General features: G+C 45.2%; 80 protein-coding genes, 1 rRNA gene and 1 pseudogene. 62 read left to right on the top strand and 20 right to left on the bottom strand.

Translation table 11 applies throughout. From position 1 onward, the window contains the following. The first annotated feature begins 889 nt into the window (after positions 1 to 889). The 9 genes from AB4Z50_RS27900 (at position 890) to AB4Z50_RS27860 (ending at position 12,750) form a co-directional block, all read left to right on the top strand. Positions 890 to 2,110: an MFS transporter gene (locus AB4Z50_RS27900; protein WP_441884443.1), complete on the top strand. Its 1,221-nt coding sequence runs from the start codon at positions 890 to 892 to the stop codon at positions 2,108 to 2,110. 169 nt (positions 2,111 to 2,279) lie between these two features. Continuing rightward, positions 2,280 to 3,341, top strand: a complete 1,062-nt coding sequence (locus AB4Z50_RS27895) for a LacI family DNA-binding transcriptional regulator (protein ID WP_441884464.1) — start codon at positions 2,280 to 2,282, stop codon at positions 3,339 to 3,341. Positions 3,342 to 3,625: 284 nt separating this feature from the next. Further along, complete coding sequence (locus AB4Z50_RS27890; protein WP_441884440.1) at positions 3,626 to 6,433, top strand: beta-galactosidase; 2,808 nt, start codon at positions 3,626 to 3,628, stop codon at positions 6,431 to 6,433. A gap of 72 nt (positions 6,434 to 6,505) precedes the next feature. Beyond that, on the top strand, positions 6,506 to 7,426 hold the full coding sequence (locus tag AB4Z50_RS27885; RefSeq protein ID WP_076270425.1) for an ABC transporter permease: 921 nt from the start codon (positions 6,506 to 6,508) through the stop codon (positions 7,424 to 7,426). A 12-nt stretch (positions 7,427 to 7,438) separates the two neighbouring features. Further along, a complete protein-coding gene (locus AB4Z50_RS27880; RefSeq protein WP_076270355.1) occupies positions 7,439 to 8,350 on the top strand; it encodes a carbohydrate ABC transporter permease in 912 nt (303 codons plus the stop codon). Between the two features lie 75 nt (positions 8,351 to 8,425). Then, complete coding sequence (locus AB4Z50_RS27875) at positions 8,426 to 10,042, top strand: ABC transporter substrate-binding protein (RefSeq protein WP_441884436.1); 1,617 nt, start codon at positions 8,426 to 8,428, stop codon at positions 10,040 to 10,042. A 229-nt stretch (positions 10,043 to 10,271) separates the two neighbouring features. Beyond that, the gene (locus AB4Z50_RS27870) at positions 10,272 to 11,033 is read left to right on the top strand and encodes a sugar phosphate isomerase/epimerase family protein (protein WP_441884433.1); all 762 of its coding nucleotides are present in this window, start codon (positions 10,272 to 10,274) and stop codon (positions 11,031 to 11,033) included. A 27-nt stretch (positions 11,034 to 11,060) separates the two neighbouring features. Further along, positions 11,061 to 11,708 (top strand): ThuA domain-containing protein, encoded by a 648-nt coding sequence (locus AB4Z50_RS27865; protein WP_441884430.1) that lies wholly within the window; start codon positions 11,061 to 11,063, stop codon positions 11,706 to 11,708. Positions 11,709 to 11,760: 52 nt separating this feature from the next. Continuing rightward, complete coding sequence (locus tag AB4Z50_RS27860; RefSeq protein WP_441884427.1) at positions 11,761 to 12,750, top strand: Gfo/Idh/MocA family protein; 990 nt, start codon at positions 11,761 to 11,763, stop codon at positions 12,748 to 12,750. Between the two features lie 87 nt (positions 12,751 to 12,837). Here the strand turns inward: AB4Z50_RS27860 and AB4Z50_RS27855 are convergent, their stop codons facing one another. Beyond that, a complete protein-coding gene (locus AB4Z50_RS27855; protein ID WP_441884424.1) occupies positions 12,838 to 13,464 on the bottom strand; it encodes an SGNH/GDSL hydrolase family protein in 627 nt (208 codons plus the stop codon). A gap of 411 nt (positions 13,465 to 13,875) precedes the next feature. On the opposite strand from AB4Z50_RS27855, the gene AB4Z50_RS27850 reads away from it, so the two are divergent. The 3 genes and pseudogenes from AB4Z50_RS27850 (at position 13,876) to AB4Z50_RS27840 (ending at position 17,052) form a co-directional block, all read left to right on the top strand. Further along, entirely contained in the window at positions 13,876 to 14,070 is a 195-nt protein-coding gene (locus AB4Z50_RS27850) for a hypothetical protein (protein WP_076270361.1), read from the top strand. 176 nt (positions 14,071 to 14,246) lie between these two features. After that, positions 14,247 to 14,331 (top strand): annotated as a pseudogene (locus AB4Z50_RS27845) (DUF3934 family protein); the annotation flags it as partial. A 354-nt stretch (positions 14,332 to 14,685) separates the two neighbouring features. Then, positions 14,686 to 17,052, top strand: a complete 2,367-nt coding sequence (locus AB4Z50_RS27840) for an EAL domain-containing protein (RefSeq protein WP_441884421.1) — start codon at positions 14,686 to 14,688, stop codon at positions 17,050 to 17,052. 65 nt (positions 17,053 to 17,117) lie between these two features. On the opposite strand, the gene AB4Z50_RS27835 is transcribed toward AB4Z50_RS27840, so the two are convergent. Continuing rightward, on the bottom strand, positions 17,118 to 17,762 hold the full coding sequence (locus AB4Z50_RS27835) for a GntR family transcriptional regulator (RefSeq protein ID WP_441884418.1): 645 nt from the start codon (positions 17,760 to 17,762) through the stop codon (positions 17,118 to 17,120). Positions 17,763 to 18,114: 352 nt separating this feature from the next. Here AB4Z50_RS27835 and AB4Z50_RS27830 point away from each other — a divergent pair, with 352 nt between their 5' ends. The 11 genes from AB4Z50_RS27830 (at position 18,115) to AB4Z50_RS27780 (ending at position 32,202) form a co-directional block, all read left to right on the top strand. Beyond that, positions 18,115 to 18,939, top strand: coding sequence for a transporter substrate-binding domain-containing protein (locus AB4Z50_RS27830; RefSeq protein WP_441884415.1), 825 nt, complete (start codon positions 18,115 to 18,117; stop codon positions 18,937 to 18,939). Between the two features lie 22 nt (positions 18,940 to 18,961). Beyond that, positions 18,962 to 19,612: an amino acid ABC transporter permease gene (locus AB4Z50_RS27825; RefSeq protein ID WP_076270366.1), complete on the top strand. Its 651-nt coding sequence runs from the start codon at positions 18,962 to 18,964 to the stop codon at positions 19,610 to 19,612. Continuing rightward, positions 19,612 to 20,334: an amino acid ABC transporter ATP-binding protein gene (locus tag AB4Z50_RS27820; protein ID WP_441884411.1), complete on the top strand. Its 723-nt coding sequence runs from the start codon at positions 19,612 to 19,614 to the stop codon at positions 20,332 to 20,334. The genes AB4Z50_RS27825 and AB4Z50_RS27820 overlap by 1 nt, the downstream gene beginning before the upstream one ends. Positions 20,335 to 20,444: 110 nt before the next feature. Continuing rightward, positions 20,445 to 21,650 (top strand): ornithine--oxo-acid transaminase, encoded by a 1,206-nt coding sequence (locus tag AB4Z50_RS27815; RefSeq protein ID WP_441884408.1) that lies wholly within the window; start codon positions 20,445 to 20,447, stop codon positions 21,648 to 21,650. 98 nt (positions 21,651 to 21,748) lie between these two features. Further along, positions 21,749 to 22,651, top strand: coding sequence for an arginase (rocF, locus tag AB4Z50_RS27810; protein WP_441884405.1), 903 nt, complete (start codon positions 21,749 to 21,751; stop codon positions 22,649 to 22,651). Positions 22,652 to 22,682: 31 nt separating this feature from the next. Then, positions 22,683 to 23,597: a proline dehydrogenase family protein gene (locus AB4Z50_RS27805; RefSeq protein WP_441884402.1), complete on the top strand. Its 915-nt coding sequence runs from the start codon at positions 22,683 to 22,685 to the stop codon at positions 23,595 to 23,597. A 12-nt stretch (positions 23,598 to 23,609) separates the two neighbouring features. After that, on the top strand, positions 23,610 to 25,175 hold the full coding sequence (gene pruA / locus AB4Z50_RS27800) for an L-glutamate gamma-semialdehyde dehydrogenase (RefSeq protein WP_441884399.1): 1,566 nt from the start codon (positions 23,610 to 23,612) through the stop codon (positions 25,173 to 25,175). Positions 25,176 to 25,492: 317 nt separating this feature from the next. Beyond that, positions 25,493 to 29,842: a M20/M25/M40 family metallo-hydrolase gene (locus tag AB4Z50_RS27795; protein ID WP_441884396.1), complete on the top strand. Its 4,350-nt coding sequence runs from the start codon at positions 25,493 to 25,495 to the stop codon at positions 29,840 to 29,842. Positions 29,843 to 29,944: 102 nt separating this feature from the next. After that, positions 29,945 to 31,651, top strand: coding sequence for a methyl-accepting chemotaxis protein (locus AB4Z50_RS27790; protein ID WP_441884393.1), 1,707 nt, complete (start codon positions 29,945 to 29,947; stop codon positions 31,649 to 31,651). 143 nt (positions 31,652 to 31,794) lie between these two features. Further along, on the top strand, positions 31,795 to 31,941 hold the full coding sequence (locus tag AB4Z50_RS27785; RefSeq protein WP_179089894.1) for a hypothetical protein: 147 nt from the start codon (positions 31,795 to 31,797) through the stop codon (positions 31,939 to 31,941). 72 nt (positions 31,942 to 32,013) lie between these two features. Further along, the gene (locus tag AB4Z50_RS27780; protein ID WP_076270373.1) at positions 32,014 to 32,202 is read left to right on the top strand and encodes a hypothetical protein; all 189 of its coding nucleotides are present in this window, start codon (positions 32,014 to 32,016) and stop codon (positions 32,200 to 32,202) included. A gap of 91 nt (positions 32,203 to 32,293) precedes the next feature. Here the strand turns inward: AB4Z50_RS27780 and AB4Z50_RS27775 are convergent, their stop codons facing one another. Next, the gene (locus tag AB4Z50_RS27775) at positions 32,294 to 33,286 is read right to left on the bottom strand and encodes a lipoate--protein ligase (RefSeq protein WP_441884389.1); all 993 of its coding nucleotides are present in this window, start codon (positions 33,284 to 33,286) and stop codon (positions 32,294 to 32,296) included. Positions 33,287 to 33,446: 160 nt separating this feature from the next. Between AB4Z50_RS27775 and AB4Z50_RS27770 the strand changes: the two genes are divergently transcribed. Then, positions 33,447 to 34,004, top strand: a complete 558-nt coding sequence (locus tag AB4Z50_RS27770) for an NUDIX domain-containing protein (RefSeq protein ID WP_441884386.1) — start codon at positions 33,447 to 33,449, stop codon at positions 34,002 to 34,004. Positions 34,005 to 34,086: 82 nt separating this feature from the next. Here the strand turns inward: AB4Z50_RS27770 and AB4Z50_RS27765 are convergent, their stop codons facing one another. Both AB4Z50_RS27765 and AB4Z50_RS27760 read right to left on the bottom strand, forming a co-directional pair. Continuing rightward, the gene (locus tag AB4Z50_RS27765) at positions 34,087 to 35,418 is read right to left on the bottom strand and encodes an ArsB/NhaD family transporter (protein ID WP_076270376.1); all 1,332 of its coding nucleotides are present in this window, start codon (positions 35,416 to 35,418) and stop codon (positions 34,087 to 34,089) included. A 308-nt stretch (positions 35,419 to 35,726) separates the two neighbouring features. Then, entirely contained in the window at positions 35,727 to 36,632 is a 906-nt protein-coding gene (locus AB4Z50_RS27760; RefSeq protein ID WP_441884460.1) for a helix-turn-helix domain-containing protein, read from the bottom strand. A 141-nt stretch (positions 36,633 to 36,773) separates the two neighbouring features. Here AB4Z50_RS27760 and AB4Z50_RS27755 point away from each other — a divergent pair, with 141 nt between their 5' ends. The 9 genes from AB4Z50_RS27755 to AB4Z50_RS27715 all read left to right on the top strand — a co-directional run bounded on the left by AB4Z50_RS27755 (position 36,774) and on the right by AB4Z50_RS27715 (position 48,628). Then, the gene (locus AB4Z50_RS27755) at positions 36,774 to 37,835 is read left to right on the top strand and encodes a Gfo/Idh/MocA family protein (RefSeq protein ID WP_441884382.1); all 1,062 of its coding nucleotides are present in this window, start codon (positions 36,774 to 36,776) and stop codon (positions 37,833 to 37,835) included. Beyond that, complete coding sequence (locus AB4Z50_RS27750; RefSeq protein ID WP_441884379.1) at positions 37,828 to 38,559, top strand: ThuA domain-containing protein; 732 nt, start codon at positions 37,828 to 37,830, stop codon at positions 38,557 to 38,559. Before AB4Z50_RS27755 ends, AB4Z50_RS27750 begins: the two co-directional genes overlap by 8 nt. A 183-nt stretch (positions 38,560 to 38,742) precedes the next feature. After that, positions 38,743 to 40,065 carry an extracellular solute-binding protein gene (locus AB4Z50_RS27745; RefSeq protein WP_441884376.1) on the top strand — a complete coding sequence of 441 codons (1,323 nt, stop codon included), beginning with the start codon at positions 38,743 to 38,745 and terminating at the stop codon, positions 40,063 to 40,065. Between the two features lie 79 nt (positions 40,066 to 40,144). After that, positions 40,145 to 41,104: a carbohydrate ABC transporter permease gene (locus AB4Z50_RS27740; RefSeq protein WP_339205187.1), complete on the top strand. Its 960-nt coding sequence runs from the start codon at positions 40,145 to 40,147 to the stop codon at positions 41,102 to 41,104. Between the two features lie 12 nt (positions 41,105 to 41,116). Continuing rightward, positions 41,117 to 41,950: a carbohydrate ABC transporter permease gene (locus AB4Z50_RS27735; RefSeq protein WP_076270382.1), complete on the top strand. Its 834-nt coding sequence runs from the start codon at positions 41,117 to 41,119 to the stop codon at positions 41,948 to 41,950. 22 nt (positions 41,951 to 41,972) lie between these two features. Next, the gene (locus tag AB4Z50_RS27730) at positions 41,973 to 43,766 is read left to right on the top strand and encodes a glycoside hydrolase family 66 protein (RefSeq protein WP_441884372.1); all 1,794 of its coding nucleotides are present in this window, start codon (positions 41,973 to 41,975) and stop codon (positions 43,764 to 43,766) included. A 217-nt stretch (positions 43,767 to 43,983) separates the two neighbouring features. Beyond that, on the top strand, positions 43,984 to 45,747 hold the full coding sequence (locus tag AB4Z50_RS27725) for a cache domain-containing sensor histidine kinase (protein ID WP_441884369.1): 1,764 nt from the start codon (positions 43,984 to 43,986) through the stop codon (positions 45,745 to 45,747). A 55-nt stretch (positions 45,748 to 45,802) separates the two neighbouring features. Then, the gene (locus tag AB4Z50_RS27720) at positions 45,803 to 47,350 is read left to right on the top strand and encodes a response regulator transcription factor (RefSeq protein ID WP_441884366.1); all 1,548 of its coding nucleotides are present in this window, start codon (positions 45,803 to 45,805) and stop codon (positions 47,348 to 47,350) included. A 45-nt stretch (positions 47,351 to 47,395) separates the two neighbouring features. After that, entirely contained in the window at positions 47,396 to 48,628 is a 1,233-nt protein-coding gene (locus AB4Z50_RS27715) for an extracellular solute-binding protein (protein ID WP_441884363.1), read from the top strand. 143 nt (positions 48,629 to 48,771) lie between these two features. Here AB4Z50_RS27715 and AB4Z50_RS27710 read toward each other — a convergent pair whose 3' ends face one another. Next, positions 48,772 to 52,107, bottom strand: coding sequence for a DEAD/DEAH box helicase (locus AB4Z50_RS27710; RefSeq protein ID WP_441884457.1), 3,336 nt, complete (start codon positions 52,105 to 52,107; stop codon positions 48,772 to 48,774). Positions 52,108 to 52,364: 257 nt separating this feature from the next. Here AB4Z50_RS27710 and AB4Z50_RS27705 point away from each other — a divergent pair, with 257 nt between their 5' ends. Continuing rightward, positions 52,365 to 53,339: an aldo/keto reductase gene (locus AB4Z50_RS27705; RefSeq protein WP_441884360.1), complete on the top strand. Its 975-nt coding sequence runs from the start codon at positions 52,365 to 52,367 to the stop codon at positions 53,337 to 53,339. Positions 53,340 to 53,510: 171 nt separating this feature from the next. Further along, positions 53,511 to 53,861, top strand: a complete 351-nt coding sequence (locus AB4Z50_RS27700) for a hypothetical protein (RefSeq protein ID WP_441884357.1) — start codon at positions 53,511 to 53,513, stop codon at positions 53,859 to 53,861. A gap of 107 nt (positions 53,862 to 53,968) precedes the next feature. On the opposite strand, the gene AB4Z50_RS27695 is transcribed toward AB4Z50_RS27700, so the two are convergent. Then, complete coding sequence (locus tag AB4Z50_RS27695; protein WP_441884354.1) at positions 53,969 to 54,313, bottom strand: hypothetical protein; 345 nt, start codon at positions 54,311 to 54,313, stop codon at positions 53,969 to 53,971. A gap of 160 nt (positions 54,314 to 54,473) precedes the next feature. Here AB4Z50_RS27695 and AB4Z50_RS27690 point away from each other — a divergent pair, with 160 nt between their 5' ends. Then, positions 54,474 to 56,435, top strand: a complete 1,962-nt coding sequence (locus AB4Z50_RS27690; RefSeq protein WP_441884351.1) for an ABC transporter substrate-binding protein — start codon at positions 54,474 to 54,476, stop codon at positions 56,433 to 56,435. Between the two features lies 1 nt (position 56,436). Then, on the top strand, positions 56,437 to 57,222 hold the full coding sequence (locus tag AB4Z50_RS27685; RefSeq protein ID WP_441884348.1) for an IucA/IucC family C-terminal-domain containing protein: 786 nt from the start codon (positions 56,437 to 56,439) through the stop codon (positions 57,220 to 57,222). A 942-nt stretch (positions 57,223 to 58,164) separates the two neighbouring features. Here the strand turns inward: AB4Z50_RS27685 and AB4Z50_RS27680 are convergent. Both AB4Z50_RS27680 and AB4Z50_RS27675 read right to left on the bottom strand, forming a co-directional pair. Then, positions 58,165 to 59,007 carry an SDR family oxidoreductase gene (locus tag AB4Z50_RS27680; protein ID WP_441884454.1) on the bottom strand — a complete coding sequence of 281 codons (843 nt, stop codon included), beginning with the start codon at positions 59,005 to 59,007 and terminating at the stop codon, positions 58,165 to 58,167. 35 nt (positions 59,008 to 59,042) lie between these two features. Continuing rightward, positions 59,043 to 59,945, bottom strand: coding sequence for a LysR substrate-binding domain-containing protein (locus AB4Z50_RS27675; protein WP_441884345.1), 903 nt, complete (start codon positions 59,943 to 59,945; stop codon positions 59,043 to 59,045). Between the two features lie 171 nt (positions 59,946 to 60,116). On the opposite strand from AB4Z50_RS27675, the gene AB4Z50_RS27670 reads away from it, so the two are divergent. The 4 genes from AB4Z50_RS27670 to AB4Z50_RS27655 are packed head-to-tail and all read left to right on the top strand — an operon-like array spanning position 60,117 to position 64,768. Then, positions 60,117 to 61,229 (top strand): extracellular solute-binding protein, encoded by a 1,113-nt coding sequence (locus tag AB4Z50_RS27670; protein WP_441884342.1) that lies wholly within the window; start codon positions 60,117 to 60,119, stop codon positions 61,227 to 61,229. A 15-nt stretch (positions 61,230 to 61,244) separates the two neighbouring features. Continuing rightward, complete coding sequence (locus AB4Z50_RS27665; RefSeq protein WP_083682448.1) at positions 61,245 to 62,915, top strand: ABC transporter permease; 1,671 nt, start codon at positions 61,245 to 61,247, stop codon at positions 62,913 to 62,915. After that, the gene (locus AB4Z50_RS27660) at positions 62,912 to 64,096 is read left to right on the top strand and encodes an ABC transporter ATP-binding protein (RefSeq protein ID WP_441884339.1); all 1,185 of its coding nucleotides are present in this window, start codon (positions 62,912 to 62,914) and stop codon (positions 64,094 to 64,096) included. Before AB4Z50_RS27665 ends, AB4Z50_RS27660 begins: the two co-directional genes overlap by 4 nt. Before the next feature lie 9 nt (positions 64,097 to 64,105). Further along, entirely contained in the window at positions 64,106 to 64,768 is a 663-nt protein-coding gene (locus AB4Z50_RS27655) for a metallophosphoesterase (RefSeq protein WP_441884337.1), read from the top strand. Positions 64,769 to 64,832: 64 nt separating this feature from the next. Here the strand turns inward: AB4Z50_RS27655 and AB4Z50_RS27650 are convergent, their stop codons facing one another. The 3 genes from AB4Z50_RS27650 to AB4Z50_RS27640 all read right to left on the bottom strand — a co-directional run bounded on the left by AB4Z50_RS27650 (position 64,833) and on the right by AB4Z50_RS27640 (position 67,930). Beyond that, positions 64,833 to 65,207, bottom strand: coding sequence for a DUF2500 domain-containing protein (locus tag AB4Z50_RS27650; RefSeq protein ID WP_441884335.1), 375 nt, complete (start codon positions 65,205 to 65,207; stop codon positions 64,833 to 64,835). A 295-nt stretch (positions 65,208 to 65,502) separates the two neighbouring features. Then, positions 65,503 to 66,051, bottom strand: a complete 549-nt coding sequence (gene thpR / locus AB4Z50_RS27645) for an RNA 2',3'-cyclic phosphodiesterase (RefSeq protein ID WP_441884332.1) — start codon at positions 66,049 to 66,051, stop codon at positions 65,503 to 65,505. 94 nt (positions 66,052 to 66,145) lie between these two features. Next, positions 66,146 to 67,930 carry an ABC transporter substrate-binding protein gene (locus tag AB4Z50_RS27640; RefSeq protein WP_441884329.1) on the bottom strand — a complete coding sequence of 595 codons (1,785 nt, stop codon included), beginning with the start codon at positions 67,928 to 67,930 and terminating at the stop codon, positions 66,146 to 66,148. A gap of 127 nt (positions 67,931 to 68,057) precedes the next feature. Between AB4Z50_RS27640 and AB4Z50_RS27635 the strand changes: the two genes are divergently transcribed. From AB4Z50_RS27635 to AB4Z50_RS27590, 10 genes are all read left to right on the top strand, one after another. Then, a complete protein-coding gene (locus AB4Z50_RS27635; RefSeq protein ID WP_441884326.1) occupies positions 68,058 to 69,563 on the top strand; it encodes a DUF4153 domain-containing protein in 1,506 nt (501 codons plus the stop codon). Between the two features lie 24 nt (positions 69,564 to 69,587). Continuing rightward, entirely contained in the window at positions 69,588 to 70,550 is a 963-nt protein-coding gene (locus tag AB4Z50_RS27630) for an alpha/beta fold hydrolase (RefSeq protein WP_441884323.1), read from the top strand. A 21-nt stretch (positions 70,551 to 70,571) separates the two neighbouring features. Further along, positions 70,572 to 71,432: a metallophosphoesterase gene (locus tag AB4Z50_RS27625; protein ID WP_441884320.1), complete on the top strand. Its 861-nt coding sequence runs from the start codon at positions 70,572 to 70,574 to the stop codon at positions 71,430 to 71,432. Between the two features lie 271 nt (positions 71,433 to 71,703). After that, positions 71,704 to 73,902 (top strand): 5'-nucleotidase C-terminal domain-containing protein, encoded by a 2,199-nt coding sequence (locus AB4Z50_RS27620; protein WP_441884451.1) that lies wholly within the window; start codon positions 71,704 to 71,706, stop codon positions 73,900 to 73,902. Between the two features lie 316 nt (positions 73,903 to 74,218). After that, on the top strand, positions 74,219 to 75,373 hold the full coding sequence (locus tag AB4Z50_RS27615; RefSeq protein WP_441884448.1) for a type III polyketide synthase: 1,155 nt from the start codon (positions 74,219 to 74,221) through the stop codon (positions 75,371 to 75,373). Beyond that, positions 75,366 to 76,100 (top strand): methyltransferase domain-containing protein, encoded by a 735-nt coding sequence (locus tag AB4Z50_RS27610; RefSeq protein ID WP_441884317.1) that lies wholly within the window; start codon positions 75,366 to 75,368, stop codon positions 76,098 to 76,100. The genes AB4Z50_RS27615 and AB4Z50_RS27610 overlap by 8 nt, the downstream gene beginning before the upstream one ends. 1 nt (position 76,101) lies before the next feature. Next, a complete protein-coding gene (locus AB4Z50_RS27605) occupies positions 76,102 to 77,247 on the top strand; it encodes an NAD(P)/FAD-dependent oxidoreductase (protein WP_441884312.1) in 1,146 nt (381 codons plus the stop codon). Between the two features lie 54 nt (positions 77,248 to 77,301). Further along, positions 77,302 to 79,455 (top strand): MMPL family transporter, encoded by a 2,154-nt coding sequence (locus AB4Z50_RS27600; RefSeq protein WP_441884309.1) that lies wholly within the window; start codon positions 77,302 to 77,304, stop codon positions 79,453 to 79,455. Positions 79,456 to 79,602: 147 nt separating this feature from the next. Further along, entirely contained in the window at positions 79,603 to 80,223 is a 621-nt protein-coding gene (locus tag AB4Z50_RS27595; RefSeq protein ID WP_441884306.1) for an FMN-binding negative transcriptional regulator, read from the top strand. Positions 80,224 to 80,319: 96 nt separating this feature from the next. Then, positions 80,320 to 81,677 (top strand): IS3 family transposase gene (locus AB4Z50_RS27590; RefSeq protein ID WP_441884303.1). Its coding sequence is split into 2 segments (ribosomal slippage): positions 80,320 to 80,773 and positions 80,773 to 81,677, totalling 1,359 coding nucleotides; the frame shifts between segments, so codons are not numbered across the junction. Between the two features lie 90 nt (positions 81,678 to 81,767). Here AB4Z50_RS27590 and AB4Z50_RS27585 read toward each other — a convergent pair. The 4 genes from AB4Z50_RS27585 to AB4Z50_RS27570 all read right to left on the bottom strand — a co-directional run bounded on the left by AB4Z50_RS27585 (position 81,768) and on the right by AB4Z50_RS27570 (position 86,428). Further along, positions 81,768 to 82,832, bottom strand: a complete 1,065-nt coding sequence (locus AB4Z50_RS27585) for a ParB/RepB/Spo0J family partition protein (RefSeq protein WP_441884300.1) — start codon at positions 82,830 to 82,832, stop codon at positions 81,768 to 81,770. A gap of 335 nt (positions 82,833 to 83,167) precedes the next feature. Beyond that, entirely contained in the window at positions 83,168 to 84,562 is a 1,395-nt protein-coding gene (locus AB4Z50_RS27580) for an ABC transporter substrate-binding protein (RefSeq protein WP_441884297.1), read from the bottom strand. 82 nt (positions 84,563 to 84,644) lie between these two features. Then, entirely contained in the window at positions 84,645 to 85,475 is an 831-nt protein-coding gene (locus tag AB4Z50_RS27575; RefSeq protein ID WP_076270407.1) for a carbohydrate ABC transporter permease, read from the bottom strand. Further along, entirely contained in the window at positions 85,472 to 86,428 is a 957-nt protein-coding gene (locus tag AB4Z50_RS27570; RefSeq protein WP_441884293.1) for a carbohydrate ABC transporter permease, read from the bottom strand. Before AB4Z50_RS27570 ends, AB4Z50_RS27575 begins: the two co-directional genes overlap by 4 nt. 187 nt (positions 86,429 to 86,615) lie before the next feature. On the opposite strand from AB4Z50_RS27570, the gene AB4Z50_RS27565 reads away from it, so the two are divergent. The 3 genes from AB4Z50_RS27565 (at position 86,616) to AB4Z50_RS27555 (ending at position 90,052) form a co-directional block, all read left to right on the top strand. Then, the gene (locus tag AB4Z50_RS27565; RefSeq protein ID WP_441884290.1) at positions 86,616 to 87,290 is read left to right on the top strand and encodes a hypothetical protein; all 675 of its coding nucleotides are present in this window, start codon (positions 86,616 to 86,618) and stop codon (positions 87,288 to 87,290) included. 68 nt (positions 87,291 to 87,358) lie between these two features. After that, on the top strand, positions 87,359 to 88,165 hold the full coding sequence (locus AB4Z50_RS27560) for an aminoglycoside N(3)-acetyltransferase (RefSeq protein WP_441884287.1): 807 nt from the start codon (positions 87,359 to 87,361) through the stop codon (positions 88,163 to 88,165). A gap of 129 nt (positions 88,166 to 88,294) precedes the next feature. Beyond that, positions 88,295 to 90,052, top strand: a complete 1,758-nt coding sequence (locus tag AB4Z50_RS27555) for a methyl-accepting chemotaxis protein (protein ID WP_441884284.1) — start codon at positions 88,295 to 88,297, stop codon at positions 90,050 to 90,052. A gap of 64 nt (positions 90,053 to 90,116) precedes the next feature. On the opposite strand, the gene AB4Z50_RS27550 is transcribed toward AB4Z50_RS27555, so the two are convergent. After that, positions 90,117 to 90,893 (bottom strand): class I SAM-dependent methyltransferase, encoded by a 777-nt coding sequence (locus AB4Z50_RS27550; protein ID WP_441884281.1) that lies wholly within the window; start codon positions 90,891 to 90,893, stop codon positions 90,117 to 90,119. Between the two features lie 254 nt (positions 90,894 to 91,147). On the opposite strand from AB4Z50_RS27550, the gene AB4Z50_RS27545 reads away from it, so the two are divergent. Beyond that, positions 91,148 to 91,348 carry a DUF2197 domain-containing protein gene (locus AB4Z50_RS27545; RefSeq protein ID WP_441884278.1) on the top strand — a complete coding sequence of 67 codons (201 nt, stop codon included), beginning with the start codon at positions 91,148 to 91,150 and terminating at the stop codon, positions 91,346 to 91,348. A gap of 345 nt (positions 91,349 to 91,693) precedes the next feature. Here AB4Z50_RS27545 and AB4Z50_RS27540 read toward each other — a convergent pair whose 3' ends face one another. Next, the gene (locus tag AB4Z50_RS27540; RefSeq protein ID WP_076270413.1) at positions 91,694 to 92,362 is read right to left on the bottom strand and encodes an AlkZ-related protein; all 669 of its coding nucleotides are present in this window, start codon (positions 92,360 to 92,362) and stop codon (positions 91,694 to 91,696) included. Positions 92,363 to 92,497: 135 nt separating this feature from the next. Here AB4Z50_RS27540 and AB4Z50_RS27535 point away from each other — a divergent pair, with 135 nt between their 5' ends. Genes AB4Z50_RS27535 through AB4Z50_RS27520 form a run of 4 tightly spaced genes read left to right on the top strand, consistent with a single transcriptional unit; the run spans position 92,498 to position 95,743 of the window. Beyond that, the gene (locus AB4Z50_RS27535) at positions 92,498 to 93,544 is read left to right on the top strand and encodes a hypothetical protein (protein WP_441884275.1); all 1,047 of its coding nucleotides are present in this window, start codon (positions 92,498 to 92,500) and stop codon (positions 93,542 to 93,544) included. A 24-nt stretch (positions 93,545 to 93,568) separates the two neighbouring features. Next, on the top strand, positions 93,569 to 94,465 hold the full coding sequence (locus AB4Z50_RS27530) for a copper amine oxidase N-terminal domain-containing protein (protein ID WP_441884272.1): 897 nt from the start codon (positions 93,569 to 93,571) through the stop codon (positions 94,463 to 94,465). Between the two features lie 37 nt (positions 94,466 to 94,502). Then, positions 94,503 to 94,958, top strand: coding sequence for a GNAT family N-acetyltransferase (locus AB4Z50_RS27525; protein ID WP_441884269.1), 456 nt, complete (start codon positions 94,503 to 94,505; stop codon positions 94,956 to 94,958). Positions 94,959 to 94,975: 17 nt separating this feature from the next. Beyond that, positions 94,976 to 95,743, top strand: a complete 768-nt coding sequence (locus AB4Z50_RS27520) for a spermidine synthase (RefSeq protein WP_441884446.1) — start codon at positions 94,976 to 94,978, stop codon at positions 95,741 to 95,743. A gap of 14 nt (positions 95,744 to 95,757) precedes the next feature. Here AB4Z50_RS27520 and AB4Z50_RS27515 read toward each other — a convergent pair whose 3' ends face one another. After that, on the bottom strand, positions 95,758 to 96,642 hold the full coding sequence (locus tag AB4Z50_RS27515; RefSeq protein ID WP_441884266.1) for a helix-turn-helix domain-containing protein: 885 nt from the start codon (positions 96,640 to 96,642) through the stop codon (positions 95,758 to 95,760). A gap of 144 nt (positions 96,643 to 96,786) precedes the next feature. Between AB4Z50_RS27515 and AB4Z50_RS27510 the strand changes: the two genes are divergently transcribed. Then, entirely contained in the window at positions 96,787 to 99,705 is a 2,919-nt protein-coding gene (locus AB4Z50_RS27510) for a family 78 glycoside hydrolase catalytic domain (RefSeq protein ID WP_441884263.1), read from the top strand. Between the two features lie 113 nt (positions 99,706 to 99,818). On the opposite strand, the gene AB4Z50_RS27505 is transcribed toward AB4Z50_RS27510, so the two are convergent. After that, a complete protein-coding gene (locus AB4Z50_RS27505; RefSeq protein ID WP_441884260.1) occupies positions 99,819 to 100,310 on the bottom strand; it encodes a DinB family protein in 492 nt (163 codons plus the stop codon). A 120-nt stretch (positions 100,311 to 100,430) separates the two neighbouring features. On the opposite strand from AB4Z50_RS27505, the gene AB4Z50_RS27500 reads away from it, so the two are divergent. Both AB4Z50_RS27500 and AB4Z50_RS27495 read left to right on the top strand, forming a co-directional pair. Then, positions 100,431 to 101,378, top strand: coding sequence for a helix-turn-helix transcriptional regulator (locus AB4Z50_RS27500; RefSeq protein ID WP_441884257.1), 948 nt, complete (start codon positions 100,431 to 100,433; stop codon positions 101,376 to 101,378). A 275-nt stretch (positions 101,379 to 101,653) separates the two neighbouring features. Next, positions 101,654 to 101,902: ribosomal RNA gene (locus tag AB4Z50_RS27495) — 16S ribosomal RNA — on the top strand; the annotation flags it as partial.

Below are 101,902 nucleotides of genomic sequence, written 5' to 3'. Positions count from 1 at the left end.
AGTTGCGGCAGCGTTTGTTCGAGGTGGAAATCTMGCTRTAAGCACGCATAGGTTCTTAAGGAGAAAGAAAAGGCTAGGTTTGTTGTCTGTAAGAACAAATATGCGCTTACAGAGCAGCGGCAGCGTTTGTTCGAGCGGGAAATGGAGCTGTAAGCACGCATAGGTTCTTACAGCGAGAGAAAASGMTAGGTTTGTTGTCTGTAAGAACAAATATGCGCTTACAGAGCTACGGCAGCGTTTGTTCGAGGTGGAAATGGAGCTGTAAGCACACATAGGTTCTTACAGCGAGAGAAAAGGCTAGGTTTGTTGTCTGTAAGAACAAATATGTGCTTATAGAGTTACGGCAGCGTTTGTTCGGGGTGGAAATGGAGCAGTAAGCACGCATAGGTTCTTAAGGAGAAAGAAAAGGCTAGGTTTGTTGTCTGTAAGAACAAATATGCGCTTACAGAGTTGCGGCAGCGTTTGTTCGAGGTGGAAATGGAGCTGTAAGCACGCATAGGTTCTTAAAGCTGAAGAAAAGGCTAGGTTTGTTGTCTGTAAGAACAAATATGCGCTTACAGAGTTACGGCAGCGTTTATTCGAGGTGGAAATGGAGCTGTAAGCACGCATAGGTTCTAACTTTTGGGACAGCCCCTTCTGTTATTTGGGGATAAAATGGCGGCAGCTGATTATAGAGAGGCTGCCCTCTAGGTATTTAGATGCCATTTTCCAGACTGCCCCTCTAAGCGCAAATAACCTCGTTAACCATCATTTGACGTGGTTTGTCTCGGGTTTTCTTGTTTTTGCACCTTATAGTGGTTTTTGAACAAATGGTAAAGGAGGCGTATAGTGGTTAATAGTGTAAATGACACGGAAATTGCAAAGCAAGGCAGACTGGAGGTTGCCGAGTATGGAACCATGGAAGCGTACCATGTGGATTTTATGGTTCGGCGTTCTTTTTTGCAGCTCAAGCTATACGATGTCCGTACCGTTCCTGCCGCTATTTCTGTTCGATTTGGGGGTGCCGGAAAGCTCCGTCAACCTATGGGCTGGAATTGTACATTCCTCAGCTTTCCTCGTCGGAGCAGTGATGGCTCCCTTATGGGGGATGCTTGCAGACAAGTATGGGAAGCGGAAAATGGTCATCCGAGCAGGACTCAGCCTAGCTATTATTTATGCGCTGATCGCTTTTGTGCAAACGCCATGGCAGCTCGTCGGCGTGAGAATGCTGCATGGCTTTGTGGGTGGATTTGTTCCAGCATCCATGTCGATCGTAGCATCAGTTGCACCGAAGGAGAAGCTTGGCTGGAGCCTTGGCATGATGCAAGCGGGTACGATGACTGGCGGTATTCTCGGACCATTATTCGGCGGGCTGTTGGCTGAAGCATTTGGACTTCGCAGATCCTTTGTTGTCGCTGCGTTTATTATTTTAGCTGCGACAGTGGCGGTTATTGTATGGGTGAGGGAAGGAAAAGCGGACACATCTGAAGGGGCAGCGGCCGGAACGAAAAAAGAAAAGCCAATCACTTATCGGATGGCTTTTCGCAATCGTGCACTCATGAGTATGCTGCTGCTGCTCGTTATCGTTCAGCTATCGATTAATATGATACAGCCGCTCATTACCCTTCATATTGCCAAGCTGCAAGGGGGGCTGCAAGGAGCGGAGCTGTCAGCTGGTTTTGTGCTCTCGCTTATCGGAATAGCAGGCATTTTGGCATCGCCAGTTTGGGGAAGGCTTGGTGAGAAGAAGGGCTTCTACCGGATTCTCGTCGTATGCCTGTTCTGCGCGGGATCGATCATTAGCATGCAGTTTTTTGTACAACAATTATGGCTTTTCGCTATCGTGCAATTCATATTCGGTTTATTTATGGCTGGCATAGCGCCTATCGTCAATACGCTGGTTGTCCAAAGCACAGATGAGCAGTTTAGAGGCAGATCATTTGGGCTAACAACAAGCGCGAATCAGTTCGGTGCGATGCTTGGTCCGCTCATCGGCGGTTTGTTAGGCCTGGCCGTAGGCATCCACTGGATCTTTGTCGCCACGGGGATGATTATGGCAGCAGCCGGCGTGAGCGTATGGATAAAGCGGAGACATGAGATGGGGAAAACGAAGACAGCCTATCGAGCTTAACTCGGAGAAAAGTGAATAAATAGGCAGCATAAGCCAGGCGGAGTCTAGGGGAAAGCGCTCTAGTTCCTCTTGGCTTTCGTTGTAAATAATAGGAAATGTTCGTTTCTATTTAAACAAAAGTCTGTTATTCTACTGAAGAATAGAACTTTGGACTGAGGAGTGAGCTGCTATCAAGCCGGTTACTGTATATGATATTGCTAGGGAAGCGAACGTCTCAGTAGCCACTGTGTCGCGCGTCATTAATAATACGGCTCCGGTAAAAAAGTCAACCAGAGAGCGAGTTATGGAGTTAATTGCGAAACATCAGTTTCAGCCGAATGCCATTGCAAGAAGCCTGTTTAAGAAGGAAACGGGAATGATAGGCGTTATTTTGCCGGATATTACGAACCCTTTTTTTCCAGAGGTTTTGTCAGGCTTGGATCAAGAAGCGCGCAGCAAAGGCTACACTTTTTTTCTATGCGATACGGTATCAACGAACGGAGATTCAGCAGAGCAATATGTGCGGGAGTCGCAATATTTGAGTATTCTGATGGAGAAGCAAGTAGACGGCATTGTGATGATAGGCGGACGAATTAACCTTGCTAAGCCAAGCAAAGATCTTGTAAGCGAAGTGGTTGAGGCTAGTAAACGCGTGCCGCTGCTGCTCATTAACGGCAATCTCCCCGGTGAAGGGATGACTCGTGTATATGCCGATGAGCTGGAGGGCGCAGAGCTTGCGACACAGCATTTGATTGACTTAGGGCATACGGACATTGCATTTGTTGGCGGGTACAAAAACATGTCCAATACGATTCAGCGTACTCGCGGTTTTGTGAAAACGATGGAGAAAAACGGAGTCCAAACTCGCAAGGAATGGATACGCGATGGCGGTTTTTCCGTTGAAGCGGGTAAGAAGCTAATGCATCAACTGCTGGAGCTGCCCGAGCGACCAACCGCTATATTTTGCGCGAACGATTTAGTGGCTATCGGCGTTATGAAAGTTGCTCACAAAGCAGGGCTTCGCGTGCCGCAGGACCTATCGCTGATTGGGTTTGACGATATTCCTTATGCCTCGAACAGCATTCCAGAATTAACGACGATTTCTCTAAAATGTTATGAGGTAGGCCGGAACGCAGCGGAGCTGCTCCACCAAATGATTACGAAAAACAAAGTTAATAAGAGCACCAAATTAAGGCCGGAGCTCGTTGTAAGAGAGTCTACAGCTCCACCTTCAAAGCAAAATAATGCTTAAAATTGCGTTTTCAAATAATTATTGACAACGCTTACAATGTTGAATACAATCAAAATGTGAAAAGATAACAAGGTGTCACCTACAATAATGTAACCCGTTACATTTACAGCGAGATCGCTTCTTTCCAGAAGCTAACACATAAATACACATCAGCGAACCGTACAGAATTGCGTTCTGTTTATCCCGGTCATGACGTGTATTTATTTTTATCTAAAAATGTAACGGGTTACATGAAACGGGTTACACATTTCGGGTTTTTAGTCTAATTCGTTGGAGGTTTTGACATGGTCATGGACATTGGAGCGAAAGCAGCCGTGCGATTTGATGCGGATGCCGTGAAGATTCAGGAAACCCCTCATATTTTGCTGTGTGCCTCGCTGTTTTACTTCCGTATTCCAAGCGCGCTTTGGAAGGAGAGGATGGAGCAGCTAAAGGCATTTGGGTATAACAGCATCGATGTGTATTTTCCATGGAACTATCATGAAACAGCTGAAGGAGAATGGGATTTTAGCGGAGAGCGTGACATTGCCTCATTCCTGACAACGGCTGCCGAAGTAGGACTATACGTCGTCGCAAGACCTGGCCCCTACATTTGCTCGGAGTGGGATGGTGGAGCACTTCCGGCTTATCTGCTTACGAAGGGACTGAAGCTTCGCGATAACGATGCTGAATTCCTCGGCTATGTTTCCAAATGGTTTGATCACATCCTGCCTTTGCTAAAGCAGAACCAAGCAGGTGAGGGCGGAACGGTAATCGGTGTTCAACTGGATAATGAGCTCGATTTCTATGATTGTCATGACCCCAAAGGATATATTAGTGCACTACGCGATATGGTGCTTAAACACGGAATAACCGTGCCGCTGTTCGCTTGTGCCGGTCAGGGCGGCTTGCTGCAAGCATCGGGACTCGCAGAGGATGTGGTGCCGACCTGTAATTTCTATCCAGATAATCGAGAGGCTGAATTTGAAGACAAGGTGCTTCACTACAGTGGAACCTTAGCTAAACTAGGTTATCCGCTGCTCGTAACGGAGACGAACCGGGCACATTACCTCCTGCGTAGATTGCTCTCCTGCGGCGCCAAGCTGCTTGGTCCGTATTTGCAGGTATCGGGAACGGATTTTGGCTTCACGAATGCGACGAACAACTGGGGCAAGCCGCTAGCGTTTATGACGTCTGATTATGATTTTGGCGGCATGATTTCTCCTGAAGGGCATATCCGCGAGGAAGCGTATGAGGGCAGGCTGCTTGGACGGATGATTGCAGCTTACGGTACTCCGCTCGCTGAGGCTGCAAGCCAAGGCTTAAGCACGGATTGGAAGCTGATTGGACAAAGCGATAGAGTTGTTGGCCCCTATGCCCTGCAGTTAAAGGGCGGTGGAAAACTCCTATTTGTTACGAATTTAGATGATCAGGATAAAGAACTAGCCATCGTGATGGAGAATGATACGAATACAAAAGCTGCGAGCAGCTTTAAGCTCAAATCGGGCAGGTCGCTGGCGTTACCTTCTCAAGTTCCTCTACTGCATTGGGGAGTAGAAGGATCACTAGAGAGCTCGACAGCGGAGCTATATATGGCAGAAACAAATGATACAGGTGCAGGTCTCGCTTTTCATACAGAAGGTTATGGTGAAATTGTATTGCTGCTAGATGCAGCGCCGGTGGATATGAAAGCTCTGAATGCAACTGTGGAAACGATAGAGGGAGGCAAGGTTAGGATCGCCTTTGAAGGTAAAGAAGATAGCATCTGTTCGATTATTAATTCGGATGGGCATACGTTGAAGCTATTTATTACCGACAGAATGAAAGCGCTTTATTCAGAAGGGTTGAACGATGCTGATGACACCATTAATCATGGCAAGCCGCTCCATTACTCGGATCGCACTGAAATGGCAGCTGCTGAGTGGCGCCTAAATCATTTTGATGCGGCATCACCTATGAATAAAAAGGATAAGAGAGGCCCATCCGCTTCAAGAAAAGCAGATTACTTAGAACAGCATGAAATTTACCGCGGGTATGCTTGGTATGAAGCGACGGTCCGACTGCCTGAAGACAAAGCGGTAAAAGGTATTCTCATTCGCTCAGGCAGTGATGTTGTGTCGCTGTATGCGGGAGGAGAATACGCGGGAACGGCAGTGGCTGGCGGAGGCAGTTCTTATCTTCATTTAAGCAATGGCCTACAAGATGGAAAGCTGCTTGCCAGAGTGGAGATATGGGGACATTCGAACTTTGACGATGCAAGGCTTCCCGGGCTTCGATTGCATGCGATGAAAGGGATTAAAGGACTGTCAGCCATTACAGAGGTTAGAGACCTTAGCCGTAACTGGAGTGTTTACCGGGCTAAGGATCGGATTTTGCACAAGGAGCTGATCGAGTCGCCTGATAGCAGCATGTGGCCGATCGTTAACTTTGGCGGCTGGATGTCTCCTGATCATCCGGCTTTCGAATATTACCGAAAAACATTCCGTGCATCGGAAGCGGCAGACTCGTGGACGCTGCATTTCCAAGGCATTCAATCGCTTGCTCGGCTCTTTGTAAACGGAAAGGAAATAGGCGAGGTGCATCCGTTTGATCCATACTTTAATATCTCTGAGCATGTGACGGCAGGGCAATCCGTAGAGCTTACTGTATTCGTTGAGAGAGTGCTCGGTTTACCGTCTGGGCAGATTTACTTGTATGAAGGCAAAGAGGCCGACAACTTTGCAGTTTATGCGGCAGAAGAGGAAGCGCTTCTGGAGCATGCGGAAAGCTTTCGGTCGCAAAGCGGAACAACCGAGTTTCCCATCTCATTGGAGCCAGGAGAAACCGCATGGCTGTATGCGACTACCGTGAATTCAGAAGCAGGCAAAGGCTGGAGAGCGAAGGTTTCCGGCACTAGCCTTAAAATGACAGTGTTTCTGGAAGGAAGAATCGTTGGACGACTATGGCTGCCAAGCCAAACGAGCAGGCCTGTCATGTCAGGCGGAAGCCCGGATTCCTTTTACTTGCCGGGAGCTTGGTATGAGGGTGTAGAAGGAAGCTTAACGATACTGCTGGAAGCGGTTGATCAAGAGAAGCAAGGGTGTTTGGAAGCAATTCAATTCATATCCGTCTAGCAATGACGACAAGGGGGAAGAAGGATGGAAACGACCATAGTCGAGCGGGCTCCCCAAAGGAAGCAGAAGCGAATGAGCAGCGGCAAGCTTAGACGATTTTGGAACAACAAAACGTTATTAATCATGTGTTTGCCGGCCATCGCTTTCTTTCTTATATTTGCTTACTTGCCGATGCCCGGCCTGTATCTAGCTTTTATTAACTACAACTACTCCGATGGCATCTTCAAAAGCCCGTTTGTTGCATTTGACAACTTTCGCTTTCTCGTTATGAATGGTGATCTATGGCGCCTCTCATTTAATACGGTAGCTTACAATTTGGTATTCATCGTGCTGGGAAATGTCATGCAAATTTTTGTAGCTATTCTACTGAATGAGATTCGGCGCAAATGGTTCAAGAAGATAACGCAAACGCTTATGTTTTTACCTCACTTTATATCTGCCGTTCTAATCGGGCTTATCGCCTACAACATCTTGAGCTATGACTACGGCTTATTGAACAGCTTGCTGGAATCGTTAGGCATGGAGCCTGTCAAAACCTATTCTGATCCGAAAATATGGCCGTTTATCATCGTACTCACCTACCTATGGCAGTCCACTGGGTACGGTTCGATCATTTATTTTGCAGCCATCATGGGGCTGGACAACGAAATTATCGAAGCATCCGAAATTGACGGCGCCAACGCCTTCCAACGCATTATTTACATCGTGCTTCCTTGGCTAAAGCCAACCTTCATCATCTTGATGCTGTTCTCGCTCGGAGGCATTCTTAAAGGCAACTTCGGTTTGTTTTTCAACTTAGTAGGCGCAAACAACACAGCCTTATATCCAACAACGGATATTATCGAGACTTACGTATTCCGTGCCCTAATGACAAACTTCAACTTCTCACTTGGCAGCGCAGTAAGCTTATATCAATCCTTGTTCGGTTTTGTAGTCGTCTTAACAGCCAACTGGCTTGTGAAGAAGGCCTCGCCTGAAAACTCGTTATTTTAGGAGGTGTCACATATGGAAAATAGGGATGAATCACGCAGCATTCGAACAGACATAAGTGGCATCATCGTCAAAGGTTTTGGTTATCTTTTCATTACATGTTTTTCGATATGCTGTTTGTTGCCCTTCTTACTAGTGCTTGGCACCTCACTGACAGCAGAAGGCACGATTAAGAAGTACGGCTTCAACTTGTGGCCGCGCGACTTCAGCACCTTTGCCTACAAAATCGTGTTCGAAAACCCCGATCTCATTATTGGCTCTTACCTTGTCACGATGGGAATCACCATTGTTGGAACGGTCTTTGGTCTCTTTCTCGTGGCGATGACGGGTTATGCGCTGCAGCGCCCTGACTTCGGCTATCGAAATGGCATTTCATTTTTCATTTATTTCACAACGCTGTTCTCCGGCGGCCTTGTGCCCTTTTACTTGCTGATGACGCAATATTTGACGCTGAAGGACAATTATCTTGCGATTCTTCTTCCGGGACTGCTTAGTCCATTTCTCATCATCATGATGAAAAGCTTCGTTCGTTCAATCCCGCATGCCATTACCGAATCAGCTAAGATCGATGGAGCAGGCGACTTTACCATTTTTCTAAAGCTGATTTTGCCAATGACTACGCCGGCGTTAGCAACTATCGGGCTGTTTATCGCTCTTGGCTACTGGAATGAGTGGTACAACTCGATGCTGTTCCTTTCGGCGGATATGAAGTACAGGCCGCTACAGCTGTTTTTGTACAATGTCGTAACCAGCGCTGACTTTATCCGCAATTCGTCCGCTGCATCCAATGTGCAGCTTCGTGATATGCCTCTGGAATCGATGAAGATGGCTACCGCGGTGGTTGCGACTGGCCCTGTCATTTTGTTCTACCCATTCGTGCAAAGGTATTTCATTAAGGGAATTACAGTAGGTGCTGTAAAAGGCTGATGTGCCGCAGGCCTGCAAGGGTCTCTTCACATAAAGGGCGAAGCCCGAATCATGAAAACAAAGGGGAGAAGTGAGATGTCGAACTTCAAGAAGATTTCCGCTCTGCTAATCGCTGTAATGATGATCATCAGCCTTGCGGCCTGTTCCGGCAGCAACGGAGATAAAAAGGAAAGCGGCAATAAAGGGAGTACGAACACGGAAAACGGCAATAAGGGGAGCACGAACACGGATGATGGCAATAAAGCAGCTGATACGTCCAAATTCGTAAAAATCAGCTATGTCGTACTTGGCGATAAGCCGAAAAACGGCCAGTTCGAGAAGGTGCTGGCTGAGGTTAATAAACTGATGAAGGAAAAAATCAACGCGGAGCTGGAGTGGAAATGGGTCGAGTGGGCAGATTGGCAGACGAAATACAATTTGCTGCTGGCATCCGGCGAAGCGGTGGATTTGATTACGATTGGTACGGACTGGCTTGATACATGGGGCAATGCACAGCGTGGTGCGTTTATGAATTTGAATGATTTATTGCCGCAATATGCGCCGCAAACCTGGAATTCAATTCCTGAAGAGGACTGGTCGGAGAGCAAATATAAAGGAAATATCGTTTTGATTCCAGAAAATGATTACACACAGTGGGTTAACCATGGCTTCTTCTACCGTGGAGATTGGGCGAAGGAAGCAGGCATTACGGATCCAATTAAAGACTGGGAAGGCATTGGCAAATACCTGCAATATATTAAAGATAACAAAGAAGGCGTCATTCCTTGGGATGCTGTTGCAGCAACAAGCACATTTGGCGGGTATGCAGCGTCCTATACGGATCAATTAGAGCTTCCAATTTCAACGGGTTATTTGCCAGTGTATACTACCAAATCATTTGAGGAGAAATATACGGTAGTGAGCCCTGTATTCGAAGACACATTCCTTAATTTCGCAACGTTAATGAAGGATTGGGCAGATAAAGGCTACTGGCGCGAGGATGTGCTGAACAACAAAAACGACAACCGCTCCGCGCTGCGCGCTGGATTGTCGGGACTAGATCAACATCATACACAAACGTTTGGCGGGCTGCGCGTTAATATGGATAAGGATCAACCAGGCTCTGAGCTGCAAATGTTCCCATTTGCACGTACAGGCGGCAATAACTTGACGGAGCTCTCCATCACGCACGGAGGAACATCGCTTGGAGCGCACAGCAAAAACCCTGAGCGCGCTCTAATGGCTTATGATTTAATTCGCAATGACGAGCAAATTTATCATTTGATCAACTACGGTTTGGAAGGCGTTCAATACGAAGTGAAAGACGGCAAACGCCAACAGCCAGCAGCTTATAACGAGGCTAAGGATTCCTTTTATTCGGATTTCTGGGGTGGACGTGTCGACAAATTCGAAATTCCGAGCGTAACAACTTGGGATCAGCTCGAAGAAACGTTGTATGCGGAATATGACAAAATCAAAAAACCTTACCCTTACGGCCAATTTGTATTTGATAAAACGCCGGTAGAAGCTGAATTAACGGCGATTACACAGGTTTCGGGCGAGATGGGACCTGCGATTACGTATGGTAAAGCAGGAGACCCAGCTCAAGCCGTAGAGCAATTCCGCAGCAAGCTGAAAACAGCTGGTTACGACAAGGTGCTTGCAGAATTGCAGCGCCAAATGGATGCTTACAAGAAGCTGATCGAAGGTTAACGAATAGATAGTTTGCGAAGCGCAATAGGGGTTTCCAAGCACGAAAGTGCGGGGCTCCTGTTGCGCTTTTTTCAACACCTTTAAAAGAAAAGCGTCCTTTTGGTCAATTATAATCAATTGGCGGGGTATGCTTGGTTAACCTCAGTAAAGTAGCGCTTTCATTAATAATGCTACAATGAATCTATAACCATGTAAGCTAACCCAAATCTATGTTTAAGGCGGCGAAGAAATGAACTTATCAAATATTGCAGTACAGTTGTACACGTTGCGTGACTATTGCCAGAATGAAGCGGATTTGGAGCAGACGCTGCGCAAGGTAAGAGAAATCGGTTATGAAGCGGTTCAAGTATCGGGAATAGGCCCTATTGCTCCAGAAAAAATAAAGCAATTAGCAGATGCCGAAGGGCTTCGTATTTGTGCAACACATGTAAGTCTTGATTCTATGGTCAATGACTTTGACAATACCGTGCAAATGCATAAGCTGTGGAACTGTAAGTATGTTGGGTTAGGCTCTATTCCGGATGAATACCGCACTAGCGGGGAGGGCTATTCCACCTTTGCGAAGCAAGCGACAGAAATCGGAAGAAAGCTGCAGGAGCATGACTTGCAGTTTATTTATCATAATCATCAGTTTGAGTACCAGAAGTTTGCAGGCAGAACAGGAATGGATATTTTGCAGCAAGAAAGTGACCCGGCTGCAGTTGGATTCGAGCTCGACACCTATTGGGTACATGTTGGCGGTGTAAATCCGGTGGATGCGATTCATCAGGTTAAAGGCCGTATGGGTGTTGTTCATCTCAAAGATTTGGAAATCGTTGATTATAAGCAAGTATTCGCCGAAATTGGCGAAGGAAACTTAAATTTCAAAGCGATTATTGAAGCATGCAGAGAGATTGGAGTAGAGTGGTATGTAGTCGAGCAGGATGTATGCAGGCGTGATCCGTTTGAGAGCTTGGCTATTAGTTTTAACAATTTAAAACAATTTCTATAGGAGCAATGCTAATATAGAAGCGAGAGGATGATAGAGATGAAAATCGGCATCATTTGCGACGATTGTTGGCACCCGGGCAAGCTGATCAAGGAAGGCTTGGAGCTGCTCGGCAAGCAAGGTTTTCAGCTCGATTATACCCAGCATGCATCAGAATGGTCGCGCGCATGGATGGATCAGCAGGATGTGGTTGTGCTTGCCAAGTCGAACCAAGTGTCGGCAACAGATACAACGCCTTGGCTCACTGAGGAGATTCAGCTGCAATTCCAGAGCTATGTCGAGCAAGGAAAAGGGTTGCTGGTGCTGCATGCAGGAACGGTGGGCTATCGTGATGAGCCTGTTTTCTTTGAGCTTGTAGGCGGGGTATTCCAGCATCATCCAGCCGCATGTTCCGTTACGATCGTTTATAAGGACGAAACGCCATGGGACAAGGTGCTTGCACAGGACTTTACGGTACATGACGAGCATTATTTTATGGAGGTTATCGACGATCGCATTCAAGTGTTGATGACTTCGGAGTCAGAGCACGGCACGCAGCCAGCGGGCTGGATAAGGGAGCAGGGTGAAGGAAGAGTTTGCGTGCTTACACCAGGGCATCTCTTATCCGTGCTGCAGATGGAAGAGTATCAAGCAACGATAAAACAGGCTTTGAAATGGTGCGGTGGAAGCGACCGATAATAGGGAGCTACCAACAAATGTACATTTTTTATTCAGAGGAGTGAATAAGGATATGTCGGTACAAACAATGAAATGGGGCATCTTGGGTCCGGGCTGGATTTCCTCAAAGTTTGTTAAAGATTTAGCATTTGCAGAGGGTGCAGAGCTAGTCGCTGTTGGTGGGAGAAACCTAGAGAAGGCAGAGCGTTTTGCCAAAGAGTATAATATCCCACGCGCTTATGGCAGCATTGAAGAGCTGACGCAAGATTCCGAGATCGATATTGTTTATGTAGGAACGCTGCATCCCATCCATAAAGATAATGTGCTCGCCTTATTGCGTGCTGGCAAAGCTGTCATTTGCGAGAAGCCATTCACAATGAATGCGGCGGAAGCAAGAGAAATCATAACATTAGCCAGAGAAAAACGAGTATTTCTTATGGAAGCGATGTGGACACGGTTTTTACCGCCAATCCTTAAGGTTATGGAATGGATTGCGGATGGTAAAATCGGAGAAGTGCGAATGCTTAAAGCTGACTTTGGCTTTGATATCGGCTGGGCGCCGGAAAGCCGTCTGCTTGATCCTGCGCTGGGCGGCGGGGCACTGCTGGATGCTGGTATTTACCCTGTTTCCTTCGCATCATTAATTTTCGGAGGGGCGCCATCCAAAATTATGAGCAGTGCTCGTCTTGGCGAAACGGGAGTAGACGAGCAGTTTTCATTGTTGTTTGAATATGAAGGTGGAAGTACTGCATCGCTGAATGGAGCGGTACAGCTGGAAATGGTTAATGATGCTTATATTTATGGAACGAAGGGGCATATTCATGTGCCAAACTTCTTGTTCGGTAAATCAGCATATTTGCACCCGAAACAGGGTGCTGCAGAGTCGATCGAGGACGACCGTGAAGCAGAGGGTTATTCATTTGAAGCTGAGGAAGCGATGAATGCGATCCGTGAGGGAAGGCTCGAAAGTTCAATCATTCCGCTGGATGAGACGCTAGCAATCATGGAGACGCTGGATACAATCAGGAAGCAGTGGGGTCTTCGTTATCCTGCTGATGAATAATTAGTAAAAGAAAGGAGTAGGCTGCGTATGCGCCTACTCCTTTCTTTATCAGTATCGCTGCCTCTAAGCAGAAGCCTTCTAAATTGCTTATGCTTTTACCGCTTGAAGCCATGCTTCAGCAATGAGTGCGGCACCAGCAGGAGACGGGTGAACACCGTCGGGAGCCCAATAAGCCGGTCCTGTCTGCGTTGCAGCCTGTGCGAACAAACCATCAAGCGGAACATAAATGGCTTTAAATTCTCCAGCGAGCTCGCGGACAGCTTGAATTTTTGGATCAAGATCTTCACGCCATTGCTTCTGGCTATCATTTACTGGAAGCACAAAAGGTTCGACTAGAACAAGCTTAGCGTTCAACTGCTCCTTTGCTCTGCTCAGCAAGCGGCGGTAAGTGGTATAGTATTCCTCCGTGCTAAGTGGATCATTATTGTCATAGCGGCGCCAAGTATCATTAATGCCTACATAAACAGACAACAGGCTTGGTTTCAAATCAAGGCAATCCACTTCCCATCTCCGCTCCAAATCAATGACACGGTCACCCGATATCCCGCGGTTCAGAAACGTAGCTTGTTTCTCAGGATATTTACTCGTAAACAAAGACGTTACAAGATTTGCATAACCCGATCCTAGATTTGCCCAGTCATTTCGGTTGCGGCCAGCATCCGTGATGCTGTCGCCTTGAAATAGAACAATTGCGTTTTGATCGATTAATGTCATTTTTTAGACCTCCAATGAGTTCAAATACTAGTCTTCATAAGATAAAACATGTCTTGCAGCGGGATAGCTGTGAGCGCTTTCTATTTGTCAGCAAATTCATAATACAAAGGATTCCATTCTCTGGTCAATAAGCAGCTGTTTTTTTCTTCCATAAAATAAGAAACAATTATAACTGAAGTTTCTATTTAACTTTTCTGTTATTTCCTATTTAATAGTATAGAGAAGGATAAATAGATTGGTGCAGCATTTGTTAATAGTGCGTAAACATTTTTGGGAATATTCAGAAAACTTTAAAATATACTATAAACGATAAGAACAGAAACAGCTAGAATGATTTTATGCTTTTCCTCCTATTTTTTTCATAAAATCTTAATGTTCTTGCTCTATAATCGAATTAAGGGAGTGATGGGAATGATCTCTTCTTACTTCAATGAATGGCTGGATGAATATAATGATTATATGAGATTATACACGCTTTTTGGCGACGAGTATTACCTCGAACAAGCTGGTGAAGCGTTAGCTGCGTTAAAGGCTTTGGTCCTTAGAGCTGAGCGCCATAAAAATATTCTTCGGAAAATCATGAGCGATAAGGTTCATGTTTATTAAGAATAACAAACGAAGAGCATAACGAAATTTAAAATTTAAAAGCCATCATAAGAATCCAAGTGCAGGATTAATGGTATACTGATAAGTAATGATAACGAGGAACAAGATTCTGATAGATGCTTTAGCTGCATTTTATGAGGTTTAACTCGGCATAGAAGACATGATGGAGTGATAATATGAGTAGTACAAAGGGTAAAGGCGGAACCGGCAGAGGAACGGACAAAAAAGGCTGGAATCGCTGGCAAGCAGGGGAAAAGAAGAAGTTAGCGAAAAAGGTATTTGGCAGAAACCAAGGTGCTAAAGGCGCTGAAGGTGAAAAAGGTAAAACGGACGATAAAAATACGCCTAATGCTAAAAGCGCTAACATGACTAAAGGCAGTACCGCATTTAAAGGTGGAAGCGCGGCTAAGGGCAGAAAATAGAAATAACAAAGAGCAACCTGTGCGTGAGCCATGATGCTCTTATGAAACGAAAGACGGTTAGACAGGGAAGCTCTCTGTTTAACCGTCTTTTTCTCGTTGTCCTGCCGATATTTAAGTTTTATAATGGTACTATTGCTTGGATAAAAATGTGAATTGTATTTTTGAATAATGTTCAGCGAGGTGGCTTCATCATATGAGTGACTATCAATCCATAATGCTTCTGCTCTTCTTTATCTTTCCCGTCATGTATATGATTGACACCGCTTTAGTTATTATAAGACGAAACGCTAAGCATATTGAGAATCGTCTTGCCTTCCTTACCATTTGTTTGCTGGCGAGCATGATTTTTTTTCAATACCTCGAACAGCTGTTATCTGCCGAATATGCGCTGAATATTTCTGCATATATGGTGTACCCGGCTTCTATAGCTGCGGTAAGCATGAGCGTTTTGCTTCATCTTACGGCAACAAACAGTTATCATCGGCTTTCTCGATGGAGCAGCATAGGCATAGCGTTTATACCATTTATAACGTATTTTCTGTTTCTAGCCATAAGAGGAAGAGAATATTTGCTTGAAGGGGTTCGTATAGAAGGATCTTGGAAGCAAATCGAAGCTGCTCCAGCCATGACTGTTATTTTTGGTTTTATGGTCATGTATTCATTGCTTAATGTGGTTATTTGTTTAATAGCCTATTATAAAGCGAATAACAACGTTGATCGCAAACGATTTATGATACTGCTAAAAGCCAATCTATTTTACCAGCTGGCGACGATCGGGGTTTTAATTGTATATACTGCTTTCTCGCCTTATGTTTATATTTCAGATTCAGTCATTTTTTTGACAACGATAATATGGAGTATTTCACTTCGTGTCTATATGAAAAATGATTTCTTGCCTTCTACATCCAAAAAATATGAGCTGCTTTATCATTTTTCCCCAACCGCCATCATTATGATCGACAAAAATATGATCATGAAGGAAGTAAATCCAGGTGCGCTTCGTATACTTGGATTTGAGAAGGAAGAGGAGCTGGAAAATCGCTCCTTATCTGAATTCATCGTTATGAACGAACGCAAAGACATGGAGGAAGCCTTTGCTGCTTCCTTTCCGAAGGATGCATGGAGAAACCGTGAGCTGACCATAGTGAATCGAAAAGGCCAGAAACGTGCGATTTTGGCTGATACGGAAATGATGGCTGAGGGTAAGGATTGGTTTTTGTTAATGGTCATTCGGGATATTACGCAGCAGCAGGAAGAGTCGCGTCTCATACATTTTTTGGCACATCACGATACATTGACTAAACTGCCTAACCGCTATCATTTTAATCGAGAGCTGGAAGCTTCGTTGAAAGCTGTGAAATCATCAAAAGCGCTGCTCGGAGTCATGCTTATCGATTTGGATCGCTTTAAGCTGATAAACGATACGCTTGGACATCAGTTTGGTGATCAGGCTTTAATTGACGTTGCTCAGCGCCTGCGTCAAAATGTAGACCATCGGCATTTGCTTGCCCGTCTGGGCGGAGATGAATTTATTATTTTAATTAAAGAAGCGGAAGAATATGATGAGATCGTGTCGCTTGCCGAAAACATTCATCTAGCCTTTCAGCTGCCGATTACGCTTCAAGGGCAAGATTTCTACTTAGGCGGCAGCATTGGAATTAGTGTCCATCCTTTTGATGATGACAGCTCTGATGGGCTTATCAAGAGGGCAGACATTGCCATGTACAATGCGAAACATAGCGGAGGCAATCAGTATCGGTTATATACGAATGAGATGATTGCTCTAGTACAGCGAGACGTCAAGCTAGAGAAGCATCTTCGCAAAGCACTGAAACGCAAGGAATTTGTTCTCCATTATCAGCCGCAGATTAATTTGGCAAGCGGACAGCTGATAGGGGCAGAGGCGCTTATTCGCTGGCAATCGGTAGAGCTTGGCATGGTGCATCCAGGAGAATTTATCACGCTGGCAGAGCAAACAGGATTAATTAATGAAATTGGACAATGGGTTATTGCGGAAGCTTGTCAGCAGGGTAAACTGTGGCAGGAGCAAGGCTGGAATGATTTTATGCTGTCGGTGAACGTTTCGTCGAGACAATTCATGCAGCCGGATTTCGTGAATAAGGTTCAGGAGATTTTGCGCAGCAGCGGTCTTGAGCCTGATCGGTTATGCTTGGAGATTACGGAGAGTATGGTCGTTAATAATTTAAATGTAGCTAGAAAGATGCTCGATGAGCTTGTAGCTTTAGGTATACATATTGCCATTGATGATTTTGGTACAGGTTATTCCTCATTAAGTGTGCTAAGGCAGCTGCCGATTGCTATTATCAAAATTGACCGCTCCTTTATTACTGATATGGATGCCTATCAAGGCGGCTTATCAATTGTAAAGACGATTGTGTCGATGGGGCATGACCTGCAGAAGCAGGTGGTTGCCGAGGGCGTAGAAACATTGGATCAATATGAACAGCTAAAGCAGCTTGGCTGCGACAAGGCGCAGGGTTATTACTATCATAAGCCGCTCCCATTACTAGAGTTTAATAAACTATTAATCGCTAGGTGATAGGTTCGAAAGTACATAAACGAAGGCTGCCAGCTTCAAGCTGGCAGCCTTTTTTTGGTATGTCATTAGAGCATCTCGGTATCAATAATGCGCCAGTGATGCTTAAGTGTAGCTTCCAAGGCTTCTTTATCCTTCTCTTTGAACAAGTTAAGAATTTTTCGATGCTCCGCATTTACTTGCTTTAGCACGTTTGCGAGCTTTGGTTTGTCTTCGCTTGCATAGGATTGACGAATAAAGCTATTTTTTAATGAATTTAACGTTTCGATTAATACAGGATTATCGCATTTTTTTATATAAATCTCATGGAAGTTATATTGGTCCATATGATAATCGGAAAAATACAGCTTGCTAATATCAAGATCAATTTTGTCGACAAGCCTTTCCATTTCGGTGAAGTCAGGCTGCTGAAGTAAATCAATACATAAGGTAGCAGCGAGTGCATCCAACACTCCAATAATTCGGGAAAAATCGAGTTTTTTCTTGGAATCGAAGGCTTTGACAGTGAAACCGCGTCTAGGTAAATAATCTAGGAGATTGTCGGAGGATAGTTGAAATAATGCTTCTCTGGTAGGCGTACGGCTTATATCTAGTTTTTTGCAAATTTCAGCTTCATTGATTTTTTGATTCGGCAGTAATGTGCCATCTTGGATTTTTTGAGCGATATACTCATAAACATGGTCTTTTAACGATTGGTATTTAGGTGATTGCATGTAGGTTCCCCTGTTCTAACTTACTTTAATGAGGTGAAGTTGTTTGCTATATAACTTTTATATGGGTTAGAGAAATGGCTTAGTTGAATGAACATACATTCGTACAGTAGATGATTTCACTATTTTATCATCTGATCCAGATATTAGACAAGCGTATGAATATGTCGAAAGGTGTCATAATAACTCACATTGAAATAACAATTTTTAATAGAATCATAAAAAAACATTGTAGATAGTGGAAACCGATGTTATAATTACTTCCATCATACATGTATATTGTATACAGATTTAACTCCGTATTCAATTCGGGGGATTTTAGACTAAATCAGATAATGAATTGGGAGAGATGGAAATGAAAAAGAAATTATCATTGCTGCTTATTTCGGTTATGGTCGTCCTTTCGGCATGTGGTCAAAACAATAAGGAAAATACGCCAGCTGCAACGAACAATAACGCGGCAACAGATCCTCCAGCAGTAGAGAAAACAACGCTTACCCTGGGTACAAGTGCAGATTACGCACCCTTTGAGTTCCATAAGATAATAGACGGTAAAGATACGATCGTAGGTTTTGATATTGAAATTGCTAGAGAGATTGCAAAAGATATGAATGCTGAGCTCAAAATTCAAGATATGGACTTTGATGGTTTGCTGCTCGCACTCGATACAGGAAAAGTAGATATGGTTATTTCGGGTCTGACGCCTACGGAAGAACGCAAAAAGAACGTTGATTTCTCTGAAATCTATTACCTGACTAGCCAAGGCGTTTTGGTGAAAAAGGACCAAACTGAGCAATTCAAGTCATTGGATGATTTGAAAGGCAAAAAAATCGGTATTCAAAAAGGTTCGATTCAAGAAGGCATTGCACAGGAAATCGCCGATGCGAAGCTAACGTCTTTGGCTAAAATTCCTGAATTGATTTTGGAGCTGAAGAGCGGTCGTGTAGATGCCATTATTCTAGAAAAACCGGTTGCGGATCAATACGCAGTGGCCCAAACGGATATTGCAGTTTCTGAAGTGAAGATTGAGCAGCCCGTAGAAGAAGCTGGCGTATCCATAGCCGTTAAGAAGGGCAACCAAGATTTACTTAATAAAATTGATGGAACGATTGCTCGTTTGAAGGAAAGCGGCGAAATTGATCGTTATGTTGTTGAGGCCAATGAGCTGGTTGGAGAATAAAGAGCGGACGGAGTAGTTGGATATGGATTTAAACTTCGGTTTCATGGCTGAGTATTGGCCGATTTTTTTGAGAGGAGCCTTGGTCACGCTGGAGCTGTCTTTCTTCGGCGTGGCACTAGGCACAGTGCTTGGGGTTGTCTTTGCATTAATGCGAATCTCGCGCATCTGGCCGGTTAAGTTTTTGGCCTCTACCTATATCGAGATCATACGAGGAACCCCGATGCTCGTGCAAATCTTTATTATTCATTATGGACTGACTGGATTTGGTATAAATCTTCCGCCTTTTATATCCGGAGTGGTAGCGCTTACGATTAATAGTTCTGCCTATATGGCTGAGGTGTTCCGTGCGGGAATCGAAGCGATCGACAAGGGTCAGACGGAGGCGGCTCGATCCTTGGGGCTGAGCAGAGGTATGGCGCTTCGGTACATCGTGCTGCCGCAAGCTTTCCGCAACATGCTGCCGGCAATCGGCAATGAATTCATTATTATTATAAAAGATTCCTCGCTTATATCCGTCATAGGCATTGCGGAGCTGATGTTCAATGCTCGGACGGTTCAGAGCGTCACCTTCTCGCCGATGGAGCCGTTGTTAATCGCCTGCGCTTTATATTTTATCATGACATTTACATTATCCAGGCTGCTTGCTGTGCTAGAGAGGAAGTTGAGAAGCTGATGATAGTCGTAAAAGGGCTGCGCAAATCTTATGGAAAAAACGAAATATTGAAGGGGATAGACACGGTAATTCGCAAAGGCGAGGTTGTTGTTGTTATTGGACCGAGCGGATCAGGGAAAAGCACCTTTCTTCGTTGTTTGAATCGATTGGAGGAGCCGTCGGCTGGTCATATTCAGCTGAATGATCGTGAAATTATAAATAAACAGTCGGAGTTAAATCGGATTCGTCAAGAAATGGGCATGGTGTTTCAGCATTTTAATTTATTTCCGCATATGACTGTCTTGGAAAATTTGACCCTCGCTCCGCGTAAGCTAAAGAAGCTGAGTAAAGAGCAGGCAAATGTAGAAGCTGTGGAGCTGCTGCGCTTAGTGGGGCTCGAAGACAAGAAAGATGCCTATCCAGATCGTCTCTCAGGCGGACAAAAGCAGCGTGTTGCGATAGCGAGAGCGCTTGCCATGCAGCCTAGCGTGATGCTGTTTGATGAACCAACGTCAGCACTCGATCCTGAGATGGTTGGCGAGGTGCTTGAAGTCATGCGGAAGCTTGCTCAAAACGGAATGACGATGGTTATTGTAACGCATGAAATGGGTTTTGCCCGCGAGGTTGGCGATAGGCTGCTGTTTATGGATGGCGGCTGCATTGTTGAAGAGGGAGTGCCATTGAAGGTATTCCAAAATCCTCAGCACCCGCGAACGCAAGATTTTTTGGCAAAGGTTTTATAGCAGCAAGGTCGTTTAGTTTGTGAATTCCTGGTGGTTAATAATCAATCCAGGTTTTTTTATAACAGTAATTGAATATTGTATACAAATTTGTAGGGAGTGATTTCATCGATATGACATCTACCAAATCTACAGCGGTTGTCATGGAGCAGTCGGATCGATACGGCGCACACAATTACCATCCGCTGCCTATCGTCATTTCGGAGGCTGAAGGTGTCTGGGTGAACGACCCTGAAGGCAATCGGTATATGGATATGCTCAGTGCGTACAGCGCTCTTAATCATGGTCATAGGCATCCAAAGATTATTCATGCACTTAAAGATCAAGCGGATAAAGTAACGCTCACTTCACGTGCTTTTCACAATGATAAGCTGGGTGAGTTTTATGAAAAGCTCGTTAATTACACGGGTAAAAATAAAATTTTGGCAATGAACACGGGGGCAGAAGCAGTGGAAACCGCCATTAAGGCGGTTCGTCGCTGGGCATATCGTGACAAAGGCGTGGAGCACGACCAAGCGGAAATTATCGTTTGTATGGGCAATTTTCATGGTCGGACGATAACGGTCACATCCTTCTCATCAACGGAGGAATACAAAAAGGATTTTGGGCCATTTACGCCAGGCTTCAAGCTAGTTCCTTATGGCGATTTGGCTGCTCTTGAACAGGCGATTACACCAAATACAGCTGCCTTTCTCGTTGAGCCGATTCAAGGGGAGGCGGGCATCATTATTCCGCCGGAAGGATATTTGTCGGGAGCCTATGCATTGTGCAAACAAAATAATGTGCTGTTCGTGGCTGATGAAATTCAAACCGGTTTTGGACGTACAGGCAGACGCTTTGCGTGTGATTGGGAAAATGTAACGCCAGATGTTTATATTATGGGCAAAGCGCTGGGTGGCGGGGTAATGCCCATTTCGGCAATCGCCGCAAACGATACGATTTTAAATGTTTTTGAGCCTGGATCGCATGGATCTACGTTTGGCGGCAACCCGCTGGCTTGTGCCGTCTCTGCAGCAGCGATTGATGTCATTGAGGAGGAGAAGCTGGCAGAGCGTTCGGATGAACTGGGGAAATATTTTCGAGAACAATTAGCTGAAATTAGTTCACCGCATATTGTGGAAATTCGCGGTAAGGGCTTGTTTATCGGTTTGGAGCTTGATACAGCAGCTAGGCCATACTGTGAACGTCTGATGGCGAAAGGGCTATTGTGCAAAGAAACACATGACACGACCATAAGGTTCGCGCCGCCGCTCATTATAACGAAAGAAGAGATCGATTGGGCGATAGAAAGGATTGCGCTTGTGCTTCAATCCGAATAAAGGATGAATTTGCGGACGGAGACAGCTTAAGGAAGGGGATGTTCACTTTGGGAAGCATTGGGGAAGCGAATCTTAACAAGACGGGGAGGACGGATTTTATGGCGAATAAAAAAGTGAGACTCATAAGCGTTCCGTTCTGGATGGGCGGAAGCCGCGCAGGATCGGAGCTTGGACCGGAAAGCATTATTCAATCAGGGCTAGCGCGTCAAATCAGAAGTATGGGATTTGATTTAGTTGGCAACTACGAGGTCAGCTGCCCGAGGCATGGCGTGCTTGATCCGAAGCAGCCCAAGATGAAATATTTTCCCGAAGTGAAAGAGATGAGCGGGCTAGTAGGTGAACAGGTCTATCGCGCAGTGCTTGCGGACTCCTTTCCTCTCGTATTAGGAGGGGACCATAGTGTTGCGATTGGCTCGCTAGCTGGTTTGACTGGTCATTACAATAATTTGGGTATTATCTGGTTTGATGCGCATGGCGACTTGAATACGGAGGAGACAACTCCTTCCGGAAATATGCACGGTATGCCGCTTGCGGTAGCGATGGGTCTAGGGAAGTTTAAGCTTTCCGATATACCGGGAGCTGGACCGCTCATTAAGAAAGAAAATGTAGTGATTATCGGAGCGCGTGATTTGGATCATTACGAGAAGGAGCTTATTCGCTCAGAAGGTATCGCTTGCTTCACGATGCATGACATTGACCGAATGGGCATGAAGGCAGTCATGGAGAAGGCGATTGAGATTGTGAGCAGCGGTACGGATGGTGTGCATGTAAGCTTTGATATGGATTGTATGGACCCGGCGGAAGCTATTGGTGTAGGGACGCCGGTTCCAGGCGGAATAAGCTATCGCGAAGCGCATCTAGCGCTGGAGCTGCTAGCTGAAACAGGCCGCGTAACCTCTATGGATATTGTGGAAGTAAATCCTCTGCTGGATGTAGGCATGCGTACTTCTCGGCTTGCGGTTGAGATGGCGACCTCTCTGCTTGGCAAACGAATCATATAGAATCTAGGCGGTTAGGGGACGAGGGTTTGCTATGGAAAAAATGATGAGGAGCTTTTTTCTGACTCTCGGCAAAAGCATTCGGATTGGGAGCTTGGCGCGTAAATATGGCCTCAAGCTGGGAGCTAGCCGATTTGTAGCTGGGGTTGAGATAAGCAGCGCCATTGAAGCGGTCAAGAAGCTTAATAAACAAGGAAAAATGGCAACTTTAGATCATTTAGGTGAATTTATTCGAGGCAAGGAAGAGGCAGCTTATTCCGCAAATATGTGCTTGCGCACGCTAAAGGCAATTGCTGCTTCTAATGCAAATGCGAACTTATCATTAAAGCTTACAAGCTTAGGACTGGATCTAGACAGCAAGCTGTGCGAGGAGCATATGAGAACGATATTGGATGCCGCTGCGAAAATGAACATTTTTGTTCGAATCGATATGGAAGATTACTCTCACTGCCAGCCTGCTCTTGATCTATATAAGAGGCTGCGAGAGTCATATGACCATGTAGGTATCGTTATTCAAGCTTATTTGTTTCGCTCGGAGCAGGATGTTTATGAGCTAGGACTTAATCGTGCCAACCTAAGATTGGTGAAGGGCGCTTATAAAGAAGCTGAAGAGGTTGCCTATCCGCAGAAAACGGATGTCGATCAATCATTTGAGAGATTAATAAAGATGCATTTGCAGAGCGGCAGCTACACGGGGATAGCGACCCATGATCGCGCCATCATTGAGACCACAAAAAGGTTCATCAAAAAGCAGGGAATTCCAGTGGAGCAATTCGAGTTCCAAATGCTTTATGGCATTTGCGAGGAGCTGCAGGATGAACTCGTTCGTGATGGTTATAGAGTAAGAATCTATGTCCCTTACGGTGAAGATTGGTTTGGTTATTTCATGCGAAGACTGGCAGAACGACCTGATAACGTTTGGTTTGTACTGAAAAATATGTGGAAGTAGAGGGGAATGACAATGAGAGAATGGAATGTAACGCCATTTGTTACTGAACCGATGACTGATTTTGGCAATGCTGAGAACCGCGCTGCCTTTCTGGAAGCAATTGCTCATGTGAGAACCGAATTAGGCAAGCAATACCCGCTGCATATTGGAGGTCATACCGTTCATACCTCTGATTATATCGTATCGCGCAACCCGGCAAAGTCGGATGAAGTAGTAGGTGAAGTGGCAAAAGCGAGCCAAGAATTAGCTGAACAGGCGATGAAATCAGCGCTTGCTGCATTTGAAACGTGGAAACATACATCGGTATGGACACGGGCGAGCTGCTTGATGAAAGCCGCAGCGCTCATGCGGGAGCGGAAGCATTATTTTTCGGCGTGGCTCGTAATTGAGTCAGGTAAAAACTGGGCAGAAGCCGATGCAGATACGGCAGAAGCGATTGATTTTATGGATTATTATGCACGTGAAATGTTGAAATTAGCGGAAACCAATGAGCTAAAGCCGCTGGTTAAGCTAGCAGGTGAAGACAATCGGCTGACTTATATTCCGCTGGGCGTCGGGATTGTTATTCCGCCTTGGAATTTCCCGCTGGCAATATGCGCTGGGATGGCTAGTGCCTCTATTGTTGCAGGCAACACGATTATTATGAAACCTGCATCTACAACTCCGATTATTGCTTACAAGTTCTATGAGCTGATGGTGGAGGCGGGGATGCCTGCTGATGTTATTCAGTATTTGCCGGGAAGCGGTGCAGAAATCGGCGACTACTTGACTAGCCATCCAAAGACCAGATTCATTAGCTTCACAGGCTCGAAGGAAATAGGGCTGCGTATTAATAGGCTGGCTGCTGAACAAGCGCCGGGACAAATATGGATGAAGCGAGTTGTAGCAGAAATGGGCGGGAAAGACGGTATTGTCGTAGATGAAACGGCCAATATCGATGCAGCTGCTGATGCTATTGTAGCTTCTGCATTTGGGTTTCAAGGACAGAAATGCTCGGCAGGCTCTAGAGCCATTGTTGTAGCGGATGTGTATGATGAGCTAATTGAAAAAGTGAAAGAAAGAACGAACAAGCTTGTTATGGGTTCCCCGGAAGAGAATGCGGCAATCGGGCCTGTTATTGATAAAGCTTCTTTTGACAAGATTTTGAATGCCATTGAGAGAGGCAAGAGTGAAGGTAGATTAATAGCAGGCGGCGGAAAAGGAATAGAGAGCGGCTATTTCATAGAGCCAACGGTATTCGCTGATGTTGCTCCAAAAGATTCGTTAATGCAAGAAGAGATCTTCGGGCCTGTACTAGCGATTGCTAAGGCGAAGGATTGGCAGGAGGCTATTCATATTTACAATGATACGGAGTTTGGTCTGACAGGAGCTTTTTTCTCAGCAGAAGAGGATCGTATTCAAGCAGCGCTGCAGGAAATGCATTGCGGCAATCTATATATTAACCGTAAATGTACGGGAGCGTTAGTAGGCGTTCATCCCTTTGGGGGATTTAATATGTCAGGTACAGATTCAAAGGCTGGCGGACATGATTATATGCTATTGTTCACGCAAGCTAAACTTACGTCTATTAAACTATGAATGAATAATGGTCGGTATTCTTAAAATTTAATGTCATATAAAATAACATAAAAGATTGATTTTTATCGAATTTTGATCGAATATCAGAAAATATCATTGTCTATATGGAATGTTGATGTTACACTATCTCACGTAAAGAAGTATATTGTATACAAATTTTGACGCTTTACCCACATATACATAAGGCGCATCCTAGATTAAGTCAAAATTGATTAACGCAAAAGCGGAATGGGAGTGATGAGTATAGCATTGTCAATCTGTCGTTTGGCTGCACTCTGTTTATTGGTTTAATTGCTAGACAAAAAAGGAGGAAGAACATGTCTAAGAAGATTATCTCTCAAAAGCTTCTCGCACTCATGCTTTCCTTAATGCTCATTTTCTCTATCATTGCTCCTGGTGCTGCATATGCGCGGGAAGGTGCCGATACAGGTTCGGTTCCTGCTGAGGAGACTGTAGTCGCTCCAGAAACAACGGGGCTGGAAGAAACTTCGGATACGGAGCCGCTGATCGTCTCTGCACTTGCTGAGCCGGAAGATTCGGTTGGTAAAAGTGCTTATGATTATCTTAATTATATGGCGACCACAATCGGTGCTCGTGTTGCGGGTACAGCGAAAGAGGTTGAAGCCGGAAATTATGTAAAGGCTGAATTTGAAAAACTAGGCCTTAATACTGCGGTACAGCCGTTCAGCTATACTCGCGGTGGGACAACGGTTAATTCAAATAACATCGTAGCGACTAAAGTAGGAACCTCGCCAAAGGTTATAATCGTAGGCGCGCATTATGACTCTGTCAATGCAGGCAAAGGCGCTGATGATAATGCATCAGGTGTAGCGGTTATGCTGGAATCAGCGAAAGCAGTGTCCGAGCTAGCTACGCCGTATACGATTAAATTCATTGCGTTTGGCGCGGAAGAGCAAGGACTTAGAGGTTCTCAATATTATGTGTCTCAAATGACGGCTCAAGATAAGAAAAACACAGTTGCGATGATTAACCTCGACAGTGTGGCTGTCGGCGACAATATGTATATTTATGGCAGCAGTGGTTCAAAAGGTTTCGTTCGTGACCTAGGCCTTAGCATTGCTGACCGTCTTGGTCTTTCCCTTATAACTAATCCAGGTGAAAATCCTAAGTATCCAGCTGGTACAACAGGAGACTGGAGTGATCATGCTCCATTCTCGAAAGCAGGCATTCCTTACRCCTACTTGGAAGCGACGAACTGGAGCCTTGGCGACAAGGATGGTTATACGCAAACTACACTGGATGGAGAGATATGGCACACAGCAAAAGATACTCTTGATTATATCGAGTCTGCTTATCCGGGAAGAATCCAAGAGCATTTAACAACATTTACTAAAGTCCTCACAGGCATTCTTCTTGAAGTACAAGAGCTTCAACTAAGCAAAGATAAAGCATCCATAACAGAAAAAAGAACGATTGACGTTTCATTCGAATTACCGGCAGGCGTAGCGCTTGCAGATCTGAAATGGAGCTATGGCGAGAAACCTCTGACCGAATGGAAAAAGTGGGGCACGAACTCATATTCGGGAGACCCATTCATCTATTTGGAAGGGACGCCAGTGCTGGATGGAACGACGGTTAAAGCGCAAGTTACGTTCGACCTTATTTACAACACAACAAACTTGTCTGGTGCTCACCGTTCCAGATACCCGGCAATGCTTGGTACTCGTGATTTTGCTGTTCTAGATCAGAAAGGCCGCACCATTGCGACAGCACCTATTAAGCTTAATGTTTATGACAGCTATCATTCGTATGATGAAATTAAACCAGAGATTGATGCGATTACAGCAGAAATTAATGCGAAAAATAATCGCTATGTCGAAACGCAGGTTCTTGGCCAATCCGTGCAGGGCAGAAACATTTATTTTACGATTTTGGCAAAGGACAAAGCGTCTGTAGACAAATACTTAAATGAAACGATGCCTGCTATGATGAATGATCCGAAGGGCTTGCAGGATAAAATCAAAAATGGCACGTTCACCGACTATAAAGTTCCAGTATGGCTTAACAATATCCATCCGGATGAAGCGCCTGGCGTTGACGTTATTCTTAACTTCTTCCGGGAAATGGGGATGAAGGATAACATCACGTTTAATACGAACGAGGATGCTGCTAATCCGCTGCCCGTTACGTTAAACGTAAATGATGCGCTTGAAAATGCTATTTTCCTAATGAATTTTACGGAAAATCCAGATGGACGTTCATTGAATACGCGGGCAAATGCCAACTCGTTTGACTTGAACCGCGATAATTCCTATCAAACGCAGCCCGAAACAAAAATCGTAACGAAAGAAATTGCCAAATGGTCGCCGCTTTCCTTCTTGGATATGCACGGTTTCGTAGGCAGCTTCCTGATCGAGCCGTGTACGCCGCCGCATGATCCGAACTTCGAGTACGATCTATTGATTGGAAGCATGCTCGAGCAAGCGAATGCGATGGGTAAAGCAGGTATAGCTAATACCAAATATACAAGCTACGAAATTCCGTATGAATCTCATCAAAACAACAATGGACCTAATAAATCAGGCTGGGACGATGCATCTCCTGCGTATACAGCTGTTTATGCGATGCACCATGGTGCATTAGGTCACACGCTGGAAATACCAGAGCTTAACGAGGATTCAACGACTGCACTCTTCTATGCGAGCGTTGCAGCAACCAAGTATGTAGTAGAAAACAAAGAAAAATTGTTTTTGAACCAGCTTGAAGTTTATAAACGTGGAGTCGAGAATACAGACAGCCGTACCGTTGATAAATATTTGACGAATGCTGCTGATCAAGTCATTGGCAGACCGCGCGGTGCAGAAACTAATTTCTTCCCAGACTATTATGTTCTTCCTGTAGCAAGCGAATTGCAAAAAAACCGCCTAGCAACGTATGAAATGGTTCAGTACTTGCTGAGCAATGGCGTGAAAGTCGAACAAACCACGACACCTGTGACGATTGGCGAGGTCGTTTATCCAATTGGCTCTTATGTTGTCAACATGAAGCAAGCGAAGAGGGGTTATGCTAACCTCGTCTTGTATGACGGCTTTGATGTATCGGATTTCTCTGAAATGTATGCGGAAATCGTTCAAAGCTTTGCTGATATGAGAGGTTTTGATCGTTATGTGGTTCGTCAGGATGGAGCCTTCTCCGGTAAAACGACGAGCGTTACTGGAGTCGTAATCCCAGAGACGACCATTCCAGGCGACGCAGAACAGTATGTCATTAGAAATACAAGCAATGCGGCCATTAAAGCAGTAAATGAATTGCTTGCAGCTAAGAAAGCAGTAACGATGCTGAGCAAAGGTGCTGCAGGTTATGAATTAGGAGATTTCCTCGTTTCCAAAGCGGATCTCCAGTCTATTTCCAAAAAATATTTGTTAGATGTTATTGCCTTTGACAGTAAGAACAGCAAAGAAGGGCCGCTGCTGAAATTAACGACGGTATCCGCAACAGGAGTCCCTGCTTTTGTTCTAAAAGATTTGGGCTTCCCTGTGACAACGGATATGGCGGCAAGCGATGTACTTATTAACACAAGCGGACAAGCAAGCACGAACCTGATTGGTGAGGGCAAGCCTTATATTGGATTCGGAAGATCAGCAATGAACACAATGAAGGGTTCGACGCTGCTGCCAGGATTCGATTTCGCAACGACAGGAAGCTCTCATGAAGGCTTGTTCAAAACAGAGCTGGATCAAACGCATTTGATTACGGCTGCGTACGATGCAAAAGAATACTTCTACACGGCATCGGGTTCATGGATCACTTCTACTCCTGCAAATGCAAAGGTGTTGGCAACGGCAAGTACAGATGCTGACTTCTTTAAAGCAGGCTGGTGGCCTGGAAATGATAAAGTAAAAGGTAAAACGATTGGCTTCACCTACAAAAAAGGCAAAATTAATGTCACGTTATTTGCGAATGATTTGCTGAACAGAGCACATCCGCAAAAGCAATTCAGAGTGGTGGCTAATGCAATATTTACAGCGGCATTTGCTGAGGAGACGGGACCTGTTGTAACACCGGACCCAGGCACCGGCGGACCAGGTCCAGTTGTAACACCAACGCCAACACCGACTCCTAAACCTACGCCAACGCCAGTTGACGTTCCTGAGTTTAAAGATTTAGGAGCTGTCGAGGCATGGGCTGGAGACGCAATTAAGGAGTTGGCTGGAAAAGGCATTATTACAGGTATTAGCAGCACATCATTTGCACCGCTTAAACAAGTAACGCGAGCTGAGTTTTTGACGATGCTTGTTCGCGCTTATCAATTAGCGGATGCGACTGCCACGGCAGACTTCAGTGATGTGAAAACGTCGGATTGGTACTACGCTTCAGTAGCTGCAGCGGTGAAAGCAGGACTGGCTCAAGGTGTAGGAGAGGGCAAATTCGATCCTAACCGACCGATTACACGTGAGGAAATGGCTATTATGGCTGCGAACGCCTTGAAGCTCATCAATAAGGATGCAGCAGCAAGTGACGTAGAGGGTGCCTTAAGTAAATTTAGCGACCAAGCTAAAATGGCATCGTATGCGAAAGAAGCGATTGCCCTTCTGACAGAACAAGGCGTGATCAACGGCATGACGGACGGCTCCTATGCTCCAAAAGGCATAGCTAACAGAGCGCAAGCAGCCGTTATCATTAGCAAGCTCCTTAAGAAAAATTAAATTAAAGCAATAGATAAAGGGCTGCCAGCGGCAGCCCTTTTATTTAAAGCTTTTTTATGAAGTACATATTGCCTCACAGAAAACGCAAGGAGGACGGCATAGATGAAATTGAATATTGGGAGCAAACGTAAATTAACGATAGCCAATAAGATTTACGGCAGTTTTTTTGCTGCAATTGTTTTTATTATGCTTCTATTATGCTTTATTTTTTATAATCTCAATAACCTTAATAGATCCTATAATGAGCTTATTAACAATAATGTAGCCGTCCTTATGAATATGGAGTCTATTCAAAGAAATGCCGTTCAGCTCAATAGCAGCTTTAGCGATTACTTATTGAATAAAAATAAAGACATGTTAAAAGAAATGGATGCGGTAAGTGCGGATATTGTTAGTCAAGCAAAGGCAGCACAAGCTTTGATACAAAATGAGGAAGATATTAAAGCGCTTGACGCCCTTCTGGGCTGGAACAATCAATACATGGAACGGATAGCAGCGTTTAACGATGTGGAGCAGTTAAAAGCCACTTCTTATGCCAACACACGGGTTTTCCCTTTGGCCAAGCTAATTCGCACCAATGCGATTAAACTCGCTCAAAAACAAGAGAACGTTATGTCGGAAAAGGTACTGGCAAACGATAGGGAAGTTAATCAGTCAAATAGTTCTATGCTTATCGGAAGTATCCTCCTTATTGCGGTGACGCTGCTGCTTGGTACACTGCTTTCTAGAAATATTTCCATTCCCATTAGACGTTTGTCTGGATTAGCTGTGGCCGTAGCCAGCGGTGATTTGCGCAGCACGCCTCTTCACATTCGAAATAAAGATGAAATCGGTTCATTAGCAGACTCGTTTGATAGTATGAGAAGTGGTTTGCAGGAGATGATAGAGCAGGTCAATCAGGCAGCGAAGCAGCTGGCAGCAAGCTCGGAGGAGATGCGTGAAGGAGCCAAACAAACCTCAGCGGCTACGTATTACATCGTTGAATCAACGCAGCTGGTTGCTGCATCAGCGGAGGAACAGTTGCAAGGTTCAGAAGCAATTTCAGCAGCGATGGAGGACATTGTCGAAGCAATTAGAAGCATAACATCCGCGGTAACTGTGATTTCGGAAACGTCAGAGCAAGCCATTCTTATCGTAGATGGAGGACATTCCTGCATGGAGCTTGCCACCCAAGACATGAGCAGCATTGATCAAATCGTCGATGAAACTGCGAATTCCATGGAAAATGTGAAGGAAAGCGTGCAGCACATCGAGAACATCGTAGCATTAATTGCATCCATTTCGGGCCAGACTCGGCTGCTTGCATTAAATGCAACCATTGAAGCAGCAAGGGCAGGGGAACATGGCTTAGGGTTTGCTGTAGTAGCGGAAGAGGTTAGAAACTTAGCGAAACAATCGGAAGAAGCGTCAAAAAAAGCGTCTAAGCTGCTCGGCACTGTACGCAGCAATACAATGCAGGCTGTTTCTATGATGGATAAAGGGAAAAATGAAGTGAAAAAGGGAAAGCGTTCATTGATCGAGACAAGCAGTCAATTTCAGCTTATCCGCAGTTCAGTGAGTGAGGTAGCGAGCCAAATTCAAGAGATTGCTGCGTCATCCATACAAATATCTACAGGCTCGCAAAACATTGCTGCTTCCACTTCAGCCAGCGCGAAGCAGGCTAATGAATCATCAGCATTGACGCAAAGCGTATCTGCAGCAACCGAAGAGCAGCTTGCGTACATGGAGGAAATAACAGCATCTGCAACAACGCTTCATGCTGCAGCAGGTGATTTGCAAAGCCATGTCTCTAAGTTCAGAATGGTATAACTGGTTGAAAGCCCCGAGCGAACCGCTTGGGGTTTCTTGCTGTCGTCCTTTTTATTTCTGGACACAGCGGCATACGCCCAAACCCAAATCAGCTCCTTGGCATAGGCTGTTATCATCACATGAAATCAAGGAGCTTAATCCGAATGCCAAAAACGACAACAAAACCGGAGATAACCGAATTATCGTCTGATGATCTTGCTATATGGGCTGCAGTTATATTAGTCATTGGCGATTTATTTGGATTGTTTGCCGTCATAAAAGCAAAAGAGGAAAAGGAAGAGCTGCTTTAAACCTTTGACCATGATGATTCAGCTTATCACATAAAAGTATTCTAAAAATTTCAATATAAAGGAGAAAAGTTGATGGCAGATAAAAAAGAGATTAAGTCTGAAGAACTGGCCAAGCTTTCAGCATCGCTTTCAGCCGTTGGTTATGGATTAATCCTGCTTTCGCTTGAGAGGGCAGATCAGGAAAACCTGGAGCGCAAGGGGAAGGAAAATGAGAAGATGTCAGCAGCAGTAAATCGGTTATATCGACGTTTCAATGGATAAAGAGAGCGGGGATGAAGGGTGAACATAATCTCTCCTTCAATGATTACGTAAACAGCCCCTCGCATATCGCAAGGGGCTGTTTGCATGCTGCTTACAAAATTAACTCAAGCCATTGTTCTTTCGTTACCGGACCGAAATAGAAGGGCAGATCAAAATCAGCTGTAAGCTGCTTTAGAGCGGAAGCTTCATAACGAATGCCGATCAGTTTCTGAGCAACTTCATTGCTGTCGCCACGGCCAAAAAAGTCTCCGTAAATAGCAGCGTTCACAATCAATCCTTCTTCAACCTGAAGGCGAACATCAAAGGTGCCAACTCCTTCGATTCGTTTCTTCTGCTGTACATTAAAGGATGGAGAACGGCCATAGTTCCATTCCCAGCTGCGGTAGCGCTCTTCCGCCAGCTTGTGTATATTTTGCCAGTCCTGTTCAGATAACTCGTAGAACGGGATTTCAGCAGATTGCTCAAAGATGGACTGAAGCAGTCTTTGCCTAAACTGCTCTATCGTCATAGGCTCCTTCAAAAACTCTGTAATATTCGCCACGCGGCTGCGGATCGACTTCGTTGACTTCGATACATATTTCTCAGCATTTGCCTTTAGCGCAGATACAACATTTTCGATTTCAGAATTAAACAGCAGCGTTCCATGACTGAACATTTTGCCCTTCGTCGAAAATTGCGCATTGCCGGATATTTTTCGCTCGCCAACCTGTAGATCATTTCGGCCGGTCATTTCGGCGTCTACACCCAGCTCTTGAAGCGCACGTACAACAGGCTCGGTGAACTTCTTGAAATTGTGAAAGGACTTACCGTCATCCTTCATAATGAAGCTGAAATTCAAGTTGCCGAGATCGTGGTAGACGGCTCCCCCTCCAGATAGTCTGCGGACGACGTGTAGCCCACTGCTCTCGACGTAATCTGCATTAACTTCCTCGACGGTATTTTGGTTTTTGCCAATGATGATGGATGGCTCATTTATGTAGAAAAGCAAGTAGTCATCGTTGTCAGGCAATGAACGCAATATATATTCCTCTAATGCCAAATTAAGCGTTGGGTCGGTGATGCCATTATTGCTTACAAAACGCATGATCTTTGTCCTCCTATGCTGTAGCTCATATTGGCATTATACCTGTACGTCCTGTTCCTTATCAAATGAAGGTTCGTACTTAATGGGTACAACCTATGCATAAGCTGAAATAATTCGTATAATCGAATGAGAAAAAAAGCTTGATGCAGAGGTGAAGCAAATGGAAGCGAAATTTTGTATGTCATGCGGTCATGAGCTCGAAACCCGTGACGTTGACGGTACGATGAGGCGAGCTTGTACAAGCTGCAGCTTCGTTCATTGGGGAAATTATAGCATTGGTGTCGGAGCACTGGTCGTAAAGGATGAGAAAATTTTGCTCGTTCGCCGAGCACAAGAGCCTGGAAAAGGTAAATGGACGAATCCGGGCGGTTATATTGAGCAGCTGGAAGCCATTCAAGACACGATTGAGCGAGAGGTTATGGAAGAGTGCGGCGTGCAAGCAATCGTAAAAAACGTTGTAGCACTGCGTGATCAGCCGAGAAATATACATAATCTGTACGTCGCATTTGAGATGGAATATGTGAGCGGAGAGCCTACCCCGGATTTTGTGGAGGTTGACGCTGCCGGTTTCTTCACCTTGCAGGAGCTGGAAGCAATGGATGTTGCCAGTTTTACACAGTGGCTGGTTGATGTTGCTTTCCATGGACAATCACAAGGACTCAAGATAGATATGTCGCCTGTCGTGCCTTTGAACGGTTATGGATTATTTCGAGTATAAAATACAGCTATTAACCAGATGAAATGTTTATCCTGTTATTTATAGTAGAGACCTTCCTTGCAGAAGGTCTCTTTTTTGCGAATTAGAACACCCAGTATACCCAATACGATAATAGAATTAACGTGAATACAACGGTAATCGGAATGACGATTGAAGTTACCTTCAAATATTGGACCCAGCTAATTGGAACCCCACCTTTACGTACGATATGCATCCACATAAGCGTTGCCAGTGTGCCAATTGGCAATAGGAGCGAACCGATGTCACTGCCGATGACACTAGCGAGATAAGCAATTTTCAACGTCAGAGGATCAAGCCCCATATTCATTAGTGTAATCGTACCGACCATAAGTGCGGGATGGTTGTTGAATAAATTGGAGAGTACGCTTAAAAGTCCGCCCATGAGGACGCTGGCGTGAAGCAGGCTTCCTGAGATGAGAGGCTGCATAAGATGAATAAGCCAATCCGTTAAACCGATGTTGTTAAGGCCATAAATGATCACATACATGCTGAAAGCGAATATGAGTATATACCAAGGTGTTTTTTTGAGCATGTCCGCCGGTGAAATTTTTAAGTGGTACCAACGCCAGCCTAGCAGAAGAGCAGATCCGATAACAGCCATTGCAGCGACGGGGAAGTGGATGTAGGAAGCGACAAAGAGGCTGATACGAACACAGAATACAAAAATAAGAATATTGCGCATGAAGCGGTTGCGGTTCTCTTTAGGCAAGGTTTCCTTTAACGGATGGCTGCCGGGCATAAGATTCCACCTGGAAGCGGGAGGAAGTGTTTTTGGAAGTGTGCGATAGAAGACGGCAAACAGCAGGAGCGACAAGAGGACAAGTCCAAGCGAAGCGGGTACGAACATCATGGCGGTATGCATGTAGAGATCCATATGAACGATTTTTAACGCAATTAAATTGACGATATTGCTTACGCCGATAGGGGCACTAGATGCCGTTGCGATTAATGCGCCAGATAAGAGATAAGGTATTTTTTGATGTTTTTTTAGTCCCATATTTTGCAGCAAGAGCAGTAATATGGGCGTTGTAATTAAGATGCTTCCGTCGTTGTTTACAAAAAGCGTCATGAGAAAGCAAAATAAGTTTGTTAGCCAAAACAAACGAATGCCGGAGCCGCGTGCTTTTTTGGTGAGCAGCTCGGCTGCCCAGTAGAAAAAACCGAAGCTTTCTAAAACAATGGCCATAACGATAGTAGCAATAATGGTGACCGCAGCCCCGCTTATCGTTTCGGTTATTTGACCGAGATCGGAAAGCGAGACGCTTCCGCTAAGAAGAACGACTGCAGCTCCGATTGTTGCGGGTATCGCTTCATTGACCTGCGGTCGCCAGAAGATGAAGCTGATTGTTAGAAGGAACGCGGAAATGGTCATAATGATCATTAAGTCATGCATGCTTTAACCTCTTTTCAGTTTTGAACCCTTTTTTTGCTTTATTGTGCAGCACTCCTTTTCTAGATAGAACCTTAGGCTACTTGGAAAACTAGCATTCTAGCAAAGCTAGAGATCCTCCTTTCTCTTATTTATTTTGTATCTATGTAGTGTAAGTATACGTACATGATAGAGTGTTCGTACTGGTCAATATCCCTATCTCTATCAAAATCTGCTAGTATCAATTGAAGATATTTGCCCCATAATGATAGATAGCTTCTATGGATTAAAGCCCAAAAAAACCCTCCTAACGATGGTCGTTTGGAGGGTTTTTAGTCGCTCTTCCATACTTGCTTAAAATATTGAGTAGGAGAGAGGCCGACATATTTTTTGAATACTTTGCTGAAATGATAGGGATCGTTGATCCCGACTAGATAACCGATTTCTCCTATGCTGAGCGGCGTCGTTTCAATCAATTGTTTCGCTTGGTTTACTCGAACCGCGTTGATGTACCGAATGATCGATTGGCCGGTAACGAGCTTAAAGGCACGGTTTAAATAATCATAGTTGCCTTCAAATGCAAGCTCAATGTCTTTGCCGGTTATTTTGCTCTGATAGTTTTGATGGATATAATCGAGCAGCGCGTTAACCTTAACAACCGACTTCGAATGAATTCGGTCGTTGCGCTTCAGCTCATCCATAAAATATTCACGTGAGAGCTCAACGAGCCATTGCATAAATTGAAAAGCAGTTAGGCTTCTATTGTAATACCTGCGCATATAGAGCTTCTGCATTTCATTTAATGCATGCAGGATGAGATTAAATCTGGTTTTATCAGAAATCGTATGGTATTTGGGGAAGTAGCAGTGATTTGGATGGATTCCATTAACGGTAGGCTTATGCTCAATAAACGGAGACTGGTCATGCTCAACAATAAAGTAATTGGCTAAAGCCAGCATATCATCCCTATACACAGCTTTAATATCTGAATGCTCAAAGTGAATGTAATAGTAATCGCAAACATGCTTTGCAGTTCCTTCATGATTCAAATTGGGCTCAAGAATAAGCAAGTCACCTTTACGCAGAACATAATGATTTTTCTCCTCTTTAATATGGAGTTCTCCACTTCTGATGAAATAGAGCACATACTCATTTATATTTCGTTTGAAATGAATCCACGGGCTTCTGTAAGCAATAAACCCCATAATTTTTATGCGAGGCACTAAATCCATGTTCATGGACAGCAATAGTTATGACCTCCTTCACTCCGTAAAAGTCGCTTTTGTACAAAAAGAGTCTAGATCGGACATTCCCGTTCATTCTAACACAAACTATACTGGGTTTGTAATTGAAGCCACTATAAGGACGGGATGAAGCATATGAAGAAGCTGAAAATAGGCGTTATTGGGCTTGGCGGCATTGCTAACTTTCATATTGAAGGCATCTTGGCAAGTGAACATGCTGAAATATGGTCGATATGTGATTGTAATGAGGAAGCGCTTTTGGCCAAAGGCAATGAACTGGGTATTCCGCTTGAGCGGCAGTATGTAAATCATTTGGATATGTTAAAGCAATCAGAGCTGGACGCTGTGACCATAGGCACACCAAACAGCAATCATTTTCAGATCGCGTATGACGCCATTATTCATCGCAAGCCATTTGCGCTTGAGAAGCCAATTGCCCTTGATGCGAGGGAAGCAGCGATTCTTAGACAGGAATTAGCGAATCATCCCATCCCTCATATGGTGTGTTTCACGTATCGTTATAAATCCGCGGTTCGATATGCGAAGCAGCTGCTTGAGCAAGGCACGCTTGGCAAGATCAATCACGTATACAGCCAGTATTTGCAAAGCTGGGGTATTAATGAGGAAATTCCACTGCTCTGGCGATTCCGCAAGGATCTGTCAGGATCGGGTGCGCTCGGTGATTTAGGTTCTCATATTCTCGATCTTAAGCGCTTCCTTATCGGAGAAACCGTGAAGGTTATCGCAGATGCAGGAACGATTGTAAAAGAGCGGGACAACCTAAATGGAGAGGGCAAAGGCGAGGTGGATGTTGATGATTTTTGCCATGTGCTTGCCCGTTTCGAAGATGGCGGCTCCTCTACGATGAACATATCTCGTTTCGCTTTTGGCCGCGGCAATTACCAACGGATCGAGATTTACGGTACGCAAGGAGCGCTCATCTACAACCTTGAAGAAGAGGATAGCCTTGAAATCAAGCTTGGAGAGGATAAGCAATTCCGTAAAATCGATATTCCAAATTCGTTCGCAGCAAATCAAATGCAGTCCTTCTTTAATTTGCTGAACGGCAAGCAAGATGGTCTCGACGCAACAATTGAGGATGGTTATATCAATCAGCTGACTCTGGATTCTATTCTCCTATCCACTCAGGAAGAGCGCTGGATTACGATAACACAGGAGGCTTCTAACAATGGCTAATATAAAGGTAACTGTCTGGAATGAATATCGGCATGAGAAACAAAATGAACAGGTAGCAAGCATCTATCCCGAAGGGATTCATAACGCAATTGGCGGCTACTTGAAAACAGTGGATGGCTTTGAAGTAAAGACAGCGGTTCTCGATGAGCCTGAACATGGGCTAAGCGATGATGTGCTGTATCATACGGATGTGCTCATCTGGTGGGGACATCTCGCTCATGCTGAGGTGCGGGATGATATTGTCGAGAAGGTGCGCGCACGCGTCATGGAGGGCATGGGGTTAATCGTTCTTCATTCTGGCCATGGCTCCAAAATATTTGAGCGTTTGTTAGGCACTAAAACAGGAGATCTCAAATGGCGCGACGATGGCGAGAAAGAGCGGGTTTGGGTTATCGAGCACGGCCATCCGATTGCGGACGGCTTAAATGATTATATTGAAATTCCGAAGGAAGAAATGTACGGGGAGCGCTTTGACATACCCGCGCCAGATGAGCTCGTATTTATTTCCTGGTTCGAGGGGGGAGAGGTATTTCGAAGCGGCTGCTGCTACCGAAGAGGAAAAGGCAAGTTGTTTTATTTCCGGCCTGGACATGAAACATTCCCGATCTACCATCATCCAGATGTGCTGAGAGTCATTGCGAATGGCGTACGATGGAGGGCTCCTGTTCAAGGCGCAAGCATATCGCTAGGACGTGTTGCTCCGCTCGAGCCAATTGGAAATTAAATGGTGAAGGTGTCTTATCTTTCTGTTTAGACAGAAAGATAAGACACCTTTTTTATTTTTCCAAAAAAGAGGCATTTAAAACGGAGTGAAATACGACACCTTTTCCGCAATGAAAACGGTTTCTAACGAAGAATGATCTAAGCATAATGAAGGAGAAGCATAAATAAGAGGAGGGTCAATCCTATGAAATGGTACAAAACAATTTCGTACGGGGTACTAGCGGCGGTAATGGCTTTTACGATTACGGCGTGTGGAAACGGAAATAACGCACCTGCCAATAGCGGAGGAAATGCTCCGAAAAATGAAAGCGGTAACGCTCCGGCAGCGGGTGGCAAAAAAGTTACTATTGAATACTGGCATACCTATAGCGATCAAGAAGAGAAGGTGCTCACGGAAAATATTAAGCCGCTCTTTGAGAAAGAAAACCCAGGTATCGAGCTCAAGCTGACAAGAATGCCATACGAGGGCTTGAAAGAGCAGGTTATTGCCGGAGTAGCGGGCGATGCAGCACCTGACCTCATGCGAATGGATATTATTTGGGTTCCTGAATTTGCCAAGATGGGAGCGCTGCAAGATATAAGCAAGAACGAGGGTTTCGATGCATTAAAAGCAAATACGTTCGAAGCGCCTATGGAAACGAATGCATATAACGGCGGCTACTATGGCGTTCCAGTAAACACGAATACAAAAATTGCTATCTACAACAAATCGGTTTTGGATGAAATCGGCATAAAAGAAGCTCCTGCGACAATGGATGAGTTCGTTGCAGCAGCCAAGCTTGCGGTCGCAAAAGGCAAACCGGGCGGTATTGGCATCGGCGGAGCGAACGTATGGGCAGCATCGCCTTACTTCTGGAGCCTTGGCGGTTCATTGACGAACGAGGACTATACAAAGGTTGAAGGCTACTTGAACAGCCCGGAGAGCGTAAAAGCGCTCGAAACGATTGTACAGTGGAATAAAGACGGACTCGTAACGCCTACGATTCTTGGCGGCGAGCCAGGCGCATGGGACGGTATGAAAAACAATGATTATATGATGATTGATGACGGCCCTTGGTTTTACAGCATTCTGATGAACGAAGCAGAATCGAAATTCAAACCGCTGGAGCAAACGGTTCGCGGCTTGATTCCTACTGGTGCAGGCGGCAGCCGATCTGTTGTAGGCGGCGAGGATCTTGTTATCTTTGCAAACTCGAAGCATCCGCAAGAGGCGTGGACATTTGCAAAATGGATGCTTGGCGACGAGCCGCAAAAGATCATGAGCAAGCTTGGTCTTATCCCTACAAACAAAACGGCAGCAAACGATCCGGCATTTCTTGAGCAGCCATTCGTTACAGAATACGTGAAGCAGCTTGAAACTGCACTGCCGCGCACACCGATTCCACAATACGGCGAAATGGAAGGAATCGTTAATCTTGCTTTTGAGAAAGCGGTCCGTGGAGAGCTTAAACCAAAAGAAGCGCTCGATGAGGCAGCGAAAAACATTGAAGCTATTTTGAAGAAATAAGTGAAATGCTAGAGCCTTCATCTACTGCAAAGGTAGATGAAGGCTCTAGTGAGATGAAGGATAGGGAAGGAGCATCAATATGTCTATACCAGTGACGGGGCAGCCGAAGCAAGAGCAGCGAATTCCGGCAGGCGTAAAGTTGAAAAAGGGCATTCAGCAGTGGATAAAGGTTATGCCTTATATCTTTCTTGGTGTTTTAGGAACGGCCGTATTCGTTATTTATCCGATGATTAAAAACATAATTATAAGCTTCCAGGAATACAGCATTATGCCTAATGCAGAAAATCCATTCATTGGCTTTGCAAACTACGTATCCGCATTTACGGATCCGAACAATAAAGTGTTAATGGCAATCCGAAATACGTTTCTGAACGTCGCGGTAACGGTACCCATTAACTGGTTTCTTGCCATCGTGTTTGCGGTCTTAATTAATATCCACTTCGTTAGGCATAAGATTGTGTTCCGTACGATTTATTATTTGCCCATCATCACGTCTTGGATCGTGGTCGCCTTCTTGTTCCGCTTCTTGTTCGCTGGCGGTGAATATGGCTTGATCAACTATATCTTTTATAAGCAGCTTGGCATATTCCATGAACCGATTAATTTTTTATCAAATTATTGGACGGCTATGATTGTCATCTGGTTGTTTCATATTTGGAAAACGGTTGGTTGGGGCGTAGTCATTTATTTGGCGGCCTTGCAGGGCATTTCGAAGGAGTATTATGAAGCGGCGCAAATTGATGGCGCTAACGGAACGAAGCAGTTCTGGAGCATTACGGTTCCGATGTTAGGTCCTGTCACCGCATTCGTTCTTATTAACCTAATTAACGGAGCATTCAACTTCTTTCCACAAGTGTACTTTATTACGCGCGGTGGTCCGATGGATCAGACACAGACGCTGCCAAGCCTTATGTACATGCAAGCATTTAAGAACTTTAACTTTGGTTATGCATCTGCGGTAGCCGTCATGATGGGGATTGCAGTGTTTTTACTCACCTATTCTCAGATGAAAAAATTCGGCAATCAGCGTTTTTTGTAGGAGGGAGAAGAAATGAAAACTAAATGGCATATTCAGCTACTAGTTTACAGCATTATCGTGCTTGGAGCGTTGGCTTTTCTATTTCCCTTCGTATATATGATTATGACGAGCTTCATTAAAGGGGCATACTCGCTGCCGCGGCCTAAGGAAGTATTCTCCGTCATCCCAAACCTATATAACTACCAGCTAGTATGGAGCAAAAATAATTTTGCAAGGTATTTCCTGAACAGCTCGCTCGTTACCATCGTGTCTATGACAGGAAGTTTGTTTCTCGGCTGTTTAACCGCCTACGGGTTTGCGAGATTTACGTTTCCGGGCAAAGAGTTTCTATTCCGAATGTTTCTTCTGACCATGATGATTCCCGGAGTGATCAACATTATTCCACAGTTTCTAATTATCAAATCATTTGGTTTGGTTAACACCTACTGGGGGCTATGGTTAATTTATATCGGCGGCGGTGTTGTTGGCAGCACGTTCTTCTTGCGCGGATTCTTTCAAAGCATTCCGAAGGAGTACGAGGAGTCCGTGTTGATCGATGGCGGTGGCAGCTGGCGCATTTTCTGGAATATTTACCTGCCTCAGTCGATGCCGGCGATTGCGACGCTTGCAGTTCTTTCCTTTCAAGGCACATGGGAGGAGTATTTCACGGCTCTAGTCATTATTAAGGATGAGGCGCTTCGGACGCTGCCAATTGCACTGCTGATGTTCAACGATAAATATGCGACAAACTATTCATGGGTATTTGCTGCTTCCATTATAGCGCTCATTCCGACGATAATCCTTTATATTATTTTCCAAAAAAGATTCGTACAGGGTGGATTTAACGAAGGCGGAGTGAAGGGTTAAATCTAAAAACAGGAGCTATCAAATGAAACGTAAAAGAAATCGAAATAGAATAAGTTCATCAGTCATTGTTGTCATTACCTCTTTTATGATCCTTGCTTCCGGCTGCAGCGAGCAGAAGGAAATAAAGGCGGAGCTTGTGAATAGCCAAGGTATAATAAGTCGCTTGTCGACCGACAAATCGGCTTATCGTCCCGGCGACAACGTTCATTTTACGTTGGATTTGGCTAAAACGGAGTCAAAAGCGAAGGTGATTGTCCAGTATCGCCATCTAGGGGAGAAGATCGCTGAGCAAGAAGTCAAGGTGGACGGCAATTCATTGGAATGGGATTGGACGCCTCCAAAGGAGGATGGCCGAGGTTATATGGCTGAGGTTTTCTTTGCAACGAAGGAAGAAGTGAAGGATCATCAGAACATCGCAGTTGACGTGTCCACAGACTGGAGCAAGTTTCCTCGTTACGGTTATTTAGCGGACTTCCACAGCATGAATGGGGAAGAGATGGCAACAGTAATCGAACGTCTGAATCGGTTCCATATTAACGGCATTCAATTTTATGATTGGCAGTATAAACATCATCAGCCTCTGAAGCTGGAAGGCAATCAACCAGCGCCGGAATGGCCGGATATTGCAAACAGGCCTGTCTCCTTGGATACAATTAAAGGCTATATTGACCTTGCGCACAGCAAAAACATGAAGGCGATGAACTACAATTTATTGTTCGGGGCATATGAGGGGGCAGAGGAGGACGGTGTCAAAAAAGCGTGGGCGCTGTACAAAGATCCTTCGCAAGCGAATCAGGATAAGCATCCATTGCCAGACAGCTGGGCCAGTGACATTATGCTCTATGACCCAAACAACGTGGAGTGGCAAAACTATCTGATCGACAAAGAAATTGAAGTATTTAACCAATTGAAATTCGACGGCTGGCATGTTGATCAATTAGGCGATCGCGGAGCGCTTTGGAATGCCAAAGGAGAAAGTGTAAAGCTGGCGCCGGGCTATGTATCATTTCTGAAAGCAGCTAAGGAGAAGCTGGATGTCGACTATGTGATGAACGCTGTCGGACAGTATGGGCAAGCCTTTATGGCTCCTCAGGCTCCTCTCTCATTCCTATATACCGAAGTATGGGACGGGCATCCGAAGTATGGCAACCTGAAGGGGATTATCGATCAAAACAACCAGTTTAGCAAAAATAAGCTAAACACGGTGCTTGCCGCTTATATGAACTATGATTTGGCAAACGCGAGCGGGGAATTTAATACGCCAGGCGTTCTGCTTACAGATGCAGTCATCTTCGCATCCGGCGGATCCCATCTGGAGCTTGGGGAAAATATGCTGGCCAAAGAGTATTTCCCTAATCGAAATCTCTCCATTCCAGCTGAACTGGAAGAGCAGCTTATTCGCTATTACGATTTCCTTGTCGCTTATCAGAACATTTTGCGAGATGGAGTAGAGGAATCTGAACTAATCGTATCAAGTACAGGGGACACAAGTGTTTCCGCTGCTCCAGAGCAAGGAAAAATATGGTCCTTTGCGAAGCAGAAAAGCGGAAGCGACATCGTTCACTTCATTAACTTCACTGATGCTAAAACCATGGAGTGGAATGACAGCAAGGGCGAGCAAGCTGTGCCTATTGAGCGTAAAGAAATAGACATTTCCATTGAGACAGAGCGTGAAGTTGCAAGTATCCTATTCGCCTCACCAGACTATTATCAAGGATCACCTATTAAGCTGAGCTTCAAGCAGCAAGAAGGCAAGGTTACACTTAAGCTTCCAGTCCTGAAATACTGGGATCTACTAACCATTAATTACAAGTAAGGTTGCGATAGCATGCAGAACCAAGCGATACGAAAGATAGTTTTCGTGCGCTTGGTTTTGTACACTGCAATGAAAGCGTTTGCTGATATGAACGTAATGCATGAGAATGAATGGAGCGAAGCCAGCATGGCTGCGCTCCTCTTCTATAAAACCTTCTATTTTAATCGTGTTGATTTAGGTAAACTAGGAGTATCTTCTTTAACAAGGTGGGCAGCTTATGGCGCGCTTCGAGAAAATAACGAACCGATTTGCTTCAAAAATGATTTTAGCGTTTTTACTCATTATTTTGATTCCGACCACTTTATCGGGTTTCTCTTTCTATTTGGAATCTTCCGCGCTTGTAAAACGAAATGTTAGAGCATCTACCGTTCAGGTTACCAAGCAAACCGCAGATGCCTTGTCTTCTATTTTCAACGCGGGAAGCGATACATCCGATTTAATATACAGTGATTTGAAGGTGCAAAAATCAGCGATGCAATATACCTCGAGTCCGCTTAGCGAGCAGATCGAGATGACGCAATCATTAAATACGCTGCTTAATAACGTCGTGTATTCAAGCTCATTCGTAAGAATTGTTTATATCATTAAAAGTGGGGGCATCGGCTGGGGGAGCGGCACATTTTCTACACCCAAACTGCGAAAGGTTGACTTGAATCATCAAGAGTGGGTAGCGGAGTCGAAAAAGCAGGATGGCGGGTTCGTATGGCAGCCGATGCGAAAGGATCCTTTTAGCGGTGGTGGGGAAAATACTGATCTTGTTCTCCCGATCAGCCGTGCGTTAAAAGACTTTGAATCGCTTCAGCAAATCGGTCTGCTGGTCGTTAATTTAAATGGCAAGGCCATCATTAATACGATTAAGCAAGTGAAGCTGGGGGAAACCGGACGTTATATGGTCGTTAACGCACAAGGTGAAATTATGATCGATGCGGATCTTTCACGAATTGGTCAGATGGTGGAGGATGCTAAACTGCATGAGTTGATCGTACATAATGATGCAGTTGAATTCGAGTACGCTAATAAGGGCGTCCATTATTATGGCGTAAAGCAGCTGCTAAGCAATGGTTGGCTGCTGGTTGGCACAGTTCCTACGCTTGAAATAACGGGGGCGCTGGATAAGCTACATACACGTATTTTAATAACCTCAGCATGCTTCGCTTTGCTTGCGGTGCTCGTTGGTCTTCTCATCGCGAAGAAGGTTACGAATCCAATCAAGCAATTAACGCTAGAGATGAGGAGAGTTCAGCAGGGAGATCTATCTGTTCGAACAGCGTTAACGTCTACAGACGAGATTGGGCTCATGAGTAGGCATTTTAATAAAATGCTGGATGAAATTGAACAGCTGATGCTACGAGTGGAGCAGGAGCAAAACGAGAAGCTTGAGGCCGAGGTGCGTGCGGTCACTTACCGGATTCATCCGCATTTTCTCTACAATACGCTTAGTACGCTCAGATGGCTGATTCGAGCAGGAGAGATGGAGCGAGCCGAACAAGGGCTAGCGGCTCTAACTAGACTGCTTCAAGCGAATATGGGCAAGAACGGGCAAATGATTACACTTGCGGAAGAGCTGGAGATCATTCAGAAATATATCGTTATTTTAGAAATGCGGTATGAGCAAAAATATGCTTTGGCTATAGAGGTACAGCCTGGGGCGGATCAAGTGAAAATTCCAAGGATGCTGCTTCAGCCGCTCGTTGAGAATGCGATCTTCCACGGCTTCGTGCCGCTTAATCGCGGAGGAGATATTACGATTAAGGTGACAGAGCAGCAGGGAGAGCTGCGGATTGTGATCCATGATGATGGCTCAGGAATATCAGAAGAGAAGTTGAAACAATTGAATGCAAAGGAAGGTATGACGAAAGCAGGCATAGGAATGAAGCATGTTTATGATTCCTTAAGGCTTTATTATGGCGCAGGCTCGGGCATATCTGTTACGAGTGATATTGGACTCGGTACTCATATTCATATCGTCATCCGTTTATAAAGCTAAAGCTTCCGAGTTCAGATATTGCTGCCTACAACTTCGAGGAGGAAATGACGTGAACGATTATGTTTTGATTGTGGACGACGAGCCGATTATTCGAAACGGGCTTAAAAACTTCATAAATTGGGATGAGCAAGGGCTGACCTTAGTAGGAGATTGTGCAAATGGCCTTGAAGCATTTGAACGGCTTCGATCTCAGCCTATTGATATTTTGATAACGGATATTAAGATGCCAGTTATGGATGGCCTGGAGCTAACGCGAAAGGCGCTGGAGGTTAATCCGCTAACCAAGGTTATCCTAATTAGCAGCTACAATGAATTCGAATATGTGCGTGAGGGGATGAAGCAGGGTGCTGTCGATTACTTGCTTAAGCCGTCACTGGAAGCGGGGGAACTCATTGCTGTACTCGTGCGATGTAAAGAAATGCTGCAGCAAAACCGCAGACAAGTCGTGCAAAATCAACAGTTCGATGAGCAATTGGTTTTCCTTGCGAGAAGACGTTCTGAGCAGGAAATCATACGCTTGCTCGCAACCAACGAGTCTGAATCTAAATTAGTTGATCTTTTTGATCAGCCAAATGATCGCTACGTTTGTGCTTTTGTTGTATCGGATGGTCTAAACGAGTGGCGGGAACGATACGGGGATTTGCATATTAGCATCATGTATGAGGATATGCAGGCTTTATTTTATGAGCAATTCCAGTATGGCAGTGCGCCGATTTTGACGGGAGAAGGTCTCTTTATGATCTTACCTCTTGTGGAGAATGCAGAAGGTGAGCTTGAGCGCTTCAAGAACCGGGTTGCTGCTGAACTATCGACCTCAATTTCTATTGGTTACAGTGTGGAGCAGGAAACAGAGCGGGTGGAAACAGGACTCAGAAAAAGCCGAGCTGCAGGGGAACGAAGATTTTTTGAAGGTACGGGCAAACTCTTTGCCTATGAACAAATACCGGATGAGAGCGAAGCGGGGTCTAATTATGAGGGAATGAACATGCAGGTTATGGTTGAGCAATTTCGCACCGAGGACCATACAAAAACAGTCATCGATCGCTTCGTTTCAAGCTGGACGAAGGGTGCTCAAACACCGGAGCACGTAAGAAAAGAAGCATATGAACTGCTCTCTGCCTATGCTTTTGTGAACGGAGGCTCAAAAACGCTATCAGATTTCCGAGAACATATTTGGCGCTGTGAGACGGTTGTTCAGCTCGAATCGACTATCCGTCAATTGTTTGAGGAAATGGAACATCCCAATCAGCTGAGGTTGGTTGATAAAGGCCATAGCGGACAGTTAATCACTAAAGCCATCGCCTACATTAAGCTCCATTACCGAGAAGACTTAACACTGCAACAAGTAGCGGATAACATACATGTAAGCAAAAGCTATTTTTCGAATTTGTTCAAAAAACAGGCAGGTCAAAATTTCATCGATTATTTAATCGATTTGAGGCTGCACGAAGCAAAACGGATGCTGGTTAAAAACGAGTACAAGATTTATGAGATAGCTGAAAAATCCGGTTTTAACGATGTGAAATATTTTAGCAAGCTGTTTAAAAAGATGACTCAGATGACACCTGTAGAGTATCGAGATAAGCATCAACAATAGTTGATGGAGGAGATTGCCATGCTTATAAATAGGCTGATAATAATAGTGTGTTTACTTGCAATCAGCTCAGGCTGCAGCCAGCAGTCTATTCTTACAAATGACAGCAAGGTCGAGAAGTTAACAAATACTGAGAATACGGAAATCGAGTTCTGGCATACGTACAGTGATCAAGAGACTCGAATTTTGGAGGATATACTTATTCCTGCGTTTGAGGAGGCGTACCCCGCTATTCACGTCGTTCCTGTTCGGCAAAGCAACAATATGGAAATGAAATATACGCTCATCTCCAAGGCATCTTCCAATAGAGCGCCTGATGTAGTGCGTATGGATATTGTATGGGTGCCTGAGTTTTCCCAAAGCGGATTGCTGCTACCCCTGAGCGAATACGATGATTTTGGAAAAATAACGCAATTGCTGCAGAGCAATACAGGCTCAGCAGGTTATTATAAGGGTTCCTATTATTCTCTTCCCGTTAATATGAACACGAAAATTGCTATATTCAATCGTACATTGTTGGAACAGGCGGGCTTGTCAAAGCCGCCTGCAACTTTTCAGGAAGTGATTGATCTTGCTAAAAAACATCGATTCATGATTGGTATAGGGGGGCTTGAGTCGTGGAAGAGCTTGCCTTATATTTATGCGCTGGGCGGACGTATGACAGATGATTCATATTCGAAGGCATCCGGCTATTTGAATGGAGAAGCGACAATCAAGGCGGTTGAGCAGCTTTTATTGCTATATAAGGAGCAGTTGATTGATCGTACGGTTATTAACGGCGGCGGAGATAATTGGGAGGGGGTAAAGTCAGGGAAAATATTGGTCACAGATGATGGACCTTGGTTTTACAGCGTTTTTCAAGGCGAAGAGCTGGAGAGGGCGATTAACGCAACAATAGCAGTTCCGTTTCCGCCGGTTTTTGGTCCTGCCTCCATATTGGGAGGAGAAGATTTAGTTATTATGAAGGGCTCGAAAAATCCATTGCAGGCCTGGACATTTATGAAATGGATGGTCAATACGCAATCGCAAATTGCAATGTCGCAAACAGGCATAATTCCGACAAACTTGGAGGCCAAAGAGATAAAGGCGCAGGGTGAATCCTTTATTCATCCGTACACGGAGGCGCTTGATCATACATTTCTTCGTCCGCCAGTGAAAAGGTATAGTCGAATTGACGCTATTTATATAAAATATATGACCAAAATTTTTCAAGAGGAACTTTCGGTTAAACAGGGATTAACGGAAGCAGCCGCTGAGATTGATCGTTTGTTAAAGCAGTAAAATAGATTGATCCTCTAGACGAGACATGTTGTATGCAAAAAAAGCAGGAATCTATTTGTGATTCCTACTTTTTTTATTTCGAAGCGGCAGTCTGCTCCTTAACGGAGCTGAGCCATGCATCTTTAATATGAATTGAATTCACATCACTCAATCATCAGAATTTCACGAATATCCTTTTCCGATAGAGAGGATAGAGCCTCCTGACCAGGCTGGATAACCTCGTCAATCAGGTTCATTTTCTTTTGCTGAAGCTCATACATTTTGTCCTCGACCGTGCCTTGCGTTACGAGGCGGATGACCTGTACGACGTTTTTCTGTCCAATACGATGTGCACGATCGGCTGCTTGCTGCTCGACGGCGGGGTTCCACCAAAGGTCGTAGAGAATAACAGTGTCGGCACCCGTTAGGTTTAGTCCAGTGCCCCCTGCTTTTAACGAGAGCAGGAAGAGGTCGCGCTCACCGTCGTTGAATCGATTACAAAGCTCGACGCGCTCGGAGGCTTTTGTTTGCCCGTCCAAATAAAAATGAGTAATGCCTCGGTAACCCAGCTCCCGTGCGATTAGGCCGAGCATCTCTGTAAATTGTGAGAAGATGAGCAGCCGCTTGCCAGCACTCTGGCATTCCTCGATAATTTCGAGGAGCTGCTCAAATTTGGCGGAGCTTCCTCGGTAATCTTCTACGAATAAGGCAGGATGGCAGCAGAGCTGGCGAAGCCTTGTTATTCCAGCCAAAATTCGAATTCGATTTTGCTGGAAACTTTCATCGTTCAAATGCTTCACTGTTTCCTGCTGCAGCTTAGCAAGGAAGCCAACATACAGCTGTTTCTGTTCAGGCAGCAGCTCCGATGCTTGTATTGACTCGATTTTGTCAGGCAGCTCCTTCAGTACATCACTTTTCAGCCTGCGCAGCAAGAACGGACGAACCCGCTTGGCGACAGCTTCTCGCGATAGCTCGTTGAAAGCTTGCTTGCTAGGAAATAGCGCAGGGAAAACGGCTCCGAAAATAGACCATAGCTCCTCTAGCGTATTTTCCACGGGCGTGCCGGTCAATGCGAAGCGATACCCGGCATCAATAGCCTTAACGGCTTGCGCGGTTTGAGTCGTATGGTTTTTGAAATATTGCGCCTCGTCCAAAATCAACGTGTGGAAGCTTTGCTTCATATAATCTTTAATATCTTTGCGCAGCAAGGGATATGAAGTTATGATCACATCCGCCGAAGAATCACCTGTCAGCACGCCGCTGCGCTCTGACTTGGTGCCATCGGCAATAACGGCGCGAACCTCTGGGGCGAATTTTATCAGCTCATTCAGCCAGTTGTAGGCGAGTGAAGCGGGAGCGACGATTAATGCTGGCTGCTCTCGCTTCCGAATCTCAGGAAGTACGGAAACGACAAATGCGATGGCCTGGACTGTTTTTCCGAGCCCCATATCATCGGCAAGAATGCCGCCGAAATGGTAATGGGCAAGTGTCTTCATCCATTGATAGCCATACTGTTGATAATCCCGCAGCACGTTCGCGAGATTGTCCGGTACAGGGAAATCCAAATTGTCGGGGTTACGCATGTTTTCCAGCAGCCGGCGGAACGATTTGCCAAGTCTTACCGCATTTCCGTTCTCATGTGAACCAATGAGATGCAGGCCGCGGGCTGTAGGTATCCGAAATTCGGTTCCTTGAATATCGCTCTGGCGCAGGCCGACCTCATTTAAGAAATGGATGATCTCTTGAAACTCGGCGCCATCAAGCGGCAATAACGAGCCGTTTGGCAAGCGGTGGTATTTGCGCTGCACTTCAAGCGACTTCAGCAGGTTCCGAATTTCCGATTCAGGAATGCCGTCCATATCGAACTTGAATTCCAGCCAGTCTGTACGCTCATCTACATTAATCGTTACTTTTGGCGCTGCATGCTTGGTCACAATTCGTACTTTAACAGCAGAGGTAGCGTACACGGTCAGCAGCTTCTCAAGCCGCGGGATGATATGGTGCAGAAATTCGAATTCCGAATCCTCGTCCTCCATGAAATAGCCGCCCTCTGTTTTGGCGAAGGGAACCAGCTCCATCAGCTCGAGAATGAGCCGCTCTTGTTCTCCGTCCCGCATGAGAATGCGATCAGTACCGCGTGATTTCTCGCTTCCTTCTAAAGGATTAATAATAATGTCGCCATATTGGAACTCAAGCCCTGCGACCAGCCGATCTCTTACCCGGTCCAAGTAAAGCTTCGCTTTAAGCTGCGTTTGCAGCACGCGGTCAGATATTGATTCCGCAATGCCGACACTGCCCAGCTTCATTAGTCCCGGGATGACCCTTTCCATAAACGGCTCCATTTGCGCAGGGGCAATATGAATCTTTGGCTTGCGCGAAGTGTCGAGCAGCAGCTTCATCTCCATAAGCCGTGTGCAAGATTCCGGTTTCAGCTCAATCAGCTTGCCGTTTGTAATGACCAGCTCATAATCTTCCATAATGATGATCTGATCAAGTCCCTGAATATCCAATTGATAGCCGTCGCTTGTCGCTTGATCAAACGCAAAATGGAGCGGGAGCGCTTCGTCACTCCGTTCAATGCCATGAAACGTTTGATTGTTATAGAGCAGCTGTACGGTCGGTGCAGCAGTTAGCAAAGGAAGCGTCTTATCCCATGAGGAGGGAGGCACAAGCAGCATACGGTCTCCGCTTGCCGGAGCCTCTCTTAGAATTGAGCGGGACAGCGATTCCCTGAATATCTTTTCATTTCGGTAGATTTGAATAAGCCTCGCAAGCACCGCATCATTCTCCTGCTGAAAGCTGTGAACGGCTGGATCATAGGTGAAATGTTTCGAGAAAACGTAAGGCTCCCGCCGATCGACCTTTTCCAGAAATTCTCGTATTTGCTGTACGATATATAACCGTTTTGGGYCAACCTTAAGCTCAATGCCGAACATATGCTTTCGGAAGCCGTAGGGGAAAAGCTTAACAGAAATCTCTACTTCAAGAGTGGTGCGCATGTCCAAAAGCGACCGGCTTCCGCTTGTGCGGATCGGACGGTGGCTGAACAAGCCTAACATGCCGTTAGCCAGCCGAGTATCGGCTGCTTCTAACCCCGCTTGCGCGGCATATCGATTACGGAGATGGGTTGTATCTGCTTCGTCATCATCGTAGTAAGGCCTATCCTCTGGATGAAGGAGTGAGGGGTAGATACGGGCAGGCTTATCAAACTCATTTTGAAAATGATGAATTTGCAGCAGCGCCGCAGCTACATGCTGGCAAAACTTATCGTAGGTGCTGAAAGCGAGACAGGAGCACTCCGCTTCGACGTCTCCATCCAGGTCAATATCGATCGTAACCTCATAGCGATGGTTGCCCATTACGATAGCTTTAAAGCTGCTTGCCTCAGGACCTTGGTCCGCAAGCGTAACTTTTCCATCTTTATAGTAGGCTTCGCCGCGTTCGTAAAAGGTATCGCCGCATAGCAGCTTAATAACTCGCTCGGACAACTGTACGCTCATGGTATGGTTCCTTTCCGCTAGCGGAACGCTTGTTCCGATGTGTAAGTTAATTCTTATCATAGCAGAATATGTACAGCAGGTCACAATTCAAAATGTGGGCATTGTGCTTCTGAAATAAAAGCCTAGCATGAAACAAGGTTAATGCTAGCTCTACTTTTGATGTGGTCTAGGCAGCTCTTACTGAAATTGAATGCAATCAACGGTATAATGTAGGAAGAGAAGCTAAGCTTGATTATGGGAAAAGGAGCTGGACAACCATGCATTACCGACGACTTGGAAATAGCGGCCTCAAAGTATCCGCGCTCGGTTTAGGTACCAACGCTTTTGGCAAACGCGCAGATTATGAGGCTTCAAAACAAATCATTCATAGCGCGATAGACAATGGAATCAACTTTATCGATACAGCTAACATCTATGCAGCCACCGAATCCGAAAAAATCATTGGGCAGGTGCTTGAGGGACAGCGTCAACATGTTGTTTTAGCTACAAAAGCAGGGCTAGTTCGGGGAGCAGGCGTAAATGAGCGCGGCTCGTCCAGATTTCATTTGCAGACGGAACTGGAACAGAGCTTAAAACGTCTAAAAACCGACTATATCGATCTATATCAAATTCATACGTTTGATCCTGAAACACCGCTYGAGGAAACACTTCGAGCACTAGAGGATATGGTACGCTCTGGCAAGGTGCGCTACATCGGAGCTTCCAATTACTTTGCGTGGGAGCTGATGAAGGCGCTCGGAATCAGTGATCGGCTTGGGATTAACCGCTTCGTATCGACACAAGTAAGCTACTCCTTAGCGGATCGAACGCCGGAAAACGAGCTGGTTCCGATGTGTCTAGACCAAGGCGTGGGCATCATTCCGTATTTTCCGCTGGCTGGCGGCATTTTGTCAGGAAAATACAGCGCAGCACAGCAAGCGCCAGAGGGCTCTCGCGCTCAGACCGACCCGAGTTTCCAGCGATTTATCGATACTAAAACCATTGCATTAGGTGAAAATGTAGCGAAGCTTGCGGAACAATTGGACTGTACGCCAAGCGTATTATCACTCGCGTGGCTCATGCATCAGCCTGTCGTATCTACAGTCATTGTGGGAGCGACAAAGGTGGAGCAGCTCAAAGAAAACTTGAAGAGTGTATCCTTGCAGCTGACCGCAGATACAGAAGAGGAATTGCAGAAGTTTAGCCGCCCATTCCGTACGGGTGAACCTTTTGCGTGGTATCGCTTGCCGTAGAGATAGACACAACGGGTACCCACACGCAAAACACTTTGAAGAAGGTGCATGGCTTGTGGGTGCTAAGCCTTGTTATTGTTGCATTCGTGGGCAAATTGTAGATGCAGCCTTGTTTCATCTCTATCCGATTTGTTTTATAAGTTATTATCAAATAGGAGGAGAGTGAGAGGCATGACGGAGAAGCAAACCTATTATGTATCGATTTCTGGAAAGCGGGTCGAGCCTGAACCTTCCATCAATGATCAGTTAACGGTAACCGCAACGCAGGCGGAGATCAGTGAGCTTCAGCAGCAGCTCGACCAAATTCAGCGGGATGATGAGAAAACACAATTTCGCGCACCAATCCCTTATAAATCAGCTGATAATGACAAAGCAACCGACAAGTTTAATGAGGATATCATCAAGGTTTACGAAACCGTATATGTGTTAGGCACGGCAGAAACTAGAGATCATATTCGCCATATGAATATTTTAAACAAGCTGCAAGACTCTGATTACGACTATCCCGGATATGAGCGATAAAACGGTAAGYCAGTAAACAGATAAGAGGCTGTCACTAAAGGCAAATTGCCTTAAAGAGACAGCCTCTTTGCTTTTGAATTGGATAAATGATGAAGAACATATTCAGATCAATATTGATGCCGCTCTAAGTCGTCTACGTAGTCCTTGGCCTCTTTGAGGCTGACGCCACTTTTTTTTCTAAACTCTTTAATTGCTTGAACTCTTTTTCCTGAAGCAACTAGCATGCGTAATCTATCATCGATATTTATAGGGGCGTTGTTGCGAGTCATACCGGGTGAGGAAGGAGGGGAATTCAGGTTTGGCTTGGGTGATCTCGAAAAATCCGAATGGTTGTTAGCCCGTTGAAGCTCTAATTTTATTTCGTCAACCTGTCTCTGCAAGCTAAATACTTTTAATCCAAGCAGGACGGATAGAACTAATGCACTCACAGCAACAATTTCGATCGTTTCCATTACGAATCTCCCCTTCCTGTTTTGAAAACCTATTATATCATAATTACAATTATTGTAAGGGCGATTTCTAGTTTCTGAGCAAGAATGTTTTGATAATGAGAATGATTATTAATATAATAAGAGAGGTGGAAATTGTAAATAGACATGGAAGGTGAACATGATGACATTACAGGAACATATACCATTATGGAATCATGCTACTATAAGGGTGCTTGATGTTCGTCGGTCTATTTTGCGATCGGGTGAGAGTGTGCAAGGCTTCCGATTGCCAGCTAGTGCCTTCTTATTCGCTGCTGCTGGTGATGCAAAAATTCTCATCGACGGAATGGAGCATATGGTGAATCGTTTTTATGTGTGCCATGCCGGAAAAGGCGCTACGATTGATATTGTGCAAGTGAATGAAAAACTCGATTATTATTTTATTTTTTACAAAGCAGTCCTCGTTTTACCAGCTCGTAAAGAACTGTTAAAAGTATATAGAGACAATAATCCTTTTCAAATGCAATATGGTTTTGCCCCTGCCTTTCCGCTAGGTCTTTTGACGAGAATCGAGCAAATGTATTCGCACTGGATGCTTGATATTCAATTGGAAAGATTTCATGTGAGAGCGTTGTTTCACCAATTGGTATACGATCTTATGAAGCAGCTCCATGCCGCTGAGGGTGCAGCCAAAGCTCAGCCGGATTACGTCAGCCAAACGATTCGCTTCATGGAGGAACGTTACGCTGAGACAATCAGTCTTCAAGAATTGGCGAGTACTCTTCATTGCAATGAGAGAAAGCTGCAGCGATTATTTAAAGCGCAGCTTCGGATTGGGCCACTAGAGTATCTCATTCAGGTTCGAATGGATCATGCGCAAACGATGTTATTGAATACGAATATGCCGCTTAAAGCCATTGCAGAATCAGTAGGTTATGGTGATAGTTATTATTTTAGCCGAGCCTTTAAGAAGCATATTGGCGTTTCTCCTCTTAACTTCAGAAAGCACCGTCGGATAAGTTCATCCTCTATGTCGCAAAATTCCATTGTCGCGGATACTTCTCTCTCGTATGATGGTGATTGTGATAATCATTATCAACAATTAGACGGAGGAGTTATACGGATGAATAGGAGTAAGAGGTCGATTTTAGCGGTTAGCTTGATGCTCAGTTTAATGTTATTGTTGAGTGCATGTTCGACGGGAAATAGCACGGGAAACAATACGGGAGGGGCTAGTCCAGCTGGAGCTGAATCTAGTGCAGCTTCTACAAACACAAACGTATCGCAAACAGCGCAACAGGCGTATCCTGTTGTTATTAAACATATGAAGGGCGAAACAACGCTGGAGCAGCGCCCACTTAAAATTGCGGTGCTTGATACAAAATTTGTGGATCAATTGGTAACTTTAGAAGAGCAGCCAGCGGGCAGCGTAAAAGCTGCAGCAGATAAAACAGACTTCCCGGCTTATTTAATGGATAAGCTGAAGGATGTTAAATTGCTCGGTACAAGGGATGAGCCCAACCTTGAGGCTATTATGGCCATGGAACCCGATTTAATTATTTGTACAGAATTCCAAGAAGAAGTGTATGAGAGCTTGTCCAAAATTGCTCCAACGATCATGCTCGAATTTAATGAGGATTGGCGCGTCACATTAGATACTTTTGGAAAAATTGTAGGGAAGTCTGAAGAAGCGAAGGCTGTCTTGGAGGCCTACAACGTGAAAACAGAGAAGCTGAAGGTAGAGCTAAAAGCTAAGCTAGGAGATCAAACTGTTGCATTAGCGCGCCCACGTGATGAGGGGATACGGATACATACACCAATCCACCGTACAGGAGCTATTTTATACAATGATTTAGGCTTGAATGCCCCAGAATCGGTTTTGAAGGAAAAGGATACCGCTTATGAAATTGCATTAGAGGCTTTCCCGGAAGTTGGCGCTAATCATTATTTCCTCGTAAAAGATGATATGTTCAAGGCGGCAGTGGACGAAATCCAGAAGACGGAAACGTGGAAAAATGTTGAAGCTGTGAAAAACAATCAAGTCTATGATGTGGATTCAAACATATGGATTGCCTATTATGGCCCGATTGCCATTAATATGATTGTTGACCGGGTAGCAGAAATTTTCCTTGGTAAGGCATAACATGTCAGCAAAGCTTTCAAAGTCGGAGTGGGGTAATTTAAAAAGCAGATATAACTTCTCTTATGAAAATAATACTGACTCCGCTGATCGCTCCATTTATTCAAGAAATTTATTGAATAAGGAGCTATGCGAAACCTATCTGGATCGGCTAGGGAGCGAAATAGCTTCGCCATCAAGAAGAGTAACTGCGTCGATGCTCGCGAAGCGATATGCTTATCTAGTCGTTGCTCCTGTTCTGTATGCGATGACGGTATACAACAAGAATCTGACCATGACGTTGGACAATTGCCGCTTGGTTTCACCTAGCGACAGCGAGTTCAATGTGACGAAATCCAAGTTTCCTAATTTAAGCTTTGAAGAACCAAGCGTTACGGAACCGGTAGCTGGGGAGCGGAAAGAGTGGCGGGATCAGGTAATAAGAGAACTTTTTGCAGAGCATATTTCTCCATTATTTCGTGCTTTATCTATGGTTGGCGGAATACCTATAGTGATCTTATGGGAGAATGCGATGGTTCGAATTGCTCCGCTTTATGAGGACGGGCTAGAGGAAGAAACGAATCCGGCAATCTTACAACGACTTCGTGAGGATTTCACGTTTATAACGCAGACTGCACCAGCAAGCTTATTTGGAGAACGCCGCAATCCGTTTAAGAAGTTTTTGAGCAAAACGAATATAGGCACGATGAGCGAGCTGCCTGATATTCGCAAAACCTGCTGCTTCTATTATGAAATGTCTTCGGCGGAATATTGCAGAGCTTGTCCGAAACCTTTCGAATGCCATAAATAGCTGGACATTGAGCAATCGTCTTGTCACCTTTTGGGGGTAAGGCGATTGCTCATTTTATTTATTGGTTCTTAATATAAAAGGGATTTTGAAATATATTTTAATTCCACATATGCCATTTGACAGCCGGTGTCATAGAGCTGAAGCTCGGGATTTCTTTAGCAGCTTACAAACATTATTCATCCGAATTTATGTTAAATAGGAAAGAATGGTTTCTCCTGTTACAGCTATGAACATTTGAGCGAAGTAATGGCAGTTAAAGGGATCACTTTGGCGGCGTCCGCTAGGGAGTTGGATGCCTCTTTTATAAACTTTTTCGAATGCTGGACATGTCCTCATGGGGATGCTTCCACCACAAATAGTGAATAGCAGGAGCTTTTCCTTCTATTTTATATTTAGCTGGAAAAGCTCCAGTTAATTTTAAGCTGCGCGCTCATTTGAGTTAATTAGCAGGAAAAGCTCCATGTAATTTTGCTGCAAAGCGACTTTTTAGGAATTATGTGTTGAATTAGCAGGAGTAAATCCTGTTAATTGCTAAWTKGGGCTGCTTCCACCACAAATAGTGAATAGCAGGAGCTTTTCCTKCTATTTTWWATTTAGCTGGAAAAGCTCCAGTTAATTTTTAAGCTACGCATTCATTTGAGTTAATTAGCAGGAAATGCTCCATGTAATTTTGCTGCAAAGCGACTTTTTAGCGATTATACGTTGAATTAGCAGGAGTAAATCCTGTTAATTGCTAATTTGAGCAGTTTCCATCACAAATAGAAGGAGCTTTTCCTGCTATTTTATATTTAGCTGGAAAAGCTCCTGTTAAATTTTAGCTGTGTGCTCAGCTCACGCAATAAGCGAGAAGTGCCATGCTGAGCATTCTGCAGACTCCATAAGTTGATGGATTTTCAGTTTATCCCGTGCGTTGTTCGATTAGAACTGCTAATTAGACACGTATTATGTAAGTTTGACCTGCTGCTCGCTCCATGCCCAAAGATTAGCCGCAAGCTCGGGATTGCTCGCTTTGCTTGCCGTTTGAACGCTTTTGCTGTCGATAAAATATTGGCCGGTCAGATTTGCCGCTTCATCGCTGGATGCTAAATAAATTGCCGTCTTTGCCCCTTCAAGCGGCGTTCTGAAAAAAGGCTTGAGCAGCTTATGCACCGTCTTACCGAAGCCGCTCTTGCGATCTACGCCAATATTGGTCGCTACCGCCCCGGGATGAAGACTGTTAACCGTCACCCTCGTACCTGCGAGACGCTTTGCCAGCTCATTCGTGAATAAAATATTCGCGAGCTTCGATTGCGCATAACCTTTTGCGACATTGTAGCCCCTCGTTAGGTTCGGATCGTCAAAATGTATTCTTCCGGCCTTATGGGCACCTGAAGATACATTGATAATTCTCCCTTGCGGAGCACGTTGAAGAAGGTCAAGCAGCTCGTTAGTCAGCAAAAAATGTCCCAAATGGTTGATCCCTATTTGCGATTCAAATCCATCCGAGGTTATGCTTCGTTTCAAGGCGACAACCCCTGCATTGTTGATCAACACATCAAGCTGGCTATATTTCTGCTTAAATGCAGCAGTGAAGGTGCGAATGCTGGCAAACGAGCCCAAATCGCAGGTCATGAGGACAATATCGCTGCTGCCGCTTTGGCTGCGCGCTTGTTCAAGTGCAAGCTCGCCGCGCTCCTTGCTGCGGCATATCATCACGACATGCGCCCCTTGCTTCGCAAGCTCGACCGTTGTCGCAAGCCCCATGCCGGAATTGGCGCCAGTTACTGCTACGACCTTTCCTGTCATATCGCTCATCCAAGCCACCTCCGTATATTCGTTATTTACAGCTTATCATGTGCAGCAAAGGTATGCCGTACAAATTCAATAAACGATCTGACATGTGGAGACAGCTGATCCTCGTTGCGGTACGCCAAACAAATATGCCGCTGGTTTACATACTGAGGCAGATCGCGCATAACGAGCTCGCCGGCTTCGATTTCTCGGATGACGCTTCGGCGCGGCAGGATGCCAACACCCATATTGCATTTTAGAGCTTCCTTGATCGTTTCGATCGCACCCAGCTCCATAACACTTTCCCACTGCAAGCCAGCCCCGGCTGCCCACTCATCGGACAAGGTACGCGAGGTTGAGCCAACCTCATGCAGCAGAAATGTTTCATGTCTAAGCTCTTCGACCTCTACATGCGCCTGGTTAGCTAACGGATGCTCCGGCGCAAGCAGGAGCTTCAGCTCATCAGCGACTAACGGCTGTATAATAAGGCCTTCTTCCAGCGATTCGCCAAGAGAGACGATGCCTATATCGATCTCATAGCTGCGCAGCATCGCAAGCACAGAAGCTGCTTGCTTCACGGTCAGCATGAGGCTTACTTTTGGATACAGCTTGCGGTAGGCGGCAAAGTGCGGCGGCATCACATAGGTTGCTGGCGTGTAGCTCGCCCCCAGCCTCAAACGGCCTTCCCCTTGTTCACGGCGCTCCAGCATGGCAAGCCTAGCTTCTTCCATAAGGAAAACGATTCGCCTCGCATAGGGAAGCAGATCCACAGCAGCTTCACTTGGCTGAAGGCTCCGCGAGTGCTTGCGGAACAGCTCCACGCCAAGCTCCTCCTCAAGCTTTTTGAGATGAAAGCTGATTGTCGGCTGCTTAAGTCCCAGCTTATCTGCAGCTTCCGCGAGCGTTCGACCGCTGCATACCTCCATAAACACATGCAGCTGCTGTACATTCATCGCTTGCTCACTCCCTCGCTTTTTGCCTATTAATATAGATTAAATCTATATGTATATCAATATCTATCGATTATATTTCATAATATCTCGACATTACGTTAACAATCATCTGACAAACCGTTGCTAAAGTTAGGAGGTAAGCAAAACAGATAGTGGAGGGAAATCAAAACGATGAAAACGAATAGGAAACGCTGGCTTGGAACCGTTTTGCTAGCTGGATTGATGGCACTAACTGCTGCATGCGGCAACGGAAATGCCGGAAATACGAATAAAGGGGCAGCAAATGCCGGAAATACACAAACGACGGCTCCTACCGAAGAAGCGCAAGCGACAGAAACAGCTGCCACGGAGGATAAAGGAACGCTTACTGTATACTTGAACGATTTTGACAGCATTATCGCTCCATTATTTGAGGAAGCTACCGGCTACAAGCTGGAGGTCGTTGCGGGCAACGGAGCAGAAATTATGTCCCGTGTTGAAGCGGAAAAAGGTAATCCGCACTGGGATGTCATTTGGCTGGATGCGATGCCTTCCATTTATGGTCTAGGGGCAAGCGGTCAACTGCTTGAAGGCTGGTCGCCGAATAACGTCGCTAATCTAACTGACTTTGCCAAAGCTTTTGTGCCTGAGAAGCAATGGTATGTTCCTACAGGCGCACATGCTGCGGGAGTTATCGTATATAACAAGGACAAAGTGAAGGCGGAGGATGCGCCAAAATCATGGGAAGACTTCTCGAATGCGAAGTACAAAAACTTGATCGGCATGGCTGACCCAGCGATCGCAGCTCCTGCTTATCCTTTTGTTTCTTGGTTTTTTAAAGAAAAAACAATCGATGGCGGACAAACGTTCTTTAGCTCGCTGATGGACAATGGGCTTCGTGTATATCCCAAAAATCCAAACGTTGTCAAAGCGCTCGCCGCTGGTGAAATCTCGATCGCAGCACTGCAAGAGAGCAATGCCTATGCGATGAAAAACGACAACGAGCCTATCGAAATTATTTGGCCGGCAGAAGGCGCTCCCGCATCAGTCCGGGTAGCTGCGATTCAGAAGGATACCAAAAACCCGAATGCGGCTAAAGCGTTTATCGAATTTTTGCTCGATCCAAAAACGCAGCAAGCTTTAATTGATCAAGGCGACGAGAGTTATTTCCAGCCTTCCGTTAACGGCGTAAATGCCAAGCAAGATCGCGCAGCCGATGCGAAGCTCGTTGCAGCCGACGCTTCCTGGGCATCTGAAAATGAAGCGGCAATCAAGCAATGGTTCGCCGACCAGTCCGTTAAGTAAACGATGCAAACTTTTATGAAGGATCGGTTAGGATGGTTTGTCAGTATCATCCTATTCATCCTCGTCTTATATCCCTTGGCGGCAGTCATTATTCAAGTACTGCTGCCTGGGGTTTTCTTCGGCAATTGGCAACTCGGGGATCTTGCGCTGCTGCTCGAAATATTCAAGCGTCCCTTATGGCAAAAATCACTTGAAAATTCCGTTGTGCTTGGACTTGGAACGACGGTGCTCGCTACGATTCTCGGCGGTGTGCTGGCAACGATACGCGCCAACTGGTCATTTCCAACAGCTAAGCTGCTGGATGCCTCCGTTTGGCTGCTCATTATTACGCCTTCGTTTATTTTAGCGCAGGGCTGGGTGCTGTTTGCTGCCGGAGGCGGCATCGCTGTTAACCTGCTCGGCTGGCACTGGGTTACGAGCGCTGTTTTTCAGCCTGCTGGACTTATTTTTATTATGACTTTAAGCAAATTCCCATTCGCTTATTTGAGTGTTCATGCGGCGATGGAGTGGAAGGTTGATCAGCTGTCTCACGCAGCTCGCCTATCCGGAGCATCTGCTTTCACGGTATGGCGTACGATCCAAGCGCCTCTGCTTATGCCTGCTGTTTGGGCTGGAGCAGCGCTTGTCTTTATGGATACAATCGGCGATTTCGGGCTACCTGCATCGATTGCCGCTGTTTATCGTTTTCCGACACTGCCTTATTCCATTTACTCGGCTATTTACACATCGCCCATACGATTCGATATGGCAGGCGTCCTGTCCTTTTATCTCGTATTGTTAATCGGCATTGCGATGTTCGTCCAATTTTATGCGATGCGCCGCTCACGCTTTGATTTCTTATCGGCACGGGCGCAGCGGTCTGTACCGAAGCCGGCTGGAAAGTTTGCTGTGCTTCTTACCACACTAAACTTGTTATTTCTTGCCGTAGTCATCGGCATTCCGATAGGCGCAAACGTACTGATGTCCATATTCAAAACACAGTCAGGCGGTATGAAGCTAGCGAATCTCACCTTGGAGCATTACAGGGAATTATTCCATAGCTCAAGCACGCTGCTGAAGGGTTTGTCCCATTCCTTAATGATCGCTGGAGTCGCTGCTCTGCTTGGCCTATTATTCGGGCTGTGCGTCGCTTATGTCTTAACCTACTCACAGTTCAAATTTAAACGGACGATTGAGGTGTTCTCTGTCGTCACGCTTGCTGTTCCCGGCGTCGTGCTGGGCATTGGGTATATTTTCGTCTGGAATCAAAAATGGCTCGATTCGATCGGCTTGCTCCTGTACGGAACGCCTTGGATTCTTGTGCTTGCCGCAATCGCCGGCGCTATTCCCGTCATTACGAGATTGATGGTCGGCGCAATGGCGAAAGTGCCGCTTAGCCTGCTTACTGCCGCGCAGCTGCAAGGCGGTACGCTCGCAAGCCGCGTCCGTTTCATACTTGTCCCTTTAATAAGAGGCGCTTTGCTCTCTGCGGGCCTTGCTGCATTTGGCTCCAGCGTGTTTGACTTAGCGGTGAATTCGATCCTGTTCCCGCCAAACTTCCTCACGCTGCCCGTTACGATCAACAAAGCATTCGAGGATTTGGATTTTGGTTATGCTTCAGCGGCAACCGTCGTTGGATCATTTATCGTTATTATGATTATTTTGGCGGTTGAGCTCATGCTCCGCCGCAAGGAGGCAAATACATGACATCGACTGCGATTCAGCAAAGGTATGACGAGGCAAATGAGCCTAAGCCAGCCGCTCCCAAACCGCTGCTTGCAGCATCTGGTTTAATGAAAAGCTACGGATCGTTTCAAGCGCTTAAAGGAATTTCTTTCGACATGCGCGAAGGCGAGATTATAAGCGTGCTTGGACCGTCAGGCTGCGGCAAGTCGACGCTGCTCCAGCTCGTCGCCGGCCTATCGAAGCCGGACGGCGGCCAGCTTAAGCTGGGCGATGAAATTATCGCCTCCCCGTCTGTCATGATGCCCCCTGAGAAGCGCGGGGTGAACATGGTGTTTCAGGACTATGCGCTGTGGCCGCATATGAATGTGTTCGATAACATCGCTTATGGGCTGCATAGAAGCAAGATGGCTCGAGCGGATATTCAGCAGCGCGTTCAGGAGCTGCTGGCGATGCTCCATCTTGAAGGGCTTGAGCGCAGGCTGCCGCCGCAGCTCTCTGGCGGTCAACAGCAGCGGGTCGCTATTGCGAGGGCGATTGCTACTAGGCCGAAGCTGATGCTGCTCGATGAGCCGCTCTCCAACCTTGATATGCGGCTGCGCGTAGAAATGCGCACCGAGATGGCGTATTTATTCCGCCAATTAGGGATGAGCGTTTTCCATGTTACGCATGACCCGGAGGAAGCTTTCGCTATGGCCGATCGGCTGCTTATTTTGCGCAACGGGCAAATTGATCAGATGGGCACGCCGCAGCAATGCTTCACGCGTCCGGCCAGCCGCTGGGCAGCTTCTTTGCTTGGAGCAATCAACGGCTTGCGCGGCGAGGTCATAAACGGAGACAGCGGCAGCGCTGTTCGCATCGGCTCATCGATCATTCACGGTTTGCTCGCGCCAGAGCAGCAGAACTTAAGTGACCATTCGCAAGCAATCATTATGTTCCGTCCTGAGGAAGCTGAGGTCGTCGAGCGAAGAGACGCCGCAGCCGTGTTTTCATTAGCTTCACCGCAGGAGCGGACAGACAATACGATTCAGCTTCAAGTGCTTCATTGCACCTTTGAAGGCAATCGCTGGCGTGCAGTTGCACAAACGAGCTGCGGCCAGAAGGTATATCTAGTGCTCGCAGTCCCGTTAGAGGCTGGCGAGCATGTAACGATAAAGCTAGCCATTCGCTCTGCTTTCATTTACCCGAATGAGGAAGAAAGGTAGTCGATTCAATTGTATAATCCAACAAAAACAGACTCGCGTCTTTTAGCCATTGCAGATATACACGGTTATGAAGAAGAACTGCTGCTTTTGCTTCAAGAAGCAGCTTATAACCCGCACCATGATCGGCTTATTTTGCTGGGCGACTACATCGATGCCGATAGGCCCGCTACATGGGGCACGCTAGATACGATTCACCAGCTTATCAACGAAGGTGCACAGGCATTGCTCGGAAATCAGGAGCTGCGGCTTCTTGCATCCGCTGAGTCCAGCAGTGCGCTTCACCCGGAAACGAAAGAATGGCTGCACAAGCTTTCATTGTATGTAGTAGTCGGCCAGTATTTATTCGTTCATGCAGGCATTCGGCCAGGTGTCCCTCTGCATGAGCAAAAAAAGAAGGACCTAACGGAAATTCGCGACGAGTTTATTTATACGCCTTTACCTGATTCGGACGAGGCGCACGCGTACACCATTATTTTTGGCCATACGCCAACGTTCAAGCTGGATGCTTCTTCCCCTGGAGCCATATGGCAAGGAAATCGACGGCTCGCCATTGATACTGGGGCCAAGCATGGCTGTCGCTTAACACTGCTTGATGTCAGCAGCCAATTGAGCTATTCGTGCTCGACTGCGCCAGAGAGCCGCGGCGGCGATTTCAAATTGCTTAAGCTCTAACCCATTTAACTCACAAAAAAAGCGCTGCCCGTTTGCCTTTACGGGTTAAGCGCTTTTTCTTTTCTTAAATAGAGCTATTTATATTGCTATTTCGTTCAAAAGCAACGATCCAATCCCCTTGGACTGCCGCATAACCTGTGTCACCCTCAACAACCAAGCCGTACAAATTTTTGACGTCTACATATTCCTTGCGAGTGCCATTATCGAATTCAAGCGTGATGTAATAATACGTACGGGATGAATTGCTGCTATGCCCTACTCCGTCGTGGTTATGGTGATTCGTATGATGGCGAACGTCCATGCGCTTGGCTACAACGCGCGCGTAAGTCGTTTCTTTTGGCGCGGTCGAATTTTTGAAATATTTAACTATGCTAAAAATAATGCCGCCAATAACGAGCACGAATACGATCATTATAAATATAGGAACAATCGTAAACATGATTCCTCCGCCTGGAGGGCCGAATCCAAATCCATTCACAAACCATCACATCCAATCTTTTCTTTTCATGTCATTAATTTTACTATTAATACGTTCTTCCGACTAGTCTGATGCGGTATAGGCTGCAAAAGCTGAGGTTAATTAATAAAAAGGAAGGGAGTAACGAAGCGGATTGTTGGGGCTTAATAGAGTTAGGATATAGGCTCACGCAGAAAAGAGCGGCTGGACGCTGCGCACGTCGGATAGCTGGATAGCCGCTCAGCGGGATCATTTTTATTTTGACAGCAGTTAAGCCTCATTCCTGCTGATGTAACGGAAAACGATCGATGATCTCGTACATAGGGGACTCGTTCATATGGGTGAGCATGAGCACAAACTGATCGATTTCCCAGCTGAACGATGAGGCAATAGACGTCGCTGCTTCAATTGGCATTCGATTAGCGTCAGCGAATCCTTTGGCAAGCGTGATATGCGGCGCGTAGGGACGATCGTCTGGAATGAAGCCGACTGAACTCGTTGCCCGAATAATCTCCTCGTGAAGAGCGGACAGTTCTTTTAAGTTTCCGCTAACAGCACCCCATAGAACGCGTGGAGCAGCGGGCGGACCAAACGTTCCGATTCCGCTCCAAGTTAAGGAAAAAGCATTTGCTCTTACTTTTTTTAGAGCGGCTGCCAGCTCTTCAAGCTGAGCAGCCGAAGTGTCGCCTAAAAACTGAAGCGTAATATGGTAATCGCTCGGATGTGTCCATTTACGGAAAGGCAGCGTATGTTTATGATCTTCTGCCCAGCTTTCCAGCTCCTTGGACACAGATGGTGATACAGGTATAGCCACGAACAAGCGCATTATATTTTCCCTCCTAATCTCAGTATGCAGCCATAACACTCGGACCATTCATTCTGCACGTTGGATTTGGCCTTTTTTTCCATTTCAAATATCTTTAAGTAAACCAAATATCGCGGAAGCGTACCCAGCCCAGCGATTCCAATGAAATGCCGCGCACGGAAGGGTGGAACGCAGTTTTCAAATGTTTACGGTAGAGGAAAAACAAGCTGTGCCTGGCTTTGAGCTGAGCCTCGATGTCTATGAATATCGCTTCTCGGCGTGCTCGATCCGGCTCGCCCAATATCATCTGGATGCTGTGCTCCAGCATATCATGAACCTCGGGAAGCGCATGCTGCTGCATGCTTTTGTACAAATCAATTAGTCTCAGCTCGCGATGCTCGTCCAGCATGACAGCGAAAAGCAGCAGATCGGCGGACATGCGTGCTGTTCCTTTAAATTGCTCGGCAGGAATGAGATTAATTTGCAGTGGAATGCCTGATTTCGCATATACCTTTTGAATGATCTCTGCATCGGCTGCATATTGCGGAATCGTAGCTAGTACCAGCGGTTCTCCTTGGTAGCCGGAGCTGGCAAGCGCTTGCTTGATTACGCTCCAATCAATGGGGGCTGCATCCTGCGTTTGATCAATCTGGTTCAGCCAGAAGCTGTTAACTCCTTCAATGACATCTCCGGATAACAGCTGCAAAAGCTCTGTCCGCTCGATAGCGAGGTTAATTGCCGCTCGTATAGCGGGGTTTGCCAGCAAGCCGTGCTTTTGTTCATTAACTGTGATGAATTTACAGGTCATGCCGGACTGTCTAACCTGCTGCCATCGTTCAGCTGCCATATCCGTTAGTCTCGCGTTGTGCATGATTTGAAACGATTGCAGCTCAGCGTGGTTTTCGCGCGTTGCCTCTTCAGCAACGGTCCACACTTCTACACGGTCGAGGAATGCTCTCCCGCGGAAATAGGTAGCGAAAGCTTCCAATATCCAGACGCCTTGATCATTTCCGGTGAATCGAAACGGACCTGTACCAATCGGTTTGCTGCCAAATTGCTCTCCAGCTGCCGAACAAGCATCTTGAGGCACGATAGAGGCGCGATTAGTTGTCAAAAAAGAGAGAAAAGCTTCATTGCGCTCGGATAGTTGAATGCGAATGGTTGTGTCATCCGGTGTATCCATAGAAATGATGTTGGTGTAAGCCCAGCTGTAGAGCCCTTGCGGTGCAAGGCGTTTAAGCCGTTCAAGCGAATACTTGACGTCTGATGAATCCAGCTCACGGCCATGGTGGAACAGAACACCCTTGCGCAAATAGAAAGTCCAGCGCGTACGCGATTCATCCACCTCCCACGCATGGGCAAGCTGCGGCAAAATCTGCTCGCCCCTCGGATCGATGCGAACGAGCCCGTCAAATATTTGATTAACGAGGTGGGACTCGCCCGTGTAATGGATAGCTGCCGGATCTAGCGAATAGATCGTCTGCGGAAGCGGGAAGCGCAAAATATCAGTGCGCCGCTTGCCCTGCACCTCCGAATGAAATCCGAATTGACCAGAGAGCCATTCCTGAAATTGGTCGCGCAGCAAAGGCGCTTCTTCGATTTGCTGGAGAAGCTCAAGCGCCGAATGCAAATCCTGCTTTTGCATCATTTCTTGCGCTTCCTCCAGCGCGACTTGTTCCTTGCTGACGAGGAAGGAGAGGGCAGAGCGATTGCCGCGTCCCCGCTTTGGCTCCCACACTAACCACTCTTCCTGCTGCATACGTTTCAATAAAAGTACCATATTCCGATGTGTGCAATCGAGCAAATTTGCGAGCTCCTGTGTTGTAACCTCGAAGGGAATATTCTCTTGAATACTCGGATATGAGCGCCTAAGCGCGAGATAATGCCTGCGGATTTTCATGCAAATTACTCCTAACTCGAAAATATGAAATTTTCCAATTATAACTTACACTTTTTGTTCTTGTTTTCTAGGYTACAATAAAAGGAGTAAATTAACAAATCCAGTTTAAAGATGGAGTGAGTGAAAAATGAGAGATCCAGCACCATGGCAAAAAAGGTATGAGAAAATGCTTATTCTTGCCCTTCTGTTTGGTCTAGTCAGTCAATATTTGTTCGTAGGAGCTGCCGCAGGCATTTCGGTTATCGTGTTCATTGCCAGCTTTTATGGGTTGTTTTTTTATTCCATAAAGGGGAGGATGGGGGGCTTTGAGAAATGGGAAGGTCAAGCACGATCTGGCTGGCTGCTGCTCATTCCAATCTTTTTACTAACGCTGACGTATGCACTATATGATAACGGTCTGTTCCGTCAGCTGAATATGTTTGCATTATTTGCATTGATCATTTCTCAGACGGTGCTTATGACGAGCAGTAGTGTGAAGCCATGGTACCGAGGCGTATTTTATACAGAGCTATTATTTCTGGCTTTAATTAAGCCGTTTGCTTTTATAGGCGTACCGTTTAACCTAGTTAATGATCGTTTGAGAGGAAAAGAGAAAGGTGAGAACTCGGCGAGAAGCAAGTTTGGCAAAATATCGCTAGGACTGCTCCTGTCCGCACCTATCCTTATTGTCGTTATTGCGCTGCTTGCTTCAGCGGATGAAATTTTCCTATCTTGGCTGCTTGAGATTCCGGGCGCCATGGATCGTTTCTCTTTAGGGGAGAGCATCTGGCGCATAATCGTAGCAGCAGTATTCGCCTTTTATGCTTTTTGCTACATATGGGGATTGCTCTTTAATAAGGCAACAGATACAACAAAAAACTCACCGACAGACACGCCGGCTGCTGCGATACAGCCAAACGGACGTATCGAATTTGATCCCATCACTGCTGGGACGCTGCTTGTCAGTATTAATATCGTTTACGTGCTGTTTGTTATCATTCAGTTCTCCTATTTGTTCGGAGCGGCAAACGGTCTGCTGCCTGAGGGAGCTGCGTATGCCGAATATGCACGCAGAGGTTTTGCGGAATTAATTATGGTTGCACTCATTAACGTTTGCTTGCTTATGTGCGGTTTGCATCTTATTCGGCGCACTAGCGCAGCAGCGGAGTGGATTCGCAAGCTGTCTCTTACCGTGTTGATAGGCTGTACAATCATTATGCTTATTTCCGCTTACAGCAGGCTCTCTTTGTACGAGGAGGCTTACGGCTTCACACAGACAAGACTACTCGTTCATGGCTTTATGATTTATCTGGGCTTTTTGCTCGTCATTGCATTACTGCGTATATGGAAAGAGCATTTCTCGATGGGCAAGGTCTATATATGCATATCTATTATTGCATTTGTTGTGATGAACTATATCAACATAGATGCGCGGATTGCTGAGAACAATGGTGATCGCTACGAACGAACAGGTAAGATTGATATCGCTTATCTCGGCACGCTGTCCACAGATGCGGCGCCGGCGCTGCTAAAGCTGCAAGCGAAGCATCCGGAGTTGAAGGGGCTGAACGGAGTAATAAATAAGCTTCAGGATAAGGCCCATAAGCATAACAAGTGGCAATCTTGGAATCTATCGAAGCAACGGGCTAAATAATTGGAGAAAGGCAAGGTCGTTTGTATGATGAAAATATCCCTTTTTGATCGTAGTATTCGACTTATCCTCTCACTTGTCGGATTTCCACTGTTAATCGTACAGTATTTGATAACGGTCTATGAGCAAAAAAAACTTAAACCTACGGGCTGGCATGCCGACATCGGCTCACGCAAGCTGCATGTTACCGTGACGGGTCATGGTTCGCCAACAATTATTTTAGAAGCGGGGATGGGCGGTTGCTCGCTGGATTGGGCACTCGTTGCTCCGGCGCTTTCGACGAAGGCGAACGTGATTACTTATGATCGCGCAGGGTTTGGCTGGAGTGAGGCGGTGCTTGATCTGCCTACTTGCAGCGCTTATGTTGATGATTTGCGTTCACTGCTGAGAACGCTTGGCGCAGCTCCACCCTATCTGCTAGTTGGCCATTCCTACGGCGGGATGATTATGAGGCTGTTCGCCTCGCGTTATCCTGAGGAAGTATGCGGCCTTGTTCTTGTTGATGCGACGCACGAGAGCCGCTATCTGCCGGAGCAAACAACCGCTGGCCGGCAAAAACAGCTGTTTAGCCACCGTTCTCAATATAGACTAGGCTATATGCTGGCGCCGCTTGGCATACCGAGATGGTTAAAGCAGCATATCGGCTCTAAGCGTTTGCCGGAAGAATGGCTGGCGCCAGTACGCGCATTAGGCTACAAGGTAAGTGCGTATAGGGCTGTCTATGCTGAGCTGCTTAGCACGATGGAAAGCAGCCTACAATTAAAAGCTGCCAAGCCGCTTAAGCAGGATTTGCCTGTTATCGTATTAAGCGCAGGGAAGCAGAATGAGGAATGGCAGCAGGGGCAGCGGAAGCTTACAAATTTGACCAAGCGCACGAATCAGATTATAGTCGAGGATAGCTGGCACTCTATTCATATTCATAGACCAGATGCTGTCATTCACGCTGTTAATCGTTTATTAGATGAAATAGATTTGTCTAGTTATCGCTAAAATGTAAGGAGTTTTGCAGTAATGCGCATGACCAAAAAACGTTTGTTGTGGATATTACCATTAGCAATTCTTGTAGTAGCCRCTTTTCTTTATTACGAAAATAATGCGATCGGAATAACAAAATATGAAATCAGCTCAGCGAAGCTACCTGAAGGAGTCAGCTCTTATCGTATCGTTCACTTAACAGATCTTCACAGCAAGTCCTTCGGCAAGGAGCAAAGCACAATTACGAGCAAGGTAAAACAGCTGAAACCGGACCTCATTGTAATGACAGGCGACTTGGTTGATAGCAGAAGATACAATGCAGAAACTAGCCTTACCTTGATGCGCAAAATGACGGAACTGGCTCCTGTCTACTATGTGACCGGAAACCATGAATATGGCCCGAGGTTAACCACATTACAGAAGGCGTTGAAAGAGCTGGGCGTCCATGTGATGCGCAACAAAAGCGAGATGATAAAGCTGGGTAATGGCGAGATTCGAATGGCTGGCGTGGATGATCCGGTTTTTAATTTAAAGGCTGATGGCGATGTTGCGAAGCTGAATGAAAATATGGCGACGGCTATGCAAGCAACCGAATCGGAAAACAACTCCGACACGCTCACCATCCTTTTATCGCATCGCCCGGAACTTTTTTCGGTCTACACGCAACACAAAATCGATTTAACCTTCTCCGGCCATGCCCATGGCGGACAGGTGCGGTTGCCTTTTTTGGGTGGGCTCGTAGCCCCGGGGCAAGGTTTCTTGCCAAAGTATGACGGAGGCAAATACGTGGAAGGCGGCACAACGATGATCGTCAGCCGCGGACTCGGCAATAGCATTTTTCCGCAAAGAATATTTAATCGTCCAGAGGTTGTACTGGTTGAGCTTACGCGTCCGTAATGCTTAGCAAGCACGAAATTATTTAGAAAAGCTCTCTTTCTAATAGCAAAAGAATCCAATGGCAGCACAGCAAAGCAGCAGCGAAATGAGTTCGATTCCTCTTCGAACTTGTTTCGCTGTTGCCGCTTTTGCAATAAATAAGTTCGTTTCGGCTATGTCCAAAATACTAGCTATACTATAGAATGAAAACGTTCCTACTAGTCATCCAAACCACCAAAGGAGAGTCATAATGAAGATGAAGAAAAAAGTAAGTTTAGTGATTGCTGCTCTCATGTTGTTTGGAAGCGTTATCAATTTTGTTCCGAGTTCGGTAAAAGCAGCTGAATCGGCAAGCACGGATACCCAGATTTCCATCCTAGGTACTTCGGATATTCACGGACGGTTTATGCCATGGGATTATGCTCTTGACGGTCCCAATCCCACGGGGAGTTTAACGCAGTTATTTACAATAATCAAAAAAGTTCGAGAAGAGAACCCGAATACGGTTTTACTGGATGCAGGGGATATGATTCAGGGCAATTCGGCTGAATTATTTAATGATCAACCGAAGTCTCCGATGATGGTAGCCATGAATGAAATGAACTTTGATGCATGGGTAATGGGCAATCATGAGTTCAACTTCGGGCTCGATGTGTTCAATAAGATTACCACTCAGTATAAAGGTCAAAGGCTGGGCGGGAACATCTATAAGGACAATGGTGATCGATTCTTGCCTGCGTATACCATTATCGAAAAAGCTGGTATAAAAATTGGAGTTATTGGAATGGATACGCCAATGACGACTGAGTTTGAAAAAGGAACGGATCATCTAGACGGGATTGTATTCAAAAATCCTGTTGATGAAACGAAAAAAGCAATCAAGGAATTAGAAGGTAAAGTAGATGTAATGGTTGGTCTTATGCATATGGGGCTGGAGAACGAAAATGGTGTACCAGGTACTGGCGTAGCTGATATTGCCAATGCCAACCCGGAGCTGGCTGCTATTTTTGCAGGTCACATGCACAAGCTTATTAAAGAGGATACGGTGAATGGCGTTTTAATTGTTGAACCGGATAAATACGGAACGCATGTTTCTCGTATCGACCTTACGTTCACGAAGCAAGGTGATAAGGTAGTTCTTAAAGATAAGAAAGCTGCTGCATTGCCTGTTAAAGCGGCTGATGGAACGACTGAAGTATCGGATCCTGCATTGGAATCCACGCTGCAGCCGTATCATGATTTTGCTAGGGCAGATGCGAATATCGAAGTAGCACAGCTTAAAGGAATGAATCTTGTAGCTAAAAATGAGATTAATGATATTCCGACTGTACAAATTCAGGAAACACCGTTATCAGACTTCTTTAACGAGGTTATGTTGTATTACAGCAAGGCAGATGTCGTTGCTCATCAGATTGATAACGATAAGGCGCGGCTGGATGTAGGCCCTATTAAGAAAAAAGATATTGCCTATAACTATCAGTTTGCTCTAGGAGAAATTACCGTTTACCAAGTAACGGGCAAAGATTTGAAAGATTACATGGAATGGGCAGCAGGTTATTTTAACTCAACACGACCTGGTGATGTAACGGTTAGCTTTGATAAGACACGCCGCGCTTCCAAATATAGCACAAACGATTTTTTTGGCGGCGTCAAATATGAAATTGATCTAACGAAGCCTGCTGGCAGTAGAATCACGAACTTACGTAAAATGGATGGCAGCAGCATCAAATCGGACGATGTGATCAAACTCGGTATGAACGCATATCGGATGGATGCACTTAAAGCCAAAGGAGGAGCACTTGAAGGACGCAACTTTGAGCAGCTTTGGTCTTCGAAGGATGCAAGCACATTTGGCGAAATGGACGGAACCATTCGTAATCGTGCCATTGCGTACCTAAAAGACGTGAAAAAAGGTGTATACGAGCCTAAAATTCAAAGCAATTGGAAAATTACAGGTGTAGATACGAAATCTCCTGAACGCGCAGATGTAGTTGAGCTTATTAATACCGGTATATTGGAGATTCCGAAAACGGAGGATGGCAAATATACCAATGTAGCCTCAATTAACATTTTGGATGCGGTCACTGAAAATGAAATAGCTGAGTTGTCTAACAAAGCAAAGGTGGAGCAAAGTCTATTTGCCGGCGTGAAGACAAAAGGTGAGTTCTACCATAAACTGAATGCGGCGATTAAGGCAGCAGTGACTACCCCAGAGGTAACTACTCCGGAAGTAATCATTCCAAAGGAACCAGTTAAGCCTAATCCTAAACCTGATCCTAAACCAACAGTAAAGCCGGACGTTAAGAAGCAAGCAAAGGTTACAGCATACTTCTTGAATGTTCGTGCTGAAGCTTCTTCGAAGGCAAAGATTTATACGGCTGTACCAAAAGGTACTGTTCTTGAAGTGTTAGGAACGGAGCACGGCTGGGTGAAGGTTTCGTATAAAGGGAAAATAGCATATGTGTATGGTAAATATGTAGATATGATTTAATTTTTTATTTTAGCTTAGTGCCCAGTCTTTGTAGACTGGGCACTTTTTGGGTAAATACTATTTTCCAAAATAGACAAAAAGAGACCCACAGCATTCGGTGCTGTGGGTCTTCATTATATATATTACAAAAGGGGGTTGTTTTCATTATAGTAGGCTTTCATTAAAACGAGATGAAAATTATATTTCAAGTTTATTACAAATGATTGGAAAACGATGTAATACTCACTTGCATAACGAGGAGAAGCAATGAATAGACTTGTTAAAAGCAGAAAACTTGTCCGATTATGCTTGTCTGGAGAGGGTGGGAAATTACGATATGAAGCATTCACAATCGAGTATTGCGATATTAGGGATAGGTACGGCGGTTCCGCCTCATCTTGTTGATCAAGCGGATACAGCGCGAAGGTTAGTCGATGCATTAAGCGATAAGCCGGATTCCGCCCGTTGGGGAAGAAGGATTTTTAAGCAATGCGGCGTGCAAAGCCGGTATACTTGTGAACCGAATCTGCTCGCGGAAGCAGCCGAATGCCGCTACCTGCCGAGCGCTTCACCGGAGACCGCACCTTCGACAGCGGAACGTATGGGGATATATAAGCGGGAATCCGTTCCACTTGGGCTTCATGCAGCGAGACAAGCTTTGGCAGATGGAGAGGTTGATGCGGCTGAGATTACACATCTCATTACGGTCAGCTGTACCGGACAATTTTTGCCCGGAATGGATGCAGCGATCATACATCAATTAGGACTTGCCCCCACGATAACCCGTATCCCGCTTAATTTTCTCGGCTGTGCTGCGGGGCTTAAAGCCATTGGCCTGTCACGACAAATCGTATCGAATGACAGTAACGCCAATGTACTTGTTGTATGCGTCGAGTTATGCACGCTTCATATTCAGCCATCTGGCGATAAGGAATCGTTATTTGCCGCTTCATTTTTCGGGGACGGAGCTTCAGCCTGTGTCATTGGTGCGGGCAAGCCGCATCACAGGCCTATTTTTAAGCTAGGCGAAGAACGTTCGGTTCTGCTGCCTGAATGCGCAGAGGAAATGGTGTGGGAGGTTGGCAACCACGGCTTTGACCTATACCTTTCCCCGCATATTCCGAAGCTGATCGGCGAGTTTATACCTGCGGAAGTAAAGCAATTATGCGGGGATGAAGCGCTGGATCTATGGGCAATCCACCCAGGCGGCAAAGGTATTATCGATATTTTGCAAAATAAGTTCGAGCTTACGGATGTGCAAACCTCGCATAGCTTAGGCGTGCTGCGCGATTATGGCAATGTCTCCTCTGCTACGATTTTGTTCGTGCTGAATGCCATGAGATCGCATCTTCAAGAAACAGGCTCGGAGCGAGTAGGCGGCATTGCACTCGCATTTGGTCCAGGCTTAACCGCTGAGATGATTAAAATTGCTTATGTTCCCGCTGTACTAACGGGGGATCAAGAGCAAATGGCGGACGAGGCTTATGTCTAGAAGCTTGCGTCATCGGGCTGTAGCTGCCGAGCTTATGGATGATTTTTCAATTGGCGGGGCTGAGCTGCACGAGGCTTTGCGCCAGCTTCGTCAACTGAACCGTATTTTTGTTGCAGCCGCACCGACGATTTACGGCGTCGAACGACTTTGGGAGCAAGCGAATAAGCCGAGAAGCCTGACCATTCTTGATGTTGGAGCGGGCTCAGGCGATGTGAACCATGAGCTGCTGAAGTGGGCTGATGGACGGGGAATTGACCTTTCTATTCAACTCGTGGATATAACGGAAGAGGCTTGCCAGGAAGCTAGGCTGGTTTTTCAGAAGGAGCCAAGAGTCCAGATTAAGCAAGGCGATTTGTTTGATCTGGATGATGGCAGTGCGGATATCGTAACGGGGACGCAGTTTTTGCATCATTTCTCAGAAGAGGAGCTGCCGCATGCAGCTGCAAGTATGCTCAAGGCAGCACGGCTTGGCGTGGTTGTCAATGACATCCACCGTCACTGGATCGCATGGGCTGCGGTATGGCTGACGACTCGGATCATTTCCACTAATCGATACATTTTGCATGACGGTCCATTATCGGTTGCCAAGGGTTTTCGCGCAAAAGATTGGAAGCTTCTTGGCCAAAAACTGAGCAACGGTTCTATCAGCTACAGCTGGAGACCTTTGTTCCGATATGCGGTCGTTATTAGCAAGTCACATAACAGTCCATTTGACGGAGCTGAGTAAAATGACGCGTATACTGGATGCAGCTGTGCTCGGAGCGGGCATAGCTGGGAGCAGCTTAGCCAAAGCGCTTGCCGATAAGGGCTGGGAGACGCTGCTGCTCGATCGTCAATCATTTCCGCGCCATAAGGTGTGTGGAGAGTTTCTATCTCCCGAAGCGCAAGGAACACTACAGGTGCTTGGTTTAAGCGAGTCTATTAAAGCGCTGGGACCAAGCCTGATAGAGCGGATACGTTTAATTTTCGAAAATGGCGCTGAGATCAATATTCCGCTTTCAAGTGCGGCATGGGGTCTCAGTCGATATTCGCTTGATGCCGCGCTCCATCAAGCGGCGCAGCAAGCGGGCGCAAAATTGCAAACGGGAACGACAGTGACGGCAGTGAAGCCTACTGATTTTGGTTATTCCATTGAAACAAAACAAAACGGTAAATTCAGCTCAGTTGAGGCTCGTACTGTCATCGCCGCTTGGGGAGCAAATAAGCATGCAGGATTACCGGGCTACAAGCAACATCAGACGGCGAAGCCCTCGTACATGGGCGTGAAATCCCATTTTCGCGGCATAGCTATGGAGCCGGTTGTTGAGCTGTATTTCTTCCGCGGCGGTTACTTAGGATTATGCCCGGTAGAAGACGGGCTTGTGAATGCTTCGGCTCTGCTCGCTCGCGATAGCTTTGCAGATGCAGGAAAGACGATACTGGGGATCATGAACGCCGCTGCTAGGCGAAATCCGAGGCTGCATGAGAAGCTCGCGCTTGGGGAGCCTGTTCAAGGAACGCAGGCGGCAGTAGCGCCTGTTCATTTGAACCATAAGCCGCTCGCGTGGGATCAGCTTCCGCTTCTTGGCGACGCAGGTGCGATGATTCCGCCGCTTTGTGGAGATGGAATGTCCATGGCACTTCGCTCAGCTGCTCTATGTGCTCCGCTTGTTGACAGCTATTTAAATGGAAGTCTTACTATGGCTGATTGGAAGCATGCGTATACGAGGGCAATTAAACGTGAATTTGAGGGGCCGCTGCGATGGGGAAGCTTCCTGCAATGGTTATTTCATATGCCGACCGTGTCTAGTTGGCTGCCAAACGCCGCGCGAATAGCCCCTCCACTTGCACAGGGGCTCGTCCGGGCGACGAGATTAAAGCCATTCCGGATGTAAAGGCGAAGCCAATGAGCAGCGTGCGGATGTGACTGACTTTGGAGGTGCATATTCATGGGGATGAACGGCCTAGCACTTCTATCCTTTCGCTTTCCGCGAGTGTGTATTTTCTTATGGTCAATTGCACTTATCTTAGTTGGCAGTCATGCGCTTAGGCTGGATTCCGTCGTACAAGACCATGGCTTGTATCCGCAAAAGGGAAGTTATGCAAAGGTGCAGCAGGTGCTCGCATCCGATTTTAATCTGTCAGAAGCACCGGTCATGCTGCTATTCGAGAAAACGGACAACTTATCGAAGTCGCGATTTCATGCTTTTATTGAACAGACGCTTCGGCAGGTGAGCGGGACTCAGGGTCTGACTAATATTATTTCTCCGCTTGAGCGGCAGGAACTGCAGAAAGGGAACTACGCGTACGCAATGCTTTCATTCGACGCTCCACCTTATCGGATGGAGGATACGCTAAAGCAGTTAAATCAACTTTTGCCCGCCTACAGCGGAATTTCGATAAAAGTGACAGGCAAATCAGTTATTCAAGGTGATGTAAATGAGGCTAGTCATGCGGATTTAGCAAAAGCAGAGATGATCGGTATACCGCTTGCTTTTCTGATCTTGTGGCTTGTTTTCCGTAAAATCATTATTGCGCTGCTCCCCATCGTTATTGGTATAACGGGAGTGACGATTGCTATGGGAATTGTATATGGAATAGGCACCCAATTGCCGCTGTCCAATTTTGTTCTGAATGTGATTCCGATGGTGGGACTTGCCCTAAGCATCGACTTTGCACTTATGCTCGTTAGTCGATTTCGCGAGGAACTCGGAGGGCATAAGCAGCCTATCCAGGCGCTTGCTGCAACGATGAAGACAGCTGGCAGAGCTGTTTTTGTATCGGCAGCTTGTGTCTTCTTGGGTTTGCTGAGCTTTATCTGGATTCCGCTGCCCATGTTCTCGTCCATTGCGCTCGGAGCGATGACAGTAGTAGCCGTATCGCTGCTGCTCGCGTTTACGCTGCTGCCTGCACTGTTTGCGATTTGCTTGCCTTCCATGCAAACGAAAAAAACACGCCCGATTGGTACCAGTCGTTCATCCGTATGGGATGGGCTTGCTCATTTGGTAATGAAACGGCCCATGGTGATGGGGATGCTGGCAGGGGGCGTGCTTATCCTATGTTTGTTGCCCCTTAGTAGAATGGAGACTGCTGTTCCAGATGAGGCTTCATTGCCTCAAAACTATGAATCTCGTTTGGCCGCTGAGACCTCAGAGGCTGTTTTTGAGCTGCCCTCCACATCAAAGGTATGGGTTATTGCTCGCGGGGATAGCTTGTTTCTGGAGCAAGCGGATTGGATGAATGCCTTTGAGCTGACGAAGCGCTTGGAGCAAGACCCGAGCGTCTTGAGGGTGGACTCGGTATTCTCTAGGCTTAATTTGTCACCCGAGTATTTGACAACAATCATGCAGCGGCCACTGCAAAATAAGAAATTCCAGCCGGCGCTCCAGCCATTTCTGAAAAATAATCAAATGCTGCTGCAAGTGACGATTGCGGGCGAACCATCCTCTCGCGAGACGATGAATTGGCTGAGGGAGTGGGAGCGAAGAGGGGAATCATCAAAAATATTCTTCTCGCTTGGTGGAGAGGCCAAGTATGAGCAGGAAGTATTCGATCATGTTTTTGGAAGCTTAGCTTATGTGCTGCTCTTTCTATTCGTTACGAATTTCATCGTGCTTTTTGTTGCCTTTCGTTCCGTCCTCATTGCTCTCAAAACTATCCTCCTCAATCTTCTGAGTATAGGAGCATCCTTTGGTATTCTGACATGGATCTTCATGGATGGCCGATTGGGGATTGAGCCGAGCAGCATTGCCATTATGATTCCGGTATTTATTTTTGGATTAGTATTTGGAATTAGTATGGATTACGGCGTTTTTCTCATCTCGCGCATAAGCGAGGAATTTCATCATACGCGCAGCAATAAGCAGGCTGTACGAAAGGGGCTTTCCTCCGTCAGTCATGTGATAACCGCGGCTGCAGCTATCATGATCGTCGTCACCGCACCCTTTGCATTTGGCGAAGTAGTAGGCGTAAAGCAGCTCGGCATCGGCATTGCGACGGCCATATTTATTGATGCAACAATTGTTAGAATGGTGCTGGCACCTTCCTTAATGCTCATGCTTGGAAAATGGAACTGGTGGGCTCCGAGCTGGTTGAAGCAATAGAAATCGTATGCGTATTGCGGCTGCTTCGGCAGTCGTTTTTCATTTGCCTATTTGAGGACAAGCATAATTGCGCCTTATTTTTATTTCTTATAGCGGGAATTGATTTGTGCTATAGTTTGAATAATCATAAAGCAGAGGAGACATTTCATGTATATACCTCAATCGTTTGAAGTGACGGATAAAGAGACACTATACGCTCTGATGGAGCAGAACAGCTTTGCTGTTTTATTTTCACAACATGAAGGTAAGCCTTGTGCAACGCATCTCCCCTTGCTGTTAGATGAAAGCGAAGGTTATTTGTATGGTCATATGGCAAAAGCAAATCCGCATTGGGCAAGCTTAAAAGGGGAAGTACTCGTTGTTTTCGCTGGAGCTCATTCGTACATTTCATCCTCTTGGTACGAAACGCCAAATTCCGTGCCGACGTGGAATTATACCGCTGTTCATGTGTATGGTCATGTCGAGCTCATTGAAGATCATGCGGAGCTGCTCAAAATCGTAGATCAATCGGTTAGCCATTATGAATCAAGCATGCCAAATCCGTGGAGCATGAGTCAAGCTGACCCAACGTACATTAACAACTTGTCCAAAGGCATTGTTGGATTTAAAATTCATATTTCAAAAATAGAAGGCAAATGGAAGCTGAGCCAAAATCATTCCAAAGAAAGACAAGAACGAGTCATCGATGCGCTGGAATTACAGAAGGATGTTCAATCGAGGCAGATTGCAAAGCTGATGAAGGATAATGTGAAGAGATCATCTTTGTAGCGCATGAAAAAATAAAAAAGACAATGAAAAAACCAGACGAACTGAACTGCACCCCCATTGTTAGACACCATCTAACATTGGAGGTGCAGTTTTTCTATGAAAAAATTCAGTCCAGATACAAAAATACAAGCAGTCACGCGTTATTTAAATGGAGTGGAAAGCCTTAATACGGTTGCGAAATTATATCGTATTCATCAATCTATATTCATAAATTGGGTTAGGCAATATGAGTATCATGGTGAAAAAGCTTTTAATAAAGGCTATACATCATATTCCACGCAGGATAAACTAGACGTACTTAATCATATGAACGAACATGGGACGTCTGTTAGAGAAACGGCTGCGGTATTTAATATTTCGAGCCATAGTACCATTTTAAGCTGGCAAAGAAGCTTAGAATCACATGGAATAGACGCCCTACAATCAAAGAAAAAGGGGCGTCCTTCCATGAATAAGGATTCAAAAGAACAGAAGAATCAAATGTTAGTAGAAGGGTCTGTAGAGGCTTTAAAAGCTGAGGTAGACCGTTTGCGTATGGAGAATGCTTATTTAAAAAAGTTGAATGCCTTAGTTCAAAACAAGGAAAAATCACCAAACAAGACAAAGCGCAAGTAGTCTATGAACTAAGGAATGATTTCTCGGTGAAAGCACTCCTACAGCTAGCAGGTATCCCTCGTAGCACCTATTATTACGTGGTAAAAACGTTCGGTAAGCCAGACAAAGATGCCGAGTTAAAAGACTTGATTCAAGCCATTTACAAGGAGCACCAGGGACGCTACGGCTACCGTCGAATTCGAGATGAGTTAGTGAATCGCGAACATCTAGTGAATCATAAGAAAGTTCAACGTTTGATGGATGTATTGGGATTAAAGAGTCTTGTACGTATGAAAAAATATCGTTCGTATAAAGGCATGATTGGTAAGATTGCACCTAACATTTTAGAACGTGACTTTCACTCTGAAAAACCGAATGAAAAGTGGGTCACGGATATAACAGAGTTTAAGCTATTTGGAGAAAAACTATATTTATCTCCCATGCTCGATCTATTTAACGGGGAAATTATTACGTATACGATCGGTTCAAGACCGGTCTATTCCCTTGTGTCCACGATGTTAGATCAAGCATTTAAGCGATTAAAAAATGAAGATAAACTCCTGATTCATTCTGACCAAGGCTGGCATTATCAAATGAAACCGTATCGGCATGCTCTTGGAGAACGTGGTATCAAGCAAAGCATGTCCCGCAAAGGCAACTGCTACGATAACGCCGTCATCGAGAGCTTTTTTGGCACAATGAAATCTGAATTTCTTTATTTAAATGAATTTGAAAGTATTGAACATTTTAAGCATGAGCTATCAAAATATATCGATTATTACAATCACAAGCGTATTAGGACAAAATTAAAAGGAATGAGTCCGGTACTGTACCGGACTCATTCCCAGAATATCGCCTAATAAAATAACCTGTCTATCTTTTTGGGGTCACTTCAAACACGCTTGTAGTGTTTGTCTGGTTCTTTGATGTACATAGGATGCGTAGGTTGTTTAATCCGCTGTGGCAACAGCCTGCAACTTGGCGCTTGCAAGCTCACGGACGGCTTTCCATTCTGCCAAATGTTTTTCTAATTGGTCGATCAGCACGCTGACTCCTTGAATGAAATCAACTTGCCCGCTCGCTCGAATCGCTTCAATGGATTGAAGGATATCCGAAGACAAAGTCAGGTGAGAAGGAAGGGCTGCAGTCAGCTCATGAAGAGCAAGCTCAATGGACGCAGACGAAGCTGGTAGTTGGCTAGTCTTGGGAGCTGGTTCAGAATCAGCTTGATCTTGTTTGCTTTGCTTCTCTACTTTTGAAACAGCTGCTTTGGGCTCGGCAACAGGTGCAGGCTTGGCGCGCTCCGCTTTGTTCTGCTCATGAGTTGACCAGGTTTCGATGAGTCCAGCGCCTGATTTAAATAGCAGCTTGTCCTTCGTGCTGTCAGAGATCGTTTTATCTTTAAACAGCTTGGCGATTTTTTTTACGTCGCTTACTGGCAGTTCATCTCTTGCTGCAATCAGCGCTAGTGGATCGCGGTGCTCGATCGGCAGATCCTTTAGGGGGAGCAGTTGATCCTCGGTCAGCTTATCCTTCCTAATCTCAGTGCCGCCAACGATCAGCTTCTTTACGGCATTGCCAAACTTCAGCAGCTCACATTTGTTTTTGATATACGATTCAGGCTTGCCCAGCTTGCCGGACAAAAATTTGGTGGAGCTCTTAAACTTTGAATCGTTCAACAGCTTATTGAACGCCTCGGCCTCTTCAATCGGAGAGAAGCCTTCGCGCGTCAAATTTTCCGCTATTTGCTCCAAATATATTTCCATCTCGTCCGTTACGGTTGAGACGATACAAGGAATCGTTGGCCGTCCGAGCATTTTGCTCGCCTTATAGCGGCGGTTCCCATAAATGATTTTATAACGTCCGTTGCTTGTTGTTCTTACTTTAATCGGTGAGAGCAGGCCTATTTCTTCTATGCTTCTCATTAATTCTTGCAGCGCTTCTTCGTCAAACTGGTACCTCGGCTGATCGGTATCCTCATCAATTAAATCAGTAACAATTTCAATGATATCCATAGGTCTCTCCTTAATTTTTTGTTTACTAGAACGCATGGCGTCATTTGTTCTTCGTTCGTCTGTTATGTAAAAGTATTGAGCGTCCGATTATGATAATGGCTTCCTCTATTATATCGGATCTTTTGTTAGGAATGGTTGCAAGATAACATTTTCAATGAAATGATGCTGGTTCTTCCGAGAGAAGTCTCATCAATTTGGACAAACAAGTGTTCTGATTAATTATAGCAGATGGCACGAATTAGCGACACTAGCTTGGCAGAGGGTACCGATATGGAGGGGGAGAATGGACAAAAAAAGCCAAACCCCGTGAACGAGGCTTGGCTTAGGCTCACAAATTATTTAACTGTTTTATTATAGTTTGCAATTTTTTCAGTGATCGCTTTAGCAGCATCATCAAGCGCTTTTTGTGGTTCTTTTACGCCAGTTAATGCTTCTTCAATCGCCGTTTCAACAAGCTGACGCGCTTCAGGGAATACGCCCATCACTGCGCCTTGCGAAGCAGGGGAAGGGATAGAAGCGTGCAGTTGATCAACTGCTGTTTGGAACTGTGGATATTTTGCTAGATTATCGGCAACGATTTTTTCGTCATAAGCTTTTTTAGTAATTGGGAAGTAACCAGTGTTGATGTGCCAATAAGCTTGTGTTTCCGGCTTAGCTAAAAATTTGATGAAATCCCATGCTGCCTTTTGTTCAGCTTCAGGCTTGTTATTCAGAATCCACAAGCTTGCTCCGCCAACGACAACACCGCCATCTTTCGCATCGGCAGGTTTAGGCAGGAAGCCAGTACCTACTTCAAATTTGCCAGCCACTGAATCTACAATTCCGCGAAGCGAAGCGGTAGAATCTAAGGTCATAGCGATTTGGCCAGCTGCGAATGCTTTTTTCGTATCATCTGTTTTACGTCCAAGGTTAAGTGCTGATTTGCTGTCAACAAGATCCTTCCACCATGACAATGTTTTAACACCAGTCTCGTTATTCAATTGCGATTCTGTAGCGGAAGCTGTACGTCCGTTGCCATTATTCAAATATTCTACGCCTTGGTTTGCAAAAAATTGCTCCATGAGCCAGCCATAAATTGCGAATGAAGCACCTGTTTGGCCATTTTGCGTAAGCTTAGCAGCAGCTTCCTTCACCGCTTCAAAAGTTGCTGGTGCTTTTTCTGGATCAAGTCCAGCAGCTTTGAACAAATCTTTGTTATAATACAAAATTGGGTTTGATGTGTTAAAAGGCATGGAGTGAAGCTTGCCGTCAAATGTATAGTAATTTGTAATATTTTCTTCTAGCTGAGAAAGGTCATAATTTTCTGCATCTACAAAAGTTTGAACAGGTGTAGTTGCTTTAGAGTCGATCATGAATCTTGAACCGATTTCGTATACTTGAATGAGTGATGGTCCAGATTTGGAATCCATCGATGCTTTCATTTTATTTAAACTCTCGTCATAGGTTCCTTGAAACACTTCTTCAACGACTACATCTTTTTGAGAAGCGTTGTAGTCTGTAACGAGCTGAGTTACTGCTTTGCCAAGTTCTCCGCCCATGGAGTGCCACCAAACAACTTTAACAGGTTCTTTTGCCGTTTCGGTAGGAGCTGCTGAAGCTTCAGTTGAGTTCGTAGCAGAAGGCGCCTCTGCATTGCCTTTGTTCCCAGAGTTGTTGCCTCCGCAGGCTGTGACTACAAACAACATTACCGCCATCATAATCGTCAAACCAGACCTAAACCTTGCTTTCATTCTTTTTCTCTCCCTCTCTACTACTTTTTTTGTTTACAGTACATTTATGGAAACGTCTATGAAGACGGAGCCACCTCATTCATTATCCTTTTACAGCACCAGCAGTAATCCCTCGTACGAGCTGCTTTAATCCAACAATGAGCAGTAATAAGGAAGGCAGCAGTACAATAGCTACGCCGGCTAAAACGATGTTCCAGCTTGTCATTTCTTCGAACTGCAGCATGCTAATGCCGATCTGTACCGTTCGCATCTTATCGCTGTTCGTTATGAGCAGGGGCCAAAGGTACATATTCCACGAATTCAGAAACACATAGACAGACAATGAAGCTATGGCAGGACGTGAAAGTGGCAGTACGATAACTAAGAAGTGGCGGATATGCCCGCTGCCATCTATTTTAGCTGCTTCAAAAAGCTCGCGAGGCAGCTGTAAGAAATATTGCCGCAGAAGAAACACGCCAAACGCAGACGCGAGAAAAGGAATCGTCAATCCTTGATAGGAATCCAGCCATCCCCATGATTTTACCGTCAAATAATTGGGGATAATGGTGACTTCCCACGGAATCATCATGGTGGAGAGGAATAAGGAAAACCAATATTTTTTGCCTGGAAAACGGATATATACAAAGGCGTAAGCAGCCATGCTCGCGATAAAAACTTGTCCAACCATAATAATGGTCGCGATAAGAAAGCTGTTCGCTATGAACGCACCAACGGGAATAAGCTCAAATACGGCAGAGATGCTGCCCAAATACACGCTATCGGGAAACAAGTCAGGCGGAAATTGAAGAGACTGCTCAGGTGTCATCAATGCCTGTAGAAATGTGTAAATCAAAGGGAACAGCATGGCAATGGAAAGCAATGAGAGCAGCAAGTACACACTAGAGCGGCGTAAAAATGGCTTTAATCCGATCATTGGTAATACACCTTCTTTTCTACAAACACAAACTGGATAATCGTCAAAATAAGAATGATAGCGAATAGGACTAGCGACAAGGCGCTTCCTGTTCCGAATTGGTAGTTAATGAAAGCTTCTTTATAGATGGAATATACGAATACCTCTGTTGAACCGGCAGGTCCGCCTTTGGTTAGAAGATGGATTTGTCCAAAGGATTGAAAGGAACCGATGATCGAGATAACAGCTAGGAAAAATAGAGTAGGCGACAGAAGCGGGAGTACGATTTGCAAAAATGCACGGAATGGGCCTGCGCCGTCAATCTTTGCGCTTTCGATCATGTCATCCGGAATACTCTGGAGACCGCTCAGCACGATAATGTAATTGAATCCCGATTGCATCCAGATGGTCATCATGGATATTGATAATAAAGCTGTAGATGGATTGGTAAGCCATTGGATGGGGGCAATGCCTAGCGTTGATAGGATATAATTCAGCATTCCGAGGCTGGGGTGAAAGAGGATCATCCAAATGACGGCTGCAGTACTTACGGACAGCGCGAGCGGCATTGCGAACATGAATTGAAAAATACGCATGGCTGGCAGCTTGATATGCGTGAGCGCGGCTGTAACGATGCCAAGTACAATGCCGACAGGAACGGTGTATAGTGTGAATAGGCCTGTGACCGTCAGGCTATTCCAGAATATTTCCGATGAAAACAGCTGTGTATAGTTATCGAACCCGACATACTCAGCGACTCTTCCTCTGGGATCTGTTAATTGGAAGCTTAAATAGACTGATTTCAGCAACGGATAAAATAAAAATACTGTAAATAGCAAAAGTGAAGGAGCCAAAAACAAATAACCAAGTGCGTTCTCCCTCAATCGATTCGTTTTAGCGAGTAGTCGACTAGCAGCGTGAGAGCTATGTGTACGCTTAGCGGCTAGAGTAAGCTTGCCTTCTTGCATGTTCATTCCCTACCATCCTTTCACATCCATGTTCTCCATATAGTGTAGATTTAGAATGTTCGAGGAATGTTTTGAAATTAATAATAAATTGTAGATCGCTAGCATTAAAGGATAGGCATGCACTGTTGGTGAATTGTAAAATACCGGAACTTTTAAATCGTGATGCTCGTTATTAATTGAAAGGGGGGTTATGATGAAACGATGGACGAGTGCAGGCCTCATCTTATTTTTGACAGTAGGGATGCTTCTGGCTGGCTGCAGCAGTAAGCCGTATGGTCATTACCGTGATGACCAAATGATTGGTTTTATTAACGGTTTGAACGATCAGGAGAAAAAAATCGTATTCGATATTTCCGAGTGGACGAAGCGCGATGAGCCGGGTCCAGCTATAGAAGATTGGGGCGTAGAATATGAGGCCCTCGTGCTTCCAAGTACCAGAATAAACAATGAAGCAGGCGATAAGCTGAAGTGGGAGGACTTGAAGCAAGGACAGATGGTTCAGATCAATCCCTCGCGTACGGAGAAGATTACGGATACACCGGATGAGCTCATTGTTTTATCGATGTCCAATGAGCAGCTTTTTAAGAGAGCAGGCTTGTTGGCAAGCAAAAAAGGCAGCTACCGAACGACAGTTATATACGAGGATGGTAAGGGAGAGCCTTTTGATATTAATGACATCGAGAAAGAAGCAAGCATCATGCTTAAGGGCGGCTACAGCATGATGGCGTACAATCCAAACGACGTGCTAGATATAAAGAAGATGTTTAATATCGAGCAATTTCCAGTCATTTTAGTATTCAATACTGAGAAGCTAGCGCTAAAAACAGATCGTCTGGAGGATGCAGTAACTTTTTTGAAAGCTAAATAGAGTTGCGCAGCAGCCAAAGATTTTATTTAATGAGATAAAAGATAAAGCATATTAAGGTGGGGCTCAAAATGGAAGAAATACAAGGGGATTTATTAACATCGAAAACGTTGAAATCGGATTTGATTAAGCTCGGCATACAACCTGGAATGACGGTTATGATGCATACCTCGATGAAGGCGCTTGGCGGTTTTGTATCCGGCGGGCCGACTGCGGTGATTTTGGCGATAGAGTCATGCCTGACAAGCGAAGGTACACTTGTTATGCCAACGCATACGCCTGATTTGTCTGATCCTGAAATTTGGCGATATCCGCCAGTGAAGGAATCATGGTGGCAGCCGATAAGAGATACAATGCCAGCTTTTGAAATAGACCTGACTCCTTGCTTAGACATGGGGGTCATAAATGAATGTTTTAGAAAACAAAATGGCGTCGTTCGAAGCAATCATCCACAGGTTTCTTTTGCAGCGTGGGGCTCCCAGAAGGATAGGATAACTGCAAATCATAGCTTGGAATACAGTCTGAGTGAACATTCTCCGTTAGCGAGACTTTATGACTTGGAGGGCTGGGTGCTGCTGCTGGGCGTTGGTCATAATAAAAACACTACTCTTCATCTAGCGGAGTATCGGGCTGAGTATGCAAATAAAGAAGAAACGATTAATAAAGCACCGATGCTTGTAGACGGAGAGAAAAAATGGGTTGCGCTGCGCGACGTTGATTTTGATACGGATGATTTTAATCATTTAGGCGAGTGTTTTGAGAAAGAAACAGATCATGTTAGCAGAGGAAAGGTCGGCAATGCGGACGCGCTGCTCATGCCAGTTAAAGCTTTAGTTGATTACGGAGTAAAATGGATGGAAGCTAATAGAGGCCGCTAGTTTCCCTTTTGTAATATTTTTCCCCAATGTCGAAATACGGTGGTATGATGAGAAATATAACCATATTCATCAGGCAAAGCTTTCAAGAGCAATAACTTGCTAGTGAGCGAACAGAGGGGAAGCGAACGAATGATAACGCTATTGAAAAAGCATCTGATTGTCCGTGTTTTATGCGCTATGACCGTAGTTATGATATTGATCGCGGGAGGCTACATAGGAACACAAGTAGTGCAAACCAATTCTGCAGTTGAAGAGGCGATTAACAGCTACAATATTCGAATTGCAGAGAGCTATGCGGCCACGCTTGAGTCGGGAAAATTTACAGAATTTCTCAAACAGCCTGAGGAAACAGAGCTATACTGGTCTATTCGCCAAGAGCTCAGCTATTTCCGTTCGCAAATTGGCGCAAGGTACGTTTATTTTGTTCGTTTTGATGAAAATCGTGAACCGAGAATTATGATCGACGGTTTGCCTAAAGATGATAGCTCAGCTTCCCCTATTAATGAAGTAACAGATATGCCGGCTTCGGCGGTTGAACATATTTTTGCTGGAAGAAACGCAAGCTCTCCACTAATTGAAAACCCGGTATATGGTTCYTACTTGTCTGCCTATGTACCTTTGAAAGATGACAGTGGCGCAGTGGTTGGAGCAATTGGCATTGATACGGATGCCGCTGTATTCCAACAGCTGGCTAAGAGTGTCATAAAGGAAAGCATCCCACTCTATATCATGATGCTAGTCATCACGCTTGTTTTAATCGGGGCGATCATCTGGTTTGTCCGCCGATCGCTTCAGCCTCTGGAGACGGTAACTGCCAGCGCTGAGAAAATGGCTTTAGGTGATCTGGTGGAAGCGAATGCTATTTTGCGAGCAAAGCCAGTCAAATCTGTTGATGAAATAGGTACGGTATACAAGGCGATGCTTACGATGTCCGAGCATTTGAATGAGCGAGTTCGAGGAGTAGTTGTCAATGTAGAAAAGACGTCTGAGCAGCTCGTTTCATCAACACAATCCTTTGCAAGCAGTGCTGATCATATGCTGCAAATGGGCGAGGCGATGAATGGTTCAGTTCAGCATATTTTCGAGGGTGCGCATGCCCAGAAAAAAAGTGCAGACGACAGCGCACTTGCGATGGAGGAAATTGCGCAGGGAATCGTTAAGATTGCGGAATCTTCATCCACCGTTTCGAGTGCAGCGGTACAGTCATTGGAAATCGCACAATCGGGCGAGCAAGCGATGATACAACTGAACACACAAATTAAAAATATTTCGGCTTCTGCCGGTCAGACACTGCATATTGCAAGGCAATTGCAGAGCTATACAGGTGAAATCGGTCATGTCATTGGCTCCGTTCGCGATTTTGCTTCCCAGACCAAGCTCCTAGCACTAAATGCATCGATTGAAGCAGCGAGGGCTGGTGAGCATGGAACAGGCTTTATGGTTGTAGCGAAAGAGGTAAGCAAACTAGCGGAAGCTTCTGCTTCCTCCGTACAGCAAATTTCATTGCTGCTTGGCAATATTGAAATAGAATCAGGGAAAATTAGCGAAGAGATGGAGAAAGCCTCAAGAGATATTGAAGACGGAGTTTCTTTATCGGGTGAAGCAGCCGAATCGTTCTTGCATGCTGTTGAATCGTTCCGACTTGTGAGCGAGCAAATTATGGAGGTATCGGTGACGACGGAGCAGTTAACAGCTGGTTCTGAGGAGGTAGCCGCTACAGTGAGCAGTATTGCGCATATCGCAAGAGATGTATCGGATCAAACGGAGCAAATTCAAATGCTGACTGCACAGCAGCTGGACATGATGAAGCAAGTACATGATGTGTCTGTGGTGTTAAGCTCTAATACGAAGGATATGAGACAAGCCATTGCTCAGGTTAATGTTTGATTTAAGCAAGTAATAGGCTGCCAATGCTGGCAGCCTATTTTTTATTTGCATATTAGCTTATTACTTAAGCTTCTATGGGCTTAATCGCTTCATATACGTAATTTTGTTTGCCGTTTGATGGTGCTTGGCCATAGTTGTAATCAGCTGACACAATCACATCGGAAAAACCTATGTTTTCTAAAATAAGCTTAAACTCTTCGACACCGTACCAACGTAAGGCAAATCGCTGCAGCTCAGTTTGGATAAGAGCGCCGTTGTGCCATTTTTCATATTTAATATATGAAATCTTATATTGATTGTATAAGTCGGCTTCAACAAGCTTATCTTCCATGGTGATGATGTCTCCATCCGGCAGGTTGAATGTCGACGTACCGCTGTATTGCCCACAACTGAAATTGTTGTCAGGCAGAAACAGGTCAAGTATGATACGTCCGCCTGGCTCAAGATGATTATACAAATTTTTTAGAGCCAGAAGTGATTCGTCTCGGTTCTCTATTAATAGGAATGAACCGCCTGGGATAATGATGGCTTCATAGCGATGAGGCAAATCAAGCTGTTGCAAATTTGACTCATACAGCTCAGTAACGAGCCCGCGTTCCTCACAGCGTTGACGGCAGGATGCGAGCATTTCCGCTGAATAATCAACGCCATCGACTTGCAGCCCTGCTTCTAGAAGCGGAACGAGARCACGACCAGAACCGGCCATTGCTTCGAGAATACGACCATTGCAATCTTTCAGTCGATCTTGGTAATATTCTAAATCGCCACCGATAGATTGACCTGTTTTCTTGGATAAATCATAGACCACTGTGCAAAGTTCTCCATAATAACTAAACGACATACGTAATTCCCTCCGATAATTAGATGTTTACGGAAGGGATTGTAATGATTATCCCTTACGCACCTTAATAATGAACGTACCGGAATGTAGTTTTTGCATGATAACCACTCGCTTTCTTGTAAAGTTATTATAAGTATAGGCAATGGGTAAATATAGGTCAATATTTCCAGAAAAAAGATATTTCTAAATTCTCATTTACAACGGGTTCATTTATACTATTAATGAATGCTGGTCTATGAGAGGGTGATTATGGAATGCATGTAAACTGTATGTTGTGCAGAAAACCATTTGATATTAATCACAGTGATCCTCAATATCGAAGGCTCATTGAAAAACAAACGAAGTATTATATTTGTCAGTCATGTCATTCCAAAACAACAAAAGAAGCCAGTGCTATGAGCGAGATTAAGCCAGAAGGCCTTGATCCCAAAGGGTATGACAAATTAATAACTTAATTGTCTATGCTTTATGATGAACAACTACAAAACCGACCCACAAAACCCACCCACAAAACCCACCCACAAAACCAAAACACAAAACCCAACCATAGAACCTACACACGACACTCGGTAACGGACAGGAGAGACCTTATTTGCCGTAAATCGTACTTTTTCTCGATCTAACGGACATAGGATCTCTTATTTCATGATATCCGAAGGTTGTTGGGGTCATTTTGGGCAAATAGAGGATCCTATGTCCGTTAGAAAGCAAATTAGCCTTTATTTTGAGAAATAAAGGCTTATATGTCCGTTAGGACGGAACCTAAGCACAGTCGAGGTAATCAACGAGCCACATCGTATTTATTTATTGAGATGAAGCTTTTTATCCAAATATTTAAGAGCTTTCTCCGTACAAACATCGCTCAGTTCTGCTTTGACGATAGCTCTGGTCTCTGCTAGATTATCGTGAGCAACAGCCTCTTTACCAAGTGTGGTTTGAAGCCAGTGATCTGAGCTTTCAAAGCACATGCTGCTCCAACCGCCATCGAAGTCAGCTTCCTGCGCCCCGGTAATCACAATGTCAGCAAAGTTTTGAAGATCAACAAGCGCCCGATCGTAGTCCTTCTTCTGCTCTTTAGCAGTCAGCCGGCTTTCCTTACGCAAATTGCGTGAGTCGATATTGCCTGCTTCCTTAATAATATGATAAATATTTCTGGCTTCTTGGGACATAAGACCGCTGCTATAGCGTTCCTCAACGCTTTTTCCTTGGGACAACAAGAACGGGATATGAGGAAACAAGTCAACGTGAATAAAGGTTAGTTTGCTGCCAAAAAACTTGCCATATGCCGCATGCTCATCCTTTACGATTTTAACCCGCCATATCCACGGATCAAACTCAGTTTCTGTATGCCAGCTGTCACTAGGAACCACGGCAGTGAGGGACGGATGCTCAGGGATAAGGTCTGAGAATGGAAAAATCTTATATTGCTCGACCAGCTTTACGAACTCTGGATAAGTGGTAATGCTCATATATACACTCCTTATATCGTTTACTCCTTTATTCTAGTTTTCACCTGTCTAATCCTTCCATACAGCGACTTATTAAATTCGATCAAAAAAAGTAACTTTTTTACAGTAACTGGCGTCACTATACATGAGGTTAAAATGGAACAGCTCTTTGCTCATGAAAGGACTGGCGAAAAAGTGAAAGGAACATTCGTTTCAGCTGTCATTACGGTGCTGCTTCTTGCTGGTTGTGCAGCCGAAAGTGTTGACCCAAAGGCAACTAATGTACAGGAGCAGCAACTGGTTCAAGCTAAACTAACAGGGTTATTGGATAAGAAGATTAGTCCATCATTTAATATCACAGATGCGAAAGAAATATCTATTTCCAGAGTAACAGGAGCCAAATCCAAAGAGTCGGTGTATACGGATCAAAGGAGGCTAGAGGTTTTTGTCAGCGCTATAAATACAGCAGTACAAATGCAAGGTATTTTAAATATGTCGAACCCGATCTTTACGATTACGGTGAAACAGCAATTTGTGAAAAATACCTTCAACCTTTGGATAAACGCGAGTTCTAAACAGGGAGTTATTATGGATGTGAAGGACACACATAAGGGTTATGTATTAACAAAGGAAGCGACGAATGAATTACTCCAAATCATTCAAGAGGACTCACAGCTCACTGAGCAGAGTGAGTTCGTTATGCCGCTTGCCTATGAGTATGAGAAGGTTGAAAATGCTCAGAAGGTTGCGAAGGTAGATCATATTCAAATGGAGCAGCTTATTAAAGAACAGAACATTAATGATGGAAAAATTAGCATTTATTCGAAGTCGGGCGACGCTGAGCAAGTGTATGGTGCTTTCGAATCTGAAGCTGGTCTTTATGAGCTTGGGGCAGTCGGAGGCATGCACTCACAAAACAATGATGAGCTTCTATCGATCAAAGAGCTAGAGCTTTATGGTAAGTCGCTTATTCGAATCGACGGTGTCTTTGGGGCAAATGCACCGATACACAATTATTTTGAAATGAAAGATGGTAAACCCATTCCATTCCTGCTCGTAGATACTGGTCATGCGGAAGAAGTGGATGTAGACGGAGATGCCATCGAAGAAGTGGTCTCAAAACATGGTTTACCGCTGCTCACTTTTGTTTACAAATGGGAGGATGGCGCTTTTAAAGTTGGCGAAGTGGAATCGCAACAATAATAAAATTCGCAGGAGGTTTTAATGATGAAAAAATGGATAAAAGCAACGACAGCTGCACTAACAATAGCGGGTGTGCTTAGTGCGGGTTCTGCAACGATGGCGGCGTCTGCACCCAAAGCAACCATTAAAATGTTCATCGACGGCAGGCTCCAGGATGATGTGCTCAACGTGAACGGCAGAACGATGGTGCAACTCACAGCCTTTAATGATCCTGAAAAACTCAAATATTCCTACGAAACGGGTACCAAGACAATTGTGATCCAAAATCCAGCTCGGAAATTGACTGTTCGATTAAAGGACGGACTAAAATCAGCTGATGTAAATGGGAAAAAAGTTCCCTTAGATGCCCCGGTCACCGTAAAGAAAGGACGTACTTACGTTCCAGTTCGTTTTGTTACGGAAACGCTTGGCGGAACAGTAGGAACCGACAGCACAGGGAAACAGATTATTGTAAGAACACCGTCGGGTGAAGAGCGGTTTAAAACGCTGAGAAATGGTGATCTTACAGAAGCGCGAAAGCTTGCGATTCGTAATCCTGTAGTTGACAATGGCATTCGTATTGCTCCATATGGTGAAGGTTACACTTCCGTGTATACTTTCCCTCAAGGGGAGGTACTCCGTTTTACCTTGGAATATAGAGGGTTAATCACGTATTATGAAATCAACGATAGCGGTATTAGTGAAGTGAAATGGCAAAAGGATCTGTTGGGGAAAAACGGAGAAGCGGGCAAGGAACCAAAGCCGTTTGGTGATTCCGTCTATTTCTTAGATAACTTTATGGCGGATTGGCTGAATTATGGAACAATTGACAGCAACGGAAAGAAGACGGAACTAGACTCTATTGATCGTTATACGAATAAAGAATTTGCAAATGTCGTCATTTTACCAATTGAGGGAGAAGTACGAACAGATATTAAATAAGCAAAAGATTCTATAGGGAATTAGAGAGGAATTAACATTGATTAGAAAAATAGACATCACAGATGCTGCGATAGCAGAGGAAGTATTGCGTATACAGATTCCATCCTATAGGGTAGAAGCAGAGCTCATTGATTTTTATGAGATACCGCCATTAAAAGACACCGTTGATACGCTGCGAAATTGCGGCGAGACCTTCTATGGTTATTATATTAATAATGAGCTGTGCGGAGCCATCGCCATCATGATTGAAAATAACATCATAGACATTCATCGGCTCATTATCCACCCTAACCATTTTAGAAAAGGAATCGCAAAGCAGCTGCTTCAACACATCGAAAGCGATGGAGTCAGCGGAAGCGTGATCGTCGTATCAACGGGATCTAAAAACGCACCTGCGGTTAATCTTTACAAGCAAAGCGGATATGTTGAAACGGGAGTTATTAAAGTGGAAGAGCGGCTATCGCTCACCTCCTTCCAAAAAACATTAAATTAATTTCGCTCTCACACGTACTGAAGGAGTTTGATGATTTGTATCAGTTAGCCAAGGAGCTTAGCGGCTCTCAAGAGATTACCGTCTATGAAGCCAATCAATTATTTGGGGAGATCGGAAAATATCGCTTCTTGCAGTTCTCTGATCATGCGATTCAAGGAGCGATCGATTTGAAGGAGCCGAATCGAGTCGTCATGGAGTATCCGCGTGCGATTATGCATCTGATGGAAAATAACGATCAATCGTTCGAAAATGTATTTATGATTGGTCATGGAATTGGAACCATCGCCGGACACTATTCCGATAAACGATTTGTGATAGCGGAAATCATTGAGAAGGTAGTTGAACTGAGCAGAACTTATTTTAGCTATAGCGAGGACAATGTTGTAATTGGAGATGGGCGGCTGATCCTTGAAAATCAGGCGTCCGGCGGCTTTGATTATATTATTTTGGACGCCTTCACGAAAGAGGGGACTCCGCATCATTTAACGACATTGGAATTTTTTGAGTTAACAAAAGAGAAGCTGAACGCAAGCGGTTCGATTATTATGAATCTCTTCGGGAAAGTTAAAAACGATAAATTAATTAATTCAATTTATTCAACGCTTAAAGAGATCTATCCGTATACGAAAGCCTTCTCTCTGCCTGCAGAAGATTTAGCCGATACTCGTAATATGATCATCGTCGGCAGTAACAAAACGCTCAGCTTTCAATCACGGGAAATGGCTGGTTTCCTCGAAATAGAATTAGAAGAAGGGCATCGGATGGCGGACAAACGAAAAGGATGAACCGACTATACGGATCATTTATTGTCACGTATGATTTTTCGATATTCGCGCGGCGTCATGCCGACAATTCGTTTAAAATGGGTGAGGAATGCATCGATATTTTTGCAGCCGACCTCTTCCGCAATGCTGCTAATTTTTAGCTGGGAGTTCCTAAGGAGCTCGCAGCTTTTTTTTATGCGCAGATGCTGCAAGTAATGCAGGAAGGTTTGTCCGGTATGCTGCTTGAACACGCGGCTGAAATGCCGTTCGCTCCACTCGCAGCGATTTGCAAGCTGGCTAATGGTGACATTCTCATGCGCATGCTGTTCAAGGTAGTTCAGCACATGATGGAAGCGGGCGGAAGAATTCTCTTCTAATAATAGCTCCTTAGCGTCCTTCATTAATCGATAGACGGATAGAAATAGCTGCACTAGCAGCGTTAGCAAATAAGCCGATGATCCACTCCGCGGGAGCTCATATTCACGCAGCAGGCTGCGAAATAAATCTTCGATAACACTATCCGAGTCGAACAAGGAGTGGAAAGTGGATGCATCATTAAAACAGGTTACCAGAAAATCAACGATCTCCTGATCGCCAATCCAGTCTTTCTGAGATTGAAGGAGCGAGGGCATGAAGACGCAATTATATACAATTAATGGCGAGCTATTGCGTGAAGGTGTTGAAGGCCGAAAGACATGCGGAATGCCAGGCGGCAAAATAAATAACATCCCTTTATAAACGGGGACGACCTCATCCCCTATATGATGAAAACCCTTGCCTTCAGCTACATAAGCAAGCTCAATAAAAACATGATTGTGCAGCGGCAGATCAAAGTCTTCCTCGGCGCGGTTTACGAAGATGAACTTACTCTTTTGAAAATATTGCTCGCTCTCGTAAAGCAGCGTATGCTTGCTTGTCATCAGCTCTCATTCCTTTCATCCGATGTCGTTTTTCAGGGAATAAATGTCCGAAACAGGGGTAATTGAGTAGCATGATTTTACTATAATTAGAGGTAGAATGCACGTGAAAACATACGATTACTCGCTTAGAAGGGACGGAATAACATGATGGATTGGAATTGGAAGGCGAATTGGATTTGGGGCGGAGAAGTTGAAAGCCCTCGCAATGAATGGCGTTGCTTCAAAAAGAGCTTTGATGTTGCACCATCATCGGATGATTTTGACCAAAATACTCAAACAACACTGCGAATTAGTGCGGATTCTCGCTATGTTCTTTATATTAATGGCAAGCAGGTAGGACGCGGCCCTGTACGCTCTTGGACGGTTGAGCAATTTTATGATGTGTACGATATTGGCCATCTGCTGGTACCTGGGCAGTCGAATACGATTGCGGTGCTCGTACATCATTTTGGCGTATCGACCTTTTACTATTTAAGAGGCCGCGGCGGGCTGCTTGTGCAGTTGGATAGAAGCAGTGAAGAAGGAACGCAAACGCTGCTTGAGTCAGATGATACTTGGAGCACAGCTATTCATGAAGGCTATCATACACGTACGCCTCGAATGTCTTGTCAGCAAGGCTATTCTGAGTATGTTGATGCTGGCTCGTGGGACAGCGATTGGACTACAGCCACGGGTAGTGGTGATGCTTGGGAGAAAGCAGCGTTACTAGGGGGTGTTGGCACTGGACCGTGGAAGACGTTAATAGAGCGGGACATTCCGCTGTTAGCAGAGTACCCTGTTTATCCTTCCCGCATTTTATCTCTGAGCAGCGTTAAGTCCTTCAGCTTCTCTACGTCAATTGATATACGCAATCAAATGGTTGAAGGCAGTGAGGACCATGCAAATGTTGTCGGCTTCACGGGTTATGCGGCTACCATACTGTCTGTCCAAGAAGACACGGATATCATACTTGGGTTCCCATTTGCGAGTGAGTGCGTAAGAGCAGTCTCAATTAATGGGGTGAAGCTGGATTCGGATCAGTTCACGGGAGTGCTTCCTGAACGTTATGCGGAAGTGACAATTCAAAAAGGCGAACATTTACTCTTAATTGATGTGAGTGGAAGCATGCATACAGGTCAGCTGCACCTGGGCATCTACAGTGAAGCTCCGATTGAGGTTCGATCACCGCTAGCTTCTGAGCAACAGTCAGTAGGTGGATCAGCTTTTATTAGCATTGGTCCTTTTGACAGTACCGTATATTTGGATCATCAGGAATCAAGACAGATTGATTTTGAGGATGCGTATTATAAGCAAGTGATAGATAAGGTTTCTTCCGTTCAAGATTTGGATGCGTATTCTCCATATATTCGTTCTATCGATGAGAGTCTCGTAAGTGAAGTGGATGTATTCAGTCTCTCTGTCTGGAAGAAGGAAAGCACTCCGCATGTTATACCGGTGGCTTTGCAAAATCTTGTTATTCCGAACGCATCGCCAGGAGTTATTCCGATGTATCCAGGTCTAGATACAGAAATTATAATTGATTTCGGCAAGGAGCTTACGGGTTATCTATCATTTGAGGTTGAGGCAGAAGCGGGTGCTATTTTAGATTTTTACGGATTTGAGTATATGACAGAGGATTATCGCCAAGATACGTTTGGACTGGACAATACTGTGCGCTATGTATGTAAAGAAGGAAGACAGATTCATGTCTCTCCAATTCGCAGAGGCCTGCGGTACTTGATGTTGACTGTTCGAAATGCGAATACGCCGGTCAAAATACAAAATGTTCATTATATAGCAAGCCATTATCCAGTAGCAGAGATTGGTAGATTCCAAAGCTCAGATCCTTTATTGAACGACATATGGGAGATTAGCCGACATACGACGAAGCTATGCATGGAAGATACCTTTGTGGATTGCCCAGCCTATGAGCAAGTTTTCTGGGTGGGGGATAGCCGCAATGAAGCGCTGGTCAGCAATTACTTATTCGGCGTAAATGATATGGTTAAACGCTGCTTGCGTCTTGTACCGGGATCGAAGGATCAAACGCCTTTATACGCAGATCAGGTTCCGAGCGGCTGGAGCAGCGTTATTCCGAACTGGACCTTTTTCTGGGCTATTGCATGCCGTGAATATGTTGAGCAAACAGCAGATCTTCATTTTGCCCAAGAGATGTATCCGCATATCCGTTTTACGCTAGAGCATTATTTGAAGGAAATCAATGAGGATGGATTGCTCGCTATTAAGGGCTGGAACCTGCTCGACTGGTCGCCGATTGATCAGCCTAACGATGGCATTGTCACACATCAGAACTGCTTCTTAGTGAAGACGCTGCGAGTTGCCTCTGAGATGGCTGGTTTTTCCGGTGATGAGGAAGGGCGCTCACGTTTTGCGGCAGCAGCCGATGATCTTCAAGCGGCGATTAATCAGCATTTGTGGTCCGAGGAACAGTCTGCCTACTTGGATTGTATCCATGTGGATGGACGCAGATCAGACATCTTCTCCGTGCAAACACAGGTGGTCGCTTATTTGACAGACGTTGCGCAAGGAGAACGTAGAAGCATTATGGAGAAGTATTTGCTGGAATCGCCTTCCCATTTTGTTCAAATCGGCAGTCCATTCATGTCTTTCTTCTATTATGAAGCATTGTCGGCATCGGGACAGTATTCTACGATTGTTGAAGACATCCGTCGCAATTACGGGCAAATGATCGAGCATGACGCGACAACTTGCTGGGAGATGTATCCGAACTTCTCGGAAAATAGAGCGAATCCGAATATGCTGACTAGAAGTCATTGTCATGCTTGGTCGGCAGCGCCAGCTTATTTCCTTGGACGCGAGGTGCTTGGCATTCGCAGTACAGCAATGGGCTGGACGGAGGTCGAAATTAGTCCTAATCCTTGTGGTCTTACATGGGCGAAGGGAAGCGTTCCTCTCTCCGATGCAGGGCAAATCGATGTATCGTGGAAAGTGATCGATGAGAAAATCATTGAGGTTTCCATTCAATCCCCGGCATCGGTAAAAGTGAATGTTAAAATACCAGAAGGATACGAAGGTATCGTTCGGGAGAAAAAAATCTTTTAGCAGTAGTATCGGTTGAATTACGCTCAATGGAATGAAGATGCAAAAAAGCTCTCGCTGTCAGTAGACAGTTGAGAGCTTTTTTTATAGGAGTGATGAAATGCATTTGAATTATTTTAGTATAGATCGAACATGTTGACTTCATAGCCTTGTATCTTCAAATATGTAAACATCTGCGCCCGATGATGCTGAATATGGGTCGTAATCTCAATCAGCCATTTTGCCTGTACCGAACCGTGTTCTAGATAAAATGGTTTTGTTTTCTTGTGCAGGAAATCCTCATCCGGAAGACTTTCCATATAAGCTCTGACTTCATGCAAACCAGTCGTGAGCCAAGCAATTAGTTTCTCGTGGTCTTGATCGGCAGCTATATCCGCTTCAAGCTTGCGGATGACGGTTTCATCGTTCTCCTGAAGAATGAGCAGATCAACCGAAGGAATAGATACGATATGTTGGACAAGCTCCAGCAGCGTCCTCATATTATCATGCGGTCTGTATGACCAATGATCGGATGAGATTTTGCGAATCAAATTGGAAGAGGTTTTCGCGATATGCTCCAATTCCTCCAGCAGTAATCCTTTTACTTCATTAATAGGCTGAGATTGCATTACCTTCACTCCATTCTTCTTAATTATAGTATTGTTGTCACCCTTAGTGGGCTTAATACTGATTGTAGCTTATAATAGTGACAGTAGTTGTCATAATTAAGAAATGAATGGAGAATGAATATGTCAAAATCGAAACGGCTCATTGAATTGATGATGACTGTTAATAGAAAACGTAAGTTCACCGTCAAAGAACTCGCGGGTGAGTTTGAAGTGTCGACAAGAACGATATTGAGGGATTTGCAAGAGCTGAGTGAGCTGGGCGTTCCGTTGTATTCGGAGGTAGGGCCGCATGGCGGGTATCAGGTATTAAAAGAAAGGATATTGCCTCCGATCGCTTTTACGGAAGAAGAGGCTGTTGCGATATTTTTTGCCAGCCATGCTTTGAGGCACTATTTATATCTTCCCTTTGAACCTGAATCATCCTCGGCACTCAGCAAGTTCTATTATTACATGCCTGGTGATGTGCGGGATCGTATTGATCAAATGAAAAATCGTGTTGATTTTTTCACGCCTGCTCGGCAAATGAAATCCCCTTATTTATCGATCTTGCTTGAAGGGGCTATTCACCAAAAAGTGTTGGTTATCGAATATGAATCACGAGAAGGTCGGTCAAGCCGTCAAATACAACCGATTGGAATATATGCAAGCAACGGATTATGGTACTGTTCCGCTTACTGTTTTCTTCGTGCTGAATTGCGGTTGTTCCGTTGTGATCGAATTCACTCCGCTGTAGAGGATACATCTGATTTGGAAGCGCTGGATTTGCGACATGTAAACCTTGGGAATAGCGATGAGGTTTTTCAGACGCAGGAGACATATGTTAATCTTTACGTTGAATTAAGCAGAGAAGGCTTGCAGCGCTGCGAGTCTGAGCTATGGCCGCTGCCCAAGCTGAATATTCGCGAAGATGGTACAGGCTGGATAGATGGCGATATTCGAAAGGTTGATCTTTCGTTTTATTCGAAGTTTTTTATGGGTTTAGGTAATGAAGCAACTGTTAAGGAACCGGTTGAACTAATAGATCGCATGAAAAAGATATTAACTGAAGTCATGGCTAAATATGCGTGAAGTTAAAGGATAGACAACAAAATAAAATTAATTTCAAAAAACACTTGCATTAGTAGGCGAGTACATGGTATATTCTTATTCCGGCCAAGAAACACACCGGAACAAAAGAAAAACAAGCAAGACAAACGATAGAAAAGTTTGCTCTTTGAAAACTGAACAACGAGTAATAACTGCCTTGCAAATCCTTCGGGATGAGCAAATATAGCGATAAAAGTTATGAGCAAGTCAAACACATGAAGCTTTTCTCTTCGACATCGCGTCGAAGCGAAAACTTCCATTTGGAGAGTTTGATCCTGGCTCAGGACGAACGCTGGCGGCGTGCCTAATACATGCAAGTCGAGCGGAGTTGATGAGGTGCTTGCACCTCTGATRCTYAGCGGCGGACGGGTGAGTAACACGTGGGTAACCTGCCTGTAAGACTGGGATAACATTCGGAAACGAATGCTAATACCGGATACGCGATATGGTCGCATGACTGAATCGGGAAAGATGGAGCAATCTATCACTTACAGATGGACCCGCGG

The organism is Paenibacillus sp. 2TAB26, assembly GCF_052115145.1.
GTDB lineage: Bacteria > Bacillota > Bacilli > Paenibacillales > Paenibacillaceae > Pristimantibacillus.
The sequence above is the reverse complement of the archived record's forward strand: the minus strand, read 5'-3'. Positions and strand labels throughout refer to the sequence as shown.

What these genes read in the sequence shown, in the direction of transcription:
- AB4Z50_RS27900 (WP_441884443.1), top strand. Translation starts at nt 890, where the DNA reads ATGGAACCATGGAAGCGTACCATGTGGATTTTATGGTTCGGCGTTCTT.
- AB4Z50_RS27890 (WP_441884440.1), top strand. Translation starts at nt 3,626, where the DNA reads ATGGTCATGGACATTGGAGCGAAAGCAGCCGTGCGATTTGATGCGGAT.
- AB4Z50_RS27885 (WP_076270425.1), top strand. Translation starts at nt 6,506, where the DNA reads ATGAGCAGCGGCAAGCTTAGACGATTTTGGAACAACAAAACGTTATTA.
- AB4Z50_RS27880 (WP_076270355.1), top strand. Translation starts at nt 7,439, where the DNA reads ATGGAAAATAGGGATGAATCACGCAGCATTCGAACAGACATAAGTGGC.
- AB4Z50_RS27875 (WP_441884436.1), top strand. Translation starts at nt 8,426, where the DNA reads ATGTCGAACTTCAAGAAGATTTCCGCTCTGCTAATCGCTGTAATGATG.
- AB4Z50_RS27870 (WP_441884433.1), top strand. Translation starts at nt 10,272, where the DNA reads ATGAACTTATCAAATATTGCAGTACAGTTGTACACGTTGCGTGACTAT.
- AB4Z50_RS27865 (WP_441884430.1), top strand. Translation starts at nt 11,061, where the DNA reads ATGATAGAGATGAAAATCGGCATCATTTGCGACGATTGTTGGCACCCG.
- AB4Z50_RS27860 (WP_441884427.1), top strand. Translation starts at nt 11,761, where the DNA reads ATGTCGGTACAAACAATGAAATGGGGCATCTTGGGTCCGGGCTGGATT.
- AB4Z50_RS27855 (WP_441884424.1), bottom strand. Translation starts at nt 13,464, where the DNA reads ATGACATTAATCGATCAAAACGCAATTGTTCTATTTCAAGGCGACAGC.
- AB4Z50_RS27850 (WP_076270361.1), top strand. Translation starts at nt 13,876, where the DNA reads ATGATCTCTTCTTACTTCAATGAATGGCTGGATGAATATAATGATTAT.
- AB4Z50_RS27840 (WP_441884421.1), top strand. Translation starts at nt 14,686, where the DNA reads ATGAGTGACTATCAATCCATAATGCTTCTGCTCTTCTTTATCTTTCCC.
- AB4Z50_RS27835 (WP_441884418.1), bottom strand. Translation starts at nt 17,762, where the DNA reads ATGCAATCACCTAAATACCAATCGTTAAAAGACCATGTTTATGAGTAT.
- AB4Z50_RS27830 (WP_441884415.1), top strand. Translation starts at nt 18,115, where the DNA reads ATGAAAAAGAAATTATCATTGCTGCTTATTTCGGTTATGGTCGTCCTT.
- AB4Z50_RS27825 (WP_076270366.1), top strand. Translation starts at nt 18,962, where the DNA reads ATGGATTTAAACTTCGGTTTCATGGCTGAGTATTGGCCGATTTTTTTG.
- AB4Z50_RS27820 (WP_441884411.1), top strand. Translation starts at nt 19,612, where the DNA reads ATGATAGTCGTAAAAGGGCTGCGCAAATCTTATGGAAAAAACGAAATA.
- AB4Z50_RS27815 (WP_441884408.1), top strand. Translation starts at nt 20,445, where the DNA reads ATGACATCTACCAAATCTACAGCGGTTGTCATGGAGCAGTCGGATCGA.
- rocF (WP_441884405.1), top strand. Translation starts at nt 21,749, where the DNA reads ATGGCGAATAAAAAAGTGAGACTCATAAGCGTTCCGTTCTGGATGGGC.
- AB4Z50_RS27805 (WP_441884402.1), top strand. Translation starts at nt 22,683, where the DNA reads ATGGAAAAAATGATGAGGAGCTTTTTTCTGACTCTCGGCAAAAGCATT.
- pruA (WP_441884399.1), top strand. Translation starts at nt 23,610, where the DNA reads ATGAGAGAATGGAATGTAACGCCATTTGTTACTGAACCGATGACTGAT.
- AB4Z50_RS27790 (WP_441884393.1), top strand. Translation starts at nt 29,945, where the DNA reads ATGAAATTGAATATTGGGAGCAAACGTAAATTAACGATAGCCAATAAG.
- AB4Z50_RS27785 (WP_179089894.1), top strand. Translation starts at nt 31,795, where the DNA reads ATGCCAAAAACGACAACAAAACCGGAGATAACCGAATTATCGTCTGAT.
- AB4Z50_RS27780 (WP_076270373.1), top strand. Translation starts at nt 32,014, where the DNA reads ATGGCAGATAAAAAAGAGATTAAGTCTGAAGAACTGGCCAAGCTTTCA.
- AB4Z50_RS27775 (WP_441884389.1), bottom strand. Translation starts at nt 33,286, where the DNA reads ATGCGTTTTGTAAGCAATAATGGCATCACCGACCCAACGCTTAATTTG.
- AB4Z50_RS27770 (WP_441884386.1), top strand. Translation starts at nt 33,447, where the DNA reads ATGGAAGCGAAATTTTGTATGTCATGCGGTCATGAGCTCGAAACCCGT.
- AB4Z50_RS27765 (WP_076270376.1), bottom strand. Translation starts at nt 35,418, where the DNA reads ATGCATGACTTAATGATCATTATGACCATTTCCGCGTTCCTTCTAACA.
- AB4Z50_RS27760 (WP_441884460.1), bottom strand. Translation starts at nt 36,632, where the DNA reads ATGAACATGGATTTAGTGCCTCGCATAAAAATTATGGGGTTTATTGCT.
- AB4Z50_RS27755 (WP_441884382.1), top strand. Translation starts at nt 36,774, where the DNA reads ATGAAGAAGCTGAAAATAGGCGTTATTGGGCTTGGCGGCATTGCTAAC.
- AB4Z50_RS27750 (WP_441884379.1), top strand. Translation starts at nt 37,828, where the DNA reads ATGGCTAATATAAAGGTAACTGTCTGGAATGAATATCGGCATGAGAAA.
- AB4Z50_RS27745 (WP_441884376.1), top strand. Translation starts at nt 38,743, where the DNA reads ATGAAATGGTACAAAACAATTTCGTACGGGGTACTAGCGGCGGTAATG.
- AB4Z50_RS27740 (WP_339205187.1), top strand. Translation starts at nt 40,145, where the DNA reads ATGTCTATACCAGTGACGGGGCAGCCGAAGCAAGAGCAGCGAATTCCG.
- AB4Z50_RS27735 (WP_076270382.1), top strand. Translation starts at nt 41,117, where the DNA reads ATGAAAACTAAATGGCATATTCAGCTACTAGTTTACAGCATTATCGTG.
- AB4Z50_RS27730 (WP_441884372.1), top strand. Translation starts at nt 41,973, where the DNA reads ATGAAACGTAAAAGAAATCGAAATAGAATAAGTTCATCAGTCATTGTT.
- AB4Z50_RS27725 (WP_441884369.1), top strand. Translation starts at nt 43,984, where the DNA reads ATGGCGCGCTTCGAGAAAATAACGAACCGATTTGCTTCAAAAATGATT.
- AB4Z50_RS27700 (WP_441884357.1), top strand. Translation starts at nt 53,511, where the DNA reads ATGACGGAGAAGCAAACCTATTATGTATCGATTTCTGGAAAGCGGGTC.
- AB4Z50_RS27695 (WP_441884354.1), bottom strand. Translation starts at nt 54,313, where the DNA reads ATGGAAACGATCGAAATTGTTGCTGTGAGTGCATTAGTTCTATCCGTC.
- AB4Z50_RS27690 (WP_441884351.1), top strand. Translation starts at nt 54,474, where the DNA reads ATGACATTACAGGAACATATACCATTATGGAATCATGCTACTATAAGG.
- AB4Z50_RS27685 (WP_441884348.1), top strand. Translation starts at nt 56,437, where the DNA reads ATGTCAGCAAAGCTTTCAAAGTCGGAGTGGGGTAATTTAAAAAGCAGA.
- AB4Z50_RS27680 (WP_441884454.1), bottom strand. Translation starts at nt 59,007, where the DNA reads ATGACAGGAAAGGTCGTAGCAGTAACTGGCGCCAATTCCGGCATGGGG.
- AB4Z50_RS27675 (WP_441884345.1), bottom strand. Translation starts at nt 59,945, where the DNA reads ATGAATGTACAGCAGCTGCATGTGTTTATGGAGGTATGCAGCGGTCGA.
- AB4Z50_RS27670 (WP_441884342.1), top strand. Translation starts at nt 60,117, where the DNA reads ATGAAAACGAATAGGAAACGCTGGCTTGGAACCGTTTTGCTAGCTGGA.
- AB4Z50_RS27665 (WP_083682448.1), top strand. Translation starts at nt 61,245, where the DNA reads ATGAAGGATCGGTTAGGATGGTTTGTCAGTATCATCCTATTCATCCTC.
- AB4Z50_RS27660 (WP_441884339.1), top strand. Translation starts at nt 62,912, where the DNA reads ATGACATCGACTGCGATTCAGCAAAGGTATGACGAGGCAAATGAGCCT.
- AB4Z50_RS27650 (WP_441884335.1), bottom strand. Translation starts at nt 65,207, where the DNA reads ATGTTTACGATTGTTCCTATATTTATAATGATCGTATTCGTGCTCGTT.
- thpR (WP_441884332.1), bottom strand. Translation starts at nt 66,051, where the DNA reads ATGCGCTTGTTCGTGGCTATACCTGTATCACCATCTGTGTCCAAGGAG.
- AB4Z50_RS27640 (WP_441884329.1), bottom strand. Translation starts at nt 67,930, where the DNA reads ATGAAAATCCGCAGGCATTATCTCGCGCTTAGGCGCTCATATCCGAGT.
- AB4Z50_RS27635 (WP_441884326.1), top strand. Translation starts at nt 68,058, where the DNA reads ATGAGAGATCCAGCACCATGGCAAAAAAGGTATGAGAAAATGCTTATT.
- AB4Z50_RS27630 (WP_441884323.1), top strand. Translation starts at nt 69,588, where the DNA reads ATGATGAAAATATCCCTTTTTGATCGTAGTATTCGACTTATCCTCTCA.
- AB4Z50_RS27620 (WP_441884451.1), top strand. Translation starts at nt 71,704, where the DNA reads ATGTTGTTTGGAAGCGTTATCAATTTTGTTCCGAGTTCGGTAAAAGCA.
- AB4Z50_RS27615 (WP_441884448.1), top strand. Translation starts at nt 74,219, where the DNA reads ATGAAGCATTCACAATCGAGTATTGCGATATTAGGGATAGGTACGGCG.
- AB4Z50_RS27610 (WP_441884317.1), top strand. Translation starts at nt 75,366, where the DNA reads ATGTCTAGAAGCTTGCGTCATCGGGCTGTAGCTGCCGAGCTTATGGAT.
- AB4Z50_RS27605 (WP_441884312.1), top strand. Translation starts at nt 76,102, where the DNA reads ATGACGCGTATACTGGATGCAGCTGTGCTCGGAGCGGGCATAGCTGGG.
- AB4Z50_RS27600 (WP_441884309.1), top strand. Translation starts at nt 77,302, where the DNA reads ATGGGGATGAACGGCCTAGCACTTCTATCCTTTCGCTTTCCGCGAGTG.
- AB4Z50_RS27595 (WP_441884306.1), top strand. Translation starts at nt 79,603, where the DNA reads ATGTATATACCTCAATCGTTTGAAGTGACGGATAAAGAGACACTATAC.
- AB4Z50_RS27585 (WP_441884300.1), bottom strand. Translation starts at nt 82,832, where the DNA reads ATGGATATCATTGAAATTGTTACTGATTTAATTGATGAGGATACCGAT.
- AB4Z50_RS27580 (WP_441884297.1), bottom strand. Translation starts at nt 84,562, where the DNA reads ATGAAAGCAAGGTTTAGGTCTGGTTTGACGATTATGATGGCGGTAATG.
- AB4Z50_RS27575 (WP_076270407.1), bottom strand. Translation starts at nt 85,475, where the DNA reads ATGATCGGATTAAAGCCATTTTTACGCCGCTCTAGTGTGTACTTGCTG.
- AB4Z50_RS27570 (WP_441884293.1), bottom strand. Translation starts at nt 86,428, where the DNA reads ATGAACATGCAAGAAGGCAAGCTTACTCTAGCCGCTAAGCGTACACAT.
- AB4Z50_RS27565 (WP_441884290.1), top strand. Translation starts at nt 86,616, where the DNA reads ATGAAACGATGGACGAGTGCAGGCCTCATCTTATTTTTGACAGTAGGG.
- AB4Z50_RS27560 (WP_441884287.1), top strand. Translation starts at nt 87,359, where the DNA reads ATGGAAGAAATACAAGGGGATTTATTAACATCGAAAACGTTGAAATCG.
- AB4Z50_RS27545 (WP_441884278.1), top strand. Translation starts at nt 91,148, where the DNA reads ATGCATGTAAACTGTATGTTGTGCAGAAAACCATTTGATATTAATCAC.
- AB4Z50_RS27540 (WP_076270413.1), bottom strand. Translation starts at nt 92,362, where the DNA reads ATGAGCATTACCACTTATCCAGAGTTCGTAAAGCTGGTCGAGCAATAT.
- AB4Z50_RS27535 (WP_441884275.1), top strand. Translation starts at nt 92,498, where the DNA reads ATGGAACAGCTCTTTGCTCATGAAAGGACTGGCGAAAAAGTGAAAGGA.
- AB4Z50_RS27530 (WP_441884272.1), top strand. Translation starts at nt 93,569, where the DNA reads ATGAAAAAATGGATAAAAGCAACGACAGCTGCACTAACAATAGCGGGT.
- AB4Z50_RS27515 (WP_441884266.1), bottom strand. Translation starts at nt 96,642, where the DNA reads ATGACAAGCAAGCATACGCTGCTTTACGAGAGCGAGCAATATTTTCAA.
- AB4Z50_RS27510 (WP_441884263.1), top strand. Translation starts at nt 96,787, where the DNA reads ATGATGGATTGGAATTGGAAGGCGAATTGGATTTGGGGCGGAGAAGTT.
- AB4Z50_RS27505 (WP_441884260.1), bottom strand. Translation starts at nt 100,310, where the DNA reads ATGCAATCTCAGCCTATTAATGAAGTAAAAGGATTACTGCTGGAGGAA.
- AB4Z50_RS27500 (WP_441884257.1), top strand. Translation starts at nt 100,431, where the DNA reads ATGTCAAAATCGAAACGGCTCATTGAATTGATGATGACTGTTAATAGA.